This is a genomic window from Pedobacter frigoris (assembly GCF_005116445.1).
Taxonomy (GTDB): Bacteria; Bacteroidota; Bacteroidia; order Sphingobacteriales; family Sphingobacteriaceae; genus Pedobacter; species Pedobacter frigoris.
Genome location: NZ_SWBQ01000001.1, coordinates 230,687 through 346,029, shown reverse-complemented (window position 1 = coordinate 346,029; position 115,343 = coordinate 230,687). Strand labels below are relative to the sequence as shown.

At 40.4% G+C, this 115,343-nt stretch carries 110 protein-coding genes (1 of these 110 cut by a window edge); 51 read left to right on the top strand and 59 right to left on the bottom strand.

Features of this window, described 5'->3' with window-relative positions; translation table 11 throughout:
* On the top strand, window positions 1-1,302 hold the 3' portion of the coding sequence (locus tag FA047_RS01450; RefSeq protein ID WP_136834213.1) for a DUF6263 family protein. Its footprint begins 984 nt before the window's first position; 1,302 of the gene's 2,286 nt are visible here — the last part of the coding sequence; its start codon lies beyond the left edge, outside the window; it ends in the stop codon at window positions 1,300-1,302.
* A 414-nt stretch (window positions 1,303-1,716) separates the two neighbouring features.
* Here FA047_RS01450 and FA047_RS01445 read toward each other — a convergent pair whose 3' ends face one another.
* From FA047_RS01445 to FA047_RS01425, 5 genes are read right to left on the bottom strand one after another with little or no spacing between them, the layout of a single operon-like run.
* A complete protein-coding gene (locus FA047_RS01445) occupies window positions 1,717-2,271 on the bottom strand; it encodes a DUF4199 domain-containing protein (RefSeq protein ID WP_136834212.1) in 555 nt (184 codons plus the stop codon).
* A gap of 6 nt (window positions 2,272-2,277) precedes the next feature.
* Window positions 2,278-2,955 carry a hypothetical protein gene (locus tag FA047_RS01440; protein WP_136834211.1) on the bottom strand — a complete coding sequence of 226 codons (678 nt, stop codon included), beginning with the start codon at window positions 2,953-2,955 and terminating at the stop codon, window positions 2,278-2,280.
* Window positions 2,948-4,210 carry a dihydroorotase gene (locus FA047_RS01435; RefSeq protein ID WP_136834210.1) on the bottom strand — a complete coding sequence of 421 codons (1,263 nt, stop codon included), beginning with the start codon at window positions 4,208-4,210 and terminating at the stop codon, window positions 2,948-2,950. Before FA047_RS01435 ends, FA047_RS01440 begins: the two co-directional genes overlap by 8 nt.
* Window positions 4,207-6,252, bottom strand: coding sequence for a BatA domain-containing protein (locus FA047_RS01430; RefSeq protein WP_136834209.1), 2,046 nt, complete (start codon window positions 6,250-6,252; stop codon window positions 4,207-4,209). Before FA047_RS01430 ends, FA047_RS01435 begins: the two co-directional genes overlap by 4 nt.
* A 21-nt stretch (window positions 6,253-6,273) precedes the next feature.
* On the bottom strand, window positions 6,274-7,851 hold the full coding sequence (locus FA047_RS01425) for a L,D-transpeptidase family protein (RefSeq protein ID WP_169304295.1): 1,578 nt from the start codon (window positions 7,849-7,851) through the stop codon (window positions 6,274-6,276).
* Between the two features lie 1,014 nt (window positions 7,852-8,865).
* Here FA047_RS01425 and hisG point away from each other — a divergent pair.
* From hisG to FA047_RS01380, 9 genes are read left to right on the top strand one after another with little or no spacing between them, the layout of a single operon-like run.
* Window positions 8,866-9,717 carry an ATP phosphoribosyltransferase gene (gene hisG, locus FA047_RS01420; protein WP_136834208.1) on the top strand — a complete coding sequence of 284 codons (852 nt, stop codon included), beginning with the start codon at window positions 8,866-8,868 and terminating at the stop codon, window positions 9,715-9,717.
* 46 nt (window positions 9,718-9,763) lie between these two features.
* The gene (gene hisD / locus FA047_RS01415) at window positions 9,764-11,050 is read left to right on the top strand and encodes a histidinol dehydrogenase (protein ID WP_136834207.1); all 1,287 of its coding nucleotides are present in this window, start codon (window positions 9,764-9,766) and stop codon (window positions 11,048-11,050) included.
* A gap of 6 nt (window positions 11,051-11,056) precedes the next feature.
* Entirely contained in the window at window positions 11,057-12,121 is a 1,065-nt protein-coding gene (gene hisC / locus FA047_RS01410; RefSeq protein WP_136834206.1) for a histidinol-phosphate transaminase, read from the top strand.
* On the top strand, window positions 12,121-13,254 hold the full coding sequence (gene hisB / locus FA047_RS01405; protein WP_136834205.1) for a bifunctional histidinol-phosphatase/imidazoleglycerol-phosphate dehydratase HisB: 1,134 nt from the start codon (window positions 12,121-12,123) through the stop codon (window positions 13,252-13,254). The genes hisC and hisB overlap by 1 nt, the downstream gene beginning before the upstream one ends.
* Window positions 13,254-13,847, top strand: coding sequence for an imidazole glycerol phosphate synthase subunit HisH (hisH, locus tag FA047_RS01400; protein WP_136834204.1), 594 nt, complete (start codon window positions 13,254-13,256; stop codon window positions 13,845-13,847). Before hisB ends, hisH begins: the two co-directional genes overlap by 1 nt.
* A gap of 1 nt (window position 13,848) precedes the next feature.
* Window positions 13,849-14,598, top strand: a complete 750-nt coding sequence (gene hisA / locus FA047_RS01395) for a 1-(5-phosphoribosyl)-5-[(5-phosphoribosylamino)methylideneamino]imidazole-4-carboxamide isomerase (protein ID WP_136834203.1) — start codon at window positions 13,849-13,851, stop codon at window positions 14,596-14,598.
* A gap of 4 nt (window positions 14,599-14,602) precedes the next feature.
* On the top strand, window positions 14,603-15,358 hold the full coding sequence (gene hisF / locus FA047_RS01390) for an imidazole glycerol phosphate synthase subunit HisF (RefSeq protein ID WP_136834202.1): 756 nt from the start codon (window positions 14,603-14,605) through the stop codon (window positions 15,356-15,358).
* Window positions 15,355-15,945, top strand: a complete 591-nt coding sequence (gene hisIE / locus FA047_RS01385; RefSeq protein WP_136834201.1) for a bifunctional phosphoribosyl-AMP cyclohydrolase/phosphoribosyl-ATP diphosphatase HisIE — start codon at window positions 15,355-15,357, stop codon at window positions 15,943-15,945. The genes hisF and hisIE overlap by 4 nt, the downstream gene beginning before the upstream one ends.
* Before the next feature lie 4 nt (window positions 15,946-15,949).
* The gene (locus FA047_RS01380; RefSeq protein WP_136834200.1) at window positions 15,950-16,846 is read left to right on the top strand and encodes a WD40 repeat domain-containing protein; all 897 of its coding nucleotides are present in this window, start codon (window positions 15,950-15,952) and stop codon (window positions 16,844-16,846) included.
* Here the strand turns inward: FA047_RS01380 and FA047_RS01375 are convergent.
* Genes FA047_RS01375 through FA047_RS01365 form a run of 3 tightly spaced genes read right to left on the bottom strand, consistent with a single transcriptional unit; the run spans window position 16,839 to window position 19,045 of the window.
* On the bottom strand, window positions 16,839-17,885 hold the full coding sequence (locus FA047_RS01375; protein WP_136834199.1) for an alpha-2-macroglobulin family protein: 1,047 nt from the start codon (window positions 17,883-17,885) through the stop codon (window positions 16,839-16,841). The two genes, FA047_RS01380 and FA047_RS01375, sit on opposite strands and share 8 nt — an antisense overlap.
* Before the next feature lie 8 nt (window positions 17,886-17,893).
* Window positions 17,894-18,205 carry a hypothetical protein gene (locus tag FA047_RS01370; protein ID WP_136834198.1) on the bottom strand — a complete coding sequence of 104 codons (312 nt, stop codon included), beginning with the start codon at window positions 18,203-18,205 and terminating at the stop codon, window positions 17,894-17,896.
* A 60-nt stretch (window positions 18,206-18,265) separates the two neighbouring features.
* Window positions 18,266-19,045, bottom strand: coding sequence for a C40 family peptidase (locus FA047_RS01365; RefSeq protein ID WP_136834197.1), 780 nt, complete (start codon window positions 19,043-19,045; stop codon window positions 18,266-18,268).
* A 79-nt stretch (window positions 19,046-19,124) separates the two neighbouring features.
* On the opposite strand from FA047_RS01365, the gene FA047_RS01360 reads away from it, so the two are divergent.
* Entirely contained in the window at window positions 19,125-19,598 is a 474-nt protein-coding gene (locus FA047_RS01360) for a universal stress protein (RefSeq protein WP_136834196.1), read from the top strand.
* 75 nt (window positions 19,599-19,673) lie between these two features.
* Here FA047_RS01360 and FA047_RS01355 read toward each other — a convergent pair whose 3' ends face one another.
* Window positions 19,674-20,024 carry a 4Fe-4S dicluster domain-containing protein gene (locus tag FA047_RS01355; protein ID WP_136834195.1) on the bottom strand — a complete coding sequence of 117 codons (351 nt, stop codon included), beginning with the start codon at window positions 20,022-20,024 and terminating at the stop codon, window positions 19,674-19,676.
* A 77-nt stretch (window positions 20,025-20,101) separates the two neighbouring features.
* Between FA047_RS01355 and FA047_RS01350 the strand changes: the two genes are divergently transcribed.
* The 8 genes from FA047_RS01350 to FA047_RS01315 all read left to right on the top strand — a co-directional run bounded on the left by FA047_RS01350 (window position 20,102) and on the right by FA047_RS01315 (window position 27,689).
* Window positions 20,102-21,121: an acyl-CoA reductase gene (locus FA047_RS01350; protein WP_136834194.1), complete on the top strand. Its 1,020-nt coding sequence runs from the start codon at window positions 20,102-20,104 to the stop codon at window positions 21,119-21,121.
* A 56-nt stretch (window positions 21,122-21,177) separates the two neighbouring features.
* Entirely contained in the window at window positions 21,178-23,106 is a 1,929-nt protein-coding gene (locus tag FA047_RS01345) for a gliding motility-associated C-terminal domain-containing protein (protein WP_136834193.1), read from the top strand.
* A gap of 43 nt (window positions 23,107-23,149) precedes the next feature.
* Entirely contained in the window at window positions 23,150-23,353 is a 204-nt protein-coding gene (locus FA047_RS01340; protein ID WP_136834192.1) for a fructose-6-phosphate aldolase, read from the top strand.
* Between the two features lies 1 nt (window position 23,354).
* A complete protein-coding gene (locus FA047_RS01335) occupies window positions 23,355-24,038 on the top strand; it encodes a cell division ATP-binding protein FtsE (protein WP_136834191.1) in 684 nt (227 codons plus the stop codon).
* Between the two features lie 119 nt (window positions 24,039-24,157).
* Entirely contained in the window at window positions 24,158-24,730 is a 573-nt protein-coding gene (locus FA047_RS01330; protein ID WP_136834190.1) for a nucleotide exchange factor GrpE, read from the top strand.
* A gap of 5 nt (window positions 24,731-24,735) precedes the next feature.
* The gene (dnaJ, locus tag FA047_RS01325) at window positions 24,736-25,899 is read left to right on the top strand and encodes a molecular chaperone DnaJ (protein ID WP_136834189.1); all 1,164 of its coding nucleotides are present in this window, start codon (window positions 24,736-24,738) and stop codon (window positions 25,897-25,899) included.
* Window positions 25,900-26,000: 101 nt separating this feature from the next.
* Complete coding sequence (locus FA047_RS01320) at window positions 26,001-26,726, top strand: DUF72 domain-containing protein (protein WP_136834188.1); 726 nt, start codon at window positions 26,001-26,003, stop codon at window positions 26,724-26,726.
* Window positions 26,727-26,765: 39 nt separating this feature from the next.
* Window positions 26,766-27,689, top strand: a complete 924-nt coding sequence (locus tag FA047_RS01315) for a Ppx/GppA phosphatase family protein (protein WP_136834187.1) — start codon at window positions 26,766-26,768, stop codon at window positions 27,687-27,689.
* Here FA047_RS01315 and FA047_RS01310 read toward each other — a convergent pair.
* The 12 genes from FA047_RS01310 to FA047_RS01255 form a co-directional block, all read right to left on the bottom strand.
* Window positions 27,663-28,232 (bottom strand): Maf family nucleotide pyrophosphatase, encoded by a 570-nt coding sequence (locus tag FA047_RS01310; RefSeq protein WP_136834186.1) that lies wholly within the window; start codon window positions 28,230-28,232, stop codon window positions 27,663-27,665. The genes FA047_RS01315 and FA047_RS01310 overlap by 27 nt on opposite strands.
* Window positions 28,233-28,306: 74 nt before the next feature.
* Window positions 28,307-28,729, bottom strand: a complete 423-nt coding sequence (locus FA047_RS01305; RefSeq protein ID WP_136834185.1) for a hypothetical protein — start codon at window positions 28,727-28,729, stop codon at window positions 28,307-28,309.
* 96 nt (window positions 28,730-28,825) lie between these two features.
* Complete coding sequence (locus tag FA047_RS01300) at window positions 28,826-29,353, bottom strand: KdsC family phosphatase (RefSeq protein WP_136834184.1); 528 nt, start codon at window positions 29,351-29,353, stop codon at window positions 28,826-28,828.
* A 5-nt stretch (window positions 29,354-29,358) separates the two neighbouring features.
* Window positions 29,359-29,604 carry a Fe-S cluster assembly protein IscX gene (gene iscX, locus FA047_RS01295; RefSeq protein ID WP_136834183.1) on the bottom strand — a complete coding sequence of 82 codons (246 nt, stop codon included), beginning with the start codon at window positions 29,602-29,604 and terminating at the stop codon, window positions 29,359-29,361.
* A gap of 19 nt (window positions 29,605-29,623) precedes the next feature.
* Window positions 29,624-29,956 (bottom strand): 2Fe-2S iron-sulfur cluster-binding protein, encoded by a 333-nt coding sequence (locus FA047_RS01290; RefSeq protein WP_136834182.1) that lies wholly within the window; start codon window positions 29,954-29,956, stop codon window positions 29,624-29,626.
* Between the two features lie 39 nt (window positions 29,957-29,995).
* Window positions 29,996-30,757, bottom strand: a complete 762-nt coding sequence (locus FA047_RS01285) for a Rossmann-like and DUF2520 domain-containing protein (RefSeq protein WP_136834181.1) — start codon at window positions 30,755-30,757, stop codon at window positions 29,996-29,998.
* A complete protein-coding gene (gene ccsA, locus FA047_RS01280; RefSeq protein WP_136834180.1) occupies window positions 30,757-33,228 on the bottom strand; it encodes a cytochrome c biogenesis protein CcsA in 2,472 nt (823 codons plus the stop codon). The genes FA047_RS01285 and ccsA (FA047_RS01280) overlap by 1 nt, the downstream gene beginning before the upstream one ends.
* A gap of 5 nt (window positions 33,229-33,233) precedes the next feature.
* A complete protein-coding gene (locus FA047_RS01275) occupies window positions 33,234-33,644 on the bottom strand; it encodes a cytochrome c maturation protein CcmE domain-containing protein (protein WP_136834179.1) in 411 nt (136 codons plus the stop codon).
* A 201-nt stretch (window positions 33,645-33,845) separates the two neighbouring features.
* Window positions 33,846-35,267 carry a Glu/Leu/Phe/Val family dehydrogenase gene (locus FA047_RS01270; RefSeq protein WP_136834178.1) on the bottom strand — a complete coding sequence of 474 codons (1,422 nt, stop codon included), beginning with the start codon at window positions 35,265-35,267 and terminating at the stop codon, window positions 33,846-33,848.
* A gap of 152 nt (window positions 35,268-35,419) precedes the next feature.
* Window positions 35,420-35,638, bottom strand: a complete 219-nt coding sequence (locus tag FA047_RS01265; RefSeq protein WP_136834177.1) for a CcmD family protein — start codon at window positions 35,636-35,638, stop codon at window positions 35,420-35,422.
* A 2-nt stretch (window positions 35,639-35,640) separates the two neighbouring features.
* Window positions 35,641-36,300, bottom strand: a complete 660-nt coding sequence (ccsA, locus tag FA047_RS01260; RefSeq protein WP_136834176.1) for a cytochrome c biogenesis protein — start codon at window positions 36,298-36,300, stop codon at window positions 35,641-35,643.
* Between the two features lie 13 nt (window positions 36,301-36,313).
* Entirely contained in the window at window positions 36,314-36,976 is a 663-nt protein-coding gene (locus FA047_RS01255; RefSeq protein ID WP_136834175.1) for a heme exporter protein CcmB, read from the bottom strand.
* An 84-nt stretch (window positions 36,977-37,060) separates the two neighbouring features.
* Here FA047_RS01255 and FA047_RS01250 point away from each other — a divergent pair, with 84 nt between their 5' ends.
* Window positions 37,061-37,552 carry a methylated-DNA--[protein]-cysteine S-methyltransferase gene (locus FA047_RS01250; RefSeq protein WP_136834174.1) on the top strand — a complete coding sequence of 164 codons (492 nt, stop codon included), beginning with the start codon at window positions 37,061-37,063 and terminating at the stop codon, window positions 37,550-37,552.
* A gap of 70 nt (window positions 37,553-37,622) precedes the next feature.
* Here the strand turns inward: FA047_RS01250 and FA047_RS01245 are convergent, their stop codons facing one another.
* Genes FA047_RS01245 through FA047_RS01230 form a run of 4 tightly spaced genes read right to left on the bottom strand, consistent with a single transcriptional unit; the run spans window position 37,623 to window position 39,959 of the window.
* Window positions 37,623-38,018: a hypothetical protein gene (locus FA047_RS01245; RefSeq protein ID WP_136834173.1), complete on the bottom strand. Its 396-nt coding sequence runs from the start codon at window positions 38,016-38,018 to the stop codon at window positions 37,623-37,625.
* A 5-nt stretch (window positions 38,019-38,023) separates the two neighbouring features.
* Window positions 38,024-38,359, bottom strand: coding sequence for a gliding motility protein GldC (gldC, locus tag FA047_RS01240; RefSeq protein ID WP_136834172.1), 336 nt, complete (start codon window positions 38,357-38,359; stop codon window positions 38,024-38,026).
* A 4-nt stretch (window positions 38,360-38,363) separates the two neighbouring features.
* Window positions 38,364-38,630 carry a hypothetical protein gene (locus tag FA047_RS01235; RefSeq protein WP_136834171.1) on the bottom strand — a complete coding sequence of 89 codons (267 nt, stop codon included), beginning with the start codon at window positions 38,628-38,630 and terminating at the stop codon, window positions 38,364-38,366.
* A complete protein-coding gene (locus FA047_RS01230; RefSeq protein ID WP_136834170.1) occupies window positions 38,631-39,959 on the bottom strand; it encodes a DEAD/DEAH box helicase in 1,329 nt (442 codons plus the stop codon).
* 237 nt (window positions 39,960-40,196) lie between these two features.
* Here FA047_RS01230 and FA047_RS01225 point away from each other — a divergent pair, with 237 nt between their 5' ends.
* From FA047_RS01225 to FA047_RS01210, 4 genes are read left to right on the top strand one after another with little or no spacing between them, the layout of a single operon-like run.
* Complete coding sequence (locus tag FA047_RS01225) at window positions 40,197-41,531, top strand: dihydroorotase (RefSeq protein ID WP_136834169.1); 1,335 nt, start codon at window positions 40,197-40,199, stop codon at window positions 41,529-41,531.
* Window positions 41,531-42,604: a DUF3810 domain-containing protein gene (locus FA047_RS01220; RefSeq protein ID WP_136834168.1), complete on the top strand. Its 1,074-nt coding sequence runs from the start codon at window positions 41,531-41,533 to the stop codon at window positions 42,602-42,604. The genes FA047_RS01225 and FA047_RS01220 overlap by 1 nt, the downstream gene beginning before the upstream one ends.
* Before the next feature lie 33 nt (window positions 42,605-42,637).
* Complete coding sequence (dnaK, locus tag FA047_RS01215) at window positions 42,638-44,527, top strand: molecular chaperone DnaK (protein ID WP_136834167.1); 1,890 nt, start codon at window positions 42,638-42,640, stop codon at window positions 44,525-44,527.
* Window positions 44,528-44,560: 33 nt separating this feature from the next.
* Window positions 44,561-45,505, top strand: coding sequence for a zinc dependent phospholipase C family protein (locus FA047_RS01210; protein WP_136834166.1), 945 nt, complete (start codon window positions 44,561-44,563; stop codon window positions 45,503-45,505).
* Here the strand turns inward: FA047_RS01210 and FA047_RS01205 are convergent.
* The 10 genes from FA047_RS01205 to FA047_RS01160 form a co-directional block, all read right to left on the bottom strand.
* Window positions 45,502-46,188, bottom strand: a complete 687-nt coding sequence (locus FA047_RS01205) for a DedA family protein (RefSeq protein ID WP_136834165.1) — start codon at window positions 46,186-46,188, stop codon at window positions 45,502-45,504. The genes FA047_RS01210 and FA047_RS01205 overlap by 4 nt on opposite strands.
* Window positions 46,189-46,262: 74 nt before the next feature.
* Window positions 46,263-46,970 (bottom strand): DUF4397 domain-containing protein, encoded by a 708-nt coding sequence (locus FA047_RS01200; RefSeq protein ID WP_136834164.1) that lies wholly within the window; start codon window positions 46,968-46,970, stop codon window positions 46,263-46,265.
* 90 nt (window positions 46,971-47,060) lie between these two features.
* Window positions 47,061-48,185 (bottom strand): DNA polymerase III subunit beta, encoded by a 1,125-nt coding sequence (dnaN, locus tag FA047_RS01195; RefSeq protein WP_136834163.1) that lies wholly within the window; start codon window positions 48,183-48,185, stop codon window positions 47,061-47,063.
* Window positions 48,186-48,219: 34 nt separating this feature from the next.
* Entirely contained in the window at window positions 48,220-49,896 is a 1,677-nt protein-coding gene (gldG, locus tag FA047_RS01190) for a gliding motility-associated ABC transporter substrate-binding protein GldG (protein WP_136834162.1), read from the bottom strand.
* The gene (gene gldF / locus FA047_RS01185; RefSeq protein ID WP_136834161.1) at window positions 49,890-50,618 is read right to left on the bottom strand and encodes a gliding motility-associated ABC transporter permease subunit GldF; all 729 of its coding nucleotides are present in this window, start codon (window positions 50,616-50,618) and stop codon (window positions 49,890-49,892) included. Before gldF ends, gldG begins: the two co-directional genes overlap by 7 nt.
* 8 nt (window positions 50,619-50,626) lie before the next feature.
* On the bottom strand, window positions 50,627-51,139 hold the full coding sequence (locus FA047_RS01180) for an outer membrane beta-barrel protein (protein WP_225872599.1): 513 nt from the start codon (window positions 51,137-51,139) through the stop codon (window positions 50,627-50,629).
* Between the two features lie 84 nt (window positions 51,140-51,223).
* Complete coding sequence (locus tag FA047_RS01175; protein ID WP_136834160.1) at window positions 51,224-52,483, bottom strand: tetratricopeptide repeat protein; 1,260 nt, start codon at window positions 52,481-52,483, stop codon at window positions 51,224-51,226.
* Between the two features lies 1 nt (window position 52,484).
* On the bottom strand, window positions 52,485-53,795 hold the full coding sequence (locus FA047_RS01170) for an AAA family ATPase (RefSeq protein ID WP_136834159.1): 1,311 nt from the start codon (window positions 53,793-53,795) through the stop codon (window positions 52,485-52,487).
* 178 nt (window positions 53,796-53,973) lie between these two features.
* Window positions 53,974-54,501 carry a hypothetical protein gene (locus tag FA047_RS01165; protein WP_136834158.1) on the bottom strand — a complete coding sequence of 176 codons (528 nt, stop codon included), beginning with the start codon at window positions 54,499-54,501 and terminating at the stop codon, window positions 53,974-53,976.
* A gap of 311 nt (window positions 54,502-54,812) precedes the next feature.
* Window positions 54,813-55,520 (bottom strand): ATP-binding cassette domain-containing protein, encoded by a 708-nt coding sequence (locus FA047_RS01160; protein ID WP_136834157.1) that lies wholly within the window; start codon window positions 55,518-55,520, stop codon window positions 54,813-54,815.
* A 105-nt stretch (window positions 55,521-55,625) separates the two neighbouring features.
* Here FA047_RS01160 and FA047_RS01155 point away from each other — a divergent pair, with 105 nt between their 5' ends.
* Window positions 55,626-57,107, top strand: coding sequence for a glycine--tRNA ligase (locus tag FA047_RS01155; protein ID WP_136834156.1), 1,482 nt, complete (start codon window positions 55,626-55,628; stop codon window positions 57,105-57,107).
* Window positions 57,108-57,231: 124 nt separating this feature from the next.
* Here the strand turns inward: FA047_RS01155 and FA047_RS01150 are convergent, their stop codons facing one another.
* The 5 genes from FA047_RS01150 to FA047_RS01130 form a co-directional block, all read right to left on the bottom strand.
* Window positions 57,232-57,369: a hypothetical protein gene (locus FA047_RS01150; protein WP_394347549.1), complete on the bottom strand. Its 138-nt coding sequence runs from the start codon at window positions 57,367-57,369 to the stop codon at window positions 57,232-57,234.
* Window positions 57,366-57,623, bottom strand: coding sequence for a porin (locus FA047_RS01145; RefSeq protein WP_136834155.1), 258 nt, complete (start codon window positions 57,621-57,623; stop codon window positions 57,366-57,368). Before FA047_RS01145 ends, FA047_RS01150 begins: the two co-directional genes overlap by 4 nt.
* Before the next feature lie 433 nt (window positions 57,624-58,056).
* Window positions 58,057-58,302, bottom strand: coding sequence for a PQQ-binding-like beta-propeller repeat protein (locus tag FA047_RS01140; RefSeq protein WP_136834154.1), 246 nt, complete (start codon window positions 58,300-58,302; stop codon window positions 58,057-58,059).
* 164 nt (window positions 58,303-58,466) lie between these two features.
* Window positions 58,467-59,351, bottom strand: coding sequence for a hypothetical protein (locus FA047_RS01135; protein ID WP_136834153.1), 885 nt, complete (start codon window positions 59,349-59,351; stop codon window positions 58,467-58,469).
* Window positions 59,352-59,416: 65 nt separating this feature from the next.
* Complete coding sequence (locus tag FA047_RS01130) at window positions 59,417-60,727, bottom strand: M12 family metallopeptidase (protein ID WP_136834152.1); 1,311 nt, start codon at window positions 60,725-60,727, stop codon at window positions 59,417-59,419.
* Between the two features lie 397 nt (window positions 60,728-61,124).
* Between FA047_RS01130 and FA047_RS01125 the strand changes: the two genes are divergently transcribed.
* From FA047_RS01125 to FA047_RS01095, 7 genes are all read left to right on the top strand, one after another.
* Window positions 61,125-62,042, top strand: coding sequence for an aldo/keto reductase (locus tag FA047_RS01125; protein WP_225872598.1), 918 nt, complete (start codon window positions 61,125-61,127; stop codon window positions 62,040-62,042).
* A 32-nt stretch (window positions 62,043-62,074) separates the two neighbouring features.
* Window positions 62,075-62,764, top strand: a complete 690-nt coding sequence (locus FA047_RS01120) for a CAP domain-containing protein (RefSeq protein WP_136834151.1) — start codon at window positions 62,075-62,077, stop codon at window positions 62,762-62,764.
* A gap of 72 nt (window positions 62,765-62,836) precedes the next feature.
* Complete coding sequence (locus tag FA047_RS01115) at window positions 62,837-64,765, top strand: LTA synthase family protein (protein ID WP_225872597.1); 1,929 nt, start codon at window positions 62,837-62,839, stop codon at window positions 64,763-64,765.
* Window positions 64,766-64,770: 5 nt separating this feature from the next.
* Entirely contained in the window at window positions 64,771-65,262 is a 492-nt protein-coding gene (locus tag FA047_RS01110; protein ID WP_136834150.1) for a GtrA family protein, read from the top strand.
* A 90-nt stretch (window positions 65,263-65,352) separates the two neighbouring features.
* On the top strand, window positions 65,353-67,137 hold the full coding sequence (locus FA047_RS01105) for an aromatic amino acid hydroxylase (RefSeq protein ID WP_136834149.1): 1,785 nt from the start codon (window positions 65,353-65,355) through the stop codon (window positions 67,135-67,137).
* 62 nt (window positions 67,138-67,199) lie between these two features.
* Window positions 67,200-67,901: an SDR family oxidoreductase gene (locus FA047_RS01100; RefSeq protein WP_136834148.1), complete on the top strand. Its 702-nt coding sequence runs from the start codon at window positions 67,200-67,202 to the stop codon at window positions 67,899-67,901.
* 62 nt (window positions 67,902-67,963) lie between these two features.
* Complete coding sequence (locus tag FA047_RS01095; protein WP_136834147.1) at window positions 67,964-68,509, top strand: C40 family peptidase; 546 nt, start codon at window positions 67,964-67,966, stop codon at window positions 68,507-68,509.
* A gap of 17 nt (window positions 68,510-68,526) precedes the next feature.
* Here the strand turns inward: FA047_RS01095 and FA047_RS01090 are convergent, their stop codons facing one another.
* Entirely contained in the window at window positions 68,527-69,414 is an 888-nt protein-coding gene (locus FA047_RS01090; RefSeq protein ID WP_136834146.1) for a flavin reductase family protein, read from the bottom strand.
* Window positions 69,415-69,519: 105 nt separating this feature from the next.
* Window positions 69,520-70,518 (bottom strand): fumarylacetoacetate hydrolase family protein, encoded by a 999-nt coding sequence (locus FA047_RS01085; protein WP_136834145.1) that lies wholly within the window; start codon window positions 70,516-70,518, stop codon window positions 69,520-69,522.
* A gap of 393 nt (window positions 70,519-70,911) precedes the next feature.
* On the opposite strand from FA047_RS01085, the gene FA047_RS01080 reads away from it, so the two are divergent.
* From FA047_RS01080 to FA047_RS01070, 3 genes are all read left to right on the top strand, one after another.
* Window positions 70,912-72,072 carry a homogentisate 1,2-dioxygenase gene (locus tag FA047_RS01080; RefSeq protein ID WP_136834144.1) on the top strand — a complete coding sequence of 387 codons (1,161 nt, stop codon included), beginning with the start codon at window positions 70,912-70,914 and terminating at the stop codon, window positions 72,070-72,072.
* A gap of 126 nt (window positions 72,073-72,198) precedes the next feature.
* Entirely contained in the window at window positions 72,199-73,329 is a 1,131-nt protein-coding gene (hppD, locus tag FA047_RS01075; protein WP_136834143.1) for a 4-hydroxyphenylpyruvate dioxygenase, read from the top strand.
* A 161-nt stretch (window positions 73,330-73,490) separates the two neighbouring features.
* Window positions 73,491-74,411, top strand: coding sequence for a YihY/virulence factor BrkB family protein (locus FA047_RS01070; RefSeq protein WP_136834142.1), 921 nt, complete (start codon window positions 73,491-73,493; stop codon window positions 74,409-74,411).
* Here FA047_RS01070 and FA047_RS01065 read toward each other — a convergent pair.
* A complete protein-coding gene (locus FA047_RS01065; protein WP_136834141.1) occupies window positions 74,408-74,689 on the bottom strand; it encodes a hypothetical protein in 282 nt (93 codons plus the stop codon). The genes FA047_RS01070 and FA047_RS01065 overlap by 4 nt on opposite strands.
* A 112-nt stretch (window positions 74,690-74,801) precedes the next feature.
* On the bottom strand, window positions 74,802-75,392 hold the full coding sequence (locus tag FA047_RS01060) for a porin family protein (RefSeq protein WP_136834140.1): 591 nt from the start codon (window positions 75,390-75,392) through the stop codon (window positions 74,802-74,804).
* A gap of 148 nt (window positions 75,393-75,540) precedes the next feature.
* On the opposite strand from FA047_RS01060, the gene FA047_RS01055 reads away from it, so the two are divergent.
* Window positions 75,541-77,316, top strand: a complete 1,776-nt coding sequence (locus FA047_RS01055; protein WP_136834139.1) for a sensor histidine kinase — start codon at window positions 75,541-75,543, stop codon at window positions 77,314-77,316.
* A gap of 21 nt (window positions 77,317-77,337) precedes the next feature.
* Here FA047_RS01055 and FA047_RS01050 read toward each other — a convergent pair whose 3' ends face one another.
* The gene (locus FA047_RS01050) at window positions 77,338-77,637 is read right to left on the bottom strand and encodes a hypothetical protein (protein WP_136834138.1); all 300 of its coding nucleotides are present in this window, start codon (window positions 77,635-77,637) and stop codon (window positions 77,338-77,340) included.
* 184 nt (window positions 77,638-77,821) lie between these two features.
* Here FA047_RS01050 and FA047_RS01045 point away from each other — a divergent pair, with 184 nt between their 5' ends.
* Window positions 77,822-78,970, top strand: coding sequence for a tetratricopeptide repeat protein (locus tag FA047_RS01045; RefSeq protein WP_136834137.1), 1,149 nt, complete (start codon window positions 77,822-77,824; stop codon window positions 78,968-78,970).
* Here the strand turns inward: FA047_RS01045 and FA047_RS01040 are convergent, their stop codons facing one another.
* Genes FA047_RS01040 through FA047_RS01030 form a run of 3 tightly spaced genes read right to left on the bottom strand, consistent with a single transcriptional unit; the run spans window position 78,971 to window position 82,103 of the window.
* Window positions 78,971-79,555 carry a riboflavin synthase gene (locus tag FA047_RS01040; RefSeq protein ID WP_136834136.1) on the bottom strand — a complete coding sequence of 195 codons (585 nt, stop codon included), beginning with the start codon at window positions 79,553-79,555 and terminating at the stop codon, window positions 78,971-78,973.
* Window positions 79,556-79,557: 2 nt separating this feature from the next.
* Window positions 79,558-81,048, bottom strand: coding sequence for an acetyl-CoA carboxylase biotin carboxylase subunit (gene accC / locus FA047_RS01035; RefSeq protein ID WP_136834135.1), 1,491 nt, complete (start codon window positions 81,046-81,048; stop codon window positions 79,558-79,560).
* Window positions 81,049-81,062: 14 nt separating this feature from the next.
* Window positions 81,063-82,103 carry a threonine aldolase family protein gene (locus FA047_RS01030; RefSeq protein WP_136834134.1) on the bottom strand — a complete coding sequence of 347 codons (1,041 nt, stop codon included), beginning with the start codon at window positions 82,101-82,103 and terminating at the stop codon, window positions 81,063-81,065.
* Window positions 82,104-82,503: 400 nt separating this feature from the next.
* Between FA047_RS01030 and FA047_RS01025 the strand changes: the two genes are divergently transcribed.
* Window positions 82,504-83,361 carry an N-acetylglucosamine kinase gene (locus FA047_RS01025; protein WP_136834133.1) on the top strand — a complete coding sequence of 286 codons (858 nt, stop codon included), beginning with the start codon at window positions 82,504-82,506 and terminating at the stop codon, window positions 83,359-83,361.
* Window positions 83,362-83,429: 68 nt separating this feature from the next.
* Here the strand turns inward: FA047_RS01025 and FA047_RS01020 are convergent, their stop codons facing one another.
* Window positions 83,430-84,119: an NUDIX hydrolase gene (locus FA047_RS01020; protein ID WP_136834132.1), complete on the bottom strand. Its 690-nt coding sequence runs from the start codon at window positions 84,117-84,119 to the stop codon at window positions 83,430-83,432.
* Between the two features lie 359 nt (window positions 84,120-84,478).
* On the opposite strand from FA047_RS01020, the gene pfkA reads away from it, so the two are divergent.
* From pfkA to dcp, 5 genes are all read left to right on the top strand, one after another.
* Complete coding sequence (pfkA, locus tag FA047_RS01015) at window positions 84,479-85,465, top strand: 6-phosphofructokinase (protein WP_136834131.1); 987 nt, start codon at window positions 84,479-84,481, stop codon at window positions 85,463-85,465.
* Window positions 85,466-85,468: 3 nt separating this feature from the next.
* Complete coding sequence (locus FA047_RS01010) at window positions 85,469-86,311, top strand: hypothetical protein (RefSeq protein ID WP_136834130.1); 843 nt, start codon at window positions 85,469-85,471, stop codon at window positions 86,309-86,311.
* Between the two features lie 4 nt (window positions 86,312-86,315).
* A complete protein-coding gene (gene gap / locus FA047_RS01005) occupies window positions 86,316-87,314 on the top strand; it encodes a type I glyceraldehyde-3-phosphate dehydrogenase (RefSeq protein WP_136834129.1) in 999 nt (332 codons plus the stop codon).
* A 124-nt stretch (window positions 87,315-87,438) separates the two neighbouring features.
* Complete coding sequence (locus tag FA047_RS01000) at window positions 87,439-88,245, top strand: hypothetical protein (protein ID WP_136834128.1); 807 nt, start codon at window positions 87,439-87,441, stop codon at window positions 88,243-88,245.
* A gap of 54 nt (window positions 88,246-88,299) precedes the next feature.
* Window positions 88,300-90,441 carry a peptidyl-dipeptidase Dcp gene (gene dcp, locus FA047_RS00995; RefSeq protein ID WP_136834127.1) on the top strand — a complete coding sequence of 714 codons (2,142 nt, stop codon included), beginning with the start codon at window positions 88,300-88,302 and terminating at the stop codon, window positions 90,439-90,441.
* Window positions 90,442-90,499: 58 nt separating this feature from the next.
* On the opposite strand, the gene FA047_RS00990 is transcribed toward dcp, so the two are convergent.
* The 7 genes from FA047_RS00990 to FA047_RS00960 form a co-directional block, all read right to left on the bottom strand.
* Window positions 90,500-92,485: a heavy metal translocating P-type ATPase gene (locus FA047_RS00990; protein ID WP_136834126.1), complete on the bottom strand. Its 1,986-nt coding sequence runs from the start codon at window positions 92,483-92,485 to the stop codon at window positions 90,500-90,502.
* A gap of 8 nt (window positions 92,486-92,493) precedes the next feature.
* Complete coding sequence (locus FA047_RS00985; protein ID WP_136834125.1) at window positions 92,494-93,762, bottom strand: efflux RND transporter periplasmic adaptor subunit; 1,269 nt, start codon at window positions 93,760-93,762, stop codon at window positions 92,494-92,496.
* Between the two features lie 4 nt (window positions 93,763-93,766).
* Window positions 93,767-98,137 (bottom strand): CusA/CzcA family heavy metal efflux RND transporter, encoded by a 4,371-nt coding sequence (locus FA047_RS00980; protein WP_136834124.1) that lies wholly within the window; start codon window positions 98,135-98,137, stop codon window positions 93,767-93,769.
* Between the two features lie 227 nt (window positions 98,138-98,364).
* Window positions 98,365-98,685 carry a DUF6660 family protein gene (locus FA047_RS00975; protein WP_136834123.1) on the bottom strand — a complete coding sequence of 107 codons (321 nt, stop codon included), beginning with the start codon at window positions 98,683-98,685 and terminating at the stop codon, window positions 98,365-98,367.
* An 82-nt stretch (window positions 98,686-98,767) separates the two neighbouring features.
* Window positions 98,768-99,394, bottom strand: coding sequence for a class I SAM-dependent methyltransferase (locus tag FA047_RS00970; RefSeq protein WP_136834122.1), 627 nt, complete (start codon window positions 99,392-99,394; stop codon window positions 98,768-98,770).
* A 21-nt stretch (window positions 99,395-99,415) separates the two neighbouring features.
* The gene (locus FA047_RS00965; protein WP_136834121.1) at window positions 99,416-100,342 is read right to left on the bottom strand and encodes a TIGR01777 family oxidoreductase; all 927 of its coding nucleotides are present in this window, start codon (window positions 100,340-100,342) and stop codon (window positions 99,416-99,418) included.
* Window positions 100,343-100,351: 9 nt separating this feature from the next.
* Window positions 100,352-101,173: a thiol-disulfide oxidoreductase DCC family protein gene (locus FA047_RS00960; RefSeq protein ID WP_136834120.1), complete on the bottom strand. Its 822-nt coding sequence runs from the start codon at window positions 101,171-101,173 to the stop codon at window positions 100,352-100,354.
* A 128-nt stretch (window positions 101,174-101,301) separates the two neighbouring features.
* On the opposite strand from FA047_RS00960, the gene FA047_RS00955 reads away from it, so the two are divergent.
* A complete protein-coding gene (locus FA047_RS00955; RefSeq protein ID WP_136834119.1) occupies window positions 101,302-101,775 on the top strand; it encodes an FKBP-type peptidyl-prolyl cis-trans isomerase in 474 nt (157 codons plus the stop codon).
* 161 nt (window positions 101,776-101,936) lie between these two features.
* On the opposite strand, the gene FA047_RS00950 is transcribed toward FA047_RS00955, so the two are convergent.
* Entirely contained in the window at window positions 101,937-102,791 is an 855-nt protein-coding gene (locus FA047_RS00950) for a DapH/DapD/GlmU-related protein (RefSeq protein WP_136834118.1), read from the bottom strand.
* A 577-nt stretch (window positions 102,792-103,368) separates the two neighbouring features.
* Here FA047_RS00950 and FA047_RS00945 point away from each other — a divergent pair.
* The 7 genes from FA047_RS00945 to FA047_RS00915 are packed head-to-tail and all read left to right on the top strand — an operon-like array spanning window position 103,369 to window position 111,805.
* A complete protein-coding gene (locus FA047_RS00945; RefSeq protein ID WP_136834117.1) occupies window positions 103,369-104,616 on the top strand; it encodes an efflux RND transporter periplasmic adaptor subunit in 1,248 nt (415 codons plus the stop codon).
* Between the two features lie 8 nt (window positions 104,617-104,624).
* Window positions 104,625-106,085: a TolC family protein gene (locus tag FA047_RS00940; protein ID WP_136834116.1), complete on the top strand. Its 1,461-nt coding sequence runs from the start codon at window positions 104,625-104,627 to the stop codon at window positions 106,083-106,085.
* A gap of 10 nt (window positions 106,086-106,095) precedes the next feature.
* Complete coding sequence (locus tag FA047_RS00935; RefSeq protein WP_136834115.1) at window positions 106,096-106,761, top strand: ABC transporter ATP-binding protein; 666 nt, start codon at window positions 106,096-106,098, stop codon at window positions 106,759-106,761.
* 6 nt (window positions 106,762-106,767) lie between these two features.
* Window positions 106,768-107,970 carry an ABC transporter permease gene (locus FA047_RS00930; RefSeq protein ID WP_136834114.1) on the top strand — a complete coding sequence of 401 codons (1,203 nt, stop codon included), beginning with the start codon at window positions 106,768-106,770 and terminating at the stop codon, window positions 107,968-107,970.
* Window positions 107,967-109,103: an ABC transporter permease gene (locus FA047_RS00925; RefSeq protein ID WP_136834113.1), complete on the top strand. Its 1,137-nt coding sequence runs from the start codon at window positions 107,967-107,969 to the stop codon at window positions 109,101-109,103. The genes FA047_RS00930 and FA047_RS00925 overlap by 4 nt, the downstream gene beginning before the upstream one ends.
* A 37-nt stretch (window positions 109,104-109,140) precedes the next feature.
* Window positions 109,141-110,523, top strand: coding sequence for a sigma-54-dependent transcriptional regulator (locus tag FA047_RS00920; protein ID WP_136834112.1), 1,383 nt, complete (start codon window positions 109,141-109,143; stop codon window positions 110,521-110,523).
* The gene (locus FA047_RS00915) at window positions 110,507-111,805 is read left to right on the top strand and encodes a sensor histidine kinase (protein WP_136834111.1); all 1,299 of its coding nucleotides are present in this window, start codon (window positions 110,507-110,509) and stop codon (window positions 111,803-111,805) included. Before FA047_RS00920 ends, FA047_RS00915 begins: the two co-directional genes overlap by 17 nt.
* Here the strand turns inward: FA047_RS00915 and FA047_RS00910 are convergent.
* Both FA047_RS00910 and FA047_RS00905 read right to left on the bottom strand, forming a co-directional pair.
* The gene (locus FA047_RS00910) at window positions 111,786-112,547 is read right to left on the bottom strand and encodes a LytR/AlgR family response regulator transcription factor (protein ID WP_225872596.1); all 762 of its coding nucleotides are present in this window, start codon (window positions 112,545-112,547) and stop codon (window positions 111,786-111,788) included. The genes FA047_RS00915 and FA047_RS00910 overlap by 20 nt on opposite strands.
* A complete protein-coding gene (locus tag FA047_RS00905; protein WP_136834110.1) occupies window positions 112,547-115,273 on the bottom strand; it encodes a sensor histidine kinase in 2,727 nt (908 codons plus the stop codon). Before FA047_RS00905 ends, FA047_RS00910 begins: the two co-directional genes overlap by 1 nt.
* Window positions 115,274-115,343: the final 70 nt, after the last annotated feature.

The following is a 115,343-nucleotide window of genomic DNA, read 5'->3' as shown; positions in this document are numbered from 1 at the left end:
GACAGCCTGCTCTTACTTACCCCGAACAAATATTTAGAGGGAACACACCATCTTTTCAATAAACTGGGCGAGGCGCTCTACAACGAAGGCCCGGCATCTGCTTACGATGTGAGCAAGTACGTTTATAAAGAAGAATCATTTTACGACTGGCTGCAGAATTCCATGTCGCAAAGTTTCCTTCCTTATGACGACCGACCTAACCCTTCTGCCGGAAAAGCTTATGAGCTTTTAAAATTATTCATGAACGACAAAGACTCAATTTACCAGCAGAAAGCAAACTCTCTTTTCCTATGGGTTATGGCCGAAAGGGAAAAGAAAAATACCCCTCTGCTCATAAAAAATGCTGCAGAATTTATTAAAATGTCAGATGTGCAAATGCAAAGCGGAAATGGCGGCAGGTACGCATTGCTGTTACACAGTATACTGGTAAAAGCCGAAGTAAGGGCCGAAGCTGATTCATTATTGAGCCATACCATTAAAAAGCTTGAAAAATATACTGCAGACACTAAAAACCCACGTCGCTATGCGGATCAGAACATACTTGCGTATGCATGGTATCTAAAATATCAGTCGGCACTAAGCAAAGATTCACTACAAGCGCTTCAGTACCTGGCCAAAGCGGCGGATTACTCTCCTAAAGGAAATAATGAAAAAGCGCATATTAGTTTCTATGACCGTACCTTCCTTAAGTCAAAGGAAAGTTATCGCCAGGAATATATAGACAAACTATTAAGCTCAGGTAATGAAAAACAAGCGTTGAAACTGATTGCGGTTGACATTAATGCCAATCCTGAAAATTTACCGGAAATGCAGAAGATCTATAAGAACCGTTTCCCCGGAAAAGATTTTAAATATTTCTTCATACAGGATGTAATGGCTTCATGGAACGCCGCCCCAGACTTTAAACTTAAAAATATTGATGGCAAAGAGCATACCCTGGCAGACTATAAGAATAAATGGCTAATTCTGGATTTCTGGGGCACCTGGTGTGGCCCATGTAAAGAAGAATTGCCTTCGGTCAATAAATTTTATACGGAACTGGCAGCAGGTAAACATGGTGACAACAACTTCCTGAGTATCGCTTGTAACGACCAGGAGAATAAAGTAAAGTCATTTATCGCCCAAAACAAATACTCCATTCCAGTGGCGATGTCTGATAACAAAGTGGAACGCGATTACAAAATCACCGGATACCCCTCCAAAATTCTGATCTCCCCTGAAGGAAAGATGATGAATGTACAGTTCGGAAAAGATTGGAAAGCCATACTAAAGCAGTTGAACACTATCTATTCAATGAACTAAACCTGATTTTATCTAAAAAAAAAGGGCTTGATGGATATCCATCAAGCCCTTTTTTATGCTGTGCCTGCCCTCCGCGGATCGCCCGCTCACAGGACTTTTTTTCAGTGGAATTAGCCCCTTGCTTTGTATATAACAATTTAGTCATTCTTAAGTTTGATACCTAGATAATTTTATAAACAATTCCACATTCTAATGATCTACTTCTTCCAATGAGATCCGGATGTCTTCCAATTTATCTCATGTATAGAACTGGGCTGGCTTTTCTACCGCATAATACCTGCTAAAAGACATACTGCATTCGCTTGCGTGGTCATGAAATATTTCGATAACTAATCAGACCATATTTAAAGAAGAAATTTACAAAATAAAAAGGATCACCCAATTTTGAGTGATCCCTTATTCTAATCTAAATCTTTAATCTTCGTATAAAGGAGCCGTCTTTTTAATGATTGCTGCTGAGATCAAACTCACTACCAATCCATAAAAAGTATAACCTACAGCGATCCCAAATACAATCATGTACACCATGAAGGATCTCATCTTCTCAAACCCTTCCGCACCTGCGCCGTTGTTAGCATCTGCTGCCTTAGCTTGAATAGCTTCTATCATTTCGGTATAAGAAGCCGGATCTAACACTTTAAAATAAATCAATGAAGCCAACGCTGTAAATAAACCAGTGTAAGCCGCAACTGTAAAACCGGAAGAGAATGCTTTACCAAAGGAAATATATCCTCCTAAGGCTTTCTTGAACTCTGTCTGAACATAAACAATAGCTAAAAAGAAAGGCACATAGGTAAGCACTTGTGCGATGACATTTTCTCCCACGGACATCTTGGAAGGATCATTGCTCGTCACCCCTAAATACTTCAAAAGATAGGTCATCGCAATAAAATAAGCGGCGTAAATAAGCGCACATTTAAAAGCCAGCATGTTAGGCTTCTTTACAGGTTCTTTAATATCGATACTCATATAAGATTAGTTTTGTTGAATATTAAAGTTAGCAATCAAAGTATAAACTGCTACATCAAATTCTTTATTCGCACTAAACTCTTCTAGTTCAGCCACTACTTTATCATTAGCTTTCGGCGAATAAAAGAACACCATAAATGGCACAAACAACTCTTCCATTTCCTCACCAAGTTCAATCATACCTGCATGACTGCAAATGTCCTCCACGCTGCTCTCTACCAGTTGCTGGTTACTGATCAAATCTTCATAAATATGGAACTCATCCTGAAACTCATCTTCCTCAACCAATAAAAACTCTTTTAAGAAGTCTCCCAACTCAGGCTTGATCTTCTCATCATGACATTCGTTAATGTAAAGCAGCAAATTCAGCAATTCAGTTCCCCTGTCTATCGTCTCTTCCTCAATATTTTCCCATTCTTCTGAGTCAAGGTAATCCTCTTCCAGTTTTTTCACATCTGAAGTGAAGAAATTGATCATCAGCAAATCAAAAAATACTTCTCTCAATTCATCAAAAGCAGGATAGCCATCAAATACCTCATCGAACTCTTCTACCTTTTCTAAAAAGCCAAGGTCTTTACTAAAAACCTCTACCAGGCTTTCTTCCAACTGAACAGAATCTTTTTCTGACGCCGCAGCAAATTTATCCAATGCCGCGATCAGCGCAACTTTTACCTGATTATCCATATGATTGTAATTGTTTGTTGTTATATACCAACTGAACCTTGCCGGTCAGCTTTTTATTTAATAATGGTGAATTGGACGATTTAGAAAAATTATTCTTTGAATCATAAACCCATTCCTCCGAAGGATTATATACTGTAAAATTAGCAACTCTGCCTTCCTGTATCACAGGAACTTCTAATCCCAGTAATGCACGCGGATTGATGGCCAGTTTCTCTGCAATCTGTACAGCATCCAGACCAGCCTTAATCAGCAATGGTAAAACTGTCTGCAAGGCGATAATCCCATAGGCCGCGATTTCAAATTCAACATCCTTATGTTCTATCTCATGTGGACGGTGCTGTGAACCCACCGCATCAATGGTTCCGTCTTTTAAGCCTGCGAGCAATGCCCTCACATCTGATTTAGCGCGCAGAGGTGGCTTTACCTTGTAATTGCTGTCAAAATCGTTCAACAGTTCTTCTGTAAACACCAAATGATGCGCTGCTACATCGCAGCTGATTTTTATACCATCCTTTTTAGCCTTTTTAATCAGTGCTACCGAACCGTAAGTAGAAATATTACTGATGTGCACCGGAGCATCGTGGTAAGTCGCAAGGAAAATATCTCTGCTGATGTGCATTTCTTCTGCAAGCGCCGGCAAACCTTTCATTCCCAGCAATACACTCGTTTTGCTCTCATTTACCTGAGACTTGCCAGCTATAGATCTGTTTTCAGGATAAACCATCAATAAACCATTAAATCCTTTAGCGTACTGTAATGCCCTGCTCATGAATCCATCATCTGTAATGGATTTACCTCCATCAGAAAATGCGACTGCTCCCGCCTGCTGCATGTCATATAGTTCTGCCAGCTCCTTGCCTTCCATATCCCTACTCACGGCTCCAATTGGCAATACCTCTACCAGGTTTCCTTTGGCTCTGTTGATGATGTACTCCACTTCAGCTTTAGAATGCACTACGGGTTTGGTATTTGGCAAAACAGCAATTCCGGTGAATCCTCCTGCTTTGGCAGCAGCTGTTGCGGTCTGAATATCTTCTTTAGTTTCAAAACCCGGATCACCTATGGAGCAGTTTAAATCAAAGAAACCCGGCGACAATACAGAACCCGAGCCATCAAATACCTGCTCATCTTTAGCCGCCTTTAAATTTGTACCTATAGCAGTGATGATTCCCTGTTCTACACGTACATCACATTTCTTTTGATTGAACTGGCTGTTTGGATCGGCAATAGTTACGCCCGTGATAAGAAGGTTCATGATGTTATTATGTTTCTTTTATAATTAAAAAATCTGATCAATAGTATTTCAGCAGCTAAAAAAACAAGTGTTAAAATTATGCAAAGTTTCCATAACTCAGTACTGTTATTTTTAGCTTGTATATTTAATGACTGTGCGTCTTTTTTAGAATTAAAAATCTCCACTTTTTGCTTTCCGAAAAGAGTGTTTAATTCATTCTCTGTGGTATAATGCATATCTGACTCTGTACGATCATCATTAAATGCCACTACAGCCAAAGATGAATCGGCTTTTTTAAGCTCATAGAACCCTGATTTTTTAATCTGATCTGCTACATAAAGTAAGGTCCTATCTGAAGTTTGTCTAATTTCCGGAATTACCTCAAAATCGCCAGATACCAGTTTAAAAGATTGGTTTTTCAGCAACGATACTTTTTCAGTTTCTAAAAGGTCACTGCTGCCCGTAGTATAATACAATGGTTGTTCTTTAGCACTCGCAAAAGCAATTTTGTACATCATCGGCACAAATACCGGATGTCTTGGCAAGTTACTGTCTTTAATATCAAGAGAGACTGCCGACAAATAAGCCTTTCCTGCTCCTATCCCATACATTGCAAATAAAGAGGCACCCAAGGGCAATTGAAGAATGCTCTGTTTTACACTCGAGTTTTGATTTACATAACTGAAATACCTGTTCACCACCGGCAAATCCATATTGGAAGGTACCTGCTCAAACACGTCTTTAAATACCGGGTTTTTTAAGTCAATCGTACTTGTCACCGGAGCACCTGCGTTCAACTGCTGTACTGGAGGGAGTCCCATAGCAGTAAAGAACACACTATATACATTCGCTCCTGCATTTACGTCCGGAAAAACTACCACCGATCCGCCATTTTGAACATAGCTTTTCAACTGCTGCGCCAGTCCGGAAGACGGATCTTTTAATCCGCTCAATACAATCTGGCTGTATTCGCTAAATTCAGAATACCTGATATTGGACTCCGGCATTTCTGTTAATCTAAAATAAGAATCGGCGGCAAATAATGACCTCACAAATTTCTCAGAAGGATCTCCTTTGATGTTCAAGACCTTCAATTCATTATTCACCTTAAAGCTAAAGTTTAGTTCATCATCAAAAGTCAATGGGTAATCTTTAATACTCAGTGTAGCCTTTTGCCATCCTGCATTCAATCCGCTAAAACTCAAAGTATCTCTTACAGATTTCCCTGCCGGCACTGCCACATTACTGATTGTTTTCTGCTGCCCATTAACGGTCAGCTTAACCGGCACACCCGCAGCATCTTCTTCTCCGTAATTATGCAACACCAGCACAATTTTTTCAGCAGTCCCTGGCTGATGCACGGGAGACATGCTCCACACACTGTCGACCGCGATATTGGGCAGGCTATTTGCATTTAGCTTTACAAAATTATAACCCACATCTTTATTCACTGAAATTGGCTTCACACCTGAAAAACTCTTCTGAAAATCAGACAACAGATAACTCACCTGATTTCTGTTGGCTGCAAGGTCAGCTTGTTGCCTGTTGATGACCTGTTGTAAAGTTCTGGAAGATGCAGATATCTTCACTTCATCAAGCAACCTGATGAATTCTTCCTTATTGACCAGTCGCTGGTGTTTACCTTCAAAATCATTAGTAATGAGCTGAAACTGATCGTTTAGTCCATACCCCCCCGCTATTTCTCTGGCTTTACGTTTAGCCTCATCCAGCAAACTCCCTTCCTTATTTACAGTTTCCATGCTGTAGGAGTTATCTATATAAATGCTTACTACATTTCTCAAAGCTGGATTGTGACTTGCTCCGGAAGGAATAAATGGTCTCGCAAAGGCAAGCACCAAAAATGCTATAGCCATGATACGGCTAAATAGAATCAATAAATGTTTCAGCTTTTCCCTGGAAGAATTCTGCTCTTTGGCCTCCTTCAGAAACTGTACATTACTGAAATATACTTTCTTAAATTTTCGGAAATTGAATAGATGAATCGCAATAGGAATCGCTATTGCCAGCAGCGCTAAAAGAAAACCTGGGTAGAGGAAATTCATTAAAAACCAAAGGTAGAACTTTTACATGAATTTCCTCATCGCATCCCATAAAGTTTCATCCAAACCGTAAACATCCGGACGAAACTGGATATTTCCTTTATCAGACCATGCTGTAACGTAGTTTATGATCAATGGAATAGGTTTTTTAACCCCAAACCACTTTGGCTTCAATTGAAATATATTTACTGTATCGGCTTTTTTTGCCAGCTTTTTGCGATACACATCCATTTTAGTGGTATCTATCGGTGGCAGATTCACTTCCATCCTCAACTGATCGTACTGATATTTATCCTTAACCAGCTTTTCGGCAAACTCGAGTGGCCGCTCTACGCGAACGCACCCATGACTGATTGCACGATTGGCTTTTGCAAACGCACTCTTATTATTTGTATCATGCAGATAGATGCTCGATCCGTTGTCGAATATAAATTTGAACTTACCAAGGGCATTATCTTCACCAGAGCCTTGCTTAAATTGGAATGGTAATTTTTCCCTGGAATAATTATTCCACTGAATGGTGTCCGGATCATAAACCTGCTTCCCTTTATAATAAACCCTGATGTTGTTATTTGAAAGATAGTATGGGTCTTTACGGGCCATCCAGTAAATTTCACTTCTTGCAATACTCACCGGAATATTCCACACTGGATTTACTTGTATAGAATTTAACTTGCTGTACAAAATCGGGGTTTCATGATTTTTAGGCTTATCGTCCAGATTACCCGATTTGGCAAACAACTTTTGTTTTTCCAGATAATCCTTTTCTCTTTTCCCACCTACACATACCTTCATATGTGTTGTTGTATCCTTACCATTAAACCAGGTGAGAGAAAAATCGGGAATATTTACGGCTACATATTCATCCCCAAGCTCTGGCAATTTCCAGCGCATCCTTTCCATATTCACCAAAATGGTCTTAACAGCCGGACTTAAAGCATTCGAATTATGGCCCGCATGGAGGTATTGTTTCTGCAATATTTTATATCCCTCAGACTTCGGCTGTATGTCAGTCAGCAGCTTATGGATATCTTTTGTAGCCAAAACCGCGGTAACGCTTAAACTGTCTGGTCTCTTTACCGGCACATAATACCTGCTAAATAATTTACGTGGGTTAATACTCCCATAGTAGACGAAGTTATTATACTTGATTAATCCCTCCGCTGCATTCAGCTCCAGATCTGCAACCACGGGATACACTTCTTCTATCTTCTTAAATTTATTGGCCGACATTACAGCAAGTAGATTTTGTATTTGCTGATTCCTGAATAATTCAGCATTAAAACCGTGTTCCTCACTTCTGCTGATGTAAGCAGAAAGTGTATCCAGACCACCCCCTACAAAATATTTGGTAACCAGGACAGGTTCAAAGTTATTGCTGTGATAAAAGTTAGTAAGGGTATTGGGATTGGAAAACTTAGCTTTTAAACTATCCAGGCGTTTCCTAAAAACAACATTATACGCAGTGGTGTCAAACTTCTTATAGAGTTTGCTATTAAAATGCTTTGACAGTACCAAACCAATTTCAGGAGTATCCCTGAACCAGTTACAGGATGCAAGTACGGCTATTAAAGGAACAATTATGAGTAGTGATTTTTTCAAAGTAGTAATATTAGCGCAAAATTAGATGTTATTTTAAACTTCCGATTACCCAAATCAAATTAAGTGCCATTAAAATCCAATGTAGTCATATAGGGGAAAAACATAGGTATTAATTAACAAATACCCCGTAAAGCACATAATAACCAAATTAAGAATCCAATAAACCCTAAACCAATCCTTAAACATAAACGATGTTGTTATGCTTAAAATAAAAAAAGACAGGAGCATAAGATCTCCAGTATACCTCAACAAAGCAAAAGGAAGTTGTTCCCCATCTGAATAGGTGATACTCACAACTGGAATTCCTACTATTGAAAATAGGAAAAATCCGATAAAACACCCGATGTATATCTTCGCAGGAGTGATAATTGGTCTTACATTATTCATATAGGTATCGTTAATAATGTTGATATATCCAATAACTATACCCATTCTTAATGAGCGATTTAAAGGAAAACAGTATTCCATATGACTATATTTCAGACAACTTCAAAAACTAAAATTCTTTTCGTCCCAATGGCAATCAAGCTAAAAGAAGAAGTGCATTATTAATAATTACGACACAATTATTTAATGAAGCATATTTTGACACCATAAACTCGCTTGTTTGCCAGAAAGCTAATTCCCATTTTTGTTACGATTGTAGTACGACATCAATATACAATTAGGTAATTTAGGGGTATTTAAACCCCATTTCGCCAGTAATTTGCTTTTCATTACAGACAACTGTCATAACCGGATCTGAACAATCCTTAATTCTGGAAACAAGGCATAAAGGCTTTAAACTTAATTGCCGTATATTTTTGATTTGTGGATTCTATTTATATATTTGCACTTCCTCAGCATGCTAATCGTTGTTGATAAGGAACTTAAATAAAATATGAACACAATTTTGAACCATCATTTACATTTGCACCATCGCCAGTTGGCGATGTATATGTAATGTTTTGTACTTCAAAACTTGTTTCCGACCTTATTTTCTTGTTCAATATCAATAATATCAAATCAGCATAATTGAAAACACTAAAAATTGCTATCCAGAAATCGGGTAGACTAAACGAAAAATCAGTAGAGATCCTTAAAAATTGTGGTTTATCTTTTGAAAACTACAAGAGCTCATTAATTTCAACAGTAACCAACTTTCCACTGGAAATCCTTTTTCTTAGAGATGACGATATTCCAGAGTACGTCCAGGATGGTATTGCCGACCTCGGTATCGTTGGTGAAAATGTAATCATTGAGTCTGGTTCCGAAGTAACCTATCTTCAAAAATTGGGCTTCGGAAAATGTACACTGAAAATCGCTATTCCTAACGAAAGCCACATCACTGAGATCGCTCAACTGGAAGGTAAAGCCATCGCTACTTCTTATCCTGTAATCCTTGAAAAATACCTTAGGGAAAATCATGTAAATGCAGACATCAGAATGATTTCAGGATCTGTGGAAATTGGTCCGGGACTTGGACTGAGCGACGCCATCTGTGACATCGTCTCAACTGGTGGAACTCTAAAAAGCAACGGACTAAAGCCCTTTGCCGAAGTCATGAAATCTGAAGCTGTACTGATCGGAAAAGAAGGTTCAGAATTACTACCTGAAGTACAGGAATTATTGCAAAGAATCCGCTCGGTACTGCGCGCTAAAGAGACCAAATATGTAGTACTTAATGTGGCGAAAGTAAACCTGAAAAAAGTAGTGGATTTATTGCCGGGAGTAAAAAGCCCAACCGTGGTTCCGTTGTTTGATGAAGAGTGGGTAGCCGTTCACTCTGTAATTGCGGAGCACGATTTCTGGGAGAAAATCAATAGCCTGAAGGCTGCCGGCGCACAGGGAATTGTAGTAATGCCAATTGAAAAAATCATTGTTTAAGACCATTTTCACTATTAACCAATAGTTAAACTCAAAACATAACACATTGAAATTCTATAGTTATACTGATTTATCTAAAGACAAAGTTGAGGCAATATGCCTGAGGCAACTTGAAGACGACAGTAGCATACTGGAACGTGTAAAAAGCATTGTGACCCGCGTGAAAAACGAAGGTGATAAAGCACTATTCGACTATGCGAGTCAGTTCGACAAGGTGATTATGAATAAGCTGTACATCGACAAAGAAGAGATTGAAAGCATTGCGTCAACCATTCCCGCTGATGCAAAATCAGCGATCGATACAGCTTATCAGAACATCCGTACTTTTCATGCTTCACAGGCTAACAAAGAAGGCAGGGTAGAAACGATGGAGGGAGTAGAATGTTGGAGGGAAACAAGGGCGATCGAGAAGGTGGGCCTTTACGTCCCAGGTGGCTCAGCTGTATTGCCAAGTACCTTTCTGATGCTGGGTATCCCGGCTTTGATCGCAGGTTGCAAAGAGATCGTTGTTTGTTCACCTCCTCAGCAGGATGGAAAGACCAATTGCTACGTCGCCTATTGTGCAGTAAAACTTGGTATCGAAAGAATCTACCTGATAGGTGGTGCACAGGCAGTAGCAGCAATGGCCTATGGCACAGAAAGTGTCCCGAAGGTATACAAGATCTTTGGTCCGGGCAACCGCTATGTGACCCAGGCAAAGCAGCTGGTACAGTCGGCCGCAGGAACGGCGATAGACATGCCGGCAGGTCCTTCGGAGGTTTTAGTGCTCGCTGATGAGACTGCCAATCCGTCATATGTAGCTTCAGACCTACTCGCTCAGGCAGAACATGGAGCTGATAGTCAGGCTATTTTAGTTGCTACTTCGAGAAAAATTATAGACAAAATACTAGAACGACTTGAAATTCAGATAAAAGAGCTACCAAGAAGAGAAGTAACAGCGCTTGCAATAGCCAATTCATATGCCGTATTGGTAGAAAATCTGGAACAGGGTATGGAATTCAGTAATGTCTATGCACCAGAACACCTCATACTTGCCACAGAGAAATTTGAGCAGCTTATTCCATTGATTACCAACGCAGGTTCTGTATTTTTGGGAAATCTAACTCCTGAAAGCGCCGGAGATTATGCTTCTGGAACCAATCATACATTACCCACAAGTGGCTTTGCTAAAGCATATTCAGGTGTTTCACTTGATTCATTTGTTAAGAAGATCACTTTCCAGCACATCAGCAGAAAGGGATTAGAAAACATTGGAAGCACAGTAGAGATACTTGCAGCAGCAGAAGGCCTGGATGCACATAAAAATGCGATTAGTATACGATTGAAAGGATAAGACAAAATGGACATTAATAAATTACAAAGAGAAAACATAAAAAACCTTCGCCCCTACTCTACCGCGAGGGACGAATATAAAGGCCAGGCTAGTGTATTTCTGGATGCCAATGAGAACAGTTTTGGTTCGCCACTTCCACAAGAAGAAGCAGGTGAATCCTACAAAAACTACAACAGGTATCCCGATCCTTTGCAACTGGACTTAAAGGATGCCATCAGTAAAATCAAAGGAGTTCCCATCGAAAATACCTTTCTTGGAAACGGAAGTGACGAGGCCATAGATTTGCTGTTCCGTGCCTTCTGCGAACCCGCCAAAGACAATGTCATTATCCTCCCGCCTACTTACGGAATGTATGAAGTTTCTGCCGGCATTAACAATATTGAAGTACGTAAAGTAAACCTCCTGCCCAACTTTCAGCTGAACCTTGATGGCATTGCTGAAGCCATAGATGAAAACACCAAACTGATCTTCATCTGCTCGCCGAATAACCCTACCGGAAACTCTATTGTCCGCACAGATATTGAGACCGTACTGGCCAATTTCAAGGGACTTGTAATCATCGATGAGGCGTATATCAATTACGCTAAACAGCGCACTTTTATCCAGGAGCTAACCGAATATCCCAACCTGGTAATCTTGCAAACTTTCTCCAAGGCTTGGGGCCTCGCCGCACTCCGTCTGGGAATGGCATTTGCCTCAAGTCAGGTCATAGATGTTTTCAATAAGGTAAAGCCGCCATATAATATCAATCAGGCTACACAGGACATCGCTTTAAAGGCTTTGCAAAACATTGAAACGGTGAATGACTGGATTAGGATTACCGTACAGGAAAGGGACAAACTGAGCAATGACCTGCTGGCGCTCCCTAATGTGACGAAAGTATACCCTTCTGATGCGAATTTTATACTTGCAGAGGTTAATGATGCGTTGAACACTTACAACACATTGGTAGAGCAGGGAATCATAGTAAGGGACCGCTCTAAGGTGACGTTGTGCGAAGGATGTTTACGTATTACTATAGGAACCCCAGAGGAGAATAAAACTTTGTTAGAAGCGATTAAAAATATATAATGAAAAAAGTACTTTTTATAGACCGTGATGGAACATTGATCGTAGAGCCTGCAGACGAGCAGATCGATTCTTTTGCAAAGCTTGAATTTTATCCTAAGGCTTTGTATTATCTTTCAAAGATAGCCGCTGAACTTGATTACGACCTGGTAATGGTTACCAATCAGGATGGCCTGGGCACAGATTCACACCCAGAAATAAACTTCTGGCCAGTGCATAATTTCATCATGAGCACTTTTGAAGGTGAAGGCGTGGTGTTTAATGAGGTCATCATCGACAAGACTTTTGCACACGATAATGCCCCTACCCGCAAGCCAAATACAGGATTGCTGCAGCATTTTTTTGATGAGGGTTACGACATGGCTAATTCCTTCGTAATCGGTGATCGGCTAAATGACGTAGTACTCGCCAAAAACCTGGGTGCTAAGGCCATTTATCTGCGTAACAATGACACCCTGGGAGCTCATGAGAACCTTGGCAAGGCAGAGGCGTTGAGTGAGTACATCGCATTGCAGACCTCCAACTGGGTAGACATTTATACCATGCTAAAAGCTGGAACGCGGGTGATTTCGCATGAGCGTAATACCAACGAGACAAAGATTGCCATTAAGATTAATCTGGATGGAACCGGAAAAGCGGACATCCATACTGGTTTGAATTTCTTTGACCATATGCTGGATCAGATCGCCCGACATGGCAGCATAGACCTCAGCATAAAAACTGACGGCGATTTGCACATTGACGAACACCATACTATTGAAGATACCGGAATTGCCCTTGGTGAGGCTTTTGCCAAGGCAATAGGCAATAAGCTTGGACTGGAAAGATATGGCTTTTGTTTGCCTATGGACGATTGCCTGGCTCAGGCTGCAATTGATTTCGGTGGCAGGGCATGGATCGTTTGGGATGCAGATTTTAAACGCGAGAAAGTGGGTGACATGCCGACTGAGATGTTCTATCACTTCTTCAAATCATTTACTGATGCAGCTAAATGCAACCTGAACATCAAAGCTGATGGCGACAATGAACACCATAAGATTGAGGCGATTTTTAAGGCTTTTGCGAAAGCAATCAAGATGGCGATTAAACGGGATGCAGAGAAGTTAGTCTTACCAAGCACAAAAGGGGTATTGTAATGATAGGAATTGTAAATTACGGAGCTGGTAACATATTTTCGCTAACCTCGGCATTGGACAGGCTGGAGCTGCCTTATGGCATGGTGAACACCGAAGCTGATCTGGATAAATATAGCCACATCATCATACCTGGTGTAGGTCATGCAGGTGCCGCGATGAAGAAATTAGCCGACACCGGACTGGTTGAGCCCATAAAATCCTTAAAAAAACCCGTACTCGGGATATGCGTAGGTATGCAGCTTCTAACCGATCATTCCGAAGAGGGCGATGCCGAACTAATTGGCATTGTACCTCTAAAAACAAGGTTATTCAATAAAGATCAGGGAATTAAAATCCCTCACATGGGTTGGAACAATATTGAGCATAAAAACAATTTGCTCTTTGAAGATGTTAAAAGTGGGTCACAATTTTACTTCGTTCATTCGTACTTTATTGAATATAACCCTACTTTTGACATTGCAACTGCTGAATATGGTCAGCCATTTTCTGCTGCTGTACAAAAGGACAATTTCTATGGTGTGCAATTTCATCCGGAGAAATCCGGTGCCGCCGGAGAGCGTTTATTAAAGAATTTTTCAAACTTAAAACAATAAAATGTACATAATTCCAGCAATTGATATTCTAGATGGAAAAGTTGTTCGCCTTAGAGAAGGCGACTACGACCAGAAAACAGTTTATGATGTTTCCATCGCCGAAATGATTGAAACGTATCGTTCGAATGGTACTGAATTCATACATATTATTGATTTAAATGGTGCCAAAGGTGATTTCAGCAATCAAAAGGAGCTGTTTGACATCATAAAAAAAACAGACATGCGTGTGCAGTACGGAGGGGGTATCCGCACAATCGAACAGGTAACGAACTTACTTGATGCAGGTGTTCACCGCGTAATTGTAGGTACACAAGCCATTACAAACCCTGATTTTTTAAAAGAACTGAGTACTGAGGTTGGTAAAAAATATGATTACGCAAACCGCATCGTGATTGCAATTGATGTGCTTGACGAGGTGATTAAATATTCTGGATGGATGGAGAGTTCGCCGATTAAGCTGATGGACTACGTTGATAAGTGTCTGCAACTGGGCTTTTTCAGGTTCCTGTGCACCGACATCAACAAAGATGGTAAATTAGGTGGTGCTGCAATTGATCTGTATAAGAAGTTATTGGATCACTCCCCTTTCATTAAACTGATCGCTTCTGGTGGTGTAAGTTCCATGCAGGATATTGAAGAACTGGACAAACTCGACATCCGTTCGGTAGTAGTAGGAAAAGCAATCTACGAAAACAGGATTACCATTGAAGAAATTAAGGAATGGAACTTGAAGCAAATGACTTCTCTGTAATCACATGCTGAGTAAACGCATTATCCCATGCCTCGATGTAAAAGACGGGCGCACGGTAAAAGGAGTAAATTTCATAGACCTTAAGGACGCCGGAGATCCGGTAGAGCTTGCATGGCAATATGCCCAGCAGGGTGCTGATGAACTGGTGTTTCTGGACATCACAGCCACTCATGAACGAAGGGGAACTACTATAGAAATGGTAAAGTCTGTAGCCAGACAACTGAACATTCCGTTTACTATTGGTGGCGGGATTACAACTGTAGCTGATGCTGAAGCATTATTGAATTCAGGTGCTGATAAGATCAGCATCAATTCCGCAGCAGTCAGAAATCCTTCATTAATCGAAGATCTTGCAAAGGCCTTTGGTGTTCAGTTTGTAGTTGTTGCGGTAGATACCAAATTGGTTGACGGAAGCAACATGGTACACCTGAATGGCGGCAGATTGATCACTGAACTGGAAACTGAAGACTGGATCCGTAAAGCTGAAAGTCTTGGAGCCGGTGAAATTCTGTTAACTTCTATGGATCACGACGGAACGAAGAATGGTTTCGACTGCAGATTGCTGGACAAGGTGGCGCGGAGTATCAACATCCCTGTAATCGCCTCAGGAGGCGCGGGTAAAGTAGAACATTTTACAGAAGTATTCCTGGAAACAGGTGTAGATGCAGCATTAGCAGCTTCGGTATTTCATTTTGGAGAGATTCCCATACCCTATTTAAAAGAAGAATTAAAGAAACATAATATACCTGTGAGGTTATGACTATAGATTTTGAAAAGACGCAGGGTTTAGTTCCCGTCATCATACAAGACGCCCAAACCCTTGAGGTTTTAATGCTCGGGTACATGAACCAGGAAGCATGGGATAAAACCCAGGCTGAAGGGAAAGTAACTTTCTTTTCCCGCAGTAAAAACCGCTTGTGGACCAAGGGTGAGGAAAGCGGAAACTTTCTTTATGTAAAAGACACACATATCGACTGCGACAATGATACGATCCTCATCAAAGCCAGTCCTGTAGGCCCAACCTGTCATACCGGCTCACGCAGCTGCTTCAAGACCGATTATAACCAGAACTTCATTTTTGAACTGGAAAAGATTATTGAAGACAGGTATGCTAACCCTTCGGAAGAATCTTATGTAAATAAGCTGCGAAAGAAAGGACTGAACAAGATCGCCCAGAAAGTCGGTGAGGAAGGTGTAGAAACCGTGATTGCAGCTTTAAACGAAACTGATGAAGACTTCGTCAATGAAAGCTCCGACCTTGTTTTTCACCTCCTGGTATTGCTGAGGGAAAAAGGAAAAACCCTGGCTGATATTGGCTTGAACTTAAAAGGCAGACACAGCAAATAGTATCATGCTGAAGCATCTACATACACTGAGCGGACATCAAAATCCTGTTTACACCCTGATCAATTCCCCCAAAGAAGGATCTTTCTTTACCGCTGGAAATGATAAGGGTGTAGTTGAATGGTCATTGGAGACCATGAGCTTTGTAAAGGTACTCGTACCGGTGCAAAGTTCTGTGTATGCAATGCATTGCTATGAAAACCTGCTGTTCATTGCGCAGAAAAGCGGACTGATCCTGGTATTTGATCTGGAGGAACAAAAGGTAAGAACTACTTTGAGTTACCATCAAAAAGGGGTGTTTGACCTGAAAACGCTGGCATACAAACAAGAGTTAATCAGTACAGGTGAAGACGGCAACGTTGCGATATGGTCGCTTAATGATTTCTCTTTGTTGTACCATTTCCAGGTGATTAGCGATACTGTGCGGACAATTGCCATAAGCCGAGATGAAAAAGAAGTTGCACTGGGCTGTAAAGATGGTATAATCCGCATTTACAATTCCGAAGATTATTCTCTGAGTAAAGAATTGAACGGCCACAAATTTGCAGTCACAGCCTTACAATATACACCAGATGGCCGACAGCTGATTTCAGGTAGCAGAGACGCACAGCTGAAGTTTTGGAGCTTACAAGGCTATGAGCTTGTCAATAATGTACCTGCTCATATGTTCAGCATATATGCCATTGCTTTTCATCCTTCTCTTCCTTATTTTGCAACCTGCAGTCAGGATAAAAGCATTAAAATCTGGGGTAGTGAAGATACTAAACTTTATAAGATCATGAGCCTGGAGAAAAACACCCCAGGCCATTTCCATTCCATCAATAAACTCATCTGGAGCACAGATGGAAAATACCTGATCTCCACGGGAGACGACAGGCAAGTAATGGTATGGGAACTTACTTAATCCCCACTCTTTTCATTTCTTCCCTTCCATAAAATACCGGGAAATACATCATTTCAGCTTTAGCCGGATTTAGCACATAATTTCCCGAATACCTTGGCTGCAATTGAATTGAAAACTTGTAATAACCTGCTTTAAGTTTGGCACAAAATATAGATGTTTTGTGCTTAAAATATTCCCTGTGCGTTTCTACTCCCCAAAAGCTTTGAATTTTATTTTCATAAGAGCAGCCTGCAGGAATTGGAATCTCGATCATTACATAATCTGCATCTGAACGGACATTTACCTCTACTTCTAAAGCTGTAAGCGTTCCCGCTTTTAGGGTCTTAACTTCGACTCCATTTTGTTTCAATGTTGTTTTAACCGTAAAGTCTTTACTTACTTTTTCTGGTTTAGGATTATTGAATTGCTGATAAGCGGTAAAATAAACAGGCGCATTACCCTTTTTACTCAATGTCATAGTTTCAGGGTCTATAACCTTATTGAAAGGGAAAACGACAACATTCCCTTCATTATTTAGTGAGATCGAAGCAGGTTCTGGTTTTTTGTCATCAACCATCAGCTCAGGAAGTATGGTTTCCAGGATTAAGGACGACTCGAAAGTATTGCGCCACTGACCATCTTTTCTTTGCTCAAGGAAATAACGGGCTATGGCATCAAGTTCATCTCGGTGCTCGCCTGCGCCTTTGAGGATCTGATAAGCCAGTAAGGTGTTCTGAATATTGTTGTCCCAGAAGCGATTGGCTTCTTCACCCCAGTAAATATTCCCAAACATGGTTTCCTTTCTCTGAGCTGCCAGCCATTTCAGGTCTACCGCCATACCTGCCTGCTGTTTTAGCTGCATAATTTGTAATTTCTCATATAAAGGTTGCTTGTACACATAACCGGTCAGGTTCCTTTTTCGTTCAGCCAGGCTCTTTTCTTCCAGTTCTTTCCTTTGCTTCTCTATCGCCTCAATCCAATCTTTTACGTAATGCTTCTCATTTAGCAACAGCAACAGTCTGATTCCGTAGATCTGGTCGAAATATTTCTGGTTAACCATTTTATCAACTATATAACTATAAAGCCTTTGCTTGTCCAAAACAACCGTATAGCCGCCCTTACTTTTAAGTAATTGCCATATGGAAGTTTCTTAGGATACACATTTGACTTTACATTATAGAAGGAATCGACCAGTGTATGTAAAAATCCATCAGTGATAATGGACGTTGATTTTGAAGCGATCTCAAAAGTTTCTTTATCCGTCAGTTTATAGATATAAGTATAATAACCTGAAGTCTTGCTGTTCGTTAAGGTTTTTTGAGCATAAAGAGACGCGGTACCTGCAGTAAGCAGTAAAACTGAGAGCAAGAAAGATTTCATACTTATATATTTCTAATAGAGATGCGGAAAAATAATTATTCCATAAATCTATAAAAACTATTAAGCAAATCTTTTAATAATTCGAAGTTTATGGGTGTACCTGCCGAGTTCTGCATTATAAATGCCCTGGTTGTCCATTTTATCTATTCTTACCTTGCCTGAAGCATGAATGATCTCTGTGGCATTCAACATCATACCAACATGTGTAATTCTACCCTCGTCATTATCAAAAAAGGCCACATCTCCCGGCTCGACTTCCTGCAGAAAATCAACGACACTGCCTTGTTCTGCCTGCTGCCAGGCATCACGCTTTAGTTTGATTCCATTCAATTTGAATACAATCTGCATAAAACCTGAACAGTCAATCCCATATAGGTTTTTTCCGCCCCACAAGTATGGTACATTCTGAAAAAAAGTGGCTGTAGTGATCAGGTCCTCTTTTGTACTTGGAGATACTGTCCCTGGATTAAACTCAACTTTAAATTTTTCATCCCCCAGGTAGCAATATCCATCCTGATATAAGGGCAGATTACTTCCAGGGGAAAGATAATAAGCACTCCCATCCGGGCCAATCACAGTATTATTTAAAGAGGCGGGAGTCAAATGCTTATAATTATCTAACTTATCCCATACATCTGCCTGTACATTGTCTAGTTGTTTAAAATCCATCCAGCCCTCATAACCATCGTATGCATTTTTTATCCTCCACCATTTCTCTGTCTTTTCAATGATTTCTACATGATCGCCAAAAAGTAGCTGAGTACTGATCTCTGCACGGTCCGATGGCTCGGCTCTTAGTTGTGCAACGGCTACTTTGCATATTCCGTATTGTAATTCCATAGTTTAAATCAATGCATAAAAATAAACTTTTATACGCTGAAATTGTTATTTTTATATATAAACCTTAATCTATATAAAGATGAACCTCAAGAAGATCCTTATCGCTGTCGACAATAGCACCTGCTCCGAAAAGGCAGCGAGAGTGGGCTATGAAGTCGCAAAAACCTTTGGTGCTGAAGTTGCTTTGGTAAACATAATAGAGCCGGTACCGGCCAATGTAAATCCTGACCTTACACTTGCCCCTGTTTTTTTGGAAGCATATGATAACAGTGAGGAAAACAGCCACATGCTGCTTAAGGAAATAGAATCAAAATATAGCAATGGCATTCCTACCATTTATATGAGCGTAATTGACAGTGCCGCTCATGGAATTATAAAACAGTCTGATGAATACGGATCTGATTTGATTGTAATCGGCACTTACGGCAGAACAGGGTTGTATCATTTCCTGATGGGTAGTGTTGCAGAGCATGTTGCCCGCAAATCTGCCTGTCCTGTACTGATTGTACCTAATAAATATGAAGAAAAACCTTATAAGCATACAGGGGGCTGACCCTGCCTTCGCTAACAAAAAAAAGGCGCCTTTGGGCGCCTTTTTAATAATCGTAATTCTAAAATCTTATATCAGCTAGCCTTCCTGGTGTAACCAAGCTTTTTTCGCCAACAGCTCTTCTTCTGTTTCACGTACATCTTCATCATCCACACAGCAGTCTACCGGACATACCGCAGCACACTGAGGCTCGTCGTGGAAACCCTTACACTCAGTACATTTGTCAGAAACGATATAGTAAACTTCATCAGACACTGCTTCCTGTGCAGCTTCCGAATCTATTTGTTTATCACCAAAATCAATGATACCATGTAAGTTGGTACCATCAGAAAATCTCCAGGCAGTGCCTGCATCATAAATTGCATTATTAGGGCATTCAGGCTCACATGCTCCGCAGTTAATACATTCGTCTGTTATTTTAATAGCCATGTCTTCGTCTAAATCTATTTGCTAAGTTTACCTTTGCATCGCAAATATAACACTTAAACTTTAAAATTGTTGAAATTATGCCAATCCTTAATACTGAAAAACTAATTATTGCATTCAAAAAACTTGGAGACTTCATGGCCAATCCCGATGAAGCCTTTAAAAATTTAATCTTTTCTGCAAAGAACAGCAATGCATGGTTTACAGTTGAGGAAGTTGAAAAAGCCTTGTATTCTTTTAGCAGCATGCTTAGTGAACAGGATTTAGCTAAATGGTTTGAAGAAACAAAGGTTAGTGATGCTCCAAAAAAAGTAGGTCTAATTCTGGCTGGAAATATTCCGATGGTCGGATTTCACGATGTGCTTTCAGTAATCGCTACGGGAAATATTGCATTAATCAAACTTTCTTCATCAGACGATAAATTGCTGCCTGCCCTGCTTACTCAACTGGTAAAAATAGAACCGCTATTGGCTCCACATATCATTTATGCAGATCGTTTGAAAGATTTTGATGCCATTATAGCTACGGGAAGTAACAATACCTCGAGGTATTTTGAATATTATTTTGGCAATGTTCCGAACATCATACGTAAGAACAGAAACAGTATAGCTGTATTGACAGGCGAAGAAACTGTAGAAGAAATCACTGAATTAGGCCACGATATTTTTGATTATTTTGGATTGGGCTGCAGAAACGTATCAAAGATCTACATTCCTGAAGGATATGAAATCAAGAACTTTTTTGAGCCACTGGAAGGTTACAAGGATATCATCAACCACTTTAAATACAACAACAATTACGACTATAACAAATCCATCTACCTGGTAAATAGCGCCTCTCATTACGACAATGGTTTCTTGCTGCTAAAGGAAGACACTGGTATGTCTTCTCCTTTATCGGTGATATACTATCAGACTTACAAGAATATTGAGGAGGTTAATGAAGAGCTCAGTATGCTGGAAAATACCATTCAGTGTATCGTAACAAAAGCTCCTTTGTGTCTAAAAACAGGTTTGATAGGATTTGGCAAAAGTCAGAAACCCAAGCTTTGGGATTATGCAGATAATGTGAATACCATTGAGTTCTTAAAGCAGCTGTAAAGGCTGTTAACTTAATTTTATTCTACTATCTTTATGAATCAACCGATTGATTCATTGTGACGTTCAAAAAATTAGCTGCTGGCTTGTTGTTGACAGTACTTATGCTGGTATTGGCCGGCATTCCTGTTAAATCTCAGGTATGCACCGGATCGTTGGGTGATCCGGTTATCAATATTGATTTTGGGAGAGGCTCTGCCTTTTTTGGTCCTGGCGTAGGAAGTAATACCTCTTACAATTATAATACTTCAAGCGCCTCCGGCAATCCGCATGACGGGGATTATTCCATAGCAAAAACTACTGCCGGGATGAACTCAGGCTGGTATACGGTACAGAACCATACACCAAATGATCCTGACGGTTACATGATGGTGGTAAATGCAAGTGAAACACCTGGCATGTTTTACGAGTCAACTGTAGCCATAGACCTTTGTCCCAATACAACTTATGAGTTTGCCGCCTGGATAGTAAATATCTTAAGAAATACGAACGGCAAAAAGCCTAACATTACTTTTTCCATATTAACGCTTAATGATGATGTACTTCAGACTTTCAATACAGGAGATATAGATAATGGTAATCCTGAATGGAAGCAATATGGATTTCTTTTTCAAACGACCAACGCAAGTGCGGTGAAAATAAGAATGATCAATAACGGACCGGGAGGAAGTGGCAATGACCTGGCACTCGATGACATCACGTTCAGAGCTTGTGGCCCAAGTATTACGACTAAACTCAACAGCGCAGACAATAACGTGGAAAACATCTGTGAAGGTGGAAACGGAAGTTTTAATTTCAATGCGGATGTGCAGGGCTCACCCACTCTTAGGCATCAATGGCAATTCAACCTGAATAATAGTGGCTGGAATGACGTTCCTAATGAGATCACAAGAAACATGCAGGTCACTTTCAGCAATGCATCAAAAGGCACTTACCAGTATCGTTTTACTGCAGCTGAACCAGGAAATTTCAGTTCTGTAAACTGCAGGACGGTGTCTCAGGTGCTGACCATCAATGTAAATCCCCTACCCGTCCTCAATATAGCACCCAACAAACTGGTTTGCCTCGGAGACCCTATCACTTTAGACTTAACTTCAACAGGCGGAACTTATGCATGGACTGGCCCTAATGGCTATACCGCTTCTGAAAAATCACCAACAATCCCTAATGCAACCGCTTCAATGAGCGGACTGTATAAAGTTGTGGTCACCAGCAGTAGCGGATGTATTACTTCCACGCAGACAAACATCACCGTAATACCAAGGGCAATAGCCACTGTGGCTGGTCCGCTCCTTGAAATCTGCAAAGGAAGCAGCGCACAGCTCATGGCTTCCGGTGGCACAACCTATCGGTGGTCTCCTGCAGAAGGCTTATCGGCGACAGACATTCCTGATCCTTCCGCAAATCCACAGAAAACTACAACATATAAAGTGGTCGTTTCAAATGGTATCTGCGAAAGTTCGGCAGAAGTAAAAGTCGTTGTTTTAGAAGACCCGAAAGCATCTGCAGGAACAGATAAGAAAATACTTGAGGGGCAGAGTACTATTCTGAACGGAAATGTAAGCGGAAACCATGTCACTTATAGCTGGTCGCCCAGCGATGGTCTTGATGATCCGTCTAAAATAAACCCTGTGGCTTCACCTAAAAGAGACATTACGTATACACTAACTGCGATTTCCGACTGTAATATTTCTACTGACGAGGTATTCATCAGGGTGTACCCTACCGTAATGATCAGAAATGCTTTTAGTCCTAATGGCGACGGTGTGAATGACACGTGGAAGCTCGAGGCTGTTGACACCTATAAAAACTCTGGCATTAAGGTGATGAACAGGTATGGTGAATTGGTTTTTCAAAGTATCGGCTATGAAAAACCATGGGATGGCAGGTTTAAAAATGAAGATCTTCCTATTGGTGTCTATTATTATATCATTAACCTGGACCCGGATTTAAAACCATTAACCGGATCAGTTACGATACTTAGATAAAAAAATCATGATGGTCTCATTTTGAAATACTATTTTTGACCTGATGTATGTTATTAAAGTAAAAGGCATTGCTAAAATTCCTGACTATGTACAATTGAGGGATGATAAGTTCACTCTCCTGGCATATTTCAGGGTTGACAGACCTGACAAATCATTAGATAAGTTGGGGCTGGGCGACAAATTACCTTATATAATGGATTTTGTAAATGATTTGCCTTTCGGACAAATCGCTAAAATAGATATTTAAGATGACAGGAAACGCAGTTATAAATTTAAGAAATGTAGATGTATTTCAACAGAAACACCTGGTTTTATCAAGTGTAAATTTGAATGTTGACAAGGGTGAGTTTGTTTTTTTAATCGGTCAGACGGGTTCGGGAAAAAGCAGTTTGCTTAAGATCATCTATGGAGATCTTCATATTGGTAACGGTGACGGTCTTGTCGCTGGCTTTGACTTAAAGAATCTGGCGATTAAAGACGTTCCTTTCCTGCGCAGAAAATTGGGAATCGTATTTCAGGATTTTCAGTTACTGACCGACAGAACAATTGAAAAGAACCTTGAATTTGTATTGAAAGCTACAGGCTGGAAAGATAAAGCGTTGATTGACGAACGCATAAAAGATGTGCTAGAGAAAGTAGGCCTGCGTTCTAAAATAAGGAAAATGCCTCATGAGCTTTCGGGCGGTGAGCAGCAACGCGTCGTTATTGCAAGGGCTTTGTTAAATAATCCTGAGATCATACTTGCTGATGAACCTACAGGAAACCTTGATCCTGACACGTCTGAAGAAATTGTTTTACTATTGAAACAGATCAGTCAGGGTGGTACAGCGGTCTTAATGGCTACACATGATTATCATATCATTCGTACATTCCCATCAAGAATCATTAAATGTGAAGGTGGCGTTATTCATGAAGACGCACAAATAGTTTAATCTGACAAAACATTCTTTTTCAGCCATTCTGATCAGTCAATTGTAATTAAAACTGACAGCATGGCGCATATATTTCATTGGCAAAACTTTTGAGTTTACCATCAAAATTCTACTACACCATGTTTAGCAAGAAGAAAAAAGACAATAACGAAGACCCGATTGTGGAAAATAAAACTGAAGAGCAAGTAACAGAGCAGACTGCTGATGAAACTGCAAGTGCTGAAACTGAAACCATTGAGTTATCAGCTGAAGATAAATTGAAAGAAGAAAATGCAGCATTAAATGACAAATACTTACGTTTATTTGCTGAATTTGACAATTATAAACGACGCACTCAAAAAGAACGTCAGGAGCTTTTGCAAACTGCAGGAAAAGATGTCATTATCTCACTGCTGCCTGTTTTAGATGACTTTGACCGTGCAAATAAAGCAATAGAAAGTGCTACTGATATCAATCCGATCCGCGAGGGTATTTCATTGGTTCACAATAAGCTAAAAAGTGTTTTAGGGCAAAAGGGACTAAAAGAAATGGAAAGCGTAAATACCGCTTTTGATACTGATAATCATGAAGCAATTACTAAAATACCTGCACCGAACGAAGAGCTAAAAGGAAAGGTAATTGATGAACTTGAAAAGGGATATACTTTAAATGACAAGGTAATCCGTTTCGCTAAAGTTGTAGTGGGCAGTTAAGAAATATGAGCAAGAGAGATTATTATGATGTGCTTGGTGTAGCCAAAGGCGCATCTGCTGAGGAAATAAAAAAGGCATATCGCAAAATGGCCATCAAGTATCACCCTGATAAAAATCCTGGTGATAAGCAAGCCGAAGATAACTTCAAAGAAGCTGCTGAAGCTTATGAAATCCTAAGTAATCCGGAAAAAAAGCAACGTTATGATCATTATGGTCATGCAGGAGTTGGTGGCGCAGCTGGTGGTGGCTATGGCGGTGGCGGCATGAATATGGATGATATCTTCAGCCAGTTTGGTGATATCTTTGGCGGAGGTGGCAGTCCTTTTGAAAGTTTCTTTGGCGGAGGCGGTCAGCAATCCCGCGGCGGAAGAAGAGTTGCTAAAGGAACCAATCTGCGCATTAAAGTAAAACTCACTCTCGAAGAAATTGCCAATGGCACGGAGAAGAAGATAAAAGTTAACAAGCAAATTACCTGTAAAACTTGTGATGGCTCGGGAGCTAAAGATCGTTCTTCAGTGAGCACTTGTAAAACATGTGGTGGAAGTGGCGCTGTAAGAAGAGTTACAAATACCATCCTTGGTCAGATGCAAACCACTTCTACGTGTCCTACCTGTAATGGAAGCGGTCAACAGATTACTGCGAAATGTAATTCTTGTCATGGCGAAGGTGTTGTTCGTGGTGAAGAAACCATAACAATCAACATCCCTGCGGGTGTAAGTGATGGCATGCAGCTGAGCATGAGTGGAAAAGGCAACGCGGCTCCTAATGGAGGTATTCCGGGAGATTTAATCATCCTGATCGAAGAAATCCCTCATGAAACTTTAAAAAGAGAAGGAAACAACGTCGTTTACGACCTGCATGTTTCTATCATCGATGCAGCGTTAGGTTACAGTGTTGAAGTGCCAACTATAGACGGAAAAGCTAAGATCAAGATTGAACCTGGCACCCAAAGCGGAAAGTTATTACGCTTAAAAGGCAAAGGTATTCCTGAAGTAAATTCTTACCACCGTGGTGATGAGATCATCCATGTGAACATATGGACGCCTAAGGCACTTAGCTCAGAAGAAAGAAGCATTCTTGAAAAGCTAAGAGAATCTCCGAATTTCAAACCTCAGCCAGGTAAGAATGACAAGAGCTTCTTCGAAAAGATGAAAGAATATTTTGAATAAATAATATATTAATTTTTGAAGCCACCCAAAAGGTGGCTTTTTTTATGCAGCAAACTTTAGCCCAAAAATCTTTGTTATAACCTCAATTAGATTTTTAAGAAATGGAATGGAGAATAGGTTGCTCTGGATTTTATTACAAGGAATGGAAAGAAATTTTCTATCCTGCAGGTTTACCTCAAAAAGACTGGTTCAAATACTATTGCCAGCATTTTAATACTATTGAGATCAACTCCTCTTTTTACAGGCAACCTTCTGCGAAAAGCTTTTCAACATGGCACAACACAAGTCCGGACGACTTTCTATTCAGCATTAAGGCGCCCAGAACAATCACTCATTACAACAGATTTAAAGATTCTACGAGTCTGATCAATGATTTCTATGATGTCACAAGTGATGGACTGAAAGATAAATTAGGTTGCATTTTATTCCAACTTCCACCAAGCTTCACATTTTCAAAAGAACACCTGGATTTGATCCTGAATCAAATGCGGCATGGTTTTAATAATGTAATAGAACCCCGGCACAAAAGCTGGTGGAAGGAGGAAGTTTTCGAGGCATTCCAGGCAAATGCCATCACATTTAGTGGGATCAGCTACCCTTCTCCCGAACTCCCTGAAGATATCATACAGAATGTGGATCCTGTCTATTATAGATTTCATGGTAAGCCAGTCCTTTATAAATCGCTGTATCCAAAAGAACAAATCATACAATTTACTGAAAATATTAAACCAATAAACAAAAAAATATTTGTCTATTTTAATAACACATGGGGAAATTCAGCCCTGATAAATTCTAAACAATTGATCGAATTGACACAAAATAAATGAGCAGATTTTTAATAGCTTTGCGTCCCTAACCAAACCAACATGAGAGCAGCTATTATAGACCTTGGAACCAACACTTTTCACCTTATCATCGCAGAAATATCCCCTTCGCACCAGGTTCAGATTATTTACAAAACAAATGTACCTGTAAAACTCGGTGAAGGTAGAATCAATGAAAACATCATCATTCCGGAGGCATTTGAAAGAGGAATCAAGACGCTGCAAGACTTTAGAAAAGAAATTGACAAACACCAGGCAACTACAATAAGAGCGATAGCTACTTCAGCTGTGAGAAGCGCAGAGAATGGCAGCGAATTCGTAAATGCAGCTAAGCATCAAGCCGACATAGAAATTGAGGTGATTACCGGTGATGTGGAAGCCGAGTACATTTATAGAGGAGTAAAAGCTACAGGCGTTATTAAAAGCACTTCCTTAATCATGGACATTGGAGGAGGAAGTACTGAGTTTATAATCTGTAACCAACATGCCTTGGTTTGGAAGAAAAGTTACAATGTGGGTGCTGCAAGATTAATGCAGGCATATTTCAATTCAGACCCGATCAGTGAAAACGACAAGACTGAGATCAAAACGCATCTAAATGAAACACTTGAAGATTTAAAAATAGCCTGTTCAATTTATAAACCTGCACAATTGATTGGTTCAGCAGGTGCATTTGAAACTTTTGCAGGACTCATTTTAGCAGATCTCGATGTAAAAACAGTGAAATCTGTAGCAATACCATTTACATCATACCAATCCCTATCGAAGCAACTAATTGCTTCAACACACCATGAGCGCGATCAAATGCCGGGCTTGGTTAAACTTAGAGTTGACATGATAGTGATAGCAGCAATTCTAACAGATTATGTGATTGAGACCTGCGCTATTAAGGAGATCATACTTTCCACTTATGATTTAAAGATGGGAATATTGAGTGGTTTAAAATTCAGACAAGGCCTTGTATAGCTTTTCTGTTGGTAATCCCATTACATTAGTATAAGACCCGATGATCTTCTCAACTGCGATGAAGCCGATCCAATCCTGGATACCATAAGCTCCGGCCTTGTCCAATGGATTGTAATTCTCAATGTAATAAGCTATTTGTTCTTTAGTAAGCACGTTAAAGAACACTTCAGTTATGTCATAAAATGACTTAAGCTGATCTCCATAGGCAATACTGACACCAGTATAGACCTGATGATTTGTTCCTGAAAGTTTACTTAGCATTTCAGCAGCATGAACTGCATCATCAGGTTTACCAAGTATTTCATTATTATAAGAGACAATTGTATCTGCTGTAATTACAATATTCGAACTACGGTCTTCAATAAAGGCATCAGCTTTTTTTTCAGCGATATAAACCGCGATTTCTGTAGGAAGAAGCTCGGACGGATAGCTTTCATCTACCTCTTTTAAAACTACCTTAAAATTCAGCCCCATCAATGTCATGAGTTCTTGTCTGCGGGGTGATTTTGATGCCAGTATGATCGGTAGTTTTTGCTTGTACATATAGATTCTTTAAAGTGTACAAAAATAATAAAAGCGACCATAAGTCGCTTTTATTATTTAAACTGGTTTGTTGACTATTGTTTCGCTTGTCCCTGACCACCTTGGCCTCTGCCTTCCATTCTTTTTTTCTGCTGCTCTTTTCTTTCTTCTTTTAAGGTAGTGAAAGCTTTTTTCTGATCATCAGTTAACAAAGTCGTGATTTTTACATCAGTTGCGTCATTAAGTTTAGTCATAGAAGCCATCATTACATCTCTGTCTCCGTTTGCTTCTCCGCGTAATTTTTTCATACTTGCACCTTGTTCAGCATAGATAGCAGTAACTTTAGTCTTTTGATCTTCTGTAAGCTTCAGCTTTTCAGTTAGATTGTCAACTTGTCTCTTAGCTCTCTCTTCAGGAGTTCCCATTCCACGGCCTTGTCTTTGACCTTGTCCATCTTGTGCTTGTGCAAATGTTACCACACTGAATAACAATCCGCAAATAATCAATAATTTTTTCATAATTCTGTTTACTGTTTTTGTAGTGGTTAGAGAACAAAGAGCACCTGAGGTTTAATCAACCTAAGGTAACATACTTGTTGCAATAAAGAAACTGAATTACTTGCCAGAATCGGCGGCAGATGGATGCTCATCAAACCATTGAGATTGTATCCTAAGCACTTTTTCTATGATATCCCTTACAGCTGTTTTACCACCGGTATAAGGAGAAATGTATTCAGATAAGGCCTTGATCTCAGGGACGGCATCAGAGGGACAGGTTGGGAGGCCTACAAGCTGCATTACCTTTAAATCCGGGATATCATCTCCCATATATAAGATCTCTTTTGCACCAAGGCTATATTTCGCCAGAAGGTTATTAAATACCTCCACCTTATCTCCTACTCCCAGATATATCTCCTGTATTCCCAGGCCTTCAAAACGCTTTTGCATGGTTATACCCTTGCCGCCTGAAATCACACATACAAGGTATCCTCTTTTAACAGCAAGTTGCAGGGCATACCCATCTTTAATATTAAATGTTCGCAAAAACTCGCCACTATCTGATGCTATAATGTCACCATTGGTCAATACACCATCGACATCAAATATAAATGTAGTAATCTCTTTTAGCTTCTGCAGAAACATGCCAATTAATCTTGGTTATCTCTCCATTCGTAAACCCAGGCAGACTGGATTTGCTCAAGATGACCTTCATTACTTTCTTCTCTGGTTCCCTTGAAATTAGGCAATTCCAATACCCATTCTAATAATTCGGTAAACCTGATGCGGTATATCTTAGCTTCGTTAAACTCATCACCGAATTTCTCATATAACTCCTGAGCAATATCTTCATGGTCATTCCAGTATATTGGCAGCGCAAATTTATCTTGTATCATTATCTTCTTAATTTGTTAATTAGTGACCTAAAAATTCTGATTGATCAGGTATTGTTACTTCGATATCGCCGTCTATAACCACGCATTGACAACCCAACCTTGATGTGATCCTTGGACGAACGGCTCTGTCAATAAAATCTTCTTCTTTATCAGATATCTCCTGAATGTTATCCATTCCCTTAAGTACATATACATGACAGGTACTGCAACCACAAACACCACCACAATTGTGCTGTAATTCTATCCCATGATCCATACAGGCATCCAAAACGGACTCTCCACCTACAATAGGCAGTTCTATCGATTCTTTTCCCTGCTCTTCAAAATTTATCTTTAATTTAAAAATACTCATAATTGTGTTCAAAAATAAGCACCAAAAATGGCAATTATACTATGAATGTGTTTTTTTAATGCTTTTACTTAAAGTTTGGTATATTTGTGCCAAGTCAGGCATTTGATCTAGTAATTCCAGATGTCTCGTGAGGGTTTTTTCGTCGTTTCTTACAGCCGGACCTGTTTGTACAGTTATTGGTGATTCAGTTTGTACTTTAACAGCCGTTTCCATAATCAACGGTTTGAGCATTTCAAATTCCAAACCATGACGCTTAACAAGCTCATCACTCAGCATATACATATGATTGACGAAGTTACATGCAAAAACTGCCGCAAGGTGCAATATTCTCCTTTTCTCACTATCCACTTCATAAACCATAGGCGTTAAACCTGAAGCTACGGATCTCAATTTTTCTAAAATCGATTTATCTAAAGATTCGATGCACAACGGAACGTTTGCAAAGTCTATCTGTTTGTTCTTAGAGAACGTCTGTAACGGATACAGTACTCCAAATTTTTTAAATGAAGATAGTATGCTGATATCTGTGGCCCCTGAAGTGTGGACAACCAAGCCCTCTATGCCTTTAAGTGCCTCGGCTACACCGGCAATAGCGTCATCCTTAACTGCGATAACATAAAGGTCCGCAGACCTGTTAATTTCTTTAAATGCTGATACTGGTTCAGCCTCTAGTTCATTGGCAAGGACAACAGCATTATCCAGACTTCTACTCCAGATCTGGATCAGATTGGCTCCTGACTTCTTAAAGGCACGAGCCATATGTGTTGCCACATTACCGGAACCAATACAAACTACATCCATTAAACAGCCTTCACCTCTTTCTGTCTTCTAAAAATAGAGATTACAAACCCAATCACCATTACAATAGTTCCGATCCAATACAGATTAATATAAGGAAACTCGATTGATTTAAAAACAACCCAATCTTTAGCCTGCTGTGGTTTTTCATAAACCTGCAATTCAACTTTTCCCTGATCCGGCAGTACTTTGGTAAACCTCAGCCTTAAGCCAAGTTCATCTATATTACGCGCAAAATCAAAGACATTATTACCTTTAATCAGAAATATAGGTTCGGCTTTATAAATTTTTCCACTTACGTTTATTTCCAATGGTAATCCTACTGCCAGATCACCTGGAGCAAGCATCAGATTTTTAGCCACCGGTTTATTGTTCAATGCCTTAATGGTAAGTACGCCACTACTGGTGTGTAGGGTATCTCCTACCGCTACATTCACAATACGCGGAGCCTTGTAATTTTCCTCTTCAGTATGTCCTTCATGGTCAGTGTGATCATGATCATCTTCCTTTACAGGTGCGCTGGTAATGTGGGTATAGATATCATAAGTCAGGTAGTGTTTTGTATCAGGAGAAGCGATAAGCCCCATGGCTTCATTAGCCTGAACGTGAGGATTCAATTCAAAGTCCTCCTTTACTTTTCCTGTTTTTTCATCCAGGACTTTAAAATTCAATTTAAAGAAAGTATTCGGAGCTATGGTAGTATCACTAATGTAAGTTACCATGTAGCGGCCCATTTTCTTAGGCTCATTTCTATAAAGAACGATATTTTCACCGGGCTTTTCTGTCTTCTCAAAACCCTCTACAGGGATAAACTTGGATGCATTTAAAGAAATAGGCTTATTGGTCGCTGCCGCCACCAGAGCGCCCAGCAAAAGTAAAGCAAAACCTATATGTGCTACCGCAGCACCTATCAGCTTGCGCTTACCAGTAAATGCCTGAGCCAAAACCTTTGCGTTAGACAGGATCGCAAACAAACAACTAAATGTCAGTAATATATACATCAGGTTACCATATATCCCCGTGATGTAAACAAAGCCTGCTGTGATTACAGCAGCGAATATCACAGAAGCGATCAGGCTGCTATAAAATTTACGGATATCAGTCCTTTTGTATTTCATGAACTGTGAAAATCCTGAAATGATAGTTACCAGAATGGCAAATGGTGCCTGCCACTGATTATAATATTTAACAGCATCAATTGGTGGCGCAAAGTTAGTCCCGAACGCTGCATTAAATACAGGCACTGACGTCGAAAATATAACCTGTATACAAGCTACAGTAACCACAAGCGCGCCTATAAACATCCAGAATTCCCTTGAGTAAGTCTCTTCGTCTTTATTCGTAATTGGAAGTTCTTTCCATCTTACAATCAATAAAACAACCGGAAGCGCAAGGAATACCACATTATATAAGATCAGATGACCAAACATCCCCAAATCTGTAAATGAGTGTACCGACGTTTCTCCCAGGATACCGCTTCTGGTTAAAAACGATGCATACAACACCAATACAAAACTCAGGAAAACCAGCATAATGGCTGTAAAAAATGCATGTCCGGTGTTTTTAAAAGCAATCATCACGTGTACACCTGCAATTAAAGTTAGCCATGGAATGATAGATGCATTTTCTACCGGATCCCAAGCCCAGAAACCACCGAAATTGAGTGCCTCATATGCCCAGAAAGAGCCCATGATAATACCCGTTCCTAAAATCATTACAGCAAATAATGCCCATGGCATAGCAGGTTTTACCCATTCTTTATATTTTTTCTGCCACAATCCCGCTATTCCGTAAGCGAAAGGCACCACCATACTGGCAAATCCAAGGAATAGTGTTGGTGGATGTATCACCATCCAATAGTTCTGAAGCAATGGATTTAATCCGCGACCGTCGGTAATAAACTTAAGGTAATTTTTAAAATTCTCAGGATCAGCAAATATAGGTACCATCTCCTTAAGGTTCATGGCGTCCCTAAGCAAAATAAAAGGTGAACTTCCTATACGCTCACCGAATATCTGCACGCCCAAGAGCATGGAAGTTAGAAAGGTCTGAGAAAGGGCTACAGTGGTCATTACTCCATTTTCCCATGACTTTGCTTTCCATATCAGTATAGTCCCAAGTACAGATTGCCAGAAAGCCCACAACCAAAAACTTCCCTCCTGACCTTCCCAGAAAGCAGAAACAATATAATATACTGGAAGTGCTTTTGATGAATGGGACCAAACATAATAATATTCATTATAATGGTTCAGGATCAGAAAGAACAACGTGGCACCTATTCCTATGATACTGGCGCAATTTAGAAGAAAGCCTATGCGTCCAAGTCTTGTCCAGGATTGGTCTGAAAGATCCTTATTGCGCGTGGCAGAAAAATAAGAGATGGTTGATAATAAAGATGCTCCAAACGCTAAAACAATAAAGAATTGGCCGATTTTACCCGGAAGGAGGTTCTCTCCAATAAATTGTATATCCATTAAGATTAGTTGTATTTTTTCACTGTGCCGTCCTGCTTAACCTCAACAAGGTCATTATTATATTTAGATGGACATTTCATCAATATTTTAGAGGCGTAAAAAGTGCCGCTTTTCATTTCACCTATCAATACCAGTTTTTCGGAACGCTCAAAATCCTGTGGTTTTGTTCCGTTGTATACCACCTTATTTACCATTCCATTTTGATCTTTCATGTAAAAAGCAAAGTGATTGGCATCCTTTTGAGCATCATAATACATACCTTTTTCTTTTTCCCAATATCCCATTACATGAAATTCCCTGGGATCCTTAGCAGCTTCAGTAAATGTAGAATAGGTGTTTGTATCTGCACTTAAACTAACTAAGAAACCTACACATAACGCTATTGTAATTAAACCAATAATTGCACTTTTTCTCATAATGCTACTAAATATTAAAAAGAATGGTACAAAGATAAAAAATATAAGTACCTATACGCCCTTGAAACCCGTCAATTCGGTATGATGACAGTTTATTGACCATCAAACGATTTCATCTAAAAGTTTGAAAGCATTTGACTGACAAAAGAAAAGCGCCTGGTTTTTGCCAGACGCCTTCTTCATATAAGATGATTAGATAACCTACGGCCAGATACCAAGGTTCATATAAGAAATCGCAATTTTATCAATTGAACCAACAAAAGCAGCGGTTCTTAATGTTTGAATACCGGGTCTGTTAACTAGATTTTCTCTTATTTCATGGTAAGAATGAATCATAGTGTCTTCCAATCCTGAATTAACCAATTCCATCTCAGAAGCTCCTTTTACAATCATCAAACGATTTTCAGCAGGAATCTTTTTACCTGTCAGGTTTTCCAGGGTATTGATCAGGTTAGCATTAGAGTTCTCAGCATAACGGTTTTCCATACGTCCAAATGCTACGTGAGAGAGGTTTTTCAACCATTCAAAATAAGATACAGTCACACCACCTGCATTGCAATACATATCAGGGATGATCATACCGCCCATTTCTGTGAAAATCTCTTCAGCTTCCGGAGTACAAGGTCCATTGGCACCTTCGGCAATGATCTTAGCTTTAATGTTTCTGATATTTTCTGCTGTAATCTGATTTTCCAAAGCTGCAGGAACCAATATATCACATGGTTGCTCCAAACCTTCCATTGAGTTTTTAAAGTCCGTAGCACCAGGGAATCCTAAAATAGATCCTGTATTCTTGCGATGAGCAAAAACTTCATCAATATTCAAACCGTTTGCATTATAGATCGCGCCTTCAAATTCACAAAGGCCTACAATCGTTGCACCGAATTCTGCAAGGAATTTAGCAGAGTGGTAACCCACATTACCCAAGCCCTGTACAATCACGCGCTTATCGCCAAGACCAGCAGAAAGGCCAAGCTTTGCCATATCTTCAGCAACACTTACACATTCTCTTGTAGCATAGGCGACACCACGTCCGGTAGCTTCTTTACGTCCACGAATACCATGAAGCGCAATAGGTTTACCTGTTACACAGCCTAATGCATCAAGCTGACCTGGATTCATGGTCATATAAGTATCTGCAATCCAGCTCATCTCACGCTCACCAGACCCATAATCAGGAGCAGGAACGTCGATACCAGGACCAATAAAGTTCTTTTTGATTAACTCTGTAGTATAACGACGCGTAATCGTCTCCAGTTCAGCTACAGAATAATTTTTTGGATTAATGCAAATACCACCTTTTGCACCACCGAAAGGTACGTTAACAATTGCACATTTGTACGTCATCAAAGCCGCCAATGCCATCACCTCATCCTCGTTTACCATCTCACTGTAACGGATACCACCTTTAGTTGGGCTCATGTGGTGTGAGTGTTCTACACGCCAGGCGTCGATAACTTCAAAACCATTTCCCCTACGGATAGGAAATTGAAAACGGTAAACACTGTTACAAGCTTTAATCTGATTTAATAAACCTTCTGGATGGGAGGTAAATTTTGCGGCACTGTCAAAATTACTGCATACGTCTGCAAAAAATTTTGTCTCATTTGCTGTATTAGCCATTATTTGTTTTTTATGAATTTGAAATAAGTTCTTATTCGTTATGGGTGCAAAATTGCAGTAAAAAAACCGATTAATGCAAATGCAGAATCACTTAGTGTAAGTGACACACTACCCGTGAAAAGGCATAAAAACAGGGATTAAACGATTTAAAATTAGTTTTTGTCCGGGGAATTTTTTTCTAACTTTTTTAATCTTTTTTCTATAGAGAATAGAAAGAAAAGTAAGCCTAGTAAAATTAACACAATACAGGCTACCACCACATATATTTTACCTGATGCATATAAGCTGTCAGAAATTGTCGAACCCTGATCTTGAGCAAACAATTGCACTGCGATCATTAACATTAAAAAGGTAACTAAAATTTTCTTCATAGCTATATTGTATTGTTTTTTTCTAATTTGCGAACTCTGAAACGTACGTTGTAAATCCAGCAGCCGATCAATATCCACCCAAGACATGCAGGATAAAATACCATCCGCATCCTGCTGTCAAGATCATAAGCATTGAAACCGGGATTACCACCATTTCCAGGGTGTAAAGAATCAGCAAGACGCGGCAATACGAATAGTAAAACCACCATTATCGGGAATGCGAATATGTTATATATAGCTGAAATTTTTGCCCGCTTCTGCTCTTCATCAATGGCATTACGCAGCACCAGATAGGCAAAATACAGCAAAAGTGCGATCGCGGCAAAGTTCTGTTTAACGTCAAAACTCCAGGCCTGTCCCCATGTAAACCTCGCCCAGATTGCCCCGGTAACAATACCAAGCACGCCATAAACTACACCGACATTGATGCTCTCGACAGCTTTGATATCATGTTCCGGATCATTGCTACTTAAATATTTAACACTATAAAAAACTGATATACTGAACAATACAATCATCCCAAACCACATCGGTACGTGAAAATACAGATTCCTGATACTTTCATGTAAAATAGGCAAAGCAGGCACAGCAGATAAAAAACCCCATATTGTCGAATAAACAACCAATATTGCACCCAATATTTTCCACCAGTTTTTATACATTATATCAATTTTTTTAATCGCGCCAAAGGTAAGGAAATAACAACAAACTCACCGCCCCTACCAATACATTAATCACCAAAAGCAGCCCGATTTCATCCAGACTCACACTTCTGTCGAGCCCGTCAATCGCATTTTTTGTCAATTTAATCAATACAATCAATACCGGTATGATTACAGGAAAGCTCAATATAGCCATAAGCATCCCACCATTCCCAGCTTTTGAAGCTATGGCCGAAATCATTGTAAATATGGTAGAAAAGCTTAAACTCCCTAAAATAGTGGCCACAATATACAAGCCCAGATCCTGCGGTATGTAATCAAATACGACAATATAAAAAAACAAAGCGATTAAGGTCAAAACCTCCATCAGCAGGATATTATACAGCGTCTTGGAAATGATCAACGCCAGCGGACTAGCTATTGTGTAAATGTAAATCTGCCTGCCCCTGCTTTCCTGTAAAAAGCTCTTGGCAACAGCATTTAAAGACGCAAACAACATAATGATCCAGAACAGCGCATTCCAGGTCACGGGATGTGACAGCCCTACAAAAGATAAAAAGCAGACAAAGATGGTTGATACCACGTAAAGGAGCACACCGTTTAAGGCATACTTAGACCGCCACTCCAGCACCAATTCCTTTTTCACTAAATATTTTACCTGTTTAATCAGCTGCATTTAGGCACAAATATAATTTAAATCAGATATTTTTATTCTGCACCACATAGTTATCATTTAAAATATCAATAATATTGTATTGTGATGATAAATCAATACTGCACAATTATAGAAAGTCCTGTGGGCCCTCTCCGCATTTTTGCTGATGATCAGTTCATTACCAAAATTACTTTTAAAGATAGCGATACCACAGATCTTATTGAAAACCAACACAGCAAACTAGCCGCCCAACAATTGCAGGACTATTTCACCGGCAAACTTCAGACATTCAACTTACCGCTGGCACAACCCGGAACAGAGTTTCAGCAGAACGTATGGAATCACCTGATAACAATAAATTATGCATCCACTATATCTTATCTACAGTTTTCAAAACAAATGAATAATCCACTGGCAATTAGAGCAATTGCAGCGGCGAACGGAAAGAATAACCTCGCCATTGTTGTCCCTTGTCACCGTGTAATCGGAAGCAACGGAAGACTCGTAGGTTATGCAGGAGGTTTATGGAGAAAACAATGGCTTTTGGAACATGAAAGAGCTGTAAGCGGAAAAGGCCAAACCGCCTTAATTTTCTAAAACGAATCGAATAAAGGAGACGCAAACACAAATCACTTCGCGACCTGGATTAGCGCCTCCCTGAAATAATCTAATTGACCCTGATTACTTTGGGTTTTCTAACAGTAACAGTAATGAATGCTCCAGCTGCAATTACATACCATCCCCATTTATACTTTACCAGCCCTGCAGCCAGGTTTACCAGCTTTTTAAAATGAAGAAAGCTAAAGGAATCATGTGCTTTGAAATAGATACCCGCTAGGGTAATTAAAACCAGAACCAAAGCTCCCCAGCCTGCAAAACGGATCAAGCCTACTTTTTGCGAAAAAGAACCGATCAATCCAAGCACTACCATTACATAAAATGCTATAGCTAGTCTTTGGTCAATATCAAAGTAATTCCAATTGCCTATAATAGGAACATGCATCAACGGACACATGCCACCTGCAGCCATAATTACTGAACCAATAATACCTTGTGTTCTCATTTTTATTAGCCTTGAGTATTGATTCCCATTTTATCGGCAAAATGCGCACAGTAGTCACGAAGATCTTCTACGATCAATGTTTCACCAGTAGCTTTCAGAAAACTATCTCCCATGGTTTGCAAAGTTTCATAAAAGAACCTTTTCATTTCATCTACGGGCATGTCTTTAGTCCAAAGGTCAATACGCATAGAGTTTTTATAATTATGATCCCATAACGCGAGCATCATAGACTTCACCGGAACCTTTTCCTGAGTTTCAGCATCCGTAGATTCCCAAAGGATATTTTCAGGTACGTTTTTTTCGTCCAGTTCTACCGTGATTTTGATTTCTGCTTGTTTCATTAAATTATACGCTAGCTTTTATAATAAATATTAAAATGATGATGAAAGCGATCAATACGCCCTCAATGATCCACAGCTTTTTAAGGCTGGGGATAAATTTCCTAAAAATAAGATCAGAGACAAAAGCAACAACAGCTATCAAAAAAGAGAAAAATGCTAATATTCCCGATACGTCCACATGCTCAGGTGGCTTCCTGTACCATAAATACAGCACTGCAGTTACCAGGGCCAAAGCCGAAACAATATTTAAAGGGGTCAGTTTTACTTTCAACTATTTACTCTTTTTAAATTTCTTCTTTTTCCAGGCAGGCTGCTTGTTCGTTTTGTTTCTTGCAGCCGCAGCTATTGCAGCTGCATGTTTTTTCTCGTGAAAAGCCCCTTTAAAATCCGGGTCTTCTTTACGTTTCTGATCATCTATAGCACGCGCTATCGCTTGCTTCTCTTCGTAAGGTGTTTCATCCACGAACACTTCCGCCGGCAAAGGTACAACAGGAATTTCCTGTCTGATGAGTTTTTGTATTTTCTCAATGTAATATTTTTCACCCGGCGTGCAGAAAGTCAGTGCATCTCCGGTAGCATAAGCCCTACCTGTACGACCAATCCTATGCACGTAATCTTCAATAATAATCGGCACATCAAAATTGATCACATGACTTACATCCGTCACGTCAATACCTCTGGCCGCTACATCAGTAGCCACCAGCACCCTGATATTGCCCTCTTTAAAGCTGTTTATTGAATTGATACGCGTATTCTGGCCTTTGTTGGCGTGAATCACCCTCACCGCATCAGCACCAAATCTGCGTTCAATAAAACTAAAGATATTGTCTGCAACAGTCTTTGTTTTGCAAAAAATGATCAGTCTTTTAAATGCTTCTACATCTTTCATCAGATGCTGAAGCAAATTGATCTTGGTTTTAAAATTCGGCACCTCATACATACCCTGAGTAACCGTTTGTGCTGGCGTAGCCTGCTCTCCTACCTCAATAATCGTAGGGTGCTTTAGAAAATCACCAGCTATTTTTTGAACCAGATCACTCATGGTTGCAGAAAACAGCAGGTTTTGTCTTCTGCGCGGCACAATCTCCAATATCCTGTGGATAGAGCCAATAAAGCCCATATCCATCATCTTATCTGCTTCATCCAGCACCAAAAACTTGAGATATTGTGTATTGATGTGTCCCGCAAGATATATATCTAAAAATCTGCCTGGAGTAGCTACAATGATATCTACACCGGCTTTGATTTGTTCTATCTGTGTTTTAGGGCCTAATCCTCCATATACAACCACCGTACGCAGATCCGTGTACTTCGAAAATAACTTCACATGCTCTGTAATCTGCATAGCCAGTTCTCTCGTCGGGGCCAGGATCAACGCCCTGGCAGAATCTCCCTGAGCATATTTCAATTGCATCAAAATGGGCAGCACGTAAGCCGCTGTTTTTCCCGTTCCCGTCTCAGCTATACCGAAAAGGTCTTGTCCTGACAAAACTGGTCCTATTGCTTTTTCTTGTATCGGGGTAGCTTCCGTAAATCCGGCGTCTTCTACCGCGTTTAAGATTTGCCTGTTGAGGTTGAACTCTTCAAATTTTTTGGCCATTTTGCAAAAATAGTCAAAATTTATTTAGTACCCCCGCGTTTCGTCATCTCGACGATAGGAGAGATCTCTTGAACTATCCCTGTATAAAAGATCTTTGCTATAGGCTGTGCTGAACTTGTTTTGCTTCGCAATTCCTCCGTGGTAAGCATCAAGATGACGAAAGCAGCAAAAGAGGAACACAGGAAAAACTGTTTGGACAAGGCCCAACGATCATTTATTTTTTCTAATTTTGACAACATGAACACCATTCTGATAAAAGCTGCTTCAATTGTAAATGAAGGCCAAATAGTAATAGCCGATGTCCTCATTAAAGATGGATTTATAGAAAAAATTGCTCCTGTTATCAATGAACCTGCCGATCAGGAAATCAATGCAGAGGGCTTGCATCTTTTTCCCGGCATGATTGATGATCAGGTACATTTCAGGGAACCCGGCCTTACACATAAAGCAGATATTTTTTCAGAAAGTATGGCGGCTGTAGCGGGAGGCATTACTTCTTTCATGGAAATGCCCAACACAGTACCCAATACCTTGACTCAGGAGCTACTCAACGATAAATACAAAATTGCATCTGAAGTATCATTGGCCAATTATTCTTTCTTCATGGGTGCGTCTAATGACAACCTTGAAGAAGTATTAAAAACAGATCCAGCCAATGTATGCGGAATAAAAGTATTCATGGGTTCATCAACAGGTAATATGCTGGTCGACAATGAAAAGGTTCTTGAAAATATCTTCAAAGAAGCACCCATGCTGGTAGCTACACATTGTGAAGATGAACAAACCATTCGTGCTAACATGGCATTATATAAAGAAAAGTACGGAGAAAACATTACCATCGACATGCATCCGCTGATCCGTAGTGCCGAAGCCTGCTATAAGTCATCTTCTATGGCAGTAGAACTGGCAAAAAAATACAATACCAGGCTACACATACTACACATATCTACAGCGCGTGAGGTTACACTTTTCGACAATATAACACCGCTTAAAGATAAAAGAATTACCGCTGAAGCTTGTGTACATCACCTCTGGTTCGACGATAAAGACTATGCGACCAAAGGCAACTGGATCAAATGGAACCCTGCAGTAAAAAGTGCTGATGACCGATCGGGCATTTTAAAAGGTGTGCTTGACGGTCATATTGACATCATTGCAACTGACCACGCACCGCATACTATTGAGGAAAAAGAACAGCCTTACCTGCAGGCACCTTCAGGCGGCCCGCTAGTGCAACATGCACTATCCGCTCTGCTTGAGATGTATCATCAAAATAAAATCTCCCTTGAGCAGATTGCTGAAAAAACAGCACATAACGTAGCCACATGCTTCAACATCAACAAAAGAGGATTCATCCGTGAAGGCTATTGGGCCGACCTGGTATTGGTAAACCTTAACGACCCGATAAAAGTAACCCGCGCAAATATCCTCTATAAATGCGGCTGGTCTCCTTTTGAAGGCCAAACCTTTCAGTCAGAGATCACACATACTTTTATATCCGGAAACCTCGCTTATCAAAAGGGTAAGTTCATGACCAACGAAATAGGTAAAAGGCTAGCCTTCAACAGGTAATGAGTACCTTAGGCCTGCAATGGAAACGATTTGCAATGCTATCACTGCTTTCAATAATCATTTTTATTGCGGGTCTTAACACGAACTTAATTGAGTCTGCTTATTCTGCGGGATTTTATGGTGTTACTTCGGTTATTCAGCGTTCCATCAGCACAGTAATCCCCTTCGCCCTGGGCGATTTTTTATACCTGCTGCTTATTTTTTTTACACTAAGAAATTTTTACCGCTTTTACAAAAAGATAAAAGCCAAAACCCTGACAAAAGAAGATCGGATAAAAATACCTCTTCAGGCCGTCAATTTTCTATTGATCTTATATTTAGCATTCAAAATACTCTGGGGACTCAATTATTCAAGACCTTCAGTTTCAAAGCAACTGAACATTAGTGACGACAAATATACCACCGCCCAACTGGTGTCTTTAGGAGAGTTCTTCATAGAAAAGCTTAATGAACTGGACTCCGTAAAAAAAACAAGGTTCAACATTAGTCAACTGCAAACCATAGCTAAAGAGGGTTACGATAAAATGGCCCTATCTAATACACTTTTTAGGTATCGCGTTCCTTCCCTTAAGCCAGTATTGAATAGTTGGCTCATCACCAAAATAGGAATTGAAGGCTATTACAGCCCACTTTCAGGTGAGGCCAATGTAAATATGAGGCTACCTACGGTTGCCCTCCCTTTTGTAACCTGTCATGAAATCGCCCACCAGCTGGGCATAGCACGGGAAGATGAAGCAAACCTGATTGGCTATCTGGTAGCCAGCCATAGCGACAATGCTTATTTTCGTTATTCAGCAGCCTATGCCATGCTAAAAAGTATACTCTATGAGATCAGGATAAAATCTCCGAAAGACTACGAAAACTTATACAAAACCATACATTCATCTACACTCTTAAACTTTAAAAACGACCGTGATTTCTGGCGCATGTACAACAACCAGATGTTTGGCTATCTTGATGTAGCGTTTGACAGGTTTTTAAAGCTCAACAATCAAAGAAAAGGCACGGACAGCTACCAGGATATTGTACTTTGGCTGTACAATTACCACAAAGATGACTTAACGAATAAATAAAAGGTCAGAAAACATTCCTAAATTTGCCCCACTATGGCAAAAATATCCATTAACCTGGCAACAGGTTCATTACAGCAGGAAGAAATTATTGTAGGTATTGATCTAGGGACTACAAATAGTCTTGTAGCATTTATCAATCCTGATAAAAATCCACAGGTGATCAACGATACCGGTAAAGGCTTGCTCGTTCCTTCTGTAGTACATTTCAATGCACAAGGTGATGCCCTTGTTGGAAATGAAGCCAAAGAATTTTTAATTACGGATCCTGCAAATACTATTTTTTCAGTAAAAAGATTGCTTGGGCGGTCATATAAAGATGTAGCCGCTCACCAGGATACTTTTTCTTATAAAATAATCGATGATGAAAATGATTCACTGGTAAAGATCAAAGCCGGTGATAAATTCTATACCCCAATTGAACTCTCTGCACAGATTTTAAAAGAATTAAAAGGGCGTGCAGAACATGCACTTAAAACCCCGGTAAACCGGGCTGTAATTACAGTACCGGCCTATTTCAATGACAGTCAGCGCCAGGCAACCAGAGACGCGGGCAAACTAGCTGGACTGGATGTATTGCGCATTGTAAACGAACCTACCGCAGCAAGTTTGGCTTATGGCCTTGGCCTCGACCCTACCCAACAAAAAACAATAGCGGTATATGATTTAGGTGGTGGTACTTTTGATGTATCTATCCTATCTATTCAAAATGGAATATTTGAAGTACTGTCTACCAATGGAAATACCTTCCTTGGCGGAGACGACTTTGACCGCGCTATTGTTCATTACTGGATAGAGAAAAATAACATCAATAAGGAAGAACTTGCCACTAATTCCAGCTTAATGCAATCGTTGAGGTTAAAAGCCGAAGAAGCAAAGAAAGCATTAAGTACACAAAACTTATACAACGAAAAACTCGCTTTTGGTGGCCATAACGAAACCAAACCGGGAGAGATCTGGTGTACCATAGATAAACAGACCTTCCAGGACCTCATCGCATCAAAAGTCAAAGAAACCATAGCATCATGCCAGCAGGCGCTCAACGATGCAAAACTTACTGTTGATCAGGTTGACGAAGTGGTATTGGTTGGAGGCTCTACGAGAACTCCATTTGTCAAACATCAGGTGGCAGCATTTTTTAACCGTCAGCCTCATGATCAGATCAATCCTGATGAAGTAGTAGCCCTTGGCGCCGCCATTCAAGCTGACATACTCGCAGGAAACCGGTCTGACATCCTTTTATTAGATGTAACGCCCCTTTCTCTGGGCATCGAAACAATGGGTGGTTTAATGGATGTCATTATTGCAAGAAATGCGAAAGTGCCAACAAAAGCAGGGCGACAATATACTACATCGCTGGATGGACAGGTCAACATGAAGATTTCCGTTTTCCAGGGAGAAAGGGATCTTGTGAGCGAAAACAGGAAATTAGCAGAGTTTGACCTGAAAGGCATCCCTGCTATGCCTGCCGGCCTTCCCAAAGTAGACATCAATTTCATGCTGAACGCCGATGGAATACTAACAGTTCAGGCTATAGAACTGAGATCAGGTGTCAAACAGGAAATTGACATCACCCCTAGTTACGGGCTTACTGATGAAACTGTAGAAAAGATGCTGATCGACAGCATCACCCACGCAAAAAGTGATGTAGCACAAAGAATGCTCATCGAGGCCAGAAGTGAAGGCGAACAATTGGTATATACTGCTGAAAGGTTTATAGAAAAGCATGGCTCATTCCTGACGGAAGATGAGATCAGCAATACCAAAACTCATATTGAGGCACTTAAACAGGCTTTAGCCAAAGCAGAAAAAGACGATATCCTGAAAAAGGCCGATGAGCTCAATGAATTTACCCGTCCTTTTGCTGAAAGAGTAATGGATGTAGCGGTCTCTTCTGCAATGAAAGGAAAAAGTATAGATAAATAACCACTCAATACTTTCTTTTACCGAATTTAGCGGATGAAACACCTGGTTTTATCCGCTTTTTCAATTCTCGCCCTTACCCTATTGGTGTCCTGGGGCTTTTTTGCCCATATGAAAATCAACCGCTTTGCGGTGTTTACCCTGCCTAACGGGATAAACCGTTTCTATAAGGCAAATATCAAATACCTTTCTGAACATGCGGTCGACCCTGACAAAAGAAGATACGCCGATACAGCAGAGGCTCCCAGGCATTACCTGGATGTAGAACTTTATGAAAAAAATATTGACAGCATCCCACGGAAATGGGAAGATGCAGTCAAAAGGTACGGACTAACCATGTTGAATAACAATGGCATTCTTCCATGGCAAATCCAGGTCAGTTATTACAAACTGGTAAACGCCTTCAAAAGCAAGGATTCCATTAAAATACTCGTCTATTCCGCCTATCTGGGTCATTATATCGCCGATGCGCATGTACCCCTCCACACCACTAAAAATCATAACGGGCAGCTGACTGGCCAGACTGGTATCCATGCTTTTTGGGAAAGTAGGTTACCGGAACTATTTCATGGAAATTACAATTACATGGTCGGAAAAGCCAGATACATTGAGAGCCCGCTAAAAGAGGCATGGAAAATCATTACGCATACCCATAGCCTCGTTGATTCTGTACTTCAATGCGAAGCCACGCTGAATAACAATTTCCCAACCTACAGGAAATATAGCTTTTCAGAAAGAAATGCTGCAGTTACCAAACAATACAGCCGAGAATATGCGGCAACATATCAGCAACTGTTAAACAACATGGTAGAGCACCAAATGAAAGCTTCTATCCTTGCTATTGGTTCATTCTGGTACTCTGCCTGGGTCGATGCAGGTCAGCCTGATCTGCGGCATTTCAAAAAGAATATTTCCGAACCTGAGGATAAAAAAACCGAACAGCTGTATCAAAAAGGAACTATTATAGGAAGAGAAAACTAAGCTTCCGTTTCTTCCGGCACAGCTGCTTCCTGGACTGCCTTTTTCTTGTTCAATCTGGATTTTATGGCTGCAAATATAGCTGGGAAGAATGTTACTACGGCAATTATAACGATAACAAGATCGAAGTTTCTTTTAACTACGGGAATTTGTCCAAGCAGGTAACCAGCCAGCAATAAACTTGCAATCCATGCTACTCCCCCTATGATGTTGAACAGCGTGAACCGACCAAAAGGCATCTTAGCTATTCCTGCCACAAAAGGAGCTATTGTCCTGAAAATAGGAAGAAAACGGCTAAATATAATCGCTTTACCTCCATGCTTTTCAAAAAACATATGGGATTGGTTATAGTATTCCAACTTCAATATCTTATTGCTCTCTTTGAAAACTTTCACGCCAAAAAAACTACCCAATTTATAATTCAGAGAGTTACCCAGTATCGCAGCGACGATCAATAACATCATCATCACCCAGATACTCAACCCTGTGTTTCCGCCGGCGATCAATGCGCCCATGGCAAACAGCAAGGAATCACCCGGTAAAAATGGTGTAACTACAAAACCTGTTTCCGCAAAAATGATAAGGAAGAGAATGACATAAGTCCAATTCTGATAATCTCTGATGATTTCCTCCAGATGCTTGTCGATATGCAAAAGGAAGTCTACTAAAAACGAAAAAAATTCCAAGTCCTATAAATTAAGCCCAAAAATAAAAATATCATGGCAATAACCATGATATTTTTAACCTTTAGAATGTCATATTAATTTTCAACGATTACGTGACTGTTTAACTCTGTAGCTGAAGAACCATCAAACCAGATCGTATAAATTTTACCTGCCACAAAACCCGGATCTATTTCTCCTGTCACTATACCAGTTGCAGTCAAAGATAATTTCGTTCCCGGAGCAACCTGATAATAAATTGAAGTAGCTCTGAATCCCACACCAGCAATGATTTGAGCACCCCCTACAGCAGACACAGCAAATGACTGGTTATTATAATAACTGTTCAGATGCAGGAACCTTACCTTAGCCTTACCTGTCTCAGGAGCTGTAGCATCCGCACCAATAATTCCGGCAGCTACGGGACCAGGAGTAGTAGCAGTAGATGCTGTCCTGTAATAAAATACAGTAAGTTTAGAACCGATTGGAACTGATACCGGATCAGTAGCCGCACCAGCATTTGTGCTGCCTTCATCGGCAAGTATAAATTGGTTGTTTCCGGATACAATAGTAGTATAACCTGAATAGTTACCGTAAGTCAAAGCTGTAGTACTCTTCTTTACACCGTTGACATAAAAATCCTGTGCACTTGAACCCTGTACTGCGTTTACAAACCTCACAGATGCTTCACCTGTAGGCTCTGGTTTTGGTTCTTTGACGCATGAGCTTAGAAGAACTACAACGCTCAGGCAGGACATCAACAGTGCTGTCCCGGCCCTCTTCGATAAGAAATATGAATTTTTCATAACAATAATATTTTGATGATTAGATATTTACACACTAAAACAACAATGGCTCGGTCAAAAACCAAGCCATTCCGTGTCAATTGAGTTGAATTAATTATAATTATTTAACATTACCGGCATTACCAACATTAAAACGTCCTCATTCTCATTATTGGTCTGAGGAATTAATAAGCCTGCACGGTTTGGAGTAGAAAGCTCTAAAGTAACTTCTTCACCACTCAGATTGCTCAGCATTTCAATCAAAAATCGGGCATTGAAACCAATTTCCAAATCTTCACCTTCATACTGGCAGCTCAGACGCTCATGCGCCTCATTTGCAAAATCCAGATCTTCAGAAGAGATGTTCAGTTCGCTGCCATTGATTTTTAAACGTACCTGATGCGTAGTTTTGTTAGCGAAGATCACTACCCTTCTCAATGTATTTAAAAATAATGCCCTGTCGATCACCAGTTTATTCGGATTATTAGCAGGAATAACTGCTTCATAATCAGGGTAACGCTCATCAATCAAACGACAAACCAGGTTGATATTTTCAAATTTAAAGAAGGCACTCGTTGCGTTATAGTCAACCGATACATTTACGTCTGTTGAAGGCAAAGCTGCTTTTAATAAAGTCAACGCTTTTTTAGGAAGGATAAAAGAAGATGTTTTATCTGCTTTACTATCCATACGTCTGTACCTTACTAATTTATGTGCATCAGTAGCTACAAAAGTAATGTGCTGCTCAGACAATTGACAAAACACACCTGTCATCGCTGGACGAAGTTCGTCGTTGCTCACCGCAAATATCGTTTTGGTAATCGCTTCAGTCAATACTGATGCAGACAGGTTTACAGATGAAGCGTTTTCAACCACCGGGATCTTTGGAAAATCATCTCCGTTTTCACCACTCAGTTTATACTTACCATCGCCTGCGCTGATCTCAATTGAGAATGTGCTGTCATCAATATTAAAAGAGATTGGCTGATCCGGAAGTGTTTTTAAAGTATCTAATAATATTCTTGCAGGCACAGCTACTTTTCCACCTTCTTTAGATTCAACAGCCAAAGATGTAGTCATGCTGGTTTGCAAATCTGTAGCAGATATAGTCAAACTTCCGTCTTTAATTTCAAAAAGGAAGTTTTCAAGTATAGGCAAAACGGTACTGCTGCTTGATGCACCATTTACCGTTTGCAAATGTTTTAATAACGTTGATGTGGATACAATAAATCTCATAGTATGATCTAGTCAGTTCTCAAAAATATAAAAATTACCTCGCATACTTACGTTTGCGGTAATAATGTTGAAAAATTGCGAATGATATTAACAATAGCATTGGAAAAACCACATTTACCACCTGCCATTTCAACTTTTCAGTACGCAGTAAGGCCTTATCCAATAACCTGATCTTAACCTCTTTATTGCGCAAAGAGATTAAGCCCTCAGCATTGGTCATGTAATCTGCAATATTTAATAACAATGCCTTATTTCCATAGTTTGTTTGCGTATACCGGTCAAAACCCAATGGAAAAGTAGAACCATCCTTCGCACTCACCTGGTTTTTAAACACGTCGCCATCTCCGATAACAACCATCTTTGCAGGTTTACTTTCAGCAGTAACACCGTAATCGCCGTTCATTCCCGCAGGCAGCGCCCTGTTTAAAAAAACGGAAGGAAAAATCCCTTCGAGCAGTATACCGGCCGACTGTGGTACACTTGCATATTCCTTTGGATTCGGCTGCTCTGCTACCATCTGAAGCGAAAGCAATTTTGGGGTATTAAAAACTTTATTAAAAGCCGAGGTATGCAAAATCACCGTTTTGCGGATACCACGCACACCGATCGTATCTACCGTACTCAAAAATTCAGTCCTGATCCCGTCAATATTCTTCACCAGGTTATTCGACGTATCCGGCATCAGCAATGGATAGTAAACCCAGGGAGCCATTTGAATCTGCTGCTGACTGCCCATACTCAAAGGGATTTCAGCACAGTTAGCATCTGCAACCAGGTTATAATTCACTCTTGCCCCATACATGAACAACATATCATCAAGATTGAGCTTCCTGTTGAAAGCGAGTTGCTCCCCCGAACGCCCCATACTGTCAAGGTCGGCGCCCACCTGGTCTATGCACCAGACCACACTTCCTCCCTTCATCACAAAATAATTGATCTTGTATTTTTCCGCTTCTGTAAACTCTTTTTGAGGCTTTGCGATCACCAGCATTTTCAGTTTATCCAATCCATCTTTATCAATTAGGCTCAGGTTCACCCGCCCTACTTCGTAACTTTCAGACAAGCTCTTTATCGCATCATCAACCTGAAGATCAGACAATTCTCCGTTACCTTCTGTGAATCCGATCCGGGGGTATACTCCACTCAGCACTTTCTGTATCGCCGAGGTGAATACGTATTCCAGATTCTGTATGGAGTTATTAATGTGTTCTTCATAATTACCTGAGGCATCCAGATTCTGAAGCAGCTTTACCGGCATTCCATTCCCATTACCTTCTACCATAGCCATCGGAAAAATGGTCTTTTGAGCAAAACCATTGTCATTTTTAATGTTCAGGGTAGTTGACTCTATTCCGGCCTCGTACAATTGCTTCATCACAGTATCCTGCTCCGCACCGGCTGATAAGCCAGACAGAGGATCAACAAATATGACCTTAAGATCTGCGCCTGAATAAGCTTTATAATCTGCCAGCAGATCCTTAGTCGCACTGCGCAGCCGCTTAAATGCGGCAGGCAAATCGCCATCCAGGTATACCCTGATGGTTACAGGTTTGGAAATTCCTTTTAAAACCGATCTTGATTTTTCTGTTAATGTAAAGCGCCTTTCTTTGGTAAAATCAATCCTGGTATAAAAATACTGGGCAAGAACATTCAGACAGACCAAAGCAGCAACAAAAATGAAAACACTAGAAATCCGCTTAGCACCTACCATTTCCTACCTCCGATCACCAATCTTGTCAGCCCTAAAAAAACCAGCATAAAAGTAATGAAATACACCAGATCCCTGGTATCCAGCACCCCTCTGCTGATCGACTGATAGCGTTCATTCACACTTAAATTTAGCAGTATAGTTTCAAAATATTGAAGGCTGAAGACCTGACTCATTGCATCGAGCCCATTGTAGGCGATGAAACAAATGAACACAGAAACTGCAAAGGCCACCACCTGATTTTTTGTAATCGAAGAAGCAAAGATACCAACAGACACAAAAGCCGCTCCCAACAGGAGTAAGCCCAGGTAGGAACCTACCGCAGCTCCACTATCAATATTGCCTTCGGGAAATCCCAGCCTATAGACTGAATAATAATAAATCAATGTGGGTACCAATGCAAAAACAATCAGCACAAAACAGGCGAAATATTTACCAAGTATAATCTGCCAGTCGGTCAATGGACGCGTGGCCAGTAAAACATAGGTGCCTTCTCGGCGCTCTTCTGCAAATGAACGCATCGTAATGGCAGGTATCAGAAACATGAAAAGGAATGGTGCCAAACTAAAAAAGCCATTTAACTCAGCATACCCATATTCGAGAATTGAAGTCTCCGGAAAAAACCAAAGCAACAAACCAGTTGCCATCAAAAACACACCAATGATGATATACGCCATCAGAGAGTTGAGCAAGCTAAATAATTCACGTTTAAAAACTGCGTACATATATTTATTTAAAAACTGATGCCCGCCCTGAGGCCGACGAATGACCGGGTACCATTACTCCTCGCCCAGTTTTCATATCTCAATGTCAATTCAATATTCAGGTCTTCAGAAACAGGAAAATCTACACCCAGACCAGGCATGTAGGCAAATGCAGTGCCGCTACCACTCCCGTTTGCCGTTGGTATTGCAATTCCCGCCTGCCCCTCTCCGTATATATTCTGAGTGATGTAATAACGCGCACCTGCTTTAATCGGCACATAACCTTCTGTATATTTAAATGGCCCGACGTCGTCGCCTTCTAGTCTTAGGTAGCCGACGTTCCCAATGATATTCAGGAATTTACCTACAGGATGCAGGTAATTAACAGAGCCTCCAAAACCATAATTAGCACGATCACCAAAGTCCCCTGTAGGAAAAGCGAAGTCCAGGCCAAGACCCAATCTCGGTTGACCGGTGATTTTGCCTCTCGATTGGGCAATTGAATTCGGAATCATCAATACGGCGACTATAAAAGCAGTCAAACAGATATTTTTCAATTTCTCTAGGGGATTTTTAAATAATCAGCGATATTATAAAAAATTAAGCACATAAAAGACTTCAAACGATCAACTATAACTATCTTCTTTAATGATCAGATAGTTTGCAACCCATTGAAAAATCACAAACCCAAAAATAAAAACAGATGTCATGATGTTAAACATGTTGTTCGTAGAAAACGTTATGGAAATTGCCAAAACACCTACCAATGCCATAGAAGAGGCATAGATCAACAATGAGTTTTTATTTTTGGAGGGCGAAAACATCACACTAAATGGCACCATCATCGCAAATCCAAAAATCGCTACAACTAAAAATCTTTCGTCTGACAGTATAAAATATGACAACAACCCTGCGAGAAACACACTCAAACTTGCCGCAACAAAGTTTGAACTCATTTTTTGCTTTCTGTCAAGCAGCAACTGTCCGTATTTGTTGAATCGTAAAAACAAGTTGCTTACGGGAGTAATGATCCAGGTTGAGAATGCGATGAGTGCCAGTACAATAACCAGGGGCATCAGATATGGACCCAGGGTCTCATTATTGCGAGCAACCGACCTCAATACGTTAGTAACTATGTAAAATCCAATCAGCACGCCCCATTGATATTTAGCTGTCAGGTTACCAATCCAAAATGAGTACTTAACAAAAACCCTGTATACCGGATTGTTCGCTTTCAGTGCCTCCAGCATTCCAACTTGAGCGTACTCAAATGTCGGATCATTCTTTAAAGCCTCCTTATAATGCTCCAGTGCCTTTTTATGATCACCTTTCTCAAGCAAACCCCAACCATAATTGGCATGTGTGTACGCATTGTTCGGATCTTCTCTTAAAGCCCCTTCGATGGTTTCAAAAGACTCTTCACTTCTGTTCAATTTTATCAATGCAGTACTTCTTACATTTAATGCTTGTAAGTTTTCTGCATCAATCTCCAATGCCTGGTTGGCCCTTTCCAATGCTTCTTCAAACTGCTTACGCGCCAAATTGATATTGGCTAACAAAGCAAAATAGGCAGCTTCATACGGATAGATGGAGATCGCTTGATTGATGTGTTTTTCGGCCCCGGTTAAATCATCCTGATGTATTGCAATGCGGGATTTGATGTAAAATAACTGTGGGTGATCTGGTGATGCACCGATCGCATTATCAATGATGCGATTTGCTTCGTCAAATTTTTCCTGCTGTAACTTAACTTCCGCGAGCAATGACAAAAAATAAATATTGCTTGCATCTTCTGACAGCAAGTCGGCAAGAAACTTCTCAGCTTCTCCAAATTTTTGTTGTTGAATTAAAATCTCAACTTTTAATAGCCTATTGTCTTCTGCCATGTTACTTTTTAATTCTCAAATAGTTTAGTATGTCATCGTATAGCCCTGAATCATTTGCAAACATGGCAAAATTCTTAGCTGTGGAAAACCACTCCTGCGTGCTGGGTTTATGTTTTTTCAAAGCATTTATCAAATCCTGTGTTTCCAGGGGCTTTGGAATGCCATCTATAAATGAGGCTTCAAGCTTCTGTTCAATGGCAATATCAATGATGGCATCGATGTCGGCTCCAGAATAGTGTTCTGCTTTCTTCGCTATATTTTGAAGATCTATCGTGCCGGTAGGTTTATTGTTAAGTTTCAGCCGCAAGATGGATTCCCTTGTACTTGCATCAGGCGGCGGCACAAATACAATCCTGTCAAATCTCCCCGGACGCCTGAACGCCGGGTCTAAGCTCCAGGGAGTGTTGGTTGCCCCGATGACCAAAACGCCCTCATTTGTATGGTCGATTCCATCCAATTCCTGTAGAAACTGGTTAATCAGATGTCTGCCGGCCGACTGCTTCATGTCGCTCCTGCTGGCACCTAAAGCATCTATCTCATCGATGAACAATACACACGGAGTGTTGTTTCTCGCCAGTTCAAATATCTCATGAAGGTTCTTTTCGCTATTGCCAATCCACATGTCTAAAATATCATTCAGGCTCACGCTGATAAATTTAGCATCAACTTGCCCAGCAGTAGCCTTCGCTATAAATGTTTTACCGCAGCCTGGAGGGCCATAAAGCAAAATCCCTCCACCGATTTTTTTTCCATAAGCTTTATAAAGCTCAGGGTGAAGCAACGGCTTTATAATTTTAAGCTCTATTTCCTTTTTTACCGCATCCATTCCTCCTACATCACTGAAATTTACATTTGGCTTCTGTAAAAACCGGTTGTCATCTTCTTCCTCTTCTGCATATTGAATGTCCTGAGTTCCTCTTGAACGCAATTGATTGTCAAGTTCTTCGTCAAAGTACTTTGGGTCTATGGTCAGCGCTTTTTTATAAGCATCCATGGCCTTTGATGGTGAGTTTTCTTTCAACAGGCCTTTTGCATACAACGTAAACACCTCAACATCATGAGTTCCGTTTTCAATAACTTCCTCTAAAATCACGTTGCATGCTGAATAGCTCGCTTTCTTAAAGTAAACTTTTGCAAGTCCAACTTTAGACTTCACATCGTTAGCTGTCTTTAGAAGAGATTTGTATTCAGATTCTGCTTCATCAAGCCTGTTTAATGCCAATAAGGTTTCGGCTATTAAGTGCTTTAACGGAATATTGCCAGGAGAATGCTCTAAAGCCTGTCTTAAACTGTCAATTGTATTATCGTCCATGTTCAATCTAATGTTTCTCTAAACAACCAAATCTATCATTAGATTTGTTATATTCAAAACAATATGAAGGGTTTACTTTAATGCCTGAACACATTTCAGTAATCTGTTAAAAATAAAAGTAACATAAAAAAAGGCCTCCGGATATTCCGAAAGCCTTTTCAATATTAGAGGTAGATAACTATAAACCGATGTTATAAGCTAGTCTTAAACCAATGAAACCGCTGGTTGACGAGTTAGCCGACCAAGCTTCATAGCGTGCTCCTAATTCGACCGAACCTTTATCAGCTACTGCAAAGTCAACACCAATACCTGGGGTGTAAACAAATGCTGTTGAACCTCCATCCTTAGTAGGAAATGCAGCACCTAGTTCCCCTGCTGCAAAGAAGTTTTCACCGAAATAGTATCTGGCACCAGCTTTAACCGGAATAGCCGCAGAATTTCCGCCTTTAATAGTTACACCTGCAACGTCATAATCTTTAAATTTAAAATTTGTATAGCCAGCGCTACCAGTTAACAATAAATTTGCTGCAACAGGGTGTTGATACTGTAATGAACCGCCAAAACCGAAATCTGCTACATCACCAAAATCTCCCATTGGGAAAGCGAATTCAGCGCCTACACTTAATTTAGGAGCTTTAGTTTGTGCATTTACACTAGAAAACGCAAATAAACCTGCAACTGCTGTTAGTAATAATAATTTTTTCATGTGATTAATTATTTAATTTATGGCTTAGACGCAAAAATGCTGCCAATCGTTACAAACATCTCGAAAGAAAATTCTAAAAAGTGTAACCCAATCCTGTGACCAATCCTTAGCCTTTACTTTTATGTCTCTTACCTAAAGGGTTATATTCTTCTCTTTAATTTCATTTGGCTAGACTATTGACGAAAACTTGGGTTTTTCTTGCTTGAGCAAGACAAAAGCAAGAGAAAATAGCAGCTCAACTGCTATAATGTCTTATCCCTATATAGCTATACAGGTTATAGATTTAATTTTAAATTGACTATACACAGTGATCAAGAAGTAAGCTTCCTGAATATTTCTTCTAATGACTGGAGCTGATGTGTTTCCCGGAGTTCAGCAATGGTAGCATTTGCTACAATCTGCCCTTTATTGATGATGATCACTATGTCACATATTGCTTCTACTTCCTGCATGATATGCGTAGAAAGTATAACCGTTTTATTCCTACCCAGTTTCTTGATCAGTTCCCTGATGTCGGTAAGCTGATTGGGATCAAGACCTGAAGTCGGTTCATCCAGTATCAGCACCTCCGGATCGTGGATGATTGCCTGTGCAAGGCCGACACGCTGTTTGTAGCCTTTAGACAACATCTGGATTTTTTTGTGTTGTTCAGCAGACAGTCCGACCAATTCTACGGTATCCTGCACTTTTTTGCTGACATCTTTAAGTCCGTAAGTATTGGCCACGAAGGTCAGAAATTCCTTTACATACATGTCTGCATATAATGGTGTATGCTCTGGCAAATACCCCAGCACACGCTTTACTTCGAGACTTTGAGATTGTGTATCATATCCGCAGAGCTGCGCTGAGCCGGAACTGGGTTGTAAGTAACCTGTGAGCATTTTCATGGTGGTAGACTTCCCTGCGCCATTCGGCCCCAGAAATCCAAGTATCTTACCTGGACCGGCCTCAAAACTAATCGCATCAACAGCCTTTTGCTTGTCGTAATATTTACTTAAATGTTGTACCTTAATGCTCAATTGAATTAAATTTTACGTTCGCTGATGAGATCTCCTTCAAAAGTAGAAAAATCACGCTTGCATTCATGAAAACCATTAAAATATTTTATCTAAGTTTGCACCATTATGGCAAAAAATACTAACGACGAGCAATTTAAAAATGTAATATCACACGCAAAGGAATATGGTTTTGTATTTCAGGGCAGCGAAATATATGATGGACTAAGTGCTGTATACGATTACGGGCAGTTAGGTGCTGAATTGAAGAACAACATCAAAACTTATTGGTGGAAAGCCATGGTACAAATGCATGAAAACATTGTAGGTATTGATTCTGCAATTTTTATGCATCCAAAAATCTGGAAAGCCAGTGGTCACGTTGATGGGTTTAACGATCCCATGATCGACAATAAAGATTCTAAAAAACGCTATCGTGCCGATCAACTACTGGAAGACAAAATAGCCCGTTATGAAAAAGACGGTAAAACTGATAAGGCTGCAAAGCTGCAAACTGATATGGATGATGCCCTTAAGGCAGAAGACCTTCCACAGTTAAAAACACTTATAGAGGAACATGAGATTGCCTGCCCGGTAAGCGGAACTAAAAACTGGACAGATGTACGTCAGTTCAACCTGATGTTCAGCACACAGTTTGGTGCCATGGCCGAAGGTTCTGAAGAAGTATATTTAAGACCGGAGACTGCCCAGGGTATCTTTGTTAACTTCCTGAACGTTCAAAAATCCGGAAGAATGAAAATCCCTTTCGGAATTGCCCAGATCGGAAAAGCATTCAGAAATGAAGTGATCGCACGCCAGTTCATCATGCGTATGCGTGAGTTTGAACAAATGGAAATGCAATTCTTTGTGCGTCCGGGTGAGGACAAAAAATGGTTTGAATACTGGAAAGAAGCACGTCTTAAATGGCATAAAGCGCTGGGTACACCAGCCGAAAAATACCGTTACCATGATCATGTGAAGTTGGCTCATTACGCCAATGCTGCTACTGACATCGAATTTGAATTCCCATTCGGATTCAAAGAAGTAGAAGGTATCCACAGCCGTACAGATTTCGATCTGTCGCAGCACCAGGAATTCTCTGGTAAGAAAATGCAGTATTTTGATGCTGAACTTGATGAAAACGGAAAGCCTTACGGAAACTATGTGCCTTATGTAATCGAGACGTCGATTGGTCTGGACCGTATGTTCCTGCTTACGCTGATCAATGCTTTGGAAGAAGAAGACCTGAGCACAGAAGAAAGACAGGACAGCAGAACATTACTTCGGTTGCACCCATGCCTTGCCCCTATCAAAGTAGCGATATTCCCATTGACTAAAAAAGATGGCCTGCCTGAAAAAGCAAGAGAAGTCATGGATAGCCTGAAGCTCGACTTCAACTGTATTTACGAAGAGAAAGATGCTATTGGCAAGCGCTACCGCAGACAAGATGCCATCGGTACTCCTTTTTGCTTAACGATTGATCATCAGACACTAGAAGATGATACAGTGACTATCCGTCACCGTGATACGATGGAGCAACAGAGAATAGAAATCAAAGATCTGTACGACCTGATCAGCAACAAAACAAGCTGGAAGACATTGTTGAGATAATATTGTAAGCACTCGTCATCTCGAACTCATGTGAGAGATCTCTTGTTTATGTATAGTTCAAGAGATCTCTCACATGAGTTCGAGAAGTACGAGTGTGTTTAAGATAAATGCAAAATACCATTCTTTACTTTTTCAAAACACTACTCAGCATATACTCCCAGTTCATTCTGGCTATATTCAATACCGATATTCCTTGCGGACATTCTACTTCACAGGCTTCTGTGTTACTGCAATGCCCAAACTGCTCTTCGTCCATTTTCATGACCATAGAAAGTGCTCTTTTTCTGGATCGACCGGATAATTATCCTCCTGTCCAAATTGTTGCCTGAACTGTCCGAATTGAAAATTCACATAGTCATTTATACTGTACTTAATGAATGCATTCTCCAATACCTTATTCTGGGGATTACCTGTGAAATCTCCAAAATTCACCAGGATCACCGCATTGATCCTGTCGTTGATCGTAGCATTCAATTGCAGCCTTGCCCACTTTACTGAAAATGAGTTGTGGGAAATTCATTCAGCGCCAGAATGATGTAATCCCTTAATGTATATGTCCTTATCCAATGAATAATTGAACTGTGTCTGCATCATGCCAGAAAAGTTAATCTTCGCTTTTTCAGATACAGGTAGGTTGATGCCCTTGGCAATACTAACAACTGGACTACAGAATAACAGAATGCTTAAGATTAGAGAACGGCATGTCATAATTGGGGGATGAGTCATGCACTGTTTTCGATAAAAGAAAATTACTAAAAAATTTTGATAACCTATAGTGATGCAGGTTACTTTTATTAATAATGCATATCAGCTTCTAATACAAAACTTACATCCCATTAATTAAGAAGAGGCAGTCGAAAAGTTACGTTCGTCATCCTCTTCTTAAAAATGACTTTTAATTAAAGATTACCAATCGCATAAACATTTCCTGCGAAGTCCGCGATATATGCTATGCTTTATCTATGGTTATATCTGCAAATACCGGTGCACCGAGGTTTATTTTCTTAAGTACTTTTCCTGAATGTTGCTCCAATACGTAAAAATAGCCATCAGAAGCACCAAAAAGTAATTTACCCTGATGAAGCACCACAGAGCTCTCTACTGTTCCGGATTCAGAACCGGTGTAAGGCGCTGAATAAACCAATGCATTGCCTACAGGCCTATTCCAGACTTCCTTTAAGGTTATTGATATCATAGGCTACGACTCCGTTCCTGGCCGTTGACATGATGATGTATTATAAAAAGTCCGGATGCAACGCAGATATTATCTTTTCATTAAATTTCACTCCCAAAGGCCTAAGCATACTCAGATTTTAACCTTAAAAGTTTACAACAAGTAAACTATCTTCCAGCATTGGTTTAAAAATTAAAACTCAAACCTAGCTCAACAAAGCTGCTTTTTAACTCTGCACCATTAAATTTTGTGGTAGCAGTGCGCTCATCAGTAAAATACGCATAATCCCTTCCTGCTAAACTTGCGCCGTAAGTACAATCTAAGCCACTGTTGATTTCTAATTGCCTGGTTATTAAATACGATACATGCAAGCTGCCCCCATATTTATAGGCATTTGCTTTGTGTTCAAAGCTTATTGGCTTTTTAAAGTTCGGGACTAAATTCCAGTTTGCAATAGCGTTATATTTATAATACCCTGCTCTTGCTTCTCCTGAAAATGAAACTTTACCTATTGAATATCTTACATCAAAACCAATTTGCAATCCATCCCATGAATTTTTGTAATAAGAGTTTAAATTTTCATCAGTAGGATGATTGGGATCTTCCAGTAAATAGAGTTTTTGAACTAAATTATCATATCCGAATAAGGCAGTTACCGCTATTTTCCGGGTTAAATCGCGCTTCATAAGCACATTAAAATTTGCACTTTGATGGTAGCCTTTATTGCTCAAAAAGGATTCATCAAATACAGATTGCTTTCTGTTGTCTTCTAAATAATCTGAGTCGTTAACCTTCCCTTCACTTATTCTACCATATGTGAAGCTGGCATTTAGGGCTATTTTAGAAGACAAAAAATAGCTGGAATTGATGTTGTATTGGATTCCCTCTAAATTTTTCCATATCAGTTCAGATAAAACATTTGGATTTTTACCATCCATATTACCCGCGATAGACCAATTGAAGTCTTCTCTGAATAGTCCCGTATTTAAAGAAACTGTGAATTTCTGTTGCTGAGAAAAAGCAGCAGAAGTAACGCACATTAAAATGATTGAAAATATTACAGTTTTCAAAATCGTATTTTTAAGTAAATAAACCCCATGCTACAAGTACCAACTTGCATGAGGTTTAAATAGATTTAAAATTTAGTCAGATTAAATTTTTGCGCCTGAGAACTGGTATTGGAAGTACTCACCACTATGTTAGTACCATCAGCAGTACCTTGTCCGCTCAATTCCAGTCTCAATCCAGTAGCATGCAGTGGTGCAAAACTAAATCCAAGATTTCCAGCATTGTAAAGCTTGAATTTTTGGTGACTGGCGTTTGCATTTGTCCGCAATTCTACTTGAGTTCCGCTGGCGGTGGCCGCATTCTTTACAGTTAATACTTTTGCAGGATCCAGTACGGATTTAATTTGATAATATCCGTGTTCAACTTTGGTAAACTGAAACCTTTGGTTGTTAGCCTGATGAGAAGTCCAGATAATTACTCTGGTGCCATCAGCCGCGCTGCCGCCATAAATGTCCAGAGATTTTGACGCAATACTGGCTGGAGTTACCCTGTAAACCCCGCTTATATCCATCGGGAAATACAGACTTTTTAAGCCAGCAATATCACCGGCAGATAAGGCAGCTCTTTGTCCAACGAATGTAGAACCATCCAGCCTGGTCATAGGCGGCTGATTGTTATTTATAGCAAAACTGGTGGAAGAATAAAGCATCACTGAGCCAAAGTCAAAAGCGCCATGCCCGCCATAATTTAGAAACAGGTTATAATTATGCTCATATCCTGACTGGACTTTTGTCAGATACACAATCACATATTGGTCTCTGTCAGGTCTGCATTGCTCGTGCATGATGCCCAACGAGTGCATAACTTCATGCATAGTAATGCCTATGTGGTTATAATTGTAAAGATTGACAGTATTTACCCTGTTTTTTTGCCAGCCCAGCGGCGAATTGTTGCCGGTAGATTTTACAAATTTCATGTATTCAGTCTGAGTGGTTCTTTCTTCAAACTGGATGCCTGTAGCTGTAGTAATATTACCGAGTGCAGTATTGATTGTGTTTACAAAAGAGGTATGCTGGGCAGCAGTCATTGTCGCTGGATCAGGATACTGATAATATGCTTTAGAATTCGGCCATGTTGCTGCGAAGTCCTGTACAATGGTACTTCTTTCCTGTGTAGACAAGTCAGCTGTAAGTTTTTTCAGCGTATTAAATTGCTCTTTGCTGATGATGATGTCATCGGCAAAATAGTATATACCGTCGACTTCCACTATATAATTCAGTTTTCCATCAATCGTTAATTTGTGAATGAGTGAATCTCCTTTTTTACTTGAAGAGATAGCTCCGTTTTCTACTGGATCAGAAGTTTCTACATTTTTTTTACAGGCATAGAATGTCGCACATAACAGCAACATCATGCAGATTTTGATTAAATTTTTCATTGAATAGGGATTTAGGGTTGATTAGATTACATTTAATGGTACTTAAATTAAATTTCTAAATAATATATAAACAAACAAATTTTTTATTAATAATAAAAATAATATTAACAAAAGCAATTACAACTGTTTATATGAAGATTTTCATCTTATAAGTTAGCATGCGTCCGCCCTGCCTTCGACATGTGCTCGCATCTACAAAAGCTCTTTACAATCCCTTCATAAGGGTTGCTCAAGGGTTGGAAGGGCCAAAGCTTTCCGAACGGTTGTACAGCGACTATATGATGATTTCATTTTAGTTATAGTTATACGAAAGCACAGCGAAAGGAGGTAGAATGCACAACGGGACAACAATGATTAATTCAAACCTCTTTTGAAATATTCAGGAAAAAAAACGACATTGAGCCCAATTAGAGAAGATAAGCACATGCAAAAGATATATATGGGGGATGCAGGCCCTAAAGTTTCCCCTGCGGTTTACGGTTTTTACAGATGGGATGAAGTAAAAGATGCTGGCAATGTTTTAAAAAGGATTGTACACCTATGCCTCGAATTGGGCATCAATACATTTGAACATGGTGATAGCTATGGATCTTACAAATGCGAAGAACTGTTTGGTGAACTGCTTAAAGAAGGATCTTTTAAAAGAGAAGATGTGGTATTGTTTTCAAAATGTGGACTAAGGGTACCTCACCCTCAAAATCCGGACATTAGGGTAAAACATTACAATACTTCCGCTGAACACATCACTAAAAGTGTAGAATCATCCCTTAGAAAACTAAGAACTGATTACCTGGATATTTTTTTACTGGATAAGCTGGATCCCATTTCTAATCTTGAAGAAACAGCCCTAACATTGGAAAAACTCAAAGATTCAGGTAAGATCAGAAGTATCGGCGTAGCCAATTTTTCAGTTTTTCAGCATCAGTTGCTTGCCTCTATTCTGACCAAACCCATTGTCACTAATCATATTGAACTGAACTTGCTAAGTACACAAGCACTCGACAATGGTCAGCTTGATTATATCAAACAACGTTATATGCGTCCACTTGCTTATGCCCCTCTTGCAGAAGGCAGAATTGCTACCGGCAATGATGAGAAAGCGACAAAAGTACGTGCTAAACTTGAAGAACTAAGCATCAAATATAATGCTGATATTGAATCACTTGCCGTTGCATGGCTCGTAAAACTTGGCGCATTGCCATTGATAGGAACTACCAATGAGCAAAGGATCAAAAATGCGGTAAATGCTTTTGATATTGAGCTCGATCATCAGGACTGGTACGAACTTTATAATGTTTCTATAGCGAATCATTAAGGAAATGGCCTCGCTTTTGCATAAGAGTTGGCATGAAACCCTTTGCTTTGCTGATTTTACTGTTTGCAGGTCTACTGACCCCCTCTACTGATAACAACACTTTGCAGGGAAATACCTGGTCGAGAGATGAATTACAGATGGCTAATACAGCCAAAACCGCTACTTATCTTAGTGGAGAGGAAAAGGACCTTGTCATGTATATGAACCTGGCCCGGCTGGATGGTGAAAAGTTTTTCAATACCTATTTTCAGGAGTTTGCGAATTCATACAACAGGCAGATGACCAAATATAGCAACTATAAGGAGCTGAGAATTGACAGGAACAGTCATTATTACATCAGCCTGGAACGGGATCTGAAACAGGTTAAAAACCTTGATATGCTGTATCCTGATGAAGCGCTGAGCTGGGTTTCCAGGCAGCATGCAAAGGACATGAACAAGTATAACTATGCTGCTCATACTTCCAGGGACGGGCGAAGTGTAAAGGACAGGATCTATAGTATGTATCCAAAAAAATCCCTCGGAGAAAACCTTGCTTTTGGATATCCTACAGGGTTAGGAAATGTATGTATGTTATTGCTGGATAAAGGCGTTTCAGATTTAGGACATCGAAAAATCATCCTAAATTCAAGTTCTAAATTCAATTTTGTAGGCGTGAGTATTCAGCCACACAAAGGCTACAGATACTGTTCTGTAACTGACTTTGTAGCACTTCCAAGGTGAAATACCTGATATTAAGATATCTTTAATAAATCATTTGCAAATCCTTAAATTCGCTGCATCAAATCACTGCAGTTGAAAACAAAACAAACCACAACAGTAAACCTTTACGTCGCGCTTGCCTATCGTTTCCTGACCGTAATGGTTTTATATACTCTTTGTCGCTTAGGTTTCTATTTGTTTAATCACGGATTGTTTCAACACATCAACTTCCCTAAATACTTGTATATGATGTATGGGGGATTGAAATTCGATCTGTCGGCCCTGCTGTATATCAACCTGATCTTTATTCTGATGAATGTCATCCCTTTTCCTTTCAGGTATAAAGAGGGTTATCAGCGATTTTGTAAATGGTTGTTCATCATTTCAAACAGCCTTGGGATTTTAGCGAATTTTGCTGACTTCGCATACTTTAAATACACACTTAAAAGAACGACAGCTACTGTCTTCAGCCAGTTTAGCAATGAACAGAACAAATTCAAACTCTTTATTGATTTTTTAGGTGACTATTGGTACCTACTGCTGCTTTTTATCGTGTTTATATGGGCTTTTGTAAAGTTATATGATCTCGTAAAAATTAAGCCGGCGGTTCAGTTTACATGGCCGGTATATGTATTGCATACCGCTTTGATGGTGGTGATCGCGCTTGCTTGTCTTACTGGCATCAGGGGTGGCTGGGGTTTTGGTACCCGTCCGATTACGCTGAGTAATGCCGGAGAGTTTGTTGATACTCCTGACCAGATGAGCCTTGTGCTCAATACCCCATTCTGTATTTTCAGAACATTAAAAGCTTCCAAATTAAAGCCAGTCAACTATTACAGTCAGGAAGAATTAAATACGATATACAATCCTGTACACATGCCTGCAGACACAGGTAAGTTCAAGAAGCTGAACGTTGTGTTTCTGATCATCGAAAGTCTGGGCAAGGAACATGTAGGCAGTTTAAATACCGACCTTGCAGGGGGGACTTATAAGGGCTATACTCCTTTCATTGACTCGCTGGTATCACAGAGTTTTACATTTACCCATACTTATGCCAATGGCAGGAAATCCATTGATGCGCTGCCTTCGGTAATTTCAGGGATTCCTTCAATCAGGGAACCCTTTGTACTTTCTGTTTATTCTGGCAACAAAACCACCAGTATAGCCAAGTTATTGAGTGATGAAGGCTATGAAACCGCATTTTTCCATGGAGCACCAAATGGGTCTATGGGCTTCTCCTCTTATACCAATCTCGCAGGAATTAAACACTATTTTGGTCAGAACGAATATAAAAAAAGCGGCGACTCTGACGGTACATGGGGCATATGGGACGATCCTTTTATGCAATACATGGCAGAAACCATGAATACGCTGAAGCAACCATTTTTCTCCAGCTTTTTCTCTTTGTCCTCGCACCATCCCTTCAGATTGCCCGACGAATACGTAGGTAAATTCCCAAAAGGTCCACTCCCCGTGCAGGAGGTATTGGGCTATACAGATATGGCATTGCGTAAGTTTTTTAAAACTGCATCAACTATGCCATGGTACAAAAATACGCTGTTTGTGCTTTGCGCAGATCATGCAACAGTTTCTTATTTCCCGGAATATCAGACTACACCAGGCTATTTCTCTATTCCAATTGTGCTTTATTACCCGGGCGGGGATTTGAAAGGAAAGGCCGACAAAAACGTACAGCAAATCGACATCATGCCTACTGTACTGAATTATTTACATTACGACAAGCCTTATTTTGCCCTGGGTTTTGATGCTTTTGCAAAAGGTAATGATAACTTTGTGGTGAACAACAACGATGGTAATTTTAGCTTTTATCGGGGTGATTATTTGCTTGTCAATGATGGCAAACTAAACATTGCACTGTATAATCTGAAAACAGATCGTTTGACTAAAAACAACATATTAGAGAAAGAACCGTTAGTTGCAGGTAAGATGGAGAAGTATTTAAAAGCATTTGTGCAACAATACAACAACCGGATGATCGACAATAAACTTACAGCCGAATAAAGTTCATGCGCAAATCCCTGATCAAACTTATAGATTTCTTTTATCCGCCCTTTTCACGCTGGTTGCCGATCCACACTTTCAGGTATATAGTTTCAGGTGGTTCAACTGCATTGTGCGGCATTATTTCCTATTATATTGCCTACAACTGGATCTTACACCAGGAAAACGTACAGGTAGATTTTCCGTTTTTACCTAAGCTCATTACAGGACACTCTTTAGCACTGGTCATCAGCACATTTGCGTCTTTCTTGTGGGGTTTTACGTTAAACAAATACCTTATATTTACCAAGTCCAACCTTAAGGGGAGGGTACAGATGTTCAGGTATGCGGCGGTGATGGGTATCAATCTGGGATTAAATTTTGCGATGCTAAAATATATGGTGGAGGGTCTGCATTTCTACCCGTCTATATCACAGGCTTTTATTACGATTACATTGTCACTATGCAGTTATTTCCTCCAAAAACACTTTACTTTCAGGGTTAAAAAACATCATTAGCTAAATCTCATTTTAAGGTTATTGCACGGCATTTATTTGTTTAAAGCTGAGTTTTGCGGTAACTTAGCCTAATAATAAGAGATACTTACGATGAGCGATTTTAATGACTTTAATAATCCACAAGTAGCTAAACTGCCAAGGCATTTGAGGCAATTTATTGTAGAGCAGCATTATGAAAAATATACTCCAGTAGATCAGGCGGTATGGAGATATGTAATGCGCCAGAATTATAGTTATTTAAAACACGTAGCTTACTATCCTTATATCAAAGGATTGCAGCGTGCAGGTCTGAGCATCGAATATATCCCTGATTTGCAGACAATGAATGATAACCTTGGAAAAATTGGCTGGGGTGCTGTTACGGTAGATGGATTTATCCCTCCTGCTGCATTTATGGAATACCAGGCTTATAGGGTGCTGGTTATTGCGGCAGACATCAGGCAGATCAACCACATTGAATATACGCCTGCTCCTGATATCATTCATGAATCAGCAGGCCATGCCCCTATTATCGCGGATACAGATTACAACAATTACCTGAGTTATTTTGGATCTATCGGTGCAAAGGCCATGTTTTCTTCCAAAGATTTTGAACTGTATGAGGCAATTCGTCACCTCTCTATTTTAAAAGAGGCAGTTGATGCGCCTGAGCAGGAAATTGCAAAAGCCGAAAAGCACTTACAGCAGATATCAGAGAACATGGGTGAACCTTCTGAAATGGCACTATTGGGCAGGCTGCATTGGTGGACTGTAGAATACGGGTTAATCGGAACATTGGAAAATCCTAAAATTTATGGTGCCGGTTTACTTTCATCTATAGGTGAAAGCTCATCATGCATGAAAGCTGATGTTAAAAAATTATGGTATAACCTGGATACGGTTAATTATGCATATGACATTACTAAGCCTCAACCTCAGTTATTCGTTACCGAAACTTTCCAGAACCTGATCGATGTTCTCGAGGCGTTTGCCGATACAATGGCTTTCAGACGCGGAGGTTCGGAAGGTATAATCAAGGCGATTGAATGTAAAAATCCGGCAACTGCGGTATATAGTTCCGGGCTTCAGGTTACCGGCACTTTCACCGATATGGGAATTGATCAGCAGGATCAGCTTACTTTTATCAAAACTACCGGCCCATCTGCATTGGCTGTAGCTGGAAAACAACTGGAAGGACATGGAAAATTATATCACAAGGATGGTTTCTCATCTCCCGTAGGTAAATTGAAAGGAATAGCCATTGCAATTGAAGATATGGATGGCTCTGCACTGCTGACTTATGGCATAAAATTGCAGCACAAAGCAGAACTTGATTTTGAAAGTGGAATCTCCGTAAAAGGGCTGATAACTAAGATCCATCAGCACAATGGAAAAACTACGCTGATCACATTTGAGGATTGTACGGTTAAAGAAAGCAATGGCAATGTGCTGTTCCAGCCGGAATGGGGCACATATGACATGGCTGTTGGAGAAAAGATCCTTTCCGTATACAACGGCGCGGCAGACAAAGATGCTTATGAAGAAATCACTCATGTAAGTAACAAACAGACGCATAAAATCGCATACGATGAGAAGACCCAGAAACTTCATGAAATTTATAGAAATGTCCGGTTGATCAGGGAAAATCAAACTGGTTACGAAATGCTGCCAGCGCTATTTAGTGCTTTAAAAGCGGAACATCGTTATGACTGGCTTTCTGCGCTGGAGATTTTAGAAATACTGCATCATAAACAATTGTATCCTGATCTGGAAAAAGAGGTACAGATTTACCTGGAACTTAAAGCGGGAGTAGAACCTGATCATAAGAAACTGATTAGTGATGGGCTTCATGTAATTGCAAATCCGGTAAGTCAGCTGATTACCGAAGAGGATTAGTGCATTGCGGGATCCTGAAATGAATTCAGGATGACGTGGTGTTTATTAAAATTAAAAAATAAATGAATATAATATTAACAGGTGCAAGCAGCGGAATTGGTTTTGAAGCTGCATTGGAATTTACATTGAGCAGTGAAAACAAAGTGGTTTGTATCGCCCGTTCGGCTGATAAGTTGCGCAAGCTTTTAGAAATAGCAAAAGGCATCAACCCTGATTGCACTTTATTACCAGTAGAATTTGACATTGTAAAAGATGACTATACCGCATTGGTCCCATTTTTAACAGAACGCCTTGGACAGGTCGATATCCTGATCAATAATGCAGGTTCGCTGGTCAACAAACCATTTATGGAAACCACTGAATCAGACATGTGGCAAATGCTGGAGAGTAACGTAATGGGACATTTCAATATGATTAAGAATGTGGTTCCTTTAATGAAAAGTGGCGGACATATTGTAAATATTGGCAGCATGGGCGGTTTTCAGGGTAGTGTTAAATTTCCGGGTCTGGCAGCATACTCTTCGAGTAAAGCAGCACTGCATACCATGACTGAATGTCTGGCTTTCGAACTCGGCGAAACAGGGATAAAAGTCAATTGCCTGGCGCTTGGATCTGCACAAACTGAGATGCTGGAGCAAGCATTTCCTGGCTACGAATCGCCGGTAATGGCTTTCGAAATGGGCAAATATATAGCCGATTTTGCAAGGACCGGTCATAAGTTCTTCAATGGAAAAACGCTTCCTGTAGCGGTAACAACGCCATAACCAACAAGTTATCAACATTTTTAGGGGTAAAGGATATTTTTAATACCTTTAGCCAAATTGATATGAAGAAAACCATTATTCTATTCAGTATAGCTTTTTTTAGTGTGTGGGCAGGCAAAGCGCAAACCACTGTACCACTCGAATACCGGGAGTTGGTAAACAGGCTAAGCAAACAGTTGCCTGAGCAAAAAAACAAAACCAATATTCCCGAAACGTCGCCAAATAAGTTACTTGAATTTGCAAAATCTATGCTTGGCATCAGGTACAGAACGGCATCAAGCAGTCCTAAAAGAGGATTTGATTGTTCAGGCTTTGTAAATTATGTATTCAGTAATTTTGGTTTTAAAGTACCCAGATCTTCGAGAGATTTTGCCCTAAGCGGAGAAGCTAAAAAACTGGAAGATGCAAAAATTGGTGATGTGATACTTTTCACCGGTACAAATAGCAGATCCCGTACTCCAGGGCATGTTGGCATCATCTATTCAGTTGATGGAGATGATATTAAATTCATTCATTCCTCATCAGGGGGCGCCAAAGGAGTTACCATAACTAGCCTGAATGAGGGGTTCTATAAAAAACGCTTCTTAAAGGTTGTGAGCATTTTGTAATACTGACGATAACCGTGCTACAACAGTACGATCTTCAAAGCCTCAGCTACTTTTCCTTCTCTCAGCAATGTCCTGGAATGCTCATGCAACTCCCGTTCCCTGTTATTTGCGTCACCAATAGTCGCATCCAGAATGTCCTTTACAGCGGCAGAATTTCTAACAGCATCTATTTCTTCATCAGTAGGCAAATGCTCTACATTTCCCAGCATTCCAAGATCATTACCGGTCAGCACCATGGAATTCCTTACTGCCTTAGGCAAGGCATCTACGCCTATCCCCAAAGTGGTTAGCGGCTTTGCTACTTTAAATAAACTCTCCGGAGTAACGCGGCAATACCAATCGCCACCCAATCGTGCCACCAGGTCGATCTTCGCCTGATCGATCTTTCCATCAGCATCCAGGATTTCTTCTTTGATATGAATCACTTTGATTTCTGCCATTACCAGATTTCCTGCACCAGGGTGTTCACCAAGGGAAATGACTTCTCTGACTATACATTCCATCTGTACTGGAGCTTCAGCTACGCGTGGTGGTTTAATGGTATCTGATGGGAGCATGGTAAAACCGGCCTTATCAAACTCATTAATCCCTTTAGCATATTCAGTACTGGCCAGACTGGTTTGCTGTACCATAGGGTAATTGACAATATTAATCACACACTCCTTTACCTCCAGCACATTTTCCAACGTATGTTTTGTGGTATTGTCCCGCACCCTTCTGGCAGGAGAAAAAATACACATCGGTGGATTGGTGCTGAACATATTAAAAAAACTGAACGGACTTAGGTTGATATTTCCAGCCTGATCAATGGTAGTGGCAAAACAAATTGGCCGCGGTGCAATGGCATATTGAAGATAATTCTGCAATTGCATCGGGGACAAATCTGAAGTTTTTAAGGTAAGCATAAAGGTTATTAATTGCTAGATGTTCGTCATCTCGAGGCACGAGAGATCTCCTGAACCTGTCTAAGCAAGAGATCTCTCCTATCGTCGAGATTGACGGAAGATAAACTATTTCTTTTTCAATGCCAAAATAGAGAACTCTGTATCTGTCCTCTTGATGGTATTGCTCAAATGACCAAGTCCGATAATTTCCATTTCGACCACATCGCCGTCCTGTAGCCATTGTGGTTTGAAATTAGGATCGTTTAACAAGCCTGTACCATTTAATTCAAGAAAACAGCCTGTACCTACTGTTCCTGAGCCGATTACATCACCAGGAAGTATATCTACACCATAAGCACAGCGTTCTATAATTTCCGCAAATGTCCAGTCCATATCAGCCATATTTCCTGCTGATACCTCTACCCCATTTACAGTGCAAGTCATCTTAAGATTATATGCATCACCGGTATGCCCAGATTTCGCTTCTGTTTTATATTGTTCTAGTTCATCAGGAGTCACAAGCCATGGCCCGATTACAGTAGAGAAATCCTTACCTTTTGCCGGGCCAAGGTTCAACAACATTTCTTCCATTTGAAGTGTCCTGGCGCTCATATCATTCATTATCGTGTAACCGGCAATATAACTATCTGCTTCTGCAGCTGTAACATTACGCCCTTTTTTGCCAATCACAACTGCAACTTCCAGCTCAAAGTCAAGTTTCTGAAAATGATCAGGCATGCATTCAATTTCACCAGGCCCCTGAATGGCATTATGGTTAGTGAAATAAAATATAGGATACTGGTCAAATTCAGCAATCATATCCACCTTACGGTTTCTGCGTGCTGCAGCTACATGCTGACGAAAGGCGTACCCATCGCGACATGAAGTTGGATGCGGAACAGGTGCCAGCAATTCAAAAAATACTTCTTCTTTAGGCTCAAGTTCTTTTGACTTGATCTGGGCATCTACCTTTTTTGCACGTTCCATTAAGACCTCACCGCCTTGTAGAAACGCATTCATTTCATCAGGAAGTTGCTTGTCGCAGGAATTTAAATTGTAAATGTGTCCGTTTACAAAAACACCAAGGTGTTCTCTGTCTTCTGTTTTATAGGATACCAGTTTCATCTATATTTTGTTTTTTAGTTGTCATATGCAGGCCATGGATCCATACCCTCTTATGATCAGTTATATTAAGTAGTTGTCCAAAGCTAGATAAAATTACAGCAAACATGGTCATAAAATATTTCTGAGTATAATATTTAGGTTATAGTTTGGCTATTGCGAGATTTAATAATTACTTTAGCAGACGTAAAAGAACATGGCACATAGCAGCTTCATATATCAAAACCAAATAGCCAGACAAGCACTGGCCTCTTTTAGGTACGCCATGCTTTCCAAACTTATTTTCGCCCAATACTCCATTTAGGCCTCTATCTTTTTCCGATGCTCTTATTTAAAACGTTTTCAACGTTTTAATCGTTATTATTTATATCATTTTAACCACATATAACCTTAGCTATGCCAATTTATCATACGTTAGGAACCATACCTGCTAAAAGACATACGGTTTTTCGTAAACCTGACGGTAAATTGTATGCAGAAGAACTGGTTTCGACTGAAGGTTTTTCAAGCTTGTACTCACTTGTTTACCATTGTCACCCACCCACTATTGTAAAATCATTAGGTGAACCGTATTCTGTAGAGCCTAAAATCGCAAGGGAAAAACATTTGCGTCATACCAGTCTGATCGGATTCAACATTAAACCGGAAGATGATTACCTGAAAAGCCGCAAGCCCGTACTGGTAAACAACGATCTGCATATTTCACTAGCCGCTCCTAGAAAGTCTATGACTGATTACTTTTATAAGAACAGCCAGGCAGATGAAGTAATTTTCATTCATGAAGGTAGCGGTACATTAAAAACGGGCTTTGGAAAGATCAGTTTTGAATATGGTGACTACCTCGTAGTGCCCCGTGGCACCATTTATCAGATGGAGTTCAACGATGAAAAAAACAGGTTGTTTATTGTAGAAAGTTTTAGTCCTATCCGGACACCTAAACGTTACAGAAATGCTTTTGGGCAGCTGGAAGAACATTCTCCTTTCTGTGAGCGTGATATTAAAAGACCACAGGATCTGGAAACGATTGACGAATATGGAGACTTTAAAGTACTCATCAAAAAACAAGGTATAATGTATCCCTACGTGTACGGAACACATCCTTTCGATTTTGTAGGCTGGGATGGCTTTCATTATCCATGGGCATTTTCAATACATGATTTTGAACCGATTACCGGCAGATTGCACCAGCCGCCTCCGGTACACCAGACCTTTGAAGGACATAATTTTGTAATCTGTTCTTTTGTGCCCCGCAAGTACGATTATCACCCGCTTTCAATACCTGCTCCATACAACCACAGTAATGTAGACAGTGACGAGGTATTGTATTATGTTGACGGCGATTTCATGAGCAGAAAGAGCGTGGTAAAAGGACAGATCACCTTACATCCGGGAGGTATTCCACATGGTCCTCATCCGGGCACTGTGGAAAAATCTATAGGAAAGGAAAGCACAGAAGAACTTGCCGTAATGATTGACCCTTTTCGTCCTTTAATGCTGACAGAAGATGCTGTAGCAATAGAGGATGAAAACTACCACAAAAGCTGGCAAGAGGATTAAAATTCAATACACCTCACTGACTCGAAATCCAAAAGGAGGATTTCACACGCCAGTTCAGTATACAGAATTTTGAAGGTGAAATAAAAAATAAAAGAAAACTAACTTATTATTCAAATAAAAAACAAAATGTCAACACAAACATTTGCAGAAAAAATAGCTAAGGCACAGGATTTTCTTCCGATCAATGGGACTGATTATGTTGAGTTTTATGTAGGAAATGCTAAACAGGCTGCACATTATTATAAAACAGCCTTCGGTTTCCAGTCAGTAGCCTATGCCGGACCTGAAACAGGGGTTCGTGACCGTGCTTCATATGTATTGCAGCAGGGAAAGATCAGATTAGTTTTAACAACCGGCTTGAAATCAGATAATGTAATATCAGAACATGTGAAAAAACATGGCGACGGTGTTAAAATTCTTGCATTGTGGGTAGATGATGCTTACAGTGCTTTCGAGGAAACTACCAAACGTGGTGCGAAACCTTACCTGGAGCCTGTTACACAAACAGACGAAAACGGAGAAGTACGCATGTCGGGGATTTACACTTACGGGGAGACTGTCCACATGTTTATTGAGCGCAAAAACTATAGTGGTTCATTCCTTCCAGGGTATGTAGATTGGAAGAGTGATTACAATCCGGAAGAGGTAGGCTTGCTTTATATCGACCACTGTGTAGGAAATGTGGGCTGGAACAGGATGAACGAAACAGTGAAATGGTACGAAGAGGTAATGGGTTTTGTGAATATCCTTTCATTTGATGATAAACAAATCAATACCGAATATTCAGCTTTGATGAGTAAGGTAATGAGTAATGGAAACGGTTTTTCTAAATTCCCCATCAACGAACCTGCTGAAGGCAAAAAGAAATCACAAATTGAGGAATATCTTGAATTTTATGAAGGCGAAGGGGTGCAGCATGTCGCAGTAGCAACTAAAGACATTTTATCTACTGTGAAGGCATTAAAAGCGCGAGGGGTTGAGTTTTTAAGTGCACCCCCTGAAGCCTACTATAATATGATGCCTGAACGTGTAGGTGAAATTGACGAAGAAATCGCTCAGTTAAAAGAACTTGGAATCCTGGTAGACTGCGATGAAGAAGGTTATTTGTTGCAGATTTTCACAAAACCAGTGGAAGACAGGCCTACCCTATTCTTTGAAATTATACAGCGTAAAGGTGCTCAATCATTTGGTGCAGGTAATTTCAAGGCGCTGTTTGAATCTCTGGAACGCGAACAGGAATTAAGAGGAAATTTATAATTGTGTTATCCTGACAAAGGGGTTTGATATAGGATAATTACATTATATAATACACCGGAAGACCGGTATTAAAGGGTGCCTGCAAAACAGCGCGCCCTTTTTTATTTAATCTGTTTTAAAAAAAATAGCTATTTTCGAGCTTTAAGGCAACCAAGCGGGGCATGGAAATTAACATTATCGATAGAATAAACCTATTTTTTATTCGTTTTAAGACAGCCTTTAAGCTGTTTCAAAAAAACGACCCCCTTCGTTTAGCTGGTGCTACCGCGTTTTTCACCAATTTTGCTTTACCTCCAATCCTACTTATACTCATCAGGTTATTTGGGTTTTTTATGGACCGGAAGATACTTGCATCACGTCTGTTTGACCGATTGGGAAGTATTCTGGATGACGATAGTACCGCTCAGATCAGACAAACATTAAGAAACATCAGAGGAATAGATCACCAGTGGTATGCAACACTGATCAGTTTCGTATTTTTTATATTTGTAGCCACTACCTTATTTACGGTGATTAAAAACTCAATGGATCAGATCTGGTCTATTGGCAAAAAGGAGCATGTTGGATTTATGTTCACCATGAAACTAAGAGCTCGTTCCATGGTGATTATTTTGCTGGCAGGTATGCTATTTATGGTTGGCTTTTTAACAGACAGTATACAAGGATTTATAGGCTCTTTTGTTAATAATGCATCTCCAACTTTTGGCAAGTTTCTCCTATCAGTACTCAATCAAATCCTATTTATAGGAATAGTCATGGTATGGTTCACAGTATTATTCAGGTTCCTAACCAATGGAAGACCCACATGGAAAACATCACTGCGAGGTGGCTTACTTACAGCAGTATTATTCACAATTGGCAAATATATTTTAAGGATATTACTCCCGCTAAGCGGCATTGGCAATGTATACGGGACATCAGGATCTATAGTACTTATCATGCTGTTTGTATTTTATTCCTCTTTTATTTTCTATTTCGGAGCCTGTTATGTAAAGGTCTTGAGTGACGACAAAGAAACTCCAATACGCCCAATAAAAGGGGCATATAATTATGAAATAAAAGAAGTATTAAAAGATACCTAGCAAGCCTGGGGCGTCACTACTTTCTCGAACCCCTGCATTTCAAATACAGCAAGTTTATTTAGGAGATTATAATGTAAGGTGCCAAAGAAATTGATGATACCATCTTTGTTCTTTCCCTCTATACAAATACTTTCCTTTACAATTTCCTTATGTTCTAAATTGTGGTCAGTAAGAATAACATCCTCGTCCTGAATTTTGACATCATCAGCTGCAATTGAAAACTGTTTTAATAGCTCTGAGAAGCTTTGTCCATTTAGCAATAGTTCTTTGATATTCATGATAGTAGCGATTAGGGTTAGGGATCAAGATATGATCAATTTTAAAGCCAAAAAAAAGGGTAAACAGCTAATGTTTACCCTTTTAAGCAAAATGTTAATAACTTAGTGTTTGTTAAAATAACCTGTAAGCCACTCCTAATGTAAACAGGCTTAATTTAGTATCATCATAACCATCTTTCCCTATTTTAGAAAGGCCAGTTTCATATCTTAAATCAATACCTAATTTCCCTACATCCAAGCCAGCACCGAACTGCCAAGCAAAAGCCTGACCTTTAAAGTTTCCCGAAAAAACATTCCCCACAGCAGTTTTTACAGTTTGTTTATCGTCTACAATAAATGACACGACAGGACCAGTATTCAAACGGATGCCTACACCGGCTGCACCAATTTTAGTACCTACCAGGACAGGTACATCAACACTGGTGAATTTAACTTCGTTCTCAGCGCCATCTGCAGTTCTCTTTAATGTTGTATTTTTACCAGAAATATACAACTCCGGTTGTAAATGAATACCTGCAGCACCAATGCGCGCCCAAACACCTGCATAGTAGCCAGCTTTATTGTCACTGCTAAACGTATTTTCTGTAGTTAATTTGGTGAGATTCGCACCTCCTTTTAAACCAAACTGAAAACTTGGAATAACCTGGCTAAAGGCAACAAGACTAAAGCAAGCGAGTAATACCGATAAGATGATTTTTTTCATAAAAAAAGATTAATGTGATATTTAATATCTATGTAAAAATAAGAATATTTTTAATTCAAAACTAAATTACGTAGTTTTATCGTATAATTAATAACAATCCTCATGTTATTTTAAACCACCTGCAATGATTGTTAGGGCAATTTTTTAAATGGATTTTACCTTTAATTTTTACTCCATTATATTGATTTTTTGTGGAGCTGTAACTCTTTTTTTATCCTATCATGTGTATAGAAAAGAAGGTGGTGCGGTTCGTTTTTTTGGCATTATGATGCTTTCTAATGCCATTTGGGCATTAGCATATGGATTTGAACTTGCAACTAGTGTTCTGCAACACGCAAAGTTCTTCATCAACATAGAATATATTGGTATTGCTACCCTACCATTAAACTGGTTTTTGTTCTGTCTTAAACTTTCGGGAAAAGAAAAATGGTATAAAAACAAGTATAATCTCGGACTCCTGCTTTTCTTTCCGATAGTAACAATATTACTGGTATGGACCAATGAATACCATAACCTCCATTATAAATATTATTACATGGATCTGACTGGAGATTTTCCTATGGTTCATATCATGCCGGGTATATCTTATCAGTTATTTACTGTATATTTTTATACTCTTTTAGCCATCGGCAGCTATCTGCTCATTGTTAAATTTCGAAAAGCAGACCGTATTTACAAAAAACAAAATTACAGTATCATCATTGCTGCAATGATTCCGTGGGCAACAAACATTGTTTATTTACTCGGTTTTAGGCCGCTTGGAAATCTTGACCTCACGCCTTTTGCTTTTATCGCGACAATCTGTCTAATTTCAATAGGAATTTACAGATTTAAGTTATTCGACATATTACCCGTCGCCCGGGAAAAAGTTTTGGAATTGATGCAAGATGGATTCATCGTGCTGGATACAAGATACCGGGTCATAGATTACAATCTCGCTTTTAAAAAATATATTCCATCAGCTGGTGATAGTAAGATTATAGGCAAACATATTACAGATCTTTTACCGGACCAGCAGTCATTAGTTGATTTTTTAAACAATAACTGCTCAGGAAAAATGGAGATGAGCATTCAACTCAAGAATACCATTCTTGATACGGAAGCCGATATCAGGTTCCTGAATGAAAATCAGCTGAGCAGCGAAGCTATCATTATAAAACTCCAGGATTTAACCGCACTTAGAGAAGAGGCCTTAAGATCAAAAACTCAGGCAGATGAACTCCAAAGACTTAATCATCTTAAGGACAGAATTTTTTCGATTATCGCCCACGATTTACGTGGCCCATTGGTTAACTTGTCAGAAGTACTTAAAATGACTTCAAGCGGTCAGATCTCCAATGAGGAATTTAAAACATTATCACCTGCACTGAGCAAAGATATTTTATATACCACAGACCTACTTGAAAATATCCTACACTGGTCAAGAAGCCAATTGAAAGGTCATGGCATTAATAAAGAGTATTTTGACCTGAAAAGCCTAGTGGTCAATGAAGTAACTTATCATCTTCCTTCAGCCGTTTCTAAAAAGATCGGAATTGTACAGGATGTGTTCCCGGGAGCCCTTGTTTATGCAGATATGCTCATGATTCAGATTGTGATCAGGAATATCCTCAACAACGCCATTAAATTTTGTAATGAAAATTGTGAGATCACACTTAACGCAGTATACAAGGATCACTTTATTCAACTTTGCATCAGCGATAATGGAATAGGCATGTCACGGGATATTATCAGCAAATTATTTAGTGGAGAGAACTTATCTACACGTGGTACTATGAATGAAAAAGGTACAGGATTGGGACTTGTGGTCTGCAAAGATTTTATGGAAAGAAATGGGGGTAAACTAACGGTAACTAGTGAAGTTGGAAAAGGGTCTAGCTTTTATATATCTATTCCGGTTGAAAAAGAAGAGCTTTCTGACTGATCAGAAAGCTCCCGGTATTATCTATTGACCTGTAGCATCATTAATCGCCTGCTGTTCTTTCAATGCATCCACATTGTTTTTATTACCAAAATTTTGGGTTTTATCAGCAAAATAATCAAGAATGCCAACTATGGTATCCAGGTTATCTGCCACCCTTTGATGCATATCAGGCAAGTCTTTGTCAAGTTTCTTATCTCCTAATTCAATATTATCAACCTCTATTTTTCCAATTTTCTGAATAATTGCCTGCTGAGAATGTTGTAAGTCTTCTAACTCTCTCACAATTTTTTCCATCAATTCGAACTTTTTTAACGTATCCATATGTTATTTAATTAAGGTAAATATTCTGTTTTTATATACCTAATCAACCAATTACCTTGCCAAGATGTTTTAAGCAATCTGAACGAGGCATTAGTTTTGCTTCTTTTGTCGTTTATAACTTGAATTGACATTTGCAATAACATCAAATAACTAATACTTTAGTTACCAATTAATAAATATCGTTATGAAGAAGCTATTTCTATTACTTTTTTTTATTGCAAGTTGCTATCAAATCTCCGATGCCCAAAACACTGCTACACTTGATAATGAAAAAGTACTGGAATATTATCAGTCTCAACGCTACGCTGAAGCAGCGCAATATCTTCAAAGTATTTATAAGGATGGCGTCGATGATCCGAAGGCATTGACACAACTTGCTTATGCCAATTTAATGGGCGGCAAATACGCTGATGCAGAAAAGTACTACCTGAAACTTTACACTCAAAATCCAACGAGTCTGCCTGTTCTGTTTAGTCTGGCCGATATAAATACCCGGCGTGGCAATGAATCAAAAGCCAAATCATATTATCAGGAGGTTATTAAAATTGACAGTGCCAACTTCAGTGCTTATAAAAAACTTGCTTATTTGACGAAAGAGGATATTAACAATAAAAAAATTTCCTACCTGCTAACGGCCAATAGACTCAATCCTATTGATGCTGACATTGTCTTTGACCTATGCGAAATCTATTTCAAAACCGGAGCATTCCATAAACTAAAGCAAACACTTGAACCGGCTTTAAAAGCAGACAGCACAAATTTAAGGTTACTCAAAATAAAAATCCCATTGCATGTAGCCGAAAAAAATTATCCTGAAGCCATAAAAACCGGAGAACAGATTCTGGGTTATGGTGACAGCTCTACTTTCGTCCTCAACAACCTTGGCAAGTCTCATTTTCTTTCTCTCGATTATCAGAATGCACTTAAATACTTTCTGCTAATCAGCGATAAATCTGCCGACAATGAAACCCTCCTTTATAATATCGGGATGAGCTATAGAGGGATAAAGGATTATAAAAATGCGATACCTTACCTCCAGAATGCGATCAAAGAAGGCGTATCCCCAAAAATCGCCACTTACTATGGATTATTGGGCGATTCTTTTGAAATGACCAATAAAAATGACGACGCAAACAATGCCTACAAAAAAGGCCTCCAGTTTGAAAACAATGGAAGCCTGCTGTACAATATAGCATTGGTATACGAAACCAAACTCAATGACAAAAAAAATGCTTTAACCTATTATGAACAATACCTGAAAACCATTGATGAAAAGCAACAGCCAAAGCTGATCATCTTTATCAAACGGAAGATAGAGGAATTGAAAAAATAGCTATCTCTCAATCAGTCTGGCTACGTATTTACCGATGATATCAAACTCTACGTTAACAGCATCACCTTCCCGAACTTCCTTAAGATTGGTATGCTCAAAAGTATAAGGGATGATGAATACAGAAAATTCGTTATTAGTAGAGCCGACAACAGTCAGGCTAATTCCATTGACACAAACCGATCCTTTCTCTACAGTTACATTCCCCCTGCCTGCATCATATTTAAAGCGGTATTCCCAGCTGCCATCCAGTGCCGTGCGTTTTATGCATATTGCTGTCTGATCTACATGTCCCTGTACAATATGTCCGTCCAATCGTCCGTTCATCTGCATGCAGCGTTCAAGATTCACCGGGTTCCCTTTCTCAAGTTCATTAAGGTTAGTTTTTTGAAGCGTTTCATCTATTGCTGTTACGGTATGCGTATCCGCACTTAGTGCTACAACAGTAAGGCATACACCGTTATGGGCCACACTTTGATCTATTTTTAATTCATGACTAATGGCAGATTTAACAGTGTAATGACGGTTTGTACCTTCAGTCACGACATCAACAACCTCACCTAAAGTTTCTATTATTCCTGTAAACATTTTTAAGAATTAAACATTGTTCTACTTTTTCTCCAGGCACTAACACTTTCAGTCTGATTTTGCTGTGTCGTGACAATGGATTGTTTTTTAAATGATTGTGCAGCAAATACTGCAGCCATCAGCGCTTCATTATCATCCTGAGTTTTGAGGCTATCGGCATTAAAATACTTACCCACAAAATGTGTATCAAACTCACCCGTCTTAAATGCCTTATGGTTCATCACAAATTTCCCAAAGTTTAAGGTTGTTTTTATACCTGTAATGTCATATTCATCTATTGCCCTCACCATTCGCTCAATGGCTTCCTCCCTATTCTTTCCATAGGTGATGAGTTTTGCAATCATGGGATCGTAATAAATAGGAATTTCCATTCCCTGTTCAAAACCATCATCAACCCTCACTCCATAACCTTTAGGCGTTTTATAAGTCTGCAACACACCGATATCCGGCAGGAAGTTATTTTCCGGATCTTCCGCATAAACCCTCAATTCAATAGCATGCCCACTAATTTTCAAGTCCGATTGCTGATAGGAAAGCTGCTCCCCCCTGGCAATTTTGATCTGCTCTTTTACCAGATCCAGACCGGTGATCATCTCCGTTACAGGATGCTCAACCTGAAGACGGGTATTCATTTCCAGGAAGAAGAAATCCAGGTTCTCATCCAATATAAACTCGACAGTACCGGCACCAACGTAATTCACAGAACGCGCAACATCAACAGCACATGCTCCCATACGCTGGCGTATTTCCTCTGTCAATATGCTTGACGGAGCTTCTTCAATCACCTTTTGATGTCTGCGCTGAATAGAACATTCCCTTTCAAAGAGATGAACAATATTACCATGTGTATCTCCCAGCACCTGAATTTCAATGTGGCGTGGAGAGGATACATAGCGTTCAATAAAAACAGACCCGTCACCAAATGCGGAAGTAGCCTCACTTACGGCAAGATGCATTTGCTCTTCGAAATCACTTTCCTTTTCTACGATCCTCATTCCCTTTCCACCACCACCGGCCGCTGCCTTGATCAGGATAGGAAAACCAACCTCAACAGCTCGTATTTTTGCCTCTTCAATATCTGTAATTGCTTCTTCCGTGCCTGGCACCATAGGAATATCATACTTCAAAGCAGCTGCTTTAGCAGACAATTTATTTCCCATAATCTCCATTGCTTCCGGAGTTGGACCAATAAGAACCAGTCCGGAGGCTTTTACCAATCTGGCAAAAGCAGCATTCTCTGATAGGAAGCCATAGCCCGGATGTATAGCTTCTGCACCAGTAAGCTTGCAGGCTTCGATAATCTTCTCCCCCAGAAGGTAGGATTGATTTGAGGGGGCCGGACCAATACACACGGCTTCATCTGCATACAATACATGAAGTGCGGTCCTGTCTGCTTCAGAATAAACGGCTACGGTTTTTATACCCATTTCACGTGCGGAACGCATGATACGTAATGCAATCTCACCTCTATTGGCTATTAAGATTTTATTCATTGATAAAGAAAGTTTTATTTATGAGCTGATGGATTCAAATGTATTATATTTTCTATCGCACTATCTATCATTTCGGGAGAAATATCCAGATGAGTCACCATTCTAATCGTATCCGGACCAGTAGTAGTGCATAAAATCCCTCTTTCCAAAAATTGCTGTACAATAGAAGCAGCTTTAAAGTTCCCTTCTATTTTGAAAATCACAATATTTGTCTCTACAGGCATTACAGATGCTACATACTTTACCTGACCTAATGCTGCGGCCAATGCCCTGGCGTGGGTATGATCTACGGTCAACCTTCCTACATGATGGTCTAAAGCATAAATGCCTGCTGCAGCAAGAAATCCGGCCTGTCGCATCCCTCCGCCAAAAGCCTTTCTCACCCTAACAGCCCTCTTAATCATCTCTTTGCTACCAAGCAACACAGAACCTACAGGCGCGCCTAGTCCCTTAGATAAGCATACCGAAATCCCGTCGAAGTATTTCCCATAATTTTCAGGTTTATCCCCTGTAGCTGCGAGCGCATTAAATATTCTTGCCCCATCAAGATGAAGCTTCAGTTCTTTTATATTACATAGTGTATGGATTGGCTCTATTTGAGCCAAACTATAACAAGCACCTCCACCTTTATTCACAGTATTCTCCAATACAACCAGGCTCGAATTTGGATAGTGAATATTTGGCTCATTGATTTCCGGCTCTATTAGTTCAGGCGTCAGAATGCCCCGCTCACCATGAAGCAGCCTTACTGATGCCGCAGAATGAAAAGCGATCCCTCCTCCTTCATACCTGTACACATGTGCCGTCTGATCGCATATTACTTCGTCCAATGGTTGGGTAAAACACTTAATTGCAATTTGATTTGTCATGGTACCTGACGGACAAAACAACCCCGCTTCCTTGCCGAAAAGCTCTGAAAGCTTATTTTCTAAAGCATCTACGGTTTCATCTTCTCCAAAGACATCATCACCTACCTTTGCATTCATCATCGCATCAAGCATGCCTGCAGTAGGCTTTGTTACTGTATCACTTCGCAAATCTATTTTTCTTAACATATTTTTAATACATCTATAAAAGAGGAAATGTTGCAAAATACCATATTACAAATCTATTTTTCTTATAAAACAAAATAAACTATTCTATATTGGCAAAAATCCACAATCAGGCGCATTTTTCTTAGTTTATAAACATCTGGAAACCGGGACCAAACAAAGTGCGGATGGACTGATTTTTTTAAAATTTGGATTTTAAAATAACAAGCGTATTTTAGCTTAGTGTTTTTTTAACAATATGGTAACCTTAAAATCACGAGCAAAATTTTAAAAAGCACTGTTTTCAACTACCTGAATGCAGAAAAACAAAAATGAACCAAAATAAAAGAAATTAAATTTATGAGAAGAAACCATACAAAAGTGTTAGAAATATTTACTTTTAGCCCGAAAAAAACAAATTAAGATGATAGTTATTGCAGATGGTGGTTCAACCAAAACCAATTGGTGTTTAATCAACGAAGCCGGAAGAAAAATTCTTTTCAACACTGAAGGCTATAATCCATATTTTTCAACGACAGAATACATTGTTGAATCTTTGAACAAGTCGTTACCCGACTTCCTTGAAACAGAAAAACTGACCGAGGTGAATTACTATGGTGCGGGCTGTTCTACTGATGCGAAACGCAAGATTGTTGCCGATGCAATGCAACAGGTCTTCCCTAACGCACAAATTAATATTGGTCATGATTTACTGGCTTCCTGCCGCGCATTACTTGGTGACAATCAGGGATTTGCTGCAATTTTAGGAACCGGAACAAACTCATGCCTATATGATGGAAAAGATATTTCTTTGAATATTGATTCTTTAGGATATTTCCTTGGTGACGAAGGCAGCGGTTGTTTTATAGGCAAAAGAATTCTTTCTGATTACATGAAAGGATACATGCCTAAAGGGCTTAGAGAAAGTTTCTATGACAATTTCGCATTGACAAACGAAGATATATTCGACCATATTTATAACAAGCCTCTTCCAAATCGCTTTTGTGCAAGCTTCAGTAAGTTCTTGTACGACTTCAAGGACAATTACGAAGATTATACATTTGCTACTGTTGAATATGCATTCACCGCTTTCTTTGAAAACCTGGTAGTTCACTACCCTAATTATAAAGATTACACTTTAAACTGTGTGGGATCTGTAGGATATAGCTTCAGGGATATCCTCAGCATTGTTGCAGACAGATACGAAATGGGCATTGGAAAAATCATCCGCTCTCCTATAGATGACCTGGTAGATTACCACTTGCATATCGCAACAAAATAATCCAGCATATATAAAAAAGCTCCCTGAACAAATATTCAGGGAGCTTTTTTAATATCAGTCAATTTCAGTTAAAAAGAAATCTCCTTACCAAATAATTTTGCATATCTCCTTTTATCAAACTTATATAATGTAGCAGCTCTAAAAGAAACCCCCTGCTGTTTTTCTTCAAGATCCTTAAGCACGCCAAAACTCAGCATCTTTTTCCTAAAGTTCCTCTTATCCAGCTTCTTATTTAAAATAACCTCATAAACATTCTGTAGCTGTGTTAAAGTAAATTTCTCAGGTAATAATTCAAATGCAATAGGCTGATGTTTGATACGTCTCTTGATTTTCTCAAGCCCCTTATCAAAGATCTTCTGATGATCAAATGCCAGTTTTGGGAGGTCTTTTACATTAATCCAATTTGCCTTTTTTGCATAACTGCTGATAGGTTTTAAGGCTTTGTCTCCTCCCAATCTCAACAGTGCATAATAAGCAATACTCACAACACGACCCTGAGGATGCCTGTTTACATCACCAAAAGTATAGTACTGTTCCATATAAATGTTGCTCAAGCCCGTCAATTCATGTAAAATCCTTGAGGCAGACTGGTCCAGACTTTCATTCTCCTCTACAATATTACCTGGCAAGGCCCACCAATCCTTAAATGGCTCTTCATTTCTTTCAATTAAAAGAATCTTCAATTCTCCTTCATCAAATCCAAAAACCACACAATCAATTGAGAACGTGGAATTAAATTGCGGCAAGACTTCTTTCAAAACATTTATCTTTTTAGTGATGCAACCTTTTTATCTAATACAGCAGACTGTCAATTTAACATCCCCACTGTAACCTATTTTTTTGTCTTTATTACTTTTCCAGGCCGGTTTAAGACCTTTTAAGTGCTAAAATCTTTTTAGCAAAATGCAAATATATATTGAATTCACGTAATCCAATGAAAACAAATTTTTTAATACCTTTCAGGATTAAAAATCCGGTATACAAACATGGCCTATACCCAGGTATTAAATTTTTAATTATTAAAGCAAATAAATATACTTGCTTCCTAATTACATGTAAAAATGCAAAATAAATTACTTAGTGTAAAAAATACACGCTATATTCGTATAAATAAATCATGAAACCAAACATCAAAAATATTGCTGTATTGACATCTGGAGGAGATGCTCCCGGAATGAATGCCTGTATAAGGGCAGTGATAAGAACCGGAATATACAATGGTATAAATATGTTTGGAGTTTTGCAAGGTTATCAGGGACTGATCAATAACAACATCAATCCCATGGATGCCAGATCGGTAAGCAATATCATTCACTTAGGAGGTACAGTATTAAAGACAGCCCGCTGTTTAGAATTCAAGACCGAAGAAGGAATGGAGATAGCCTTTCAAAACCTCAAAGCAAGAGATATTGATGGTCTTGTGGTAATCGGAGGAGACGGAACTTTTACAGGAGCACAGCGCTTCGGTCATAAATACGGAGTCAGGGTAATGGGTGTACCAGGTACCATTGACAATGACTTATATGGATCCGACTTTACCTTAGGTTACGACACCGCAATCAATACCGTTATTGAAGCCATTGATAAAATAAGAGATACCGCAGACTCACACGACCGCCTGTTTTTCATAGAAGTAATGGGCAGGGATTCTGGCTGCATCGCATTGAGAAGCTCAATTGCGAGCGGTGCTGAAGCTGTTTTATTACCTGAAAAAGAAACCAGTCTCGATGAACTGATCAGTCAGCTTGAGGCCGGTGCCTCAACTAAAAAATCCTCAAGTATTGTAATCGTATCTGAAGGTCATAAACAGGGTGGCGCTTATGATATTGCAAAAAAAGTTAAGGAGAGATTTAACCACTATGATACAAAAGTAACTATCTTAGGCCATCTTCAGCGGGGAGGAAGTCCAAGCAGCTTCGACAGGATACTGGGAAGCAGGTTAGGTTTTGCAGCTGTGAATGAACTTTTGAAAGGAAATACCATGCAAATGGTAGGCTTACGTGGCAATGACATCGTAACAACTGATATTGAAGAAGCACTCACAAAGCACTCCTTTAAACTGGAAAGTGACCTTTTAGAGATGACTAAAGTTTTATCAATATAGCGTATGATAGCAGTAGTTTATAGCGGATCAAAAACGGCATTCTGGAAAATAGCCAGAGACGGTAAAACCATCGCCGAATGTACAATGCCTGGAATCAATCCGTGCTTTAACGATCAAAAATCAATCCTTCAGGCGCTGAATAAAAAGACTACCCTGATCAATCATGCGGAAAGCATAAAAAAGATATATGTTTTTGCAGCGGGCGCTTCTTCTCCTGAACGAAGAAATGAACTTGCAGAAACATTGGGATTGTTCTTTAAGCACAGCAAGATTACTGTTAAGGATGACATTTCTGGCGCTGCAATATCCGCTTGCTACAACAATACAGGAATTATAGGCATATTGAGCAGTGGTGCACATTGCGCTTATTTTGACGGCAAGACGCCGGAAAAAAACAATTTTGGCCTGGGCTATATTCTCGGTGACGAAGGATCTTCGAATCATCTTGGCAAAACCATCGTAAAAAGCTTTATTCAGGAAAAACTTCCTTCAGACCTGCAAAAACAATTCGAATCAAAATACAACCTTGACAGACCTCAAATTCTGGAAAGGGTGTACAAAAAACCAATGGCTCAGCAGTTTCTAAGTTCTTTTTTTGATTTCTTCCTGGAGAACCGTAACAATAAATACATACTTGACGTAGTCACCAAATCTTTTGAAACCTATTTCAAGACTTATATGCTCCCTACTATAGCGCAGCACCCCGGAAAAGAAATACATTTTATCGGACTTGTGGCCGGAAGCTTTCAGGATGAACTGCGACAGACTGCTAAAAAATTTAACGTTGAAATTACTTCTATTACTAAAGAACCAATATACAATTTACTAAACTACTATTCAAATTAATAAGATGAGCAAAATTGGAATAAACGGCTTTGGCCGTATCGGCAGACTGGTTTTCAGAGCTGCATTGAAAAGAGGGTTGGATATCGTTGCAATCAATGATCTTGTGGAGCCGGATTACATGGCTTACATGTTAAAATATGATTCTACCCACGGTCGTTTTGACGGCACAATTGCTGTAGAAAATGGAAACCTGGTAGTAAATGGAAAAACAATCCGTATCACAGCAGAAAGAGATCCTGCAAACCTTAAATGGGATGAAGTTGGTGTTGAAACTGTAATTGAATCTACAGGTCTTTTCTTAACTCAGGCAGACGGACAAAAACACATCGCTGCAGGTGCAAAAAGAGTAGTATTCTCTGCTCCCGCAAAAGATGATACCCCTACTTATGTAATGGGTGTTAACCACCATAAATTGACTGCTGATCAAACTATCGTTTCAAACGCTTCATGTACAACTAACTGTTTAGCGCCTATCGCTAAAGTGTTGAATGACAACTTTGGTATCGTGGAAGGTTTGATGAGCACAATTCACGCTGTAACTGCAACACAAAAAACTGTTGATGGTCCTTCAGCAAAAGACTGGAGAGGCGGACGTGGTGGTTTCTCAAACATCATTCCTTCATCAACCGGTGCTGCGAAAGCAGTAGGTTTGGTACTTCCTGAATTGAAAGGAAAATTAACTGGCATGTCTTTCCGCGTTCCTGTAGCCGACGTTTCTGTTGTCGATCTTACTGTACGTTTGGAAAAACCTGCTACTTATGAGCAAATTAAAGCAGTCATGAAAGCGGCCTCAGAAGGCGAGCTTAAAGGCGTATTGGCATATACTGAAGATGAGGTTGTTTCATCTGACTTTATCGGCGATGAACACGCATCTATATTTGATGCAAAAGCCGGTATCTCATTGAGCGACAACTTCGTTAAAGTGGTTTCTTGGTATGACAACGAATGGGGCTATTCAAATGCTTTGGCCAAATTCGTAGAATACTACGGAAACTTAAAGTAAAACCCGTTCATACAGGTTTATATTTGGTTAGAAAAGGGATGTGCGTGGATGCGACATCCCTTTCTTTTTTCTTGGATTTCCGACTGCAAAGTTTATTTTTGTCAAAACATTCGAAATCAGCCTTATGAAGAAGATACTTTACGCCCTCACCTTATCAGTCATTCTGTTTAGTTGTCAGCAAAAAGAAATTACAAAAAACTATATTCCACGCGTACTTACCGCAAATGAGAAGTTCAATGAACCTCAAAACATTACCGACAGTGCTTTCAAAGTTATCAGAGTAGTAGATGAAAAACGCGAAGGAACTCCTGCTGATCCTAAAGAATGGTTAACCATAAAACGTGGAGATACCGCCATCCGCATACAAGCCAATCCCAACGACACTGCATCAGCAAACGGCAATTTTGCAGTAGCTACCTATGTAAATACACAAAAAACAACCATCCTTGCTCAGGTCAAAGACAAATCGGGCCTTACAGCACCATTTTTTCTGGTTACCCTGAAGGATGGAAAGACAGAAGTTATACAGCTTTACCGTCCTTCTAAAGGCGCTCCAAACGAGAAACTGATGGGACTATACCGTGTTGGAAGAGATGGCTTCCTCATCAACCAGGATTTCTTTGTCACCAATGTAAATGCCAAAGTATACCTGATGAAGAGACAGAATCCTGAGGAGAGAATTAACGGACAATTCTTTGTAATGTCCCCTGATAAAGAAACATTGGTATTCCTAATGGCTTCGGGTCAGCTATACCAGGTTCACTTCTCAAGTGGAGAAACTCATACAGAGCCTCTGGGCACCAGCCCTTCAATCGAAGGCATCTATAACTATGTTCAAACAAACTTTAGCTGGACCAAAACTAAAAGAGGTGTCTCCTTTTTGAAACGTAGCAATGATGATCGCATTGTAGACATCTCAGAGTTCAAATAGGTCTCATGCAGTTATAATTTACGTACCTTAGGGTATCAAAAAACTTATGACTGCATGAAAACAACTTTCAAAGTACCGCTGATGGCTATGCTGGCGATTTTATCATCCTGTTCCAATGATGGTAAAAAATCGACTGAGGACAATACTTTATCTGCTTCAAATCCTTTTCTTAGTGAAAGCAAACTGCCTTATCAGGCCGTTGCGTTCGACAAAATAAACGACAGCGACTTCAAACCTGCCCTTGAGGAAGGAATGAAACAACACCTCGGGGAAATAGAAAAAATAGCCAACAATACTGCAGCCCCTTCTTTTGAGAATACATTGGTGGCCATGGAAAAATCAGGAGCAGTGCTGACGAGGGTAAACAGGGTATTTGGGCTTATAACAGGAGCCAATACTAATGATCAACTGCAAAAACTTCAAGAGGAAGTGGCCCCGAAACTCGCTGCCCATCAGGATGCAATTTACCTGAACTCCAAGCTGTTTAAAAGAATTGAAACCATATACAATCAAAGGACTCAACTCAACCTTGATGCTGAATCAAACCGCCTGATTGAATATTATTATCAGAATTTCGAGCTCGCCGGGGCCAAACTTACCGACGAACAGAAAACAGCTTTAAAAAAGCTAAATGAACAGGAAGCATCTTTAAGTGCTAAGTTTTCTAATCAATTGCTAGCCGCTTCAAAAGCTGGTGCATTGGTAGTGGCCGATAAAGCAGAATTAGCTGGTCTCTCAGAAGCAGAAATGGATGCCGCTGCTCAAACAGGCAAAACAAATCAGCTCGAAGGCAAATGGATCATACAGCTGCAAAATACGACGCAGCAACCCGATCTGCTGTTACTTTCTAACCGCAATACCCGTAAAAACCTTTTTGAAGCTTCATGGAACAGAGCTGAGCAAAATAACGACAATGACACCCGAAAAACCATTGTCCAGATTGCTAAAATACGTGCAGAAAAGGCCAAACTGATGGGTTTCCCTAATTATGCAACCTGGAAACTTCAGGATCAAATGGCTAAAACACCTGCTGCTGTTGATGCTTTCTTTGATAAATTGGTCCCTTCTGCCACAGCGAAGGCTAGAGCAGAAGCAGCAGACATTCAGGCTGTGATCGACAAAGAAAAAGGCGGTTTCAAACTGGAAGCATACGATTGGAACCATTACGCTGAAAAGGTACGCAAGGCAAAATACGACCTGGATGAGAACCAGGTCAAGCCCTATTTTGAATTGAATAATGTACTTCAAAACGGGGTATTCTACGCCGCTACGCAACTCTATGGAATTACATTTAAGGAAAGAACTGATCTCCCTGTTTACCATAAGGACGTTAAGGTATATGAATTATTCAACGAAGACAAATCATCAATAGGACTTTTCTATTGTGATTATTTCAAAAGAGACAATAAATCCGGAGGTGCATGGATGGACAATATGGTGGGTCAGTCTACCCTCCTTGGCACCAAACCAGTTATCTTCAATGTATGCAACTTCAGCAAACCGGTTGACGGCCAGCCTGCACTCATTAGCTTTGACGATGTAACTACCATGTTCCATGAATTTGGACATGCATTACATGGCTTCTTTGCAAATCAGAAATATCCTGGTCTTTCCGGCACCAATGTAGCACGTGATTTTGTAGAGTTCCCTTCTCAATTCAACGAGCATTGGGCACTTGATCCGGCCATCTTTAGGAAATACGCCACACATTATAAAACAGGAGAGCCAATGCCTCAGGCATTAGTAGATAAGATTAAAAAAGCATCCACCTTTAATCAGGGCTATGCCCTAACGGAAGTACTGGCAGCAGCTGCGCTGGATATGCAATGGCATAAACTTTCTGCAGCCGAACCTTTGCAGGATGCCAATAAGTTTGAAACTGCAGCATTGCAAAAAACTCATCTTGACCTGCCATATGTACCATCACGCTACCGTTCAAGCTACTTCCTGCACATCTGGGGAAATGGCTATGCTGCCGGTTATTATGCATACCTATGGACCGAAATGCTCGATCATGATGCATTCGAATGGTTCGGGGAAAATGGAGGACTTACAAGGGCAAATGGCCAGCGTTTCCGCGATATGATCCTGTCAAAAGGAAACACTGAAGATTATGGCAAGATGTTCCGCAATTTCCGTGGACATGACCCAAGCATTACGGCGATGCAAAAAAGCCGGGGCTTGCCTACAAAATAAAAACCAGAGATCAGGCCGTTGGAAAGGAGAATGAACAGCCTGATCTCTTATCATTCGCTTAAACTTGCTTTCTTTGAATCCTCACTGCATTCAAAATAGCCAGAAGCGCGACACCAACATCAGCAATCACTGCTTCCCATAAAGTGGCAACCCCACCTGCGCCCAATATCAACACAATAATCTTTACGCCCATCGCAAGTATGATATTCTGCCACACAATACTTCTGGTCAGCTTGCCTATCTTAATGGCCGTCACGATCTTTGAAGGCTGATCATTCTGGATCACAATGTCCGCAGTTTCAATAGTGGCATCACTGCCCAATCCACCCATTGCAATCCCGGCATCTGCAAGCGCAACAACCGGGGCGTCGTTTACACCATCCCCAACAAAAGCCAGGCGTCGTCCCTCCTTTTTCAAGGCTTCTACCTGATCCACCTTATGTTCCGGCAGTAGGTCGCCAAACGCTTTATCAATACCCAGCAACGAAGCCACTTTATCGACAGTGCTTTGCTTATCGCCACTGAGCATCACAGTCTGAATACCCAGGGCGTGCATAGCGGCAATTGCCTGCCCCGCATCTTCTTTAACTTCATCGGCAATGGTAATGTAACCAGCGTATTTGCGATCTACCGCAAGGACAACAATAGTATCTACTTCCTCATCCACTGCGGAATCATAATCAACACCAAACTTCTTCAGCAATTTCGCATTTCCTGCCAGCACCTTTTTTCCGTTGATCACCCCAGTCAGGCCATGTCCCGCTACTTCTTCAATGCCTTCAATCTTCACACCTACCAGCACATCACCAGCGTGACTGACCACGGCGACCGCAATTGGATGGGTAGATTTACTTTCTATTGCTGCTGCAAAAAGCAGGAGTTCCTTTTCGTCAATACCCACCGCAACTACCTTTTGCACTTCAAATACGCCCTTTGTCAGCGTACCCGTCTTATCCATCACTACTGTATTGATCCTGGTCATCACATCCAGGTAATTCGACCCTTTAAAAAGAATCCCATTTTTGGATGCCAATCCGATCCCTCCAAAATAACCCAGAGGAATAGATACCACCAATGCACAAGGGCAACTGATGACCAGAAAAACCAAACCTCTATAGAGCCAATCCTGAAAAACATAATCCGAAACAAAAAAGTATGGTAGGGCAACCAACAACACGGCCAATAAAAACACTATAGGCGTATATACTTTTGCAAACCTGGAAATAAACAGTTGTGTCTGCGATTTACGCGCAGTGGCATCCTGCACCATTTCCAGGATTTTACTCAGCTTACTGTCTTTAAACGCTGCTTTCACCTTGATTTCTGTAAGCTGATTCAAGTTGATCATTCCCGCAAAAACGGACTCTCCCTTAACTTTATTGTCCGGCCGGCTCTCACCGGTCAGGGCAGCAGTATTGAAAGTAGCCTTATCCGATAACAATTCTCCATCCAACGCCACTTTTTCACCGGGCTTCACCTGTATCACCTCGCCTATTGTTACTGTAGATGGATTTACAGTCTCGACTTTACCACCCCGGATCACATCTACCGTATCCGGACGAATGTCCAGCAACGCCTTTATACTCCGTTTAGCATTGCTTACCGCAGTGTCCTGAAACCATTCCCCAATGGAATAGAACACCATCACGGCAACTCCTTCACTATAAGATCCAATGGCAAATGCACCAATTGTCGCCACGCTCATCAGAAAAAACTCATTTAAAAAGTCAAGCCTAAGCGCTTTTCTAAAGGCGAGATTCAATACATTGTACCCGGCCAGTAAATAAGCCGGGATGAATATGATCAGCTGAATTACGTCATTGAATTTCTTACCAAAACCGTATTCGAGAATCATCATTACCACCACAGCAAATAAAGCAGTCAGCAAAGGCCAGTGCCCCATCCAGCCTTCTGTTTCCCCTTCACCATGGCTGTGTCCATCATCATCGTCATGACTTTCATGCCCAGGATGATCATGTTGACCACCTGGTTTTACTGTTTCTTCATATGAACAGCAATGCTCATGTTGCTTTCCTGATTTCATAACATTTTTTAATGACTATGTTCTGCCGGACCTGATGATTTAGACTGCAAATAGAACGCCCCTTTTGTTACCAGTTTAACATCAGCAGGTAATTTTTCCAAAGGGGTGATCTGAATATAACCCAATTCTGAAACCCCTGTTTTCACTTCAACTTTTTTGAAATGTACAGATTTTTCTTCTTTATGATCGTTAACAGCCCCTTCTTTATTTTCATCCTGGTGCTCCTTATTGTGTTCTGCTTCAGTAGTTTCATCAACGACAAAGATAAACTCCTTCCCTTCTGCCCGTACCACCGCATCTATAGGAACTGCCGACGAAACAGACGTACCGATCCCTATCAAACCTGTCACATACATACCCGGTATCAGGTTTGCACCGGGCTTTTTGATCACCGCATGTACCACCACCCCTTTACTGTCATTCTCAAAAGACTTATTGATCCCATAGATTTCCCCTTCAATCTGCTCATTTTTCTGATTGGTCAATTGAAAATCTACTTTCTGTCCGATCTTAATCTTAGATAAATCTTTTTCAAACACAATCAGGTCTGCATGGATCTTTGAATTGTCGACAATATCCATAATCGAAACACCCGGTTGCGCATAAGATCCGGTCTCTGCCGTAATCTTCCCTATTGTACCATTGATGGGCGCAGTCACAGGGACTTGGGTCACAATATTTCCCGCAGCAACCCTACTTGCAGATATGCCATATTGCTGTAACTGACGTTCCAATGCTTTTATTTTCGAGCGTTCTGCATTGTAATTGGCCTCGGCCAACTGGTGTGCTTTTCCGGTTCCTGCATTAGCAGCCTTCAGTTGCATCTGCCTGTTATATTCTGCGTCTACAAAGCTAAAGCCTCCTTTTGCGGTCAGGTATTCCTGCTGCAACTGAACAAGTTCCTGGTTTTCCACTGTAACCAAAACCTGTCCCTTACTCACCTTCTGACCCTCTATCACATTGATTTTTCGTACAATACCTCCAGACAACACATTGATCTGCGCTGCATTCTGCGGTGGGACAGCAAGCTGACCACTCGATTTTACCACCGCCGTCAGGTTCTTTTGCTCAATGCTCCCGAGCAAGATCCCTACCGCATCCAGTTGTTCCTGGCTCAGTTCAATCACGCCTTCATGTCCGCCGTGTTCTTCATGTCCGGGCTCTTCTGTGCTTTCCTTTGGTGCATTGTTGCCACCACAAGCACTCAATAGCGCAACAAAAACTACCGCAACTACTGTTCCGGTAAAACCCTTTTTAATATATGATATCACTTTCATTAGATTAATTTCCTTTTAAAAACTGTAATTGAATAACTGATTGGTTGAGCTGGCGAACCGTCTCCAGGTAATTGAGCTTACTTTGCACAGCCAAAGCCATATTCTGAATAAACTCTATATAACCTATCTCTCCCAGGTCATACGAAACCTGCGCAATGCGCAACTGTTCATCCGACTGCTTCAATCCTCCTGACGTAAAATAATCGGTGATACTTTTATGCTTCAGGTAATTCTGCATTTCCTGCTGCTGCTTCACATTCAGTTGGTTTTGCATCCTTAAGTATTCCGTCTCAGCAATCTGTACAGCAAGCTTTTCACTATTTACCCTTGCCCTGCCAGCACCATTAAATATCGGAATCCCTATACCAAACTGAACCCCGGCAATCCTCGTCCCCGGTGTATACCCCCTGCTCAAATTCGCCGGATCAAATGATTTGATCACCAGTTGCTGCGCATATCCCAACGTAAAATCAGGCATAAACTTCGCTTTTTCTACATCAATTTTAGCTTTTGCAACTTCAATCTGTTGCTGATAAACGCTGCCCAGTAAATTGCGATCAGGAATGCCACCATCATTTAGCGGCAATACGATCAAGGTCTGCTCGCCGGGAACAACAGCCTCCTTTACATTCAGCAGTTGCCGAAGATTGAGCTGCTGGATAGCCAGTTCGGCTGCTGCCGATTGTCTCATTGCCTGTACCTCCTGGTATTTGTTCCTTGCAGTCATCAGTTCCAGATTAGAAGTCTCCCCTACCTTATACCTCAGTTCAGATTTCTTTATAAAATTGCTATAAATACTGTCCTGCAAGGCAAGTACTTTCAAGGTTTGTAAGCCAAACAAGTACTCATAATATGCCGTTCTGGTTTCCCTGATCACCTCAGCCTGAGTATAACCGCCCATCTTTTCAGCGAGTGAAGTCTGCGCTACAAACAGCTTCTTCTGATTTTTATATAAACCCGGCCAGGCAAAGCTCTGGGAAATCCCGACAGAATTGTCATTACCTCCGCCACTACTCGGATCCTGCGAAAAATTAATAGCTGTTTTTCCAGGGTCAAAAGCCGACTTCTCCAATGCCCTCGACTGGCTCACAGCAAGTGCTGAAGATTTTAGCTGCAGGTTGTTCTTTAGTGCAAGGGCAATTGCGGAATCCACAGAAATGACCCGTTGCTGCGCCTTAGCAGAATTAAAACTTCCTGAGCCTAATATTCCGGTCATTATCAATAGCACAATCACCAGAGGCTTAACATTCATCGTCATTTTGTTTTTACGGTCAGTCACTAAAATATATAAACTAGGCAGTACAAATAGTGTTAGCAATGTGGCAGAAAGCAATCCGCCTATAACCACTGTAGCCAGTGGCTTCTGCACCTCAGCACCGGCACCACCCGATAAAGCCATTGGCAGGAAGCCGAGTGAAGCAACTGCAGCAGTCATGATCACCGGTCTCAGCCTTACAACCGTTCCCTTCATCACCCGCTTATAAACATCCGTCATCCCCTCTTCTTTCAGTTGATTGAAATAGGAAATCAGTACGATACCATTCAATACGGCCACACCAAAAAGTGCAATGAAACCTACACCCGCAGAGATACTAAAAGGCATCCCCCTCAGCAACAATGCGAAAACACCACCTATTGCAGAAAGGGGCACTGCTGTGAAAATCAGTATCGTTTGTGTAACAGAACGGAAGGTAAAATAAAGCAAGCTCAAGATGAGCAGCATAGCTACCGGCACAGCAATTGAAAGCCTGCTCTTTGCCTCCTTAAGGTTCTGGAACTGTCCGCCATAGGTGATATAGTATCCCGATGGCAACTTCAGTTTATGATCCAGCACCTGCTGTATCTCCGCTACGGTTCGCTCTACATCCCTTCCTTTTACGTTAAAGCCAACATAAATACGCCTTTTCCCGTCTTCCCTGGAAATCTGAGCCGGCGCTTCTTTCAACTCTACCTTTGCCACCTGGTTCAGGGGAACCTTATTGCCAGAGGGTAAGGGGATATACAGGTTCTCTATACTCGAAATATTTTCACGAAGGTCACGCTGTAGCCGCACCACCATATCAAAACGCTTCTCACCTTCAAACACCACACCCGCAACATTACCCGCAAAGGCTGTCCGAAGCAAAGTATTGATGTCGCCTATCGTCAACCCATATTGAGCGATCTTATCCCTGTCGTAGCTTACGATCACCTGCGGCAGTCCAGTTACCTGCTCAATGAATGGCTCACTCACACCTTCTACCGGAGCGATGAGTCCTGAAACCTTTGCAGCCTGCTGCGCAAGCACGTCCAGGTCTTCCCCATAGATCTTAATGGCCACGTCCTGCCGTACGCCAGTCATCAGCTCATTGAAACGCATCTGCATCGGCTGCGTGATCTCTATACTCACGCCTGGCAGCAAGGACAAAGCCTCTTCCATCTTTTCAGACATTTCTTCTTTGGTCTTGGCCGATGTCCACTCTTCTTTCGGCAGCATGGCAACCATCATATCCCCACGCTCTACCGGCATGGGATCAGTAGGGATTTCAGCACTTCCTATCCGGGTTACCACCTGCTTCACCTCAGGAAACCTATCTTTCAGTATCTTTTCAGCTTTACCAAAGGTTTCCACGACCTGGGTTAGTGATGTACCCTGCGACATGGCAATTTCAACGGCAAGATCCCCCTCTTCCAATTGCGGCAAAAATTCGCCTCCCATTGTACTGAATACCCAAACTGTAAATATAAACAGCACCAATGCAGCGCTTACCACCAGTTTTTTAAACCTTAGCACCCATTCCAGCATAGGCTGATAAACACGCTTAAAAAAGTCCATGATCCTGTCGGAGATATTTCTTTTATGCACCGTACTTTTACTAAGTAACAGCGCACTGATCATTGGCACGTAGGTCAGCGACAATATAAACGCCCCTATAATCGCAAATACCACCGTCTGAGCCATTGGCTTAAACATCTTGCCCTCTATACCTACCAGCGACAATAGCGGCAGATAAACGATCAGTATGATGATCTCGCCAAAAGTAGCGCTGGCCCTGATCTTAGAAGAAGCAGTAAATACCTCCTGATCCATTTCAGGTTGACTCAACAGCGGTTTCTCTTTAAACAATTTACTTTCAGTCAGCCTGAAAATGATGGCCTCTACAATAATAACGGCACCGTCTACAATCAAACCAAAATCTATCGCTCCTAAACTCATCAAGTTGCCAGACACACCAAAAAGCCGCATCATGGCAAATGCAAAGAGCATAGACAATGGAATTACAGAGGCCACAATAAGGCCGGCCCTCCAGTTGCCCAGCAACAGCAGCAATACAAAAATCACAATGAGCGCACCTTCAATGAGGTTCTTTTGTACCGTGCTGATGGAACGTCCCACCAGTTCAGTCCTGTCTATAAAAGGTTCAATAATCACACCTTCAGGCAAGGATTTCTGAATTTGAACAATGCGCTCTTTTACATTTTCTATGACCTGATTAAAATTCTCGCCTTTCAGCATCAGTGTAATACCGGCTACCACTTCACCCGTTCCATTTCTAGTGACAGCCCCATACCTGGTTGCTCTGCCGAACTGCACAGTACCGATGTCTCTTATCAGCACAGGTACTCCCCCGACATTCTTCACTACAATCTTTTCAATATCATCCAGTGATTTTACCTGTCCGATACCCCTGATGGTATAGGCATTGCTTTGTTGCTCTATATAAGAACCCCCGGTATTTTCGTTGTTATTTTCCAGTGCCTCATAAATCTGGGAGATGGTTACATTATTGGAGTTCAGCTTTTCATTGTCGAGCGCAATCTCGTATTGTTTGACATAACCACCCCATCCGCTCACTTCGGCCACTCCTTTAGTACCCGCAAGTTGGGTCCTAACCACCCAGTCCTGCAGGCTGCGCAAATCGGTTGCGCTATACTTACCTTCATACCCCTTTTTGGTATGAAGCACATATTGGTAAATCTCCCCAAGGCCAGTTGTAATTGGTGCTAGTGCCGGTTGTGCCAACCCATCAGGAATGTTATTTTCCGCTTCTTTCAACTGGGCAGATACCTGTTGCCTTGCCCAGTATATATCGGTATCATCTTCAAAAACGATGGTAATCACGGAAATGCCGGACCTGGAAATCGACCTTTTCTCGATCACTTCAGGGATATTTGCCATTGCCAGCTCTATCGGAGCAGTAATGAATTGTTCTACCTCCTGGGCACCAAGGCTTGGTGCCTGCGAAATGATCTGCACCTGGTTATTGGTAATATCAGGCACCGCATCAATGGGTAGATTTTTAATGGAATAAGCTCCCCAAATGATCAGGGCAAGCATCATTAAACCAATGATGAGCTTATTCTTTATAGAAAATTGAATTATTTTATCAAACATAAATAAGTTAGTTACAGAACACTGATAAGGATAAAATCAACGAAATGTGAGTATTAATAATTTTAACTAAATCGGTCGTCATCCTGAATTTATTTCAGGATCCCGCACCTGCAAGCGGCCATTCTATTTCGGGATCCTGAAATAAATTTGCTTCGCAGCTACGCGTGGTCAGGATGACGAGCGATTTAAAGACCAACTTAACGACTGCTTCTAAAGAAATAAATGTATTAAACTAACTTAGGAGGTTGCCAAACCGAATGGCTGACAGCTATAGACCTGCCTTCAAAATGCATAGCAATTGAAGTCTGGTGTATTGAAAATGGCGGATTCAGATCGGCCACAAGTTTTAAAACTATTGAACTTGCGCAGCAGGAACAATGACAAAAAGGCGTGCATGCATCTTCTAAAGGAGCCTCATGGCTTTTTGCGTGGTCAGATGAAGAAAAAGACAAAGCAATAGGAGCATCGGCATGATCATGCGCATCTGCACAAGGCACCATATTCAGTACCATGACCACAATTACACAAAATATCGCTAATGCTCTCATTTCTTATTCGTTGATACAAATATATTTTATTTATTCTCTGCCGACCAACTATTAGAAAAAAACTTTAGAAAATTCAGGCCAGCTAGACCTTTTTCAGGAGAATAGTTAAGACCCAAGGTATCTGGGTCCTGTCATTGTCATCAAAATACTCATCCAGATTTACCAACGCCAGACCATGCTTTTTTGCTGCGTTAATAAAGTCGGACACATTATGATTGAAGCAATCTACTACCTGACGACCCTCATCGGTATCAAACCTGGCCTGTGTACCGCCATATTGTTTAAAAGGGTGCAGCTCGCCAATATAAGCGTAGCCACCGGAATTCAAGGATTTAGAAACCTCATTGAATACATAATCAAGGTTGTCGATATGCTCCAGTACTAAACTAAAAGTCACCAGGTCATACAGACCGTCCCTGAAATTCCAGCGCGAGGTAATATCTGCCTGTTTAAACTGCACCCTGTTCGATGCAATCTTATCCTTAGCCCTGGCCAGCATCTGCTCAGAAAAATCAACTGCTGTGATCAAAGCTGCTTTCTCCATCAGCCACTCCGTATTTTTACCGGTTCCGCAACCAATTTCCAGCACCTTATTAAAAGGAATGCTGGCCAAAGATATTTTCAGCGCAAGCGCTTCCAGGTCCCTTGTTTTATTGCTGTTGGTATCATACTGGGCAGCCCAGATGTTGTAAGCCTGTTTAGTATTCATGATACAAAAGTAAGGAAATTACTAAACCCGTAAACTTAAAATATCATGTATTGCATGCCTGGCATTGGAAAATTGGAAATTAAAGCCTGCATCCAGTAATCTTTTTGGTGCTACCCACCGACTTTTTAAGATGAGTTCCATTTCCGTACCGATCATTAAAACGCCGATTTCAAGCAGCCACTGCGGACTAGGCAATCCAAACGGCACACCATAAGCATCACGCATCAATTTCATAAAAGTCGCATTCTTTACCGCTTCCGGTGCCACACAGTTCAGCACGCCATCGACTTCATTTCTCATCAGCCATTCCATACACCTGGCCACATCATACTCATGGATCCATGAGATGTACTGCTCCCCATCCCCCTGCCTGCCTCCCAGACCAACCTTCACCAGGTTCAGCAATCTAGGGAACACGCTGTCGTTCCTGCCCAGCACGATCCCCATCCTTAGGGCAACTTTGCGTGTCATCAACGGTGTAGGAACCGCTAAAAAGGCCTCTTCCCATTGTTTACATACGTCTATTGAAAATCCATAGCCGATATCCCCTGTTTCCTCATCCTGAGCATGATCTTCTGCATGGCGATAAATCGTTGCTGAGGTTACGGTGATCCATAACTTTGGCGGATTGGACAACCCTGCAATTACCTGACCTAAAAGCAGGCTGGGAATTACTCTTGACGCGATGATTTCCTTCCTGTTTTTGGCCGTATACCTGCAGTTTACATTTTTACCACATAAGTTGACCAGCAAATCTGCTCCCTGCAAAACGGCCGTCCAACTTCCCTCAGTTTTTCCGTCCCACAATACCGTTTCCACATTCCCATCAGCAGGTTGAGGTTTCCTGCTAAGGATGATGACTTTTTCTGCCAGATCTCTATAATAACGGGCAAGTACTTTCCCCAAATACCCGTTGCCCCCTGCGATCACTATGTTATTGTATTTCATTTGACGTTGTTATTTGTAAATAATCCATAAAAGAATGGCTATACGATACAATACCCAGCTCATCGTCAGGATATACCCAAGCCCCAGCAGGCCTGTCCTGCGAATGTGCTCCAAAAACATCAGTCCTGCCACACCCAGAAAATAAAGTACATAGAACAGTACCGGAAACGTAAAAATCCCGGACAACAAAACCACCGGCAGCAACACCAATGCTCCGGCAAAAGAGATGGTCATCATATTGCCGAGGTACTCCCATCTTTTTTCTTTATTCAGCAGGCTGATGATCAGTCCCTGAAAAACAACCTGTCCGCCACAAATGAGGTACTCCCTATGGGGACCGCCTACAGGCATGGCATCTTTCAGCAATACCGCATATTTGGTGAGGATAAGACCCGTAAAAAACCAGGTAAAGATGAGATAGGCGATTCTGTAATGCAGTTTAAAATCAGGCTGCAACGCACAGCCACCCGCTTGTTTACCTTCAGGAATAATGACCTTTCTGTTGTAAGATACAAAAGCATAAACCTTGGTCATCAACCAGATAAATGGTTTCCATGCAAATAAAGGCGCAAACAATGGAACTGAATTTCCCAGTACTTTGAAGAGGCTATGAATGCCATAACTTACTTCACCGGTGTCATTGTTTACCAATGCAATTTCGTTTACTGCTCTTCTCTGGTCTACAAAAGGACAAAATTCTGTTGGCATTTGCTGATAAGGCTGTGCTCCGGTCTTGTCAAGCATACCAACCGTTGTAAATGCTTTAGTATACATCATGCACATCGGGCATTCTGCATCATAAAGGATCGTGTGGTTTCTTAAGCTTTTCATAGACCAAATATACATACATACAATTAAACTTTCAATAAATACTGAAACTTTAATTCGAACAAAAAGATGATCATTCCTTATCCAATCCTATAGTACTCAATCTCAAAATATCATTATATTTGCTTCCTATGAATAACATCAAATCTCTTTTATTATTCGTCTTCATTGCTGCAGGAATTACAGCATGTAAAAAAGGCAAGACTGTGGACGTAGAAGCACAGTTTAAAGCAGATACCATTGCCATTAGAAACTATATCACATCAAATAATATCTCGGCTATCAAACATTCTTCAGGTGTTTTTTACCAGATCATTGCTCCCGGTACAGGAGATATAAAGTACACAGGTAACAGCCAGATCTCTGCTGCCTATCAGGGAAAAATAATGAACGGGGCTATTTTCGACGATTCCAAAGGTGCTCCGATCGATTTTTCTTTAGGCAGAGTAATCCAGGGCTGGCAAATTGGTATTCCTCTGATTCAAAAAGGTGGAAAGATCAGGTTACTGATCCCTTCTTATTATGGCTACGGAACCAGTGGCACTGGTCCTATCCCCGGCAATGCCATCCTGGATTTCGACATTACCCTGATCAACGTTCAATAAAGTACTTAGTAATAAGTATTATAGGACTCTAGTAGAACTAGAGTCCTATAATACTCCAACAACCGTCCTAGAATTTCCCTGTATAACAAAACCGTTCCCGAAGGATCATCAGCCAGATACACAGGTTAATAAATGAATTTAATATAGTAAAGCCGATACTTTCAGAGAATATCTTTTGAAACAATTTCTCCTGGATTCGTAGACAAATGAGGCCAAATCTTCCTTCCGGGATATACCAATGAATTGATACCCGTATGTACATCATCGCCTATAATTGCGCCTAATTTGTTTCTACCCGTCGGCACTTTATTTCCATTGAGCATCGTAGTCATTTCCTGTGCATCGTGCCTCAGGTTGGCATTGATAAATCCTGCCCCAAGATTCACACGATCTCCTGCAATGCCATCACCAAAATAGCTCAGGTGACAGATATTGGTACCCCTACCAATAATCGCATTTTTAACTTCTACCGCATTCCCGATTCTGCAGTTATTGCCAATGGAAGTATTCCCGCGTATATAACAATTCGGTCCAATGGTACAGTTCTCACCGATCATCACCGGTCCTTCTATATATACCCCGTTTTTTATGATAGTGCCCGCCCCTACTGTGACATTTCCTTTTAAGGTAGCCAGCGGTTCAATGGTCGATTTCGGATCAATACAATACACGACTTCTGCTGCATATTTTTCCTGGCATTTGATGAGATCCCAGGCATAATGAATAGTAAAAACTTCATCATTCCAATAAAAATGTCTGGCATCCATCAGCACATCTTCCGGCTGGAGGATATAATCCGTAGCTATTTGACAGGAGTCAGGAAGTCCAATCTGTTGAAATAATCCGGCATGAATCTTCTGGATTTGTATAATGATGTTATTTGATTTTTTAGCGGCAACAGACAGCGCATGCTCCAAAAGTGTTTTGTTAAATACACTCATAAGTGCATTGGGTTTATTGACAGTCAGGGGATAACAATCTTGCGTTTGGGCGGCAGCGTCTATGATGATATTCATAAAATGGATTCGTTGGTACGCAATATTACAAAAACATTTTTCAATTGCCTGGATTGCTTAAATAACAAAGAGGATGTCTGAAAAGGTATGTTCATCATCCTGAATTTATTTCAGGATGACGCTACGCATAATCCAATTGCAAAAACCTACCTTTTCGGACAATCCTCTTTGATAATTATTATTTTCCTAAATTTTACTTACCGGCATCCACCAAAACAGCAAGCCTATCACAATAGTGATTTATTCAGTAAAATTCAGAATTCTTATCGACAAGAACAACGATACCTTCAATATCCATAAATTTTATGGAAAATTACAATTAATTTGATCGATTTTCTGTTTCAGATGTTGAGTTTAGGTTCATTATTGTATTTTTTTCACCCGCATCCTGCGATACCACAATACAGAATGTACTTTTTTATGTCCGAAGACAAATTCACTAATGGTGTCCGTAATGAAACAACCTGTCCATTACCGAACAATTTCCAATGACCATAACACAACTAACTGACTGATAAAAAGAAAGATAACTATGGCATCATGATTGAATTAAGGGCACATCATAATTATCGCATTCATGGACAGGGAGCTATCTCAAACATTTAAAAGAAAAAGAATTGTCACTACCATTTTGATTACCAGCATATGCCTGGCAGTTATAGTTGCAGCTTTTATTACATTCAGGGGAACCATCAGACCGGCAGTTAATCACGGTGAGATAGAAATTGGGACTGCCGACAAAGGTACTATAGAGGCCACTATTTCTGCATCCGGCACTGTAATCCCTCAATATGAATTTACGATCACCAGTCCTATTCATGCTAAAATTGAAAAAGTACTTCATGCTCCGGGCGAATTAATTAATGCAAGGGAATCTATACTGTCACTCAATAAAGAAACCACATTGAGTAATTACACCAAGATGCTGGATGAACAGGCAGCCAACCACAATAAGATCGACCAGTTGAAATTGAGTCTGGAAAGGTCTTTAGGTGAACTGGAAACTCAATACACCATTAAAGAAATGAATATCCAAAGCCTGGAAACTGCGCTTGATCATGAACGTTCTTTGCTGAGTATAGGTAGCAGCACAGCAGAACGGGTAAAACAAGCCGGTCTGAACCTCCAAATCTCGAAACTGGAACTCAAGCAGCTAAAAAACCAGATCGGCAATCAAAAGAAAGCGATGCAGAATGACATGAAAAGCCTGGGCTTTCAGATCAGCATACAGAATAAAAATATTGCTGAGTCTAATAAAAAACTGAACCTCGCTGAGGTCCGCTCGCCCGCAAAGGGAATGATCACCTGGGTAATTGATAAAATTGGAATTGAGGTTGGTGAAGGGGCTGAACTGGTCAGGGTTGCGGATATGAGCAGCTTTAAAATAGATGCGAAGATCTCAGACGAATATGCTGCGAACTTAAAGCCGGGGGGAACTGTCATTGTGAGGATAGACAAGACCGATTTAAGGGGACAAATTACCAATATCATGCCCGAAGTAGACAATGGTATGATTAAGTTTTTTGTTGGGCTAAATAAAAATAATGACCCTATACTCCGCTCGAACCTTAAAGTGGATGTGTTTGTCGTCATCGCTGTAAAAGATAATGTGGTACGAGTGAAGAATGGTCCTGCATTTAATGGCTCTGATCAGCAAAAGGTATTTGTAATAAAAGGCAATGAGGCGGTATCAAGGAACATCAGTGTAGGGATCAGCAATTTTGACAAGGTGGAAATCCGCTCGGGACTACAGCCTGGGGAACAGATCATTGTTACAGAAATGAATGATTTTAAGAACATGGATAAAGTCATCATTAAAAACTAAACGGGCAAATGAAAACATACATTTTTATTACGTTTGCCTTCTTCCCTATCTTACTCCAGGCACAAACAAAAGAACCGGAACTGAAACTGAGCTTAGTGCAGGCAGTTGGTCTCGCAAGGGAAAATTCTACCGCTGCGCTTCAGGCGGCTACGCTAAAAGAAACCAGGTATTGGCAATACCGCAATTACAAGTCTGACTATCTACCCCAGGTTAGTTTGGATGCATCTTTACCTGATTTTACCAGGAATAATGTTGCTGTTACCCAGCCAGACGGCACAGTCGAGTTTCGCCCGGTGGCCAATGACAATTCTCAATTGAACCTGGGGATCAAACAGCCATTGAGGTTTAGCGGCGGACAAGTATTCATGAGTTCAAACCTCCTCCGTTTTCGTGATTTTGACCGCAAACAGACGCGGTATTCAGGCAGCCCCCTTGTCATAGGCTTTAATCAGCCGCTCTTTTCTTTTAATTCCTTCAAGTGGGATAAAAAGATAGAACCCTTAAAATATGAGGAGTCTAAAAAGAAATACACAGAAGACCTGGAATATATCAGTAAAATGGCCTCAACACTGTTCTTTGACCTCCTCATTGCCCAGATCAATCATGAAATAGCGGTTAAGAACAAAAAGAATAACGATACATTGTACAAAATCGGGGAAATGAAAGCAGGCATGGGTAAATTATCAAGAGATGAACTGATGCAGCTGAAACTCGCTTCTCTAAATGCCGGGAAGGCATTGTCGCAGGCCGACTTATATGTGGAAAGCGCCATGCTGAACTTTAAGTTTTACATCGGCAATAAAAGTGATGCTGCAATAGCGCTCCTGCTGCCAGAAAAACTGGCGAAGTTTGATATAGATATGAGTATAGCCATCAGCGAAGCCCGAAAGAACAAACACCAGACGGTAGAGTTTAGAAGGACATTGCTGGAAGCGCAAAAAGAGGTGGCCAGAGCGCATGGCGACAATGGATTGAATGCAAGCTTATTCGCTACTTTTGGACTGAGCAACAAGGCAAATGACATACCCGGTATTTATTCAAATCCTAAAGATCAGCAGACATTGAGGATCGGTGTACAGGTACCCATCCTGGATTGGGGACGGTCAGCAGCCCGAATTAAAACCGCACAGGCAAATCAGAAATTGGCAGAATACAGCATTGCCATGCAGGAAAATAACTTTGACCAGGAGATTTATACCCAGGTGAAGCAATTTAAACTGATACGCGAGCAAATGCAAAACAACGTAGCGGCAGATGTAACTGCGCAGGAAAGGTATGAGATCGCGAGAAACAGGTATTTGCTGGGCGACCTGAGCATTACCGATTTAAATATAGCTTTGCAGGAGAAGGATCAGGCAAAAAGGGACTACATCATGTCTCTAAAGAATTTTTGGGATGCGTATTACAACATCCGCGTATTGACTTTATATGATTTTGAAACAGGAAACAGAATTGGAACTTCAGATTAATAATAGCAGCATGATTAAATTAACAGCTATAGAAAAAGTATACCGTACCAGCAGCATAGAAACGCTGGCCTTAAACAGGGTAAACATCACGATAAATAAAGGCGAATTTGTGTCTGTAATGGGCCCGTCGGGTTGCGGAAAAAGTACGCTATTAAATATTATGGGATTACTCGATGAGCCTACTTCAGGTCAAATTGAGATTGACGACAAAATCATTGGCAATTATGCGGACAAGGCTATGGCTCATCTGCGCAATGAAAAACTAGGCTTTATATTTCAAAGCTATCACCTCATCAGTGACCTCTCTGTACTGGACAATGTAGAGATTCCCTTGCTTTACCGCAAGGGGATTTCAGGTACACAGAGAAGAAAAAAAGCTTTGGAGGCATTGGAAAAAGTCGGTTTGAGCAGCAGGACCCAGCATTTTCCTAATCAGCTTTCAGGCGGCCAGCGGCAAAGGGTAGCCATTGCCCGTGCAATCATAGGTAATCCAGAAATCATTCTGGCCGATGAACCTACAGGAAACCTCGACAGCATCATGGGGCAGGAGATCATGAACATCATGCTCAGGTTAAACGCAGAGGGGACAACAATCGTGATGGTTACCCACGATGAACAGATGGCAAACAAGACACAAAGGATCATCCGGTTTTTTGATGGCAGACAAGTAAACTAGTAAGGCATGTTAAAAAACTATATAAAAATCGCTTTTAAAGTGATGATGCGACAGAAATTCTTTACCGCAGTGAGTCTGTTTGGAATCAGCTTTACCATCATGATTTTCTCTATTCTGCTGGGTTTGTTTGATTTCGTTTATGGGAACAATGCTCCAGCTGTACATCATGATAGGATGATTTACTTTGAAGGAATGTCGACCAGTAAAAAACCCGATTACTTCTCCTATTTAATTGCAGACAGCAGTTTTTATAACGAGATAAGAAAACTGAAACAGGTACAGAATGTCTCTCTGTATAGAGAAAGTACACTCAGTTCTTTTAGAAAAGACAGGGTAGTTACTTTCAATACCGCCTATACAGACGCAGAACACTGGAAAATCTATGATTTCACATTTTTAGAAGGACGACCATATAATCAAAAGGATGTCCAGGAGAAACAGGCCTATACCGTTATTAGTGAATCTGTTAAACACTACTATTTTGGTGATAAACCAGCCCTGGGACAATATATTGGCGAACATCCAAAACTCAAAGTCATAGGCGTAGTCAAAGATGGGATCAGCATATTCAAAGCGGGTACTGAAGCCGCTTCAATATGGATTGCCTCTGGTATTTACGTTGGTTATACCGACATGCAGGCGACTATCCTGGTTCGATCAAAAAGGGAAATTCCCGTTGTTAAGTCTGCTTTGGAAGGAATTGCTAAAAGGACAGCAATTTACAAAAGCATTGGAGGAAAACTTACGATAAATGCAGACACCATTTTTGAAAAACTGGATTTTGATGAGGCATCTATTTTTCTGGGAGGATTTCTATTTTTCATCATGGCCATACCTGCACTCAATATGATGGGATTAAATGTTGGGCGAATATCAGAACGGAGTTCAGAAATCGGAATCAGAAAGGCATTTGGTGCGTCTTCATCTGCCTTGGTCGGACAGTTTATTACCGAGAACATCATCATCACTTTTATAGGTGGAATTTTAGGCATCCTACTTACTTTCGCTGCGTCAGATATGCTTCTTGAAGTCATCTATTATGAAAATCCGGAGACAGCTTTTGCAAAAGGGAATTTCATGCTCAATTGGAAAACCATTGGTTATTCCATGACATGTATACTGTTCTTTGGGTTTTTGTCCGGGATAATTCCAGCCTGGCGCATGTCAAGACTACATGCGATTAAAGCATTGAAAGGGGGTTCATTATGATCAGACATCTATTTAAACTCACGTGGAACAAAAAGAAAAAGCATATCTTTTTAATTGTGGAGCTGTTCTTTTTCTTTCTTGCAACTGGTTTTATTGCATTGTTTCTCTATGAAACTGGTGTTTTAAAACAAAAACGTCCGACATTCAACATAGAAAACCTGATTTCAATTGATTATAGGTTTATGTATACCGGCGACACTACTTTTTCTTATTTAACAGAAGAACTAAAGCAAATTAAAGAGATCAACCAAATTAGTATTGCAAGCTATATACCTTATAGTCCAGTAACAAATCCAAGATCCGTGACCTATAAGAAGAAAAAAACTGATGTTGCAGCGGTAAATGTAGATGATAAATATCTTAAGATATTGGGGTTGAAGCTAAAATCAGGGAGGTGGATTGAGAAAAAAGATTATCACTTGTCGACTAAAGTAGCTGTTATCGATGCCGGCACTAAACAAAAATTGTTTCCTGACCATGAGGCAATTGGTCGAATTATTAATATCAGTGGTATACCACATCAGGTTATTGGTGTGGTAGAGAACCTCAATGATCCAAGTGTCGGCAGCAATTACAACCAGAATGTTTTTACTCACGACCCTCAGGGTGCGGCCTCCGTCCTGCTGAAACTAAAGACTCCCATGAATGAGGATATTTACAAGAAGGTAAAGCAAACAACAGATCGGTTCATGCATAGAGATAATATCATGCCTGTCTCTCAATATAAGGAAAAGCATGAAAAAGAACAATTTATTCCTCTGCTCATTCTTTCCCTGCTATCGGGCTTTTTGGTCATCAACATCATCCTGGGTCTCTTTAGCATCTTGTATCAAAACATCAATACCCGCCGTTCTGAAATAGGCCTAAGAAGGGCTGCCGGTGCAACTTCTGCCGATATTTACCGTCAGATCATGATGGAAATGTTTTTAATCGCTACCCTTGCGCTGATCCCCTGTCTGATTGTTGGCTACCAGTTTATGGCTTTCAATGTATTGAATGCAACTACAGGCGGCTATATCTGCGCGATGGTCTCGGGATCTGTGACCATTTACTTACTGGTGATCATCTGTGCTTTATACCCTGCTAGAATGGCTTCAAAGATTCATCCTGCAGAAGCCTTACATGATGACTAAATGTGTTATTTTAGCTATTTATTAATTTATTTGATTCATGATCCTGATAATTGACGACGATGTAGCTGTAAGGACTTCCCTGAGCCTGTTTTTAAAGCATGAAGGTTTTGTGGTTTTCGTGGCCGCTACTCCGGAAGAGGCTTATCCGATCATTGAGCAGCAAGCGCTAAAGAGTGTGTTGCTCGACATGAACTTTTCTATGGAAACATCGGGAAAAGAGGGATTAATCGCCCTTTCAAGTATCAAGGAGATGAAACCGGACCTACCTGTGATACTCATGACCGGCTGGGGTTCTATACCCATCGCAGTAGAAGGCATGAAAATAGGCGCCTCAGATTTCATCAATAAGCCCTGGGACAATACAGCCCTTCTTGAATCTATACATACCGCTATAAAACTTTCAGGAGATGACGACCAAGGTAAAGCAGGATCAGTTACCCGCAAGCAGCTCAATGACAAGTTTGGATTTGAGAACATCATTGGCGATGATCCGCAGCTGCAATCTGTACTAAAAACTATAGGCCGGATCAGTGCGACAGAAGCTTCAGTTCTGATCACTGGCGAAAGCGGGACAGGTAAAGAATTAATTGCCGAGGCCATCCATCAGAACAGCTCTAGAAGACACAAGCCCTTCGTTAAGGTAAACCTGGGTGGGATTTCATCGTCTTTATTTGAAAGCGAAATGTTTGGTCACAAACGCGGCTCTTTTACTGATGCAAGAAACGACCGCATGGGAAGGTTTGAGATGGCCAACAAGGGTACCATCTTTCTGGATGAAATAGGTGATCTGGATTTGAATAGCCAGGTAAAATTGTTGAGGGTATTGCAGGACAGAACTTACGAGGTACTGGGTGACAGCAAAACCCGTACGGTGGATGTGAGAGTGATCTGTGCCACGAACAGAAACCTTAAGGAAATGGTGGCTGAAAAAAAGTTTAGGGAAGATCTGTATTACCGCATCAACCTCATCCTGATTCAACTCCCTCCTCTCCGTCAGCGCAAAGACGACATTCCTTTATTGGCCAATTATTTCATCAATAATCTGAAAGCCTTATATGGCAGGGATAAACTGAAGATCAGTCAGAAGGCCTTGTCCTGGTTAAAGGAGTTATTTCTTTCCGGCAACATCAGGGAACTGAAAAACATTGTAGAGCGCACTGTACTTGTTTCAGATAAGGACACATTGGAAATAAAGGATTTTGAACAACAGCTGGATGCTTCTGGAGTAGCAAAAGTGAGTAACGAAGTACCTGCCGTAGGAAGCATGACCATTGATGAAATGGAGCTTTCTATGATCAAAAAAGCAATGGAGTACCATCAGCAAAACATCAGCAAAGTAGCGCGTTGTCTCGGACTGAGCCGTGGCACTTTATACCGAAAACTGGAGAAATACAATATTCCCTATGAAACTCAAAAATAAGTTCATCTTCTTCAGCATTGTCATACACCTGGCGTCCATCTTCCTGCTGGTGAATTTGCCGACCAGTAAAACTTATGTCATTATCGTAGGAGAAGTGCTGATCTTGTTTTCTATAATACTATCTGTTTGGCTGTACAGGGGGATCAGTCAGCCCGCCAAATTTATTTCTGCAGGCATTGAAGCGATAAAAGATCAGGATTTCAATACCCGACTGGCAAAAACCGGACATAAGGAAATGGATCGGCTAATCGGTGTATACAACCAGATGATTGACCAGTTGAGGGAAGAACGCATCAGGCAGAGTGAAAAACATTATACACTGGACAAGTTGATTCAGGCATCTCCATCGGGGATTATATTGCTGGAGGAGAATAACCGCATCAGCTCGGTAAACACCGCAGCAGTGCGCATGCTGGGAACCAATAGGGAAACGTTAAAAGGTATGTTGCTGAGCGATATCCCCGGACAACTTGCAAATGAGATCGGCAAACTGGAAAACGGGAAAGCAGAGGTGATTAATTTAAATGGTTCGGCGGTTTATAAATGTCAGAAAGCTCATTTCGTTGATCTGGGATATTCCCATTATTTCATTATGATTGAGGAACTGAACGATGAAATTTATAAGAAAGAGAAAAATGCTTATGATAAGGTAATCCGCATCATGTCGCATGAGACGAACAATTCCATAGGGGCAATCAATTCGATATTGTCGACTGTCATCAACTTTAAAGATCAGCTGCTGATAGAAAACCGTGAAGATTATGAGAATGCTTTGAATGTGGCCATCAACAGGAATAAAGCACTGAGCAATGTGATCTCCAACTTTGCAGATGTGGTGAAAATACCGGAGCCTATTTTCGAACGCTACGACATCAACAAGCTGATGAGGTCGGTGCAATCTCTTATGGAGGCCGAAGGCAGACAGAAGCAGGTACATTGGAAACTTGATCTTTGTGATGAGGAAATTCCGGTTGACATAGATGTGCAGCAAATGGAGCAGGTATTGATCAACATCGTGAAAAATGCACTTGAGGCCGTAGAAATAAATGGGACTATTGTATTGAAAAGTTCACGCTCACCATTGAGCATTTCAGTCGCGGATAATGGCATCGGCATTTCAAAGGAGATTGGCCAGCATCTGTTCACTCCATTTTTCAGTAGTAAAAAGAACGGACAAGGCATAGGGCTTACGCTAACCAGAGAGATCCTGCTAAACCATCACTTCCGCTTTTCTTTGGAAACTGACGGGGGCTGGACGACTTTTAAGGTTTTCCTTTCATAACCCTTGATAAAACTTCATCTTTCTTTTGTCTGGAAATCGGGACCTGACTTCCATCTTCCATTGCAATATAACCACCATCTGATTTTACATAGGCTGATATCTTAAGAAAGTTGATCAGGTGTGATTGGTGGGTTCTGATAAACTGACGATTTTCCAGTAACTCCTGATATTCCTTCAGGGTTTTACATACCAGGTATTGTTTCTGATTGTCTAAATATATATGCGTATAGTTGCCCTCTGCCTCAAGTCTGATGATTTTGTTGACCGTCAGAAATTCTATTTTATCTGACAAAGGAATTGCGATCCGCTGTTCATCATCTCCCCTATCTATATTAGCTACAAGCTCCTTTAAACGTTCGTTTTCCTTTTTAGGATTAATCTGCCTGATGGCCTTATCGACAGCATTACTCAACTCCAGGATGTTAATGGGTTTTAATAAATAATCAATAGCGCAACTTTTTACTGCCTGTATCCCGTACTTGTCAAAAGCCGTAACGAATATCACTTCAAATGTCTGATGATCCTCCAATAGCTTCAACAGATCAAAACCTGAAACCTCACCCATTTCTATATCCAGAAAAAGCAAGTCAGGTTTTAGTTCCCTGATTAATTTTAGAGCTTCAGTTGCAGAACCTGCTTCTGCAATGACCGCTACATTCGGACAGTATTCAAGCAGCAACTGACGTAAATTTGCCCTGCTTTTCGGTTCATCGTCAATTAATATTGCTTTTAAGATCATCATTAGTCTATTGGAATGGTTAATATAGCGGTAACACCACTTTGATTCTCACCTAAACTACTGCTTAACTCCAAATTCCCTGCAAGTCCTCCCGCATTTAACAAATTCAATCTTTCCCGTACCAGCTTTAGTCCAAAACTCTGATGATGCGTGGAGCCTTTTTCCTTCAAACCAGCACCATTATCGGTTACTATAATTTTAAGGTAAGGCTGTTGATAATTAATGCTAATAACCAACTCTCCTTCTGCTCCTTTTTGAGCCAGTCCATGTAATACTGAGTTTTCAACAAGCGGCTGAATGATCATACCCGGAATCTCCGTCAACCGGGTATTCACGTCCGGAGAAATATTTATTTCAAATTTAAAATCAAATCGCAGTTGCTCTAACTCGCAGTAAAGTTTGATTGCTTCCAGTTCATCTGAAAGGGTCACAAAGCTTGCCTCAGAATTATTCAATACCCTTCTCATCAGTAGCGAAAACTTTTCAAGGTATATATTTGCCTGGAGGTATTGTTTATCATTAATTAGGTACTGAATAGAATTCATGGAATTGAAAAGGAAATGAGGGTTCATTTGAGAACGGATGGCCTTAATCTCCAACTCCCTGATTTGATTTTTCAATGCATTCTTCTTTTTTAATTCGGTCAACCTTGCTCTGTACACTGCAAAAATGATAATAGAGGTAAATAAGATGGAGCCAACGCTCCACCCTATAGTATTGATTAACGATGCTTTTTGTTCAGGGGTCATCGTATCTGAAGCTATTGCTTTTTTTATCAAGTCCTCGACCCTATTATCGATTGCATGATCACCAATCACGGTAGACAACAGATAGCTGGATATGACGCGAAAATCTGAATCAAAGGTAAACACCTTAGTCTCCATAAATTTAATATCGACGCCTTCCTGTTGCTTATCTCCTTCACCGCTTAATTCTACGTAAGTCACATCGGTTAACTCTTTCAATTTTTGAACAATCCGGCTCTTCTCCAGTGTAGGAACATTTAATTGTGCAATCACAAAATGAACCTGATTACCCTTTTGCTTTTTGATAAGGTTGATATAACCTTCCAGAATATTGGGGTTCTCATAGTTCACAATAAGTACCAAAGGTTTCCCTTTAAATTTGGTCAGGTTAAGCAAACTTCCATCTTTCAGAAACAGTTCTTTTACCGGACTTGGACTACCGGGCAGCCATTGTCTCACTTTCGTCCAAAGTACTTTAATGGGATTAGTGAGTGAGGTATCGCCGCAAACACTAATGAAATCCTCATAATATGGCTTTAACCTTTCCGTGCTCGCCAAATCACTTCTACCAAGTTCTTCCTTGAAGGACTCAGAAATTGAATAATATAGAGGATATCCTTTTAAAGAGGCTAATGAAGTTGCAAAGTCTGCAAAGAAACCATACTGATCACCATTGACCATAGCTAATTTCACCTGCTGATAATTAAGCAACTCGCTTAAATAAAACTGATAATACCAATTATCTTGCAGATTATCCATCAAAACCGGCATGGTATCAATACTCAGAAAAAAGCCTTTAGGAAACTCATCAAAAGATCTATTTGATTTTAATCTTTGGAGGTAGTTATTAGGTAAAATGTATTCAAGTTTAGTTCTCCCCTGTACATAGCTATATTCAGCGATGTAATGGTTTAGCACCTCTGATGAGACACGGTTTTTATAACGTTTTAATATCGCATCAAAATCATCCTTGCCTTTTTTCTGAAAAGAAATAAATTCCTCAGGTGATTTAGCCTTAAAGTTATTTTCATTAGTAACAAATTGATCCTCATAGACAGCTTTGAGTTCTTTACTAAGCGCAGCTTTTGCCGCACAATTACCTGAAAAGGAAACGGCTTTATTAAAATCTAATGCATCAGCCTTTATCAAAAGCGTATCTGAAGGCTTCAGAAATACATCCAAGGTCTTTAAATTGGCTCCTTTACCAAAAAATAAGCTAGTCATTGACTTCGGGTCGACTAAAATATTTGCAGTGAAAGATCCGTCTTTATCAAACTTAATAAGTTCATCGTTGATATATAGACTATCACCCTCAGCTATGTGCGCAATATTACCCCTGATCACCGCATTTTTTGGAAGGCTAAAAGAGGCCGATTTTACATATGCATTGGCAAGGTAATCTCCACCTACAGCATTCTTCAAACTTAACTGGATTTCTTTTGCAGTCTTGCCTGACATTAGGGAAGTTACTATTGCCTCAGAAATTTGCTTCAGATGTATTTTGCTTAAAATGCTATCGGGAGAAAATGTAATAATTGGATCAGAACGCCTGGACTTCACACTTATTAGCGTAAAGTCAATCTTCTGAGGGTACGACAAGGATTTCAGTTTTAAAATTTTACCGCTTACATCTGTAGTTAATTCATAGACCTGCTTAGTTAAGCTCTTCATGTTATTTTCCAGATATGGAGGATAATAAGAATCGTACCCGACCCACCTGTTTGCGCCCGTTGAAGTCTTTAAGTTCATTCGGTCAAACGAAACTTTAAACACCAGATTTCCATCTGCTGATTTTTCAGATACCTCATACCTGATATTAAAGTTATAGTCCATGGTACGGGAGACATCAGTAACCTGTACATCTGTTTCAAACCAATCTCCTGATTTTAGTCTTAATACGGGCTCTCCTTTTTTTGCAAAGAGCATTTGGGGTGACGTGAGCAATAGAATTATTGCAAGGCTCAAAAGTTTTTTATGTTTCATATTTTTAAGATTTGAAACAAAAAAACACAAAGCTATTCGTTGCTTTTGACCTCATTGAGCAGACGGCAGG

What these genes read in the sequence shown, in the direction of transcription:
- FA047_RS01445 (WP_136834212.1), bottom strand. Translation starts at nt 2,271, where the DNA reads ATGAGTATCGATATTAAAGAACCTGTAAAGAAGCCTAACATGCTGGCT.
- FA047_RS01440 (WP_136834211.1), bottom strand. Translation starts at nt 2,955, where the DNA reads ATGGATAATCAGGTAAAAGTTGCGCTGATCGCGGCATTGGATAAATTT.
- FA047_RS01435 (WP_136834210.1), bottom strand. Translation starts at nt 4,210, where the DNA reads ATGAACCTTCTTATCACGGGCGTAACTATTGCCGATCCAAACAGCCAG.
- FA047_RS01430 (WP_136834209.1), bottom strand. Translation starts at nt 6,252, where the DNA reads ATGAATTTCCTCTACCCAGGTTTTCTTTTAGCGCTGCTGGCAATAGCG.
- hisC (WP_136834206.1), top strand. Translation starts at nt 11,057, where the DNA reads ATGGACATTAATAAATTACAAAGAGAAAACATAAAAAACCTTCGCCCC.
- hisB (WP_136834205.1), top strand. Translation starts at nt 12,121, where the DNA reads ATGAAAAAAGTACTTTTTATAGACCGTGATGGAACATTGATCGTAGAG.
- hisH (WP_136834204.1), top strand. Translation starts at nt 13,254, where the DNA reads ATGATAGGAATTGTAAATTACGGAGCTGGTAACATATTTTCGCTAACC.
- hisA (WP_136834203.1), top strand. Translation starts at nt 13,849, where the DNA reads ATGTACATAATTCCAGCAATTGATATTCTAGATGGAAAAGTTGTTCGC.
- hisF (WP_136834202.1), top strand. Translation starts at nt 14,603, where the DNA reads ATGCTGAGTAAACGCATTATCCCATGCCTCGATGTAAAAGACGGGCGC.
- hisIE (WP_136834201.1), top strand. Translation starts at nt 15,355, where the DNA reads ATGACTATAGATTTTGAAAAGACGCAGGGTTTAGTTCCCGTCATCATA.
- FA047_RS01380 (WP_136834200.1), top strand. Translation starts at nt 15,950, where the DNA reads ATGCTGAAGCATCTACATACACTGAGCGGACATCAAAATCCTGTTTAC.
- FA047_RS01375 (WP_136834199.1), bottom strand. Translation starts at nt 17,885, where the DNA reads ATGGTTAACCAGAAATATTTCGACCAGATCTACGGAATCAGACTGTTG.
- FA047_RS01370 (WP_136834198.1), bottom strand. Translation starts at nt 18,205, where the DNA reads ATGAAATCTTTCTTGCTCTCAGTTTTACTGCTTACTGCAGGTACCGCG.
- FA047_RS01365 (WP_136834197.1), bottom strand. Translation starts at nt 19,045, where the DNA reads ATGGAATTACAATACGGAATATGCAAAGTAGCCGTTGCACAACTAAGA.
- FA047_RS01360 (WP_136834196.1), top strand. Translation starts at nt 19,125, where the DNA reads ATGAACCTCAAGAAGATCCTTATCGCTGTCGACAATAGCACCTGCTCC.
- FA047_RS01355 (WP_136834195.1), bottom strand. Translation starts at nt 20,024, where the DNA reads ATGGCTATTAAAATAACAGACGAATGTATTAACTGCGGAGCATGTGAG.
- FA047_RS01350 (WP_136834194.1), top strand. Translation starts at nt 20,102, where the DNA reads ATGCCAATCCTTAATACTGAAAAACTAATTATTGCATTCAAAAAACTT.
- FA047_RS01340 (WP_136834192.1), top strand. Translation starts at nt 23,150, where the DNA reads ATGTATGTTATTAAAGTAAAAGGCATTGCTAAAATTCCTGACTATGTA.
- FA047_RS01335 (WP_136834191.1), top strand. Translation starts at nt 23,355, where the DNA reads ATGACAGGAAACGCAGTTATAAATTTAAGAAATGTAGATGTATTTCAA.
- FA047_RS01330 (WP_136834190.1), top strand. Translation starts at nt 24,158, where the DNA reads ATGTTTAGCAAGAAGAAAAAAGACAATAACGAAGACCCGATTGTGGAA.
- dnaJ (WP_136834189.1), top strand. Translation starts at nt 24,736, where the DNA reads ATGAGCAAGAGAGATTATTATGATGTGCTTGGTGTAGCCAAAGGCGCA.
- FA047_RS01320 (WP_136834188.1), top strand. Translation starts at nt 26,001, where the DNA reads ATGGAATGGAGAATAGGTTGCTCTGGATTTTATTACAAGGAATGGAAA.
- FA047_RS01315 (WP_136834187.1), top strand. Translation starts at nt 26,766, where the DNA reads ATGAGAGCAGCTATTATAGACCTTGGAACCAACACTTTTCACCTTATC.
- FA047_RS01310 (WP_136834186.1), bottom strand. Translation starts at nt 28,232, where the DNA reads ATGTACAAGCAAAAACTACCGATCATACTGGCATCAAAATCACCCCGC.
- FA047_RS01305 (WP_136834185.1), bottom strand. Translation starts at nt 28,729, where the DNA reads ATGAAAAAATTATTGATTATTTGCGGATTGTTATTCAGTGTGGTAACA.
- FA047_RS01300 (WP_136834184.1), bottom strand. Translation starts at nt 29,353, where the DNA reads ATGTTTCTGCAGAAGCTAAAAGAGATTACTACATTTATATTTGATGTC.
- iscX (WP_136834183.1), bottom strand. Translation starts at nt 29,604, where the DNA reads ATGATACAAGATAAATTTGCGCTGCCAATATACTGGAATGACCATGAA.
- FA047_RS01290 (WP_136834182.1), bottom strand. Translation starts at nt 29,956, where the DNA reads ATGAGTATTTTTAAATTAAAGATAAATTTTGAAGAGCAGGGAAAAGAA.
- FA047_RS01285 (WP_136834181.1), bottom strand. Translation starts at nt 30,757, where the DNA reads ATGGATGTAGTTTGTATTGGTTCCGGTAATGTGGCAACACATATGGCT.
- ccsA (WP_136834180.1), bottom strand. Translation starts at nt 33,228, where the DNA reads ATGGATATACAATTTATTGGAGAGAACCTCCTTCCGGGTAAAATCGGC.
- FA047_RS01275 (WP_136834179.1), bottom strand. Translation starts at nt 33,644, where the DNA reads ATGAGAAAAAGTGCAATTATTGGTTTAATTACAATAGCGTTATGTGTA.
- FA047_RS01270 (WP_136834178.1), bottom strand. Translation starts at nt 35,267, where the DNA reads ATGGCTAATACAGCAAATGAGACAAAATTTTTTGCAGACGTATGCAGT.
- FA047_RS01265 (WP_136834177.1), bottom strand. Translation starts at nt 35,638, where the DNA reads ATGAAGAAAATTTTAGTTACCTTTTTAATGTTAATGATCGCAGTGCAA.
- ccsA (WP_136834176.1), bottom strand. Translation starts at nt 36,300, where the DNA reads ATGTATAAAAACTGGTGGAAAATATTGGGTGCAATATTGGTTGTTTAT.
- FA047_RS01255 (WP_136834175.1), bottom strand. Translation starts at nt 36,976, where the DNA reads ATGCAGCTGATTAAACAGGTAAAATATTTAGTGAAAAAGGAATTGGTG.
- FA047_RS01250 (WP_136834174.1), top strand. Translation starts at nt 37,061, where the DNA reads ATGATAAATCAATACTGCACAATTATAGAAAGTCCTGTGGGCCCTCTC.
- FA047_RS01245 (WP_136834173.1), bottom strand. Translation starts at nt 38,018, where the DNA reads ATGAGAACACAAGGTATTATTGGTTCAGTAATTATGGCTGCAGGTGGC.
- gldC (WP_136834172.1), bottom strand. Translation starts at nt 38,359, where the DNA reads ATGAAACAAGCAGAAATCAAAATCACGGTAGAACTGGACGAAAAAAAC.
- FA047_RS01230 (WP_136834170.1), bottom strand. Translation starts at nt 39,959, where the DNA reads ATGGCCAAAAAATTTGAAGAGTTCAACCTCAACAGGCAAATCTTAAAC.
- FA047_RS01225 (WP_136834169.1), top strand. Translation starts at nt 40,197, where the DNA reads ATGAACACCATTCTGATAAAAGCTGCTTCAATTGTAAATGAAGGCCAA.
- FA047_RS01220 (WP_136834168.1), top strand. Translation starts at nt 41,531, where the DNA reads ATGAGTACCTTAGGCCTGCAATGGAAACGATTTGCAATGCTATCACTG.
- dnaK (WP_136834167.1), top strand. Translation starts at nt 42,638, where the DNA reads ATGGCAAAAATATCCATTAACCTGGCAACAGGTTCATTACAGCAGGAA.
- FA047_RS01210 (WP_136834166.1), top strand. Translation starts at nt 44,561, where the DNA reads ATGAAACACCTGGTTTTATCCGCTTTTTCAATTCTCGCCCTTACCCTA.
- FA047_RS01200 (WP_136834164.1), bottom strand. Translation starts at nt 46,970, where the DNA reads ATGAAAAATTCATATTTCTTATCGAAGAGGGCCGGGACAGCACTGTTG.
- dnaN (WP_136834163.1), bottom strand. Translation starts at nt 48,185, where the DNA reads ATGAGATTTATTGTATCCACATCAACGTTATTAAAACATTTGCAAACG.
- gldG (WP_136834162.1), bottom strand. Translation starts at nt 49,896, where the DNA reads ATGGTAGGTGCTAAGCGGATTTCTAGTGTTTTCATTTTTGTTGCTGCT.
- gldF (WP_136834161.1), bottom strand. Translation starts at nt 50,618, where the DNA reads ATGTACGCAGTTTTTAAACGTGAATTATTTAGCTTGCTCAACTCTCTG.
- FA047_RS01175 (WP_136834160.1), bottom strand. Translation starts at nt 52,483, where the DNA reads ATGGCAGAAGACAATAGGCTATTAAAAGTTGAGATTTTAATTCAACAA.
- FA047_RS01170 (WP_136834159.1), bottom strand. Translation starts at nt 53,795, where the DNA reads ATGGACGATAATACAATTGACAGTTTAAGACAGGCTTTAGAGCATTCT.
- FA047_RS01165 (WP_136834158.1), bottom strand. Translation starts at nt 54,501, where the DNA reads ATGAAAAAATTATTATTACTAACAGCAGTTGCAGGTTTATTTGCGTTT.
- FA047_RS01155 (WP_136834156.1), top strand. Translation starts at nt 55,626, where the DNA reads ATGGCAAAAAATACTAACGACGAGCAATTTAAAAATGTAATATCACAC.
- FA047_RS01150 (WP_394347549.1), bottom strand. Translation starts at nt 57,369, where the DNA reads ATGAAAATGGACGAAGAGCAGTTTGGGCATTGCAGTAACACAGAAGCC.
- FA047_RS01140 (WP_136834154.1), bottom strand. Translation starts at nt 58,302, where the DNA reads ATGATATCAATAACCTTAAAGGAAGTCTGGAATAGGCCTGTAGGCAAT.
- FA047_RS01130 (WP_136834152.1), bottom strand. Translation starts at nt 60,727, where the DNA reads ATGAAAAATTTAATCAAAATCTGCATGATGTTGCTGTTATGTGCGACA.
- FA047_RS01120 (WP_136834151.1), top strand. Translation starts at nt 62,075, where the DNA reads ATGAAACCCTTTGCTTTGCTGATTTTACTGTTTGCAGGTCTACTGACC.
- FA047_RS01110 (WP_136834150.1), top strand. Translation starts at nt 64,771, where the DNA reads ATGCGCAAATCCCTGATCAAACTTATAGATTTCTTTTATCCGCCCTTT.
- FA047_RS01105 (WP_136834149.1), top strand. Translation starts at nt 65,353, where the DNA reads ATGAGCGATTTTAATGACTTTAATAATCCACAAGTAGCTAAACTGCCA.
- FA047_RS01100 (WP_136834148.1), top strand. Translation starts at nt 67,200, where the DNA reads ATGAATATAATATTAACAGGTGCAAGCAGCGGAATTGGTTTTGAAGCT.
- FA047_RS01095 (WP_136834147.1), top strand. Translation starts at nt 67,964, where the DNA reads ATGAAGAAAACCATTATTCTATTCAGTATAGCTTTTTTTAGTGTGTGG.
- FA047_RS01090 (WP_136834146.1), bottom strand. Translation starts at nt 69,414, where the DNA reads ATGCTTACCTTAAAAACTTCAGATTTGTCCCCGATGCAATTGCAGAAT.
- FA047_RS01085 (WP_136834145.1), bottom strand. Translation starts at nt 70,518, where the DNA reads ATGAAACTGGTATCCTATAAAACAGAAGACAGAGAACACCTTGGTGTT.
- FA047_RS01080 (WP_136834144.1), top strand. Translation starts at nt 70,912, where the DNA reads ATGCCAATTTATCATACGTTAGGAACCATACCTGCTAAAAGACATACG.
- hppD (WP_136834143.1), top strand. Translation starts at nt 72,199, where the DNA reads ATGTCAACACAAACATTTGCAGAAAAAATAGCTAAGGCACAGGATTTT.
- FA047_RS01070 (WP_136834142.1), top strand. Translation starts at nt 73,491, where the DNA reads ATGGAAATTAACATTATCGATAGAATAAACCTATTTTTTATTCGTTTT.
- FA047_RS01065 (WP_136834141.1), bottom strand. Translation starts at nt 74,689, where the DNA reads ATGAATATCAAAGAACTATTGCTAAATGGACAAAGCTTCTCAGAGCTA.
- FA047_RS01060 (WP_136834140.1), bottom strand. Translation starts at nt 75,392, where the DNA reads ATGAAAAAAATCATCTTATCGGTATTACTCGCTTGCTTTAGTCTTGTT.
- FA047_RS01055 (WP_136834139.1), top strand. Translation starts at nt 75,541, where the DNA reads ATGGATTTTACCTTTAATTTTTACTCCATTATATTGATTTTTTGTGGA.
- FA047_RS01050 (WP_136834138.1), bottom strand. Translation starts at nt 77,637, where the DNA reads ATGGATACGTTAAAAAAGTTCGAATTGATGGAAAAAATTGTGAGAGAG.
- FA047_RS01045 (WP_136834137.1), top strand. Translation starts at nt 77,822, where the DNA reads ATGAAGAAGCTATTTCTATTACTTTTTTTTATTGCAAGTTGCTATCAA.
- FA047_RS01040 (WP_136834136.1), bottom strand. Translation starts at nt 79,555, where the DNA reads ATGTTTACAGGAATAATAGAAACTTTAGGTGAGGTTGTTGATGTCGTG.
- accC (WP_136834135.1), bottom strand. Translation starts at nt 81,048, where the DNA reads ATGAATAAAATCTTAATAGCCAATAGAGGTGAGATTGCATTACGTATC.
- FA047_RS01030 (WP_136834134.1), bottom strand. Translation starts at nt 82,103, where the DNA reads ATGTTAAGAAAAATAGATTTGCGAAGTGATACAGTAACAAAGCCTACT.
- FA047_RS01025 (WP_136834133.1), top strand. Translation starts at nt 82,504, where the DNA reads ATGATAGTTATTGCAGATGGTGGTTCAACCAAAACCAATTGGTGTTTA.
- pfkA (WP_136834131.1), top strand. Translation starts at nt 84,479, where the DNA reads ATGAAACCAAACATCAAAAATATTGCTGTATTGACATCTGGAGGAGAT.
- FA047_RS01010 (WP_136834130.1), top strand. Translation starts at nt 85,469, where the DNA reads ATGATAGCAGTAGTTTATAGCGGATCAAAAACGGCATTCTGGAAAATA.
- gap (WP_136834129.1), top strand. Translation starts at nt 86,316, where the DNA reads ATGAGCAAAATTGGAATAAACGGCTTTGGCCGTATCGGCAGACTGGTT.
- FA047_RS01000 (WP_136834128.1), top strand. Translation starts at nt 87,439, where the DNA reads ATGAAGAAGATACTTTACGCCCTCACCTTATCAGTCATTCTGTTTAGT.
- dcp (WP_136834127.1), top strand. Translation starts at nt 88,300, where the DNA reads ATGAAAACAACTTTCAAAGTACCGCTGATGGCTATGCTGGCGATTTTA.
- FA047_RS00990 (WP_136834126.1), bottom strand. Translation starts at nt 92,485, where the DNA reads ATGAAATCAGGAAAGCAACATGAGCATTGCTGTTCATATGAAGAAACA.
- FA047_RS00985 (WP_136834125.1), bottom strand. Translation starts at nt 93,762, where the DNA reads ATGAAAGTGATATCATATATTAAAAAGGGTTTTACCGGAACAGTAGTT.
- FA047_RS00980 (WP_136834124.1), bottom strand. Translation starts at nt 98,137, where the DNA reads ATGTTTGATAAAATAATTCAATTTTCTATAAAGAATAAGCTCATCATT.
- FA047_RS00975 (WP_136834123.1), bottom strand. Translation starts at nt 98,685, where the DNA reads ATGAGAGCATTAGCGATATTTTGTGTAATTGTGGTCATGGTACTGAAT.
- FA047_RS00970 (WP_136834122.1), bottom strand. Translation starts at nt 99,394, where the DNA reads ATGAATACTAAACAGGCTTACAACATCTGGGCTGCCCAGTATGATACC.
- FA047_RS00965 (WP_136834121.1), bottom strand. Translation starts at nt 100,342, where the DNA reads ATGAAATACAATAACATAGTGATCGCAGGGGGCAACGGGTATTTGGGG.
- FA047_RS00960 (WP_136834120.1), bottom strand. Translation starts at nt 101,173, where the DNA reads ATGAAAAGCTTAAGAAACCACACGATCCTTTATGATGCAGAATGCCCG.
- FA047_RS00955 (WP_136834119.1), top strand. Translation starts at nt 101,302, where the DNA reads ATGAATAACATCAAATCTCTTTTATTATTCGTCTTCATTGCTGCAGGA.
- FA047_RS00950 (WP_136834118.1), bottom strand. Translation starts at nt 102,791, where the DNA reads ATGAATATCATCATAGACGCTGCCGCCCAAACGCAAGATTGTTATCCC.
- FA047_RS00945 (WP_136834117.1), top strand. Translation starts at nt 103,369, where the DNA reads ATGGACAGGGAGCTATCTCAAACATTTAAAAGAAAAAGAATTGTCACT.
- FA047_RS00940 (WP_136834116.1), top strand. Translation starts at nt 104,625, where the DNA reads ATGAAAACATACATTTTTATTACGTTTGCCTTCTTCCCTATCTTACTC.
- FA047_RS00935 (WP_136834115.1), top strand. Translation starts at nt 106,096, where the DNA reads ATGATTAAATTAACAGCTATAGAAAAAGTATACCGTACCAGCAGCATA.
- FA047_RS00930 (WP_136834114.1), top strand. Translation starts at nt 106,768, where the DNA reads ATGTTAAAAAACTATATAAAAATCGCTTTTAAAGTGATGATGCGACAG.
- FA047_RS00925 (WP_136834113.1), top strand. Translation starts at nt 107,967, where the DNA reads ATGATCAGACATCTATTTAAACTCACGTGGAACAAAAAGAAAAAGCAT.
- FA047_RS00920 (WP_136834112.1), top strand. Translation starts at nt 109,141, where the DNA reads ATGATCCTGATAATTGACGACGATGTAGCTGTAAGGACTTCCCTGAGC.
- FA047_RS00915 (WP_136834111.1), top strand. Translation starts at nt 110,507, where the DNA reads ATGAAACTCAAAAATAAGTTCATCTTCTTCAGCATTGTCATACACCTG.
- FA047_RS00910 (WP_225872596.1), bottom strand. Translation starts at nt 112,547, where the DNA reads ATGATGATCTTAAAAGCAATATTAATTGACGATGAACCGAAAAGCAGG.
- FA047_RS00905 (WP_136834110.1), bottom strand. Translation starts at nt 115,273, where the DNA reads ATGAAACATAAAAAACTTTTGAGCCTTGCAATAATTCTATTGCTCACG.